The 115343-nt window shown below is 70.6% G+C and carries 92 protein-coding genes and 5 pseudogenes (2 of these 97 only partly in view); 67 read left to right on the forward strand and 30 right to left on the reverse strand.

Annotated features, from left to right (window positions below; translation table 11 throughout):
• From ACH4S9_RS34725 to ACH4S9_RS34765, 9 genes are all read left to right on the forward strand, one after another.
• Positions 1-487, forward strand: partial view of an ABC transporter permease gene (locus tag ACH4S9_RS34725; RefSeq protein ID WP_358847400.1) — the final stretch only. It extends 503 nt beyond the left edge of the window; 487 of the gene's 990 nt are visible here — the last part of the coding sequence; its start codon lies off the left edge, out of view; the stop codon is at positions 485-487.
• A 37-nt stretch (positions 488-524) separates the two neighbouring features.
• Positions 525-1616 (forward strand): rhamnose ABC transporter substrate-binding protein, encoded by a 1092-nt coding sequence (gene rhaS / locus ACH4S9_RS34730; RefSeq protein ID WP_311730672.1) that lies wholly within the window; start codon positions 525-527, stop codon positions 1614-1616.
• An 11-nt stretch (positions 1617-1627) separates the two neighbouring features.
• Complete coding sequence (locus ACH4S9_RS34735) at positions 1628-1948, forward strand: L-rhamnose mutarotase (protein WP_311730673.1); 321 nt, start codon at positions 1628-1630, stop codon at positions 1946-1948.
• A 79-nt stretch (positions 1949-2027) separates the two neighbouring features.
• Complete coding sequence (locus ACH4S9_RS34740) at positions 2028-3452, forward strand: L-fucose/L-arabinose isomerase family protein (protein WP_361193313.1); 1425 nt, start codon at positions 2028-2030, stop codon at positions 3450-3452.
• A complete protein-coding gene (locus ACH4S9_RS34745) occupies positions 3452-4474 on the forward strand; it encodes a LacI family DNA-binding transcriptional regulator (RefSeq protein ID WP_361193315.1) in 1023 nt (340 codons plus the stop codon). The genes ACH4S9_RS34740 and ACH4S9_RS34745 overlap by 1 nt, the downstream gene beginning before the upstream one ends.
• Positions 4475-4664: 190 nt before the next feature.
• Complete coding sequence (locus ACH4S9_RS34750) at positions 4665-6239, forward strand: glycoside hydrolase family 28 protein (protein WP_398375528.1); 1575 nt, start codon at positions 4665-4667, stop codon at positions 6237-6239.
• 48 nt (positions 6240-6287) lie between these two features.
• The gene (locus ACH4S9_RS34755; protein ID WP_398375529.1) at positions 6288-7232 is read left to right on the forward strand and encodes a 4-hydroxybenzoate octaprenyltransferase; all 945 of its coding nucleotides are present in this window, start codon (positions 6288-6290) and stop codon (positions 7230-7232) included.
• 24 nt (positions 7233-7256) lie between these two features.
• The gene (locus tag ACH4S9_RS34760) at positions 7257-8144 is read left to right on the forward strand and encodes an oxygenase MpaB family protein (protein ID WP_385346371.1); all 888 of its coding nucleotides are present in this window, start codon (positions 7257-7259) and stop codon (positions 8142-8144) included.
• Between the two features lie 147 nt (positions 8145-8291).
• Complete coding sequence (locus ACH4S9_RS34765) at positions 8292-9323, forward strand: LacI family DNA-binding transcriptional regulator (protein ID WP_358848967.1); 1032 nt, start codon at positions 8292-8294, stop codon at positions 9321-9323.
• A gap of 9 nt (positions 9324-9332) precedes the next feature.
• Here ACH4S9_RS34765 and ACH4S9_RS34770 read toward each other — a convergent pair whose 3' ends face one another.
• Entirely contained in the window at positions 9333-10469 is a 1137-nt protein-coding gene (locus ACH4S9_RS34770; protein ID WP_398375631.1) for an NAD(P)-binding domain-containing protein, read from the reverse strand.
• Positions 10470-10565: 96 nt separating this feature from the next.
• On the opposite strand from ACH4S9_RS34770, the gene ACH4S9_RS34775 reads away from it, so the two are divergent.
• On the forward strand, positions 10566-11498 hold the full coding sequence (locus tag ACH4S9_RS34775; protein WP_398375531.1) for a hypothetical protein: 933 nt from the start codon (positions 10566-10568) through the stop codon (positions 11496-11498).
• A gap of 320 nt (positions 11499-11818) precedes the next feature.
• Here the strand turns inward: ACH4S9_RS34775 and ACH4S9_RS34780 are convergent, their stop codons facing one another.
• Entirely contained in the window at positions 11819-14959 is a 3141-nt protein-coding gene (locus tag ACH4S9_RS34780) for a tetratricopeptide repeat protein (RefSeq protein WP_398375532.1), read from the reverse strand.
• 283 nt (positions 14960-15242) lie between these two features.
• Here ACH4S9_RS34780 and ACH4S9_RS34785 point away from each other — a divergent pair, with 283 nt between their 5' ends.
• Both ACH4S9_RS34785 and ACH4S9_RS34790 read left to right on the forward strand, forming a co-directional pair.
• The gene (locus tag ACH4S9_RS34785) at positions 15243-16496 is read left to right on the forward strand and encodes a hypothetical protein (protein WP_311730682.1); all 1254 of its coding nucleotides are present in this window, start codon (positions 15243-15245) and stop codon (positions 16494-16496) included.
• Positions 16493-17026, forward strand: coding sequence for a transcriptional regulator (locus tag ACH4S9_RS34790; protein WP_398375534.1), 534 nt, complete (start codon positions 16493-16495; stop codon positions 17024-17026). Before ACH4S9_RS34785 ends, ACH4S9_RS34790 begins: the two co-directional genes overlap by 4 nt.
• Here the strand turns inward: ACH4S9_RS34790 and ACH4S9_RS34795 are convergent.
• Both ACH4S9_RS34795 and ACH4S9_RS34800 read right to left on the reverse strand, forming a co-directional pair.
• Positions 16921-19071 (reverse strand): ATP-binding protein, encoded by a 2151-nt coding sequence (locus tag ACH4S9_RS34795; protein ID WP_398375536.1) that lies wholly within the window; start codon positions 19069-19071, stop codon positions 16921-16923. The genes ACH4S9_RS34790 and ACH4S9_RS34795 overlap by 106 nt on opposite strands.
• Positions 19072-19372: 301 nt before the next feature.
• Positions 19373-19696 (reverse strand): hypothetical protein, encoded by a 324-nt coding sequence (locus ACH4S9_RS34800; RefSeq protein WP_398375538.1) that lies wholly within the window; start codon positions 19694-19696, stop codon positions 19373-19375.
• A gap of 236 nt (positions 19697-19932) precedes the next feature.
• On the opposite strand from ACH4S9_RS34800, the gene ACH4S9_RS34805 reads away from it, so the two are divergent.
• The 6 genes from ACH4S9_RS34805 (at position 19933) to ACH4S9_RS34830 (ending at position 23907) form a co-directional block, all read left to right on the forward strand.
• A complete protein-coding gene (locus tag ACH4S9_RS34805) occupies positions 19933-20796 on the forward strand; it encodes a helix-turn-helix domain-containing protein (protein WP_398375540.1) in 864 nt (287 codons plus the stop codon).
• Between the two features lies 1 nt (position 20797).
• Entirely contained in the window at positions 20798-21013 is a 216-nt protein-coding gene (locus ACH4S9_RS34810) for a DUF397 domain-containing protein (RefSeq protein ID WP_398375542.1), read from the forward strand.
• 75 nt (positions 21014-21088) lie between these two features.
• Positions 21089-21679: a hypothetical protein gene (locus ACH4S9_RS34815; protein WP_398375544.1), complete on the forward strand. Its 591-nt coding sequence runs from the start codon at positions 21089-21091 to the stop codon at positions 21677-21679.
• Positions 21680-21717: 38 nt separating this feature from the next.
• Positions 21718-22890: a sensor histidine kinase gene (locus ACH4S9_RS34820; protein ID WP_398375546.1), complete on the forward strand. Its 1173-nt coding sequence runs from the start codon at positions 21718-21720 to the stop codon at positions 22888-22890.
• Entirely contained in the window at positions 22887-23552 is a 666-nt protein-coding gene (locus ACH4S9_RS34825; protein WP_014174854.1) for a response regulator transcription factor, read from the forward strand. The genes ACH4S9_RS34820 and ACH4S9_RS34825 overlap by 4 nt, the downstream gene beginning before the upstream one ends.
• A 64-nt stretch (positions 23553-23616) precedes the next feature.
• A complete protein-coding gene (locus ACH4S9_RS34830; RefSeq protein ID WP_398375548.1) occupies positions 23617-23907 on the forward strand; it encodes a hypothetical protein in 291 nt (96 codons plus the stop codon).
• 363 nt (positions 23908-24270) lie between these two features.
• On the opposite strand, the gene ACH4S9_RS34835 is transcribed toward ACH4S9_RS34830, so the two are convergent.
• The 4 genes from ACH4S9_RS34835 to ACH4S9_RS34850 all read right to left on the reverse strand — a co-directional run bounded on the left by ACH4S9_RS34835 (position 24271) and on the right by ACH4S9_RS34850 (position 27138).
• Complete coding sequence (locus tag ACH4S9_RS34835; RefSeq protein ID WP_398375550.1) at positions 24271-25305, reverse strand: ABC transporter substrate-binding protein; 1035 nt, start codon at positions 25303-25305, stop codon at positions 24271-24273.
• Positions 25306-25373: 68 nt separating this feature from the next.
• The gene (locus ACH4S9_RS34840) at positions 25374-26165 is read right to left on the reverse strand and encodes an ABC transporter ATP-binding protein (protein ID WP_398375552.1); all 792 of its coding nucleotides are present in this window, start codon (positions 26163-26165) and stop codon (positions 25374-25376) included.
• Positions 26138-26947, reverse strand: coding sequence for an ABC transporter permease (locus ACH4S9_RS34845; protein ID WP_358848964.1), 810 nt, complete (start codon positions 26945-26947; stop codon positions 26138-26140). Before ACH4S9_RS34845 ends, ACH4S9_RS34840 begins: the two co-directional genes overlap by 28 nt.
• Before the next feature lie 107 nt (positions 26948-27054).
• A complete protein-coding gene (locus tag ACH4S9_RS34850) occupies positions 27055-27138 on the reverse strand; it encodes a putative leader peptide (protein ID WP_352135045.1) in 84 nt (27 codons plus the stop codon).
• A gap of 101 nt (positions 27139-27239) precedes the next feature.
• Here ACH4S9_RS34850 and ACH4S9_RS34855 point away from each other — a divergent pair, with 101 nt between their 5' ends.
• The 12 genes from ACH4S9_RS34855 to ACH4S9_RS34910 all read left to right on the forward strand — a co-directional run bounded on the left by ACH4S9_RS34855 (position 27240) and on the right by ACH4S9_RS34910 (position 51747).
• Positions 27240-27662: a secondary thiamine-phosphate synthase enzyme YjbQ gene (locus tag ACH4S9_RS34855; RefSeq protein ID WP_361193353.1), complete on the forward strand. Its 423-nt coding sequence runs from the start codon at positions 27240-27242 to the stop codon at positions 27660-27662.
• A gap of 78 nt (positions 27663-27740) precedes the next feature.
• Positions 27741-28112, forward strand: coding sequence for a recombinase family protein (locus tag ACH4S9_RS34860; protein WP_398375555.1), 372 nt, complete (start codon positions 27741-27743; stop codon positions 28110-28112).
• A 226-nt stretch (positions 28113-28338) separates the two neighbouring features.
• Positions 28339-35835, forward strand: a complete 7497-nt coding sequence (locus tag ACH4S9_RS34865) for an SDR family oxidoreductase (protein WP_398375557.1) — start codon at positions 28339-28341, stop codon at positions 35833-35835.
• Between the two features lie 3 nt (positions 35836-35838).
• A complete protein-coding gene (locus ACH4S9_RS34870) occupies positions 35839-40653 on the forward strand; it encodes a beta-ketoacyl synthase N-terminal-like domain-containing protein (protein WP_398375559.1) in 4815 nt (1604 codons plus the stop codon).
• Positions 40654-40681: 28 nt separating this feature from the next.
• Positions 40682-41002: an acyl carrier protein gene (locus tag ACH4S9_RS34875; RefSeq protein WP_398375561.1), complete on the forward strand. Its 321-nt coding sequence runs from the start codon at positions 40682-40684 to the stop codon at positions 41000-41002.
• 3 nt (positions 41003-41005) lie between these two features.
• The gene (locus tag ACH4S9_RS34880) at positions 41006-41863 is read left to right on the forward strand and encodes an alpha/beta fold hydrolase (protein ID WP_398375562.1); all 858 of its coding nucleotides are present in this window, start codon (positions 41006-41008) and stop codon (positions 41861-41863) included.
• 41 nt (positions 41864-41904) lie between these two features.
• Positions 41905-43167, forward strand: coding sequence for a glycosyltransferase (locus ACH4S9_RS34885; RefSeq protein ID WP_398375633.1), 1263 nt, complete (start codon positions 41905-41907; stop codon positions 43165-43167).
• Positions 43168-43391: 224 nt separating this feature from the next.
• Positions 43392-44468, forward strand: coding sequence for a class I SAM-dependent methyltransferase (locus ACH4S9_RS34890; protein WP_398375564.1), 1077 nt, complete (start codon positions 43392-43394; stop codon positions 44466-44468).
• Between the two features lie 1004 nt (positions 44469-45472).
• The gene (locus ACH4S9_RS34895) at positions 45473-50686 is read left to right on the forward strand and encodes an RHS repeat-associated core domain-containing protein (protein WP_398375566.1); all 5214 of its coding nucleotides are present in this window, start codon (positions 45473-45475) and stop codon (positions 50684-50686) included.
• Positions 50683-50940 (forward strand): hypothetical protein, encoded by a 258-nt coding sequence (locus ACH4S9_RS34900; protein WP_385345928.1) that lies wholly within the window; start codon positions 50683-50685, stop codon positions 50938-50940. The genes ACH4S9_RS34895 and ACH4S9_RS34900 overlap by 4 nt, the downstream gene beginning before the upstream one ends.
• 165 nt (positions 50941-51105) lie before the next feature.
• A complete protein-coding gene (locus ACH4S9_RS34905) occupies positions 51106-51279 on the forward strand; it encodes a transposase (protein WP_385345927.1) in 174 nt (57 codons plus the stop codon).
• A 264-nt stretch (positions 51280-51543) separates the two neighbouring features.
• A complete protein-coding gene (locus tag ACH4S9_RS34910) occupies positions 51544-51747 on the forward strand; it encodes a hypothetical protein (protein ID WP_398375634.1) in 204 nt (67 codons plus the stop codon).
• Between the two features lie 7 nt (positions 51748-51754).
• On the opposite strand, the gene ACH4S9_RS34915 is transcribed toward ACH4S9_RS34910, so the two are convergent.
• The gene (locus ACH4S9_RS34915) at positions 51755-52003 is read right to left on the reverse strand and encodes a hypothetical protein (RefSeq protein WP_398375569.1); all 249 of its coding nucleotides are present in this window, start codon (positions 52001-52003) and stop codon (positions 51755-51757) included.
• Here ACH4S9_RS34915 and ACH4S9_RS34920 point away from each other — a divergent pair.
• From ACH4S9_RS34920 to ACH4S9_RS34935, 4 genes are all read left to right on the forward strand, one after another.
• Entirely contained in the window at positions 51998-53509 is a 1512-nt protein-coding gene (locus ACH4S9_RS34920; RefSeq protein ID WP_398375570.1) for a hypothetical protein, read from the forward strand. The two genes, ACH4S9_RS34915 and ACH4S9_RS34920, sit on opposite strands and share 6 nt — an antisense overlap.
• Positions 53510-53621: 112 nt before the next feature.
• Positions 53622-54734 carry a hypothetical protein gene (locus ACH4S9_RS34925; protein WP_398375572.1) on the forward strand — a complete coding sequence of 371 codons (1113 nt, stop codon included), beginning with the start codon at positions 53622-53624 and terminating at the stop codon, positions 54732-54734.
• A 211-nt stretch (positions 54735-54945) separates the two neighbouring features.
• Entirely contained in the window at positions 54946-56361 is a 1416-nt protein-coding gene (locus tag ACH4S9_RS34930) for a DEAD/DEAH box helicase (RefSeq protein WP_398375574.1), read from the forward strand.
• Between the two features lie 159 nt (positions 56362-56520).
• Positions 56521-56763 (forward strand): DUF5302 domain-containing protein, encoded by a 243-nt coding sequence (locus ACH4S9_RS34935; protein ID WP_398375576.1) that lies wholly within the window; start codon positions 56521-56523, stop codon positions 56761-56763.
• 14 nt (positions 56764-56777) lie between these two features.
• On the opposite strand, the pseudogene ACH4S9_RS34940 reads toward ACH4S9_RS34935, so the two are convergent.
• The 3 genes and pseudogenes from ACH4S9_RS34940 to ACH4S9_RS34950 form a co-directional block, all read right to left on the reverse strand.
• Positions 56778-57064: pseudogene (locus tag ACH4S9_RS34940) on the reverse strand (transposase family protein); the annotation flags it as partial.
• Positions 57065-57131: 67 nt separating this feature from the next.
• Entirely contained in the window at positions 57132-57560 is a 429-nt protein-coding gene (locus ACH4S9_RS34945) for a hypothetical protein (RefSeq protein WP_398375578.1), read from the reverse strand.
• Between the two features lie 203 nt (positions 57561-57763).
• On the reverse strand, positions 57764-58234 hold the full coding sequence (locus ACH4S9_RS34950; protein ID WP_398375580.1) for a MarR family winged helix-turn-helix transcriptional regulator: 471 nt from the start codon (positions 58232-58234) through the stop codon (positions 57764-57766).
• A 160-nt stretch (positions 58235-58394) separates the two neighbouring features.
• Between ACH4S9_RS34950 and ACH4S9_RS34955 the strand changes: the two genes are divergently transcribed.
• The 5 genes and pseudogenes from ACH4S9_RS34955 to ACH4S9_RS34975 form a co-directional block, all read left to right on the forward strand.
• Positions 58395-59612 carry an MFS transporter gene (locus ACH4S9_RS34955; RefSeq protein ID WP_311730528.1) on the forward strand — a complete coding sequence of 406 codons (1218 nt, stop codon included), beginning with the start codon at positions 58395-58397 and terminating at the stop codon, positions 59610-59612.
• 60 nt (positions 59613-59672) lie between these two features.
• Complete coding sequence (locus ACH4S9_RS34960) at positions 59673-60497, forward strand: aldo/keto reductase (protein ID WP_398375582.1); 825 nt, start codon at positions 59673-59675, stop codon at positions 60495-60497.
• A 68-nt stretch (positions 60498-60565) separates the two neighbouring features.
• Entirely contained in the window at positions 60566-61603 is a 1038-nt protein-coding gene (locus ACH4S9_RS34965) for a TIGR03571 family LLM class oxidoreductase (RefSeq protein WP_311730526.1), read from the forward strand.
• A 74-nt stretch (positions 61604-61677) separates the two neighbouring features.
• A complete protein-coding gene (locus tag ACH4S9_RS34970) occupies positions 61678-62106 on the forward strand; it encodes a universal stress protein (protein ID WP_311730525.1) in 429 nt (142 codons plus the stop codon).
• Positions 62107-62141: 35 nt separating this feature from the next.
• Positions 62142-62276, forward strand: a pseudogene (locus tag ACH4S9_RS34975) (3-oxoadipyl-CoA thiolase); the annotation flags it as partial.
• 45 nt (positions 62277-62321) lie between these two features.
• On the opposite strand, the gene ACH4S9_RS34980 reads toward ACH4S9_RS34975, so the two are convergent.
• The 3 genes from ACH4S9_RS34980 to ACH4S9_RS34990 all read right to left on the reverse strand — a co-directional run bounded on the left by ACH4S9_RS34980 (position 62322) and on the right by ACH4S9_RS34990 (position 65555).
• The gene (locus ACH4S9_RS34980) at positions 62322-62999 is read right to left on the reverse strand and encodes an HAD family hydrolase (RefSeq protein ID WP_385345907.1); all 678 of its coding nucleotides are present in this window, start codon (positions 62997-62999) and stop codon (positions 62322-62324) included.
• Positions 63000-63094: 95 nt separating this feature from the next.
• A complete protein-coding gene (locus ACH4S9_RS34985; RefSeq protein WP_358848737.1) occupies positions 63095-63373 on the reverse strand; it encodes an HPr family phosphocarrier protein in 279 nt (92 codons plus the stop codon).
• 100 nt (positions 63374-63473) lie between these two features.
• The gene (locus ACH4S9_RS34990) at positions 63474-65555 is read right to left on the reverse strand and encodes a transketolase family protein (RefSeq protein ID WP_398375635.1); all 2082 of its coding nucleotides are present in this window, start codon (positions 65553-65555) and stop codon (positions 63474-63476) included.
• 274 nt (positions 65556-65829) lie between these two features.
• On the opposite strand from ACH4S9_RS34990, the gene ACH4S9_RS34995 reads away from it, so the two are divergent.
• The 4 genes from ACH4S9_RS34995 to ACH4S9_RS35010 all read left to right on the forward strand — a co-directional run bounded on the left by ACH4S9_RS34995 (position 65830) and on the right by ACH4S9_RS35010 (position 68964).
• Positions 65830-66558, forward strand: coding sequence for a GntR family transcriptional regulator (locus tag ACH4S9_RS34995; RefSeq protein WP_311730522.1), 729 nt, complete (start codon positions 65830-65832; stop codon positions 66556-66558).
• A gap of 39 nt (positions 66559-66597) precedes the next feature.
• A complete protein-coding gene (locus tag ACH4S9_RS35000) occupies positions 66598-67053 on the forward strand; it encodes a PTS sugar transporter subunit IIA (RefSeq protein WP_358848738.1) in 456 nt (151 codons plus the stop codon).
• A complete protein-coding gene (locus ACH4S9_RS35005) occupies positions 67050-67331 on the forward strand; it encodes a PTS sugar transporter subunit IIB (protein ID WP_311730520.1) in 282 nt (93 codons plus the stop codon). Before ACH4S9_RS35000 ends, ACH4S9_RS35005 begins: the two co-directional genes overlap by 4 nt.
• Positions 67332-67575: 244 nt before the next feature.
• Positions 67576-68964, forward strand: coding sequence for a PTS ascorbate transporter subunit IIC (locus tag ACH4S9_RS35010; protein ID WP_398375585.1), 1389 nt, complete (start codon positions 67576-67578; stop codon positions 68962-68964).
• Positions 68965-69066: 102 nt separating this feature from the next.
• Here the strand turns inward: ACH4S9_RS35010 and ACH4S9_RS35015 are convergent, their stop codons facing one another.
• Positions 69067-69705: a hypothetical protein gene (locus ACH4S9_RS35015; RefSeq protein ID WP_398375587.1), complete on the reverse strand. Its 639-nt coding sequence runs from the start codon at positions 69703-69705 to the stop codon at positions 69067-69069.
• Here ACH4S9_RS35015 and ACH4S9_RS35020 point away from each other — a divergent pair.
• A pseudogene (locus ACH4S9_RS35020) lies at positions 69602-70537 on the forward strand (beta-L-arabinofuranosidase domain-containing protein); the annotation flags it as partial. The gene ACH4S9_RS35015 and the pseudogene ACH4S9_RS35020 sit on opposite strands and share 104 nt — an antisense overlap.
• Positions 70538-70609: 72 nt before the next feature.
• Here the strand turns inward: ACH4S9_RS35020 and ACH4S9_RS35025 are convergent.
• Entirely contained in the window at positions 70610-72808 is a 2199-nt protein-coding gene (locus tag ACH4S9_RS35025; protein ID WP_398375589.1) for a glycoside hydrolase family 36 protein, read from the reverse strand.
• Between the two features lie 97 nt (positions 72809-72905).
• Here ACH4S9_RS35025 and ACH4S9_RS35030 point away from each other — a divergent pair, with 97 nt between their 5' ends.
• The gene (locus ACH4S9_RS35030) at positions 72906-74018 is read left to right on the forward strand and encodes a LacI family DNA-binding transcriptional regulator (RefSeq protein ID WP_311730517.1); all 1113 of its coding nucleotides are present in this window, start codon (positions 72906-72908) and stop codon (positions 74016-74018) included.
• Between the two features lie 48 nt (positions 74019-74066).
• On the opposite strand, the gene ACH4S9_RS35035 is transcribed toward ACH4S9_RS35030, so the two are convergent.
• From ACH4S9_RS35035 to ACH4S9_RS35065, 7 genes are all read right to left on the reverse strand, one after another.
• Positions 74067-75692, reverse strand: coding sequence for an AAA family ATPase (locus ACH4S9_RS35035; protein ID WP_385345896.1), 1626 nt, complete (start codon positions 75690-75692; stop codon positions 74067-74069).
• Positions 75693-75767: 75 nt separating this feature from the next.
• Positions 75768-75968: a hypothetical protein gene (locus ACH4S9_RS35040; RefSeq protein ID WP_311730515.1), complete on the reverse strand. Its 201-nt coding sequence runs from the start codon at positions 75966-75968 to the stop codon at positions 75768-75770.
• Positions 75969-76022: 54 nt separating this feature from the next.
• Entirely contained in the window at positions 76023-78086 is a 2064-nt protein-coding gene (locus tag ACH4S9_RS35045; protein WP_398375592.1) for a radical SAM protein, read from the reverse strand.
• Positions 78087-78201: 115 nt separating this feature from the next.
• Positions 78202-78561, reverse strand: a complete 360-nt coding sequence (locus ACH4S9_RS35050; protein WP_398375593.1) for a hypothetical protein — start codon at positions 78559-78561, stop codon at positions 78202-78204.
• Between the two features lie 55 nt (positions 78562-78616).
• Positions 78617-79477 (reverse strand): ABC transporter permease, encoded by an 861-nt coding sequence (locus tag ACH4S9_RS35055; RefSeq protein ID WP_385345891.1) that lies wholly within the window; start codon positions 79475-79477, stop codon positions 78617-78619.
• Positions 79474-80442 carry an ABC transporter ATP-binding protein gene (locus ACH4S9_RS35060; RefSeq protein WP_385345889.1) on the reverse strand — a complete coding sequence of 323 codons (969 nt, stop codon included), beginning with the start codon at positions 80440-80442 and terminating at the stop codon, positions 79474-79476. The genes ACH4S9_RS35055 and ACH4S9_RS35060 overlap by 4 nt, the downstream gene beginning before the upstream one ends.
• Before the next feature lie 69 nt (positions 80443-80511).
• Positions 80512-80874 (reverse strand): hypothetical protein, encoded by a 363-nt coding sequence (locus tag ACH4S9_RS35065; protein WP_311730510.1) that lies wholly within the window; start codon positions 80872-80874, stop codon positions 80512-80514.
• A 360-nt stretch (positions 80875-81234) separates the two neighbouring features.
• Between ACH4S9_RS35065 and ACH4S9_RS35070 the strand changes: the two genes are divergently transcribed.
• From ACH4S9_RS35070 to ACH4S9_RS35100, 7 genes are read left to right on the forward strand one after another with little or no spacing between them, the layout of a single operon-like run.
• Positions 81235-83508: a TOMM precursor leader peptide-binding protein gene (locus ACH4S9_RS35070; RefSeq protein ID WP_398375595.1), complete on the forward strand. Its 2274-nt coding sequence runs from the start codon at positions 81235-81237 to the stop codon at positions 83506-83508.
• Between the two features lie 57 nt (positions 83509-83565).
• On the forward strand, positions 83566-85032 hold the full coding sequence (locus tag ACH4S9_RS35075) for a SagB family peptide dehydrogenase (protein ID WP_361192310.1): 1467 nt from the start codon (positions 83566-83568) through the stop codon (positions 85030-85032).
• Entirely contained in the window at positions 85016-85831 is an 816-nt protein-coding gene (locus ACH4S9_RS35080; RefSeq protein WP_311730507.1) for an HlyD family efflux transporter periplasmic adaptor subunit, read from the forward strand. The genes ACH4S9_RS35075 and ACH4S9_RS35080 overlap by 17 nt, the downstream gene beginning before the upstream one ends.
• Positions 85828-88128: an NHLP family bacteriocin export ABC transporter peptidase/permease/ATPase subunit gene (locus ACH4S9_RS35085; RefSeq protein ID WP_385345882.1), complete on the forward strand. Its 2301-nt coding sequence runs from the start codon at positions 85828-85830 to the stop codon at positions 88126-88128. Before ACH4S9_RS35080 ends, ACH4S9_RS35085 begins: the two co-directional genes overlap by 4 nt.
• A 4-nt stretch (positions 88129-88132) precedes the next feature.
• Complete coding sequence (locus tag ACH4S9_RS35090) at positions 88133-91252, forward strand: NHLP bacteriocin export ABC transporter permease/ATPase subunit (RefSeq protein ID WP_398375598.1); 3120 nt, start codon at positions 88133-88135, stop codon at positions 91250-91252.
• Between the two features lie 44 nt (positions 91253-91296).
• Entirely contained in the window at positions 91297-92667 is a 1371-nt protein-coding gene (locus ACH4S9_RS35095) for a cytochrome P450 (protein WP_398375600.1), read from the forward strand.
• On the forward strand, positions 92660-93493 hold the full coding sequence (locus ACH4S9_RS35100) for a class I SAM-dependent methyltransferase (RefSeq protein WP_385345876.1): 834 nt from the start codon (positions 92660-92662) through the stop codon (positions 93491-93493). The genes ACH4S9_RS35095 and ACH4S9_RS35100 overlap by 8 nt, the downstream gene beginning before the upstream one ends.
• A gap of 37 nt (positions 93494-93530) precedes the next feature.
• Here ACH4S9_RS35100 and ACH4S9_RS35105 read toward each other — a convergent pair whose 3' ends face one another.
• Both ACH4S9_RS35105 and ACH4S9_RS35110 read right to left on the reverse strand, forming a co-directional pair.
• Positions 93531-96329, reverse strand: coding sequence for an AAA family ATPase (locus tag ACH4S9_RS35105; protein WP_398375602.1), 2799 nt, complete (start codon positions 96327-96329; stop codon positions 93531-93533).
• Positions 96330-96461: 132 nt separating this feature from the next.
• The gene (locus ACH4S9_RS35110) at positions 96462-96677 is read right to left on the reverse strand and encodes a hypothetical protein (RefSeq protein ID WP_385345872.1); all 216 of its coding nucleotides are present in this window, start codon (positions 96675-96677) and stop codon (positions 96462-96464) included.
• Positions 96678-96913: 236 nt separating this feature from the next.
• Between ACH4S9_RS35110 and ACH4S9_RS35115 the strand changes: the two genes are divergently transcribed.
• Positions 96914-97960, forward strand: coding sequence for a LacI family DNA-binding transcriptional regulator (locus tag ACH4S9_RS35115; RefSeq protein WP_358847866.1), 1047 nt, complete (start codon positions 96914-96916; stop codon positions 97958-97960).
• 21 nt (positions 97961-97981) lie between these two features.
• Here ACH4S9_RS35115 and ACH4S9_RS35120 read toward each other — a convergent pair whose 3' ends face one another.
• The gene (locus tag ACH4S9_RS35120) at positions 97982-98359 is read right to left on the reverse strand and encodes a DUF2255 family protein (RefSeq protein ID WP_385345870.1); all 378 of its coding nucleotides are present in this window, start codon (positions 98357-98359) and stop codon (positions 97982-97984) included.
• A gap of 365 nt (positions 98360-98724) precedes the next feature.
• On the opposite strand from ACH4S9_RS35120, the gene ACH4S9_RS35125 reads away from it, so the two are divergent.
• The 7 genes and pseudogenes from ACH4S9_RS35125 to ACH4S9_RS35155 form a co-directional block, all read left to right on the forward strand.
• Positions 98725-99534: an SDR family NAD(P)-dependent oxidoreductase gene (locus tag ACH4S9_RS35125; protein ID WP_398375605.1), complete on the forward strand. Its 810-nt coding sequence runs from the start codon at positions 98725-98727 to the stop codon at positions 99532-99534.
• Positions 99535-99568: 34 nt separating this feature from the next.
• Entirely contained in the window at positions 99569-100960 is a 1392-nt protein-coding gene (locus ACH4S9_RS35130; RefSeq protein ID WP_398375606.1) for an MFS transporter, read from the forward strand.
• A 49-nt stretch (positions 100961-101009) separates the two neighbouring features.
• Positions 101010-101870: an isocitrate lyase/PEP mutase family protein gene (locus ACH4S9_RS35135; protein ID WP_311730496.1), complete on the forward strand. Its 861-nt coding sequence runs from the start codon at positions 101010-101012 to the stop codon at positions 101868-101870.
• An 8-nt stretch (positions 101871-101878) separates the two neighbouring features.
• On the forward strand, positions 101879-102880 hold the full coding sequence (locus tag ACH4S9_RS35140; RefSeq protein ID WP_398375608.1) for a C-terminal binding protein: 1002 nt from the start codon (positions 101879-101881) through the stop codon (positions 102878-102880).
• A gap of 48 nt (positions 102881-102928) precedes the next feature.
• Positions 102929-103657, forward strand: a complete 729-nt coding sequence (locus ACH4S9_RS35145) for a GntR family transcriptional regulator (RefSeq protein ID WP_311730494.1) — start codon at positions 102929-102931, stop codon at positions 103655-103657.
• Between the two features lie 317 nt (positions 103658-103974).
• Positions 103975-105245: pseudogene (locus ACH4S9_RS35150) on the forward strand (RNA-guided endonuclease InsQ/TnpB family protein).
• Between the two features lie 33 nt (positions 105246-105278).
• Positions 105279-105461, forward strand: a pseudogene (locus tag ACH4S9_RS35155) (amine oxidase); the annotation flags it as partial.
• On the opposite strand, the gene ACH4S9_RS35160 reads toward ACH4S9_RS35155, so the two are convergent.
• Entirely contained in the window at positions 105439-106344 is a 906-nt protein-coding gene (locus ACH4S9_RS35160; RefSeq protein ID WP_398375609.1) for a LysR family transcriptional regulator, read from the reverse strand. The pseudogene ACH4S9_RS35155 and the gene ACH4S9_RS35160 overlap by 23 nt on opposite strands.
• 101 nt (positions 106345-106445) lie before the next feature.
• On the opposite strand from ACH4S9_RS35160, the gene ACH4S9_RS35165 reads away from it, so the two are divergent.
• The 4 genes from ACH4S9_RS35165 (at position 106446) to ACH4S9_RS35180 (ending at position 110189) form a co-directional block, all read left to right on the forward strand.
• Positions 106446-107342 carry an MBL fold metallo-hydrolase gene (locus ACH4S9_RS35165; RefSeq protein WP_398375611.1) on the forward strand — a complete coding sequence of 299 codons (897 nt, stop codon included), beginning with the start codon at positions 106446-106448 and terminating at the stop codon, positions 107340-107342.
• 121 nt (positions 107343-107463) lie between these two features.
• On the forward strand, positions 107464-108678 hold the full coding sequence (locus tag ACH4S9_RS35170) for a cytochrome P450 (RefSeq protein WP_398375612.1): 1215 nt from the start codon (positions 107464-107466) through the stop codon (positions 108676-108678).
• Positions 108679-108736: 58 nt separating this feature from the next.
• The gene (locus ACH4S9_RS35175) at positions 108737-108937 is read left to right on the forward strand and encodes a ferredoxin (protein ID WP_311730489.1); all 201 of its coding nucleotides are present in this window, start codon (positions 108737-108739) and stop codon (positions 108935-108937) included.
• A gap of 28 nt (positions 108938-108965) precedes the next feature.
• Positions 108966-110189 (forward strand): cytochrome P450, encoded by a 1224-nt coding sequence (locus ACH4S9_RS35180; RefSeq protein ID WP_398375614.1) that lies wholly within the window; start codon positions 108966-108968, stop codon positions 110187-110189.
• Positions 110190-110367: 178 nt separating this feature from the next.
• Here the strand turns inward: ACH4S9_RS35180 and ACH4S9_RS35185 are convergent, their stop codons facing one another.
• On the reverse strand, positions 110368-111210 hold the full coding sequence (locus tag ACH4S9_RS35185) for an AraC family transcriptional regulator (protein ID WP_385345854.1): 843 nt from the start codon (positions 111208-111210) through the stop codon (positions 110368-110370).
• A gap of 203 nt (positions 111211-111413) precedes the next feature.
• Between ACH4S9_RS35185 and ACH4S9_RS35190 the strand changes: the two genes are divergently transcribed.
• The 3 genes from ACH4S9_RS35190 (at position 111414) to dacB (ending at position 115047) form a co-directional block, all read left to right on the forward strand.
• Positions 111414-112244 carry a helix-turn-helix domain-containing protein gene (locus ACH4S9_RS35190; RefSeq protein ID WP_385345852.1) on the forward strand — a complete coding sequence of 277 codons (831 nt, stop codon included), beginning with the start codon at positions 111414-111416 and terminating at the stop codon, positions 112242-112244.
• A gap of 103 nt (positions 112245-112347) precedes the next feature.
• Positions 112348-113367 carry an alpha/beta hydrolase family esterase gene (locus ACH4S9_RS35195; protein ID WP_385345850.1) on the forward strand — a complete coding sequence of 340 codons (1020 nt, stop codon included), beginning with the start codon at positions 112348-112350 and terminating at the stop codon, positions 113365-113367.
• A gap of 78 nt (positions 113368-113445) precedes the next feature.
• Complete coding sequence (gene dacB / locus ACH4S9_RS35200; protein WP_385345848.1) at positions 113446-115047, forward strand: D-alanyl-D-alanine carboxypeptidase/D-alanyl-D-alanine-endopeptidase; 1602 nt, start codon at positions 113446-113448, stop codon at positions 115045-115047.
• A gap of 43 nt (positions 115048-115090) precedes the next feature.
• Here dacB and ACH4S9_RS35205 read toward each other — a convergent pair whose 3' ends face one another.
• Positions 115091-115343, reverse strand: the 3' portion of a protein-coding gene (locus tag ACH4S9_RS35205) for a hypothetical protein (RefSeq protein WP_385345846.1). It continues 170 nt past the right edge of the window; only the last 253 of its 423 coding nucleotides appear in the window; its start codon lies off the right edge, out of view — the gene reads right to left on this strand; it ends in the stop codon at positions 115091-115093.

Here is a 115343-nt window from a genome sequence, read left to right on the forward strand (position 1 = left end):
GGCGCTGTTCATCGTGCTGGCCGTCGTGGCCGCCGTGGTGCTCCACGCCACGGGTCTTGGCCGGTCGCTGTTCGCCATCGGCGCCCAGGAGGACGCCGCGTATTTCGCCGGTATCCGCGTCAAGCGCATCAAGCTCCTCCTGTTCGTGGTCACCGGGCTGGTCTCGGCCTTCGCGGGCGTGGTGTTCACCCTCCGCTACGGCAGCGCCCGGGCGGACAACGGCTCGGGCTTCGAGATGCTGGTCATCGCCTCCGTACTGCTCGGTGGCATCGACTTCGACGGCGGGAAGGGCACCCTGTTCGGCGCGGTCGCCGGAGTGCTGCTCATCGGCATCCTGAAGAACCTGCTGACCCTCAACGACGTGGCCAACGAGGTCCAGGTGATCGTCACCGGGCTGCTGCTGGTGGCCTCCGTCCTCACTCCCCGTCTGATCTCGACCGTCAGCGAGTGGCGCCACCGGAGAGCCGCCGCCACCGCCTCCAGCTGACGACGCACCACGTCACACTTCCCCGAAAGGTTTCCCCATGTTCCTTCGCACGTCTTCCCGGCGCCGCGCCGCGGCCTCTGTCGCCGCGGCCTGTGCCCTGGCCGTCACCCTCGCGGGGTGCGGCGGCACCACCAAGAAGGACTCCTCCGACAACAACGGTGGCGACGCCAAGGCCACAGACGCGAAGGCCAACCCCGACGCCCCGCTGAAGAAGGGGCTCAAGCTCGCCTTCCTGCCCAAGCAGATCAACAACCCGTACGAGAAGATCGTCGACGACGCGGGCATCAAGGCCGCCGACGAGTTCGGCGGCAAGGGCAAGGAGGTCGGCCCCTCCGACGCCAGCGCCTCCTCCCAGGTGTCGTACATCAACACCCTCATCCAGCAGCGCCAGGACGCCATCCTGATCGCCGCCAACGACCCCAACGCGGTGTGCGGCCCGCTCAAGCAGGCCATGAAGAAGGACATCAAGGTGGTGGCCTACGACTCGGACACCGCCAAGGAATGCCGCCAGCTGTTCATCAACCAGGCCAGCTCGGAGGAGATCGGCCGCAGCCAGGTCCAGCACATCGCCGAACAGCTCGACTACAAGGGCGAGATCGCGATTCTCTCGGCCACTCAGAACGCGACCAACCAGAACACCTGGATCGAGTTCATGAAGGACGAGCTGAAGAAGCCCAAGTACAAGAACATGAAGCTGGTCAAGACGGCCTACGGGGACGACGACGACCAGAAGTCCTTCCAGGAGACCCAGGGCCTGCTCAAGGCCTACCCGAACCTGAAGGGCATCATCTCGCCCACGACGGTCGGCATCGCGGCCGCCGCGCGGTACATCAGCGACTCCTCGTACAAGGGCAAGGTCGTCATCAACGGCCTCGGCACGCCCAACCAGATGCGCAAGTACGTCAAGGACGGCACCGTCGAGCAGTTCTCCCTGTGGGACCCGAAGAAGCTCGGCTACCTCGGCTCGTACGCGGCCGCGGCGCTGGCGTCCGGGCAGATCACCGGCGCGGAGGGGGAGAAGTTCAAGGCCGGCGAGCTCGGCGAGTACACCATCGGCAAGGACGGCGAGGTCATCCTCGGCCCGCCCACCGTCTTCGACAAGGGCAACATCGACGACTTCGACTTCTGAGGCGGCCCGGCATGCAGCGCGTCTGCTTTCTGCTGAAGGTCCGCCAGGACCGGCTCGACGAATACCGTGAGCGCCACGCGGCCGTGTGGCCCGAGATGCTCGACGCCCTCTCCGCCACCGGCTGGCACAACTACTCGCTCTTCCTGCGCGAGGACGGCCTGCTGGTCGGCTATCTGGAGACGGACGACTTCGCGGCCGCGCAGGCGGCCATGGCGCAGACGGATGTCAACGCCCGGTGGCAGGCGGAGATGGCGGAATTCTTCGAGGCGCTGGACGGCGCGAAGCCGGACGAGGCGATGAAGCCCCTGACGGAGGTCTTCCACCTCGCGTAGCCCCGGGAGGGGCGGGACGGGGGAAACACCCCGGCCCGCCCCCCCGATCGCACCAGGAAAGGAACGTGAGAGAACCACCATGACCGCACGTCTCCCCGCCGTCGCGCGCAAGCCGAGGATCGGGCTGGTCGCGGGCGGACTCGGGGCGTACTGGCCCCAGTTCCCCGATCTGCTCCCGCAGCTGCGCCGCTCCGCGGCCCGAGTGACCGAGCGCATGCGGGAGTTCGACGCCGAAGTCGTCGACGTGGGCTTCATCTCGGACGCCCAGGAGGGCGCGGAGGCCGCCGAGAAGCTCCGCGCGGCGGACTGCGACCTGATCGTCGGCTTCCTCACCACCTATATGACGGCCACCATGCTGGTGCCGATCGCCCAGCGCAGCGGCGCCCCCGTGCTGCTGATCAACCTCCAGCCCACCGAGTCCATGGACCACGACTCCTTCGACACCGGGGCCTGGCTCGCCTACTGCGGCGCGTGTCCGCTGCCGGAGATGGCGGGCGCCTTCGAACGGGTCGGGGTCCCCTTCCGCTCGGTGTCCGGATATCTGGAGGACGAGCGGGCCTGGGCGCGCATCGGCCGCTGGATACGGGCCGCCGGGGTGCGGTCCGTGCTGCGCCACGGGCGGCACGGGCTGATGGGACACCTGTATCCCGGGATGTACGACGTGTCCACCGACCTCACCATGGTCACCGGCAACCTCGGCGGCCATGTCGAGGTCCTGGAGTTCGACGATCTGCGGGTGCGGGTCCAGCAGGTGAAGGACGACGAGGTGGCGGCGAAGCTGGCCGAGACCCGCGAGGTCTTCGAGCTCGCCGACTCGGTCGTCGAGGAGGACCTGACCTGGGCGGCGCGGGTGGCGGTCGGCCTGGACCGGCTGGTGGCCGACTTCGACCTGGACTCGCTCGCGTACTACCACCGGGGCCTGGACGGCGAGATCCACGAGAAGCTGGGCGCGGGCATGATCCTCGGCTCCTCGCTGCTCACCGCGCGCGGTGTTCCGGCGGCGGGCGAGTACGAGCTGCGCACCTCGCTGGCCATGCTGATCTGCGACCGGTTCGGCGCGGGCGGCTCGTTCACCGAGCTCCAGGCGCTCAACTTCCGGGACGCGGTGGTGGAGATGGGCCACGACGGGCCCGGCCACCTGGCCATCAGCGAGCGCAAGCCGCTGCTGCGGGGCCTCGGTGTCTACCACGGTAAACGCGGCTGGGGCGTGTCCGTCGAGTTCGATGTGCGGCACGGCCCGGTCACGCTGGTCGGCCTGGGGCAGACCCGGGACGGCCGCTACAAGATCATCGCCTCCGAGGGCGAGGTGGTCGGCGGCCCGCTGCTGAGGATCGGCAACACCACCTCCCGCGTCGACTTCGGCTGTGACCCGGGGGAGTGGACCGACGCCTGGAGCGCGAGCGGCGTCGCCCACCACTGGGCGCTGGCCACCGGCCGGCTGCTGCCCGAGCTGCGCGCCCTGGCCGATCTCACCGGCCTGGAGCTTGTGGAAGTCGCCGCTTGATGGCACGGCCGGTGGGCATCAAGGAGGTGGCCCGCCAGGCCGGGGTCTCCGTCGGCACCGTCTCCAACGTCATCAACCGTCCGGAGTCGGTGTCGGAGGAAACCCGGGCCCGGGTGCTCGCCACCATCGAGCGGCTGGGGTATGTGCGCAGCGAGTCGGCGCGGCAGTTGCGGGCGGGGCGCAGCCGGATCATTTCGCTGCTGGTGCTGGACATGGCGAACCCGTTCTTCGTGGATGTGGCGAGCGGTGCGGAGCGGGCGGCGCGCGAGGCGGGGCTGGGGGTGATGGTGTGCAACAGCGCCCAGAGCCCCGAGGAGGAGGCCGAGTATCTGGGGCTCTTCTCCGAGCAGCGGGTGCGCGGCGTCCTGGTCACCCCGGCGGACATCAGCGGACGGAACCTGGAGTCGTTCCGGCGGCACGGCATCCCGTTCGTCTTCGTCGACCGGCTGGTGCCCAGCGCGGAGGGCTGCTCGGTCTCGGTCGACGATGTCACCGGCGGCGCCCTCGCCGCCCGCCACCTCCTCGACCAGGGCCACCGCTCCATCGCGTATGTCAGCGGCCCCATGCAGCTCGCCCAGTGCCACGACCGCCGCACCGGCGCGCTGCAAGCCCTGCGCGAGACAGGCCTGGGCGAGACGGCGCTGCGCCATGTGGAGGTCGAGCGGCTGGATGTGGCGGCGGGGCGGGACGCGGGGGCGCGGCTGCTGGGGATGTCGCCGCGGCCGACGGCCGTCTTCTGCGCCAACGATCTGCTGGCGCTGGGGGTGTTGCAGGCGCTGTACGGAGCCGGGGTGTCGGTGCCGGGGGATGTGGCGCTGGTGGGCTACGACGACATCGAGTTCGCGGCGGCGGCCGCGGTGCCCCTGACGTCCGTACGGCAGCCCGCGTTCCGGATGGGGCGTACGGCGGCGGAGTTGCTGATCGAGGAGACGGGGCAGGCGGCGGGCGCACACCGGCATCAGCGGATCGTGCTCCAGCCCGAACTCGTGGTCCGGGGATCGAGCCTGGCGCGGCTGCGCTGAACGCGCGTGGCTGCGCCCGGCCCATTGACAGCTCCTCTGCGCCTGTTACATTCCGAGTGAGAGATCCGATCTATCCGCACCGCGCCACCGTCTTTGGCTCACTGGATAGCAGGGATCATGGTTCAGCCTTCGGATACATCGGATCTGCCGCTATGAGCGATCAAGGCCGATACGCGAAGGAGAGAGAACGGTGAAGAGAATCGCCGCGTTAGCGGTGTTCGTGCTCGCGATCGTCTTCGGGCTGACACAGGCCCCCACACTGGCCGCCCCGGCCGCCGGCCGGGCCGCCACCTTCGACGTCAAGGACTACGGCGCGAAGGCCGACGGCTCGACGAACGACACCGGCGCGATCGAGAAGGCCATCAACGCCGCCAACGCCGCCGGCGGCGGGATCGTGGAATTCCCCTCCGGGCAGTACAAGTCCAAGAACACGGTCCACCTGAAGAGCGATGTGACCCTCCAGCTGGACTCCGGGGCCACCATCCTGGGGTCCAGCGCGGACACCTACGACAAGCCGGAGGCCAACCCGAACGACGACTACCAGGACTACGGACACAGCCACTTCCACAACGCGATGTTCTACGGCGACAAGCTCACCAACATCGGCTTCACCGGCTCCGGCACCATCGACGGCGCCGGAAACCTCATCACCGGCAACCCCGACTCCGGCGAGGCCGACAAGATCATCTCGCTGACCCGCTGCAAGGGCCTGACCCTCAGCGGCATCACCCTGCGGCGCGGCGGCCACTTCGCGGCCCTCATCAACGGCTGCGACGACGTGACCTCCGACCACCTCACCATCGACACCGCGAGCGACCGCGACGGCTGGAACATCATCAGCACCACCAATGTCACCGTCACAGACGCCGATATCGCCGCCAACGACGACGCGCTCGTCTTCAAGAGCGACTACGCCCTCGGCGCCAAGCTCCCCAACGGCCATGTGAAGGTGCGGGACAGCAAGCTGTCCGCGAAGTGCTGCAACGCCCTGATGTTCGGCTCCGAGACCTGCGGCGACTTCACCGACTACGACTTCCGGGACATCGCCATCACCGGTGCCGACAAGTCCGGCCTCGGCATGGTGTCCATGGACGGCTCCAACATCTCGGACGTCCACTACCGCGACATCACGATGACCGGCGTCCACTCGCCCATCATGCTGAAGATCGGGACGAGAAAGCGCTGCGGCAACAACCCGGGCGTCGGCCACATCAGCAACGTCACGTACGACAACATCACCGGAACGGGCAACAGCCCCTCCTTCAGCCCCACCCTGTGGGGTGAGTCGGGCGCGAACCACATCACGGACATCACCTTCAACAAGGTCGATCTGACCGTCCCCGGCGGCAACGACACCATGTCCACCGGCGTGCCCAGCAACGACGCCAAGGAGTACAACCCCAAGAGCATCGGCACCCGTCCGGCCTTCGGCTGGTACCTCCACAACGCGGACCGCGTCACCTTCACCGACAGCTCGGTGCGGTTCGCCGCCGACGACGGCCGCCCGGCGGTCATCGCCAACACCGGCAGCGGGCTGAAGTTCGACCACTTCACCGCCCAGCGCGGCGGCGACAGCCCCGCCGACGTCATGTTCCAGAGCGTCAGTGGCTACTGCCTGAGCGACAGCGCCGACACCTCGGGGCGCGCGCTGCGCGTGAGCGCGAGCGGCTCCACGGAGGGCTGCGCCCAGGAGTTGCCGCGGGTCGTGACGACCGCGGAGCGTGTCTCCCTGGAAAGGCGGGTAACTCGCCCTGGCCGGCGTTAGGTTGGGCCGATCGGCGTGCAATCCCCCTGGAAAGGGACATGAATCGGTATGACCGTCGCCTCACAAGCCCCGGCCCACGTCTCGACTCACGTCCCGGCCCAAGGCCGTGCCGCCCGGTTGGTGGGGCGGGCCCCCGCCGGGGTGCGGCCGTATCTGGAGTTACTGCGGCTGGACCGGCCGGTGGGGGCCTGGCTGCTGGTGGTGCCCGGATGGATCGCCCTGGGAGCGATCGCCGGGCCCCGGGACGGGGGCCTGCTCGGGCTGCTGCTCCTGGTCTACGGGGTGCTGTCGAGAGGAGCCGCCTGCGGGCTCAACGATGTGCTGGACGCGCGGTTCGACGCGCAGGTGCCGCGTACGGCGGGGCGGCCCGTCGCCTCCGGGCGGCTGGCGGCCGGGCGGGCACTGGTGCTGTGTGTCGTGGTGGGGGCCGCCGCTCCGCTGGTGATGGGGTTCTGGAGCGTGGAGGCCGTGGTGTGGGCGGCGGCCGGGGCGCCCCTCGCGGCGGTGTATCCGTATATGAAGCGGGTCACCCACTGGCCGCATGTGTGGCTGGGGATCACCATCAACTGGACGTTGCCGCTGGTGTACGGCCTGCTCACCGGAGGGCTCGGGCTCGGGGGCGGGGTGCTGTACGGGGCGCTGATCTGCTGGGCCGTGGGGACGGACGTGATCTACGCCTGCCAGGACCGGGAAGCCGATGTGCGGGCCGGGGTGCGGTCGGCCGCCGTGCTGCTGGGGTGCCGTAGCCGGGTGCTGGTGGGCGGCGTGTACGCGGGGTGTGTGGTGCTGCTCGCCTGGTTCGGCGTCGTGGCCGGGCTCGGGCCGCTGTACTGGCCCGGACTGTGCGTGGTCGCGGGGCAGTTGGGATGGCAGGTATGGCGGGCCGACCCGGCGGACGTCGGAGCCTGCGGGCGGGCGTTCGCCACCAACCCCCTGTGCGGACTGCTCATCCTCGTGGCCGTGCTCGCCGGGCGGATCGGTACCCTCGGCTGAGGGACACGGATCCTGGAGGTGCTGGTGGGACTGCGGGAACGGATCGCGGCGGAACTCACGGCGACCATGCACGGCGGGGATCTCAAGCTGGAGCGGTACGCGGGGCCGCCCGGTGATCCCGGGCTGTTCGGGATCGCGCCGGGGGACCCGGTGTGGCGGGTGCACGGGCAGGCCACCGGGATGCTCACCGGCGGGTTCGCCGCGCTCATGCTCCAGTCGCTGCATCCGCTGGCCATGGCGGGGGTCGACCAGCACTCCGACTTCCGCGCCGATCCGGTCGGGCGGCTGAACGGAACCGTACGGTTCATCACCACGACCACCTTCGGCTCCTCGGCCGCCGCCCGCGAGGTGATCGACCTCGTCCGGCGGATCCACACCCGGGTGCACGGCACCGCCCCCGACGGCCGGCCGTACCGCGCGGACGACCCCGACCTGCTCACCTGGGTGCACACCGCCGAGGTACGCAGCTTCCTCGCCGGCCACCAGACCTACGCACCCCGGCCGCTCCGGCTGACCCCCGCCGAGTGCGACGCCTATTACCGCCAAGCCGCCCCCATGGCCGAGGCGTTGGGCGCACGGAACGTACCGCGCACGTCCCTCGAAGCCGAGCGCTACCTGGCCCGCCTCCGCCCCCAACTCCACGCCACCCCGGCCGCGTTGGACTCGGTACTGTTCCTCCGCCGCTTCGGACGCACACGACGGGAGCGGCTGGTCGTAGGCCTGCTCACGAACGCCTCGGTCGGACTCCTCCCCGACTGGGCCCGCACCGAACTCGGCATCCACCGCCCGGCCCCCGTCCGCACCGGCTGGGACCGGCCCCTGGCGACGGCCGTCGGACGCACCCTCCAGTGGGGGCTCGGGCCCTCCCGGATCCAGGCCGCCGCACGGGGGCGGCTGGCGGAGGCGCGGTAGGGATGACGTCGAGACACCGGGCGCGGCCGGGCTTCCGCCCCCGCCCCCTGGGGTGGTGCGGGAAGAACCCGCCCCGGACGCCATAGCATGGGTCCCGCGGCCGCTACCGGCCGCGGAAAGGCGGGCGGGTCGAAGGTCGTGGGACGCATGGTAGGGATCAAGGACGTCGCGCGGCAGGCGGGCGTATCGGTCGGCACGGTCTCCAATGTGATCAACCGGCCGGAAATGGTCGCCGAGGCCACCCGCGACCGGGTGCACGCCGCGATCGAGCGGCTGGGGTATGTGCGCAGCGAGTCGGCGCGGCAGTTGCGGGCGGGGCGCAGCCGGATCATTTCGCTGCTGGTGCTGGACATGGCCAATCCGTTCTTCGTGGATGTGGCGAGCGGTGCGGAGCGGGCGGCGCGCGAGGAGGGGCTGGGGGTGATGGTGTGCAACAGCGCCCAGAGCTCCGACGAGGAGGCCGACTACCTCTCCCTGTTCGCCGAACAGCGGGTGCGCGGGGTCCTGGTGACCCCTGCCGACGCCACCGGGCGCAATCTGCGGAACTTCCGCCGCCACGACATCCCTTACGTGTTCGTGGACCGTGAGGTCCCGGACGACGAGGCCTGTTCGGTGTCCGTGGACGACGTCGAGGGCGGCGCCCTCGCCGGCCGTCATCTGCTCGCGCAGGGACACCGCGCCCTGGCCTACGTCAGCGGCCCGATGCAGCTGCCCCAGTGCCAGCACCGGTACGAGGGCATGCTCACGGCGCTCGCCGAGGAGGACATGGAGCGGGAGGAGCTGGTCCACATCGAGGCCGAGCGGCTCGATGTGGCGGCGGGGCGCGACGCGGGGGCGCGGCTGCTGGGGATGTCGCCGCGGCCGACGGCCGTCTTCTGCGCCAACGACCTGCTGGCCCTGGGGGTGCTCCAGGCGCTCTTCTCGGCCGGGGTCTCGGTGCCGGGCGATGTGGCGCTGGTGGGCTACGACGACATCGAGTTCGCCTCGGCGGCAGCGGTGCCGCTGACGTCCGTACGTCAGCCCGCGTTCCGGATGGGGCGTACGGCGGCGGAACTGCTGATCGACGAGACCGGCGAGGACGCGGACGCCCACCGGCACCGGCGCATCGTCCTCCAGCCGGAGCTGGTGGTCCGCGACTCGACCTTCGCGGTCCACGGCCGCCCCGGCCGCGGGGCGTAGGGCGCCCTCTCAGACCGACGAGACCAGTGCGGGGGCGCTCCCGGGAGCGGCCGCGAGCAGCTCCCGGATCTCGTGTACGGCGGCCCGCCCGGCCCGGTTGGCGCCGACCGTGCTGGCCGACGGGCCGTAGCCGACCAGGTGGACACGGGGGTCACGGAGCGCCCTCGTTCCCTCGACCGCGATCCCGCCTCCCGGCTCCCGCAGCCTCAGCGGGGCGAGGTGGTCGATGGCGGCGCGAAAGCCCGTGGCCCACAGGATCACGTCGGCATGCACGGACCGGCCGTCCGCCCAGACCGCCCCGTCCGGGGTGATCCGCTCGAACATCGGCTGCCGGTCCAGCACCCCCTTCTCACGGGCCCGCTCCATCGCCTCGGTCATGGGCAGCCCGGTCACGGACACCACGCTCAGCGGCGGCAGCCCGCGCCGCACCCGCTCCTCCACCATCGCCACGGCCGCCCGCCCCTGCTCCTCACCAAAAGGCCCGGAGCGGAAGACGGGCGGCCGGCGCGTCACCCAGGTGGTCTCCGCGGCCACCTCGGCGATCTCGAGTAGGTGCTGCACACCGGAGGCCCCGCCCCCGACGACGATCACCCGCTGCCCCGCGAACGCCTCCGGTCCCGGGTACTGGGCGGTGTGCAGCTGCCGCCCGCGGAACGTGGCCTGCCCGGGGTAGCGGGGCCAGAACGGGCGGTCCCAGGTGCCGGTCGCGTTGATCAGCGCGCGCGTGGACCACACGCCGGCCGAGCTCTCCACCCGGAGCCGCCCGCCGTCCCCCTCGCGTACCGCCGCGACATCGGCCGGGCGGACGATCCGCAGATCGAAAGCGGACTCATAGCGGGTGAAGTACTCCGTGATGACCTCGGACGACGGCCGGCCGTCGTCCGCGCCGGTCAGCCGCATGCCCGGCAGGTCGTACATCCCGTGCACCTTGCCGTACGTCAGCGAGGGCCAGCGGAACTGCCAGGCGCCACCCGGGCCGGGGGAGTGGTCGAGCGCCACAAAGCCGGTGCCCGGCTCGTACCCGGCCCGCCGCAGGTGATAGGCGCTGGACAGCCCGGCCTGCCCGGCGCCGATCACCACGACGTCCACCTCGCGCACCGCAGCCATGTCGTTCACGCTTCTACTAACTACGGCATGCGGCCGGATCTTCCCGCCGGGCCGCCTTCGTCGCCGACGCGACGGGACGGTAGGGTCCGACCCCTTGGGCGGGGGCTACGGGGAGGGTGTTCGATGGTTGCGCGGGTGTCGAGTCATACGCGGCGATGGGCCGCCGCCCTGCTGGCCGCGGTGGCGGTGGCGGTGGCGGGCTGCGGCTCCGGCGGGGACGTGCCCGGGCCCCCCGGTGTGAAGGGGGTGCCGGAGGTCAAGGAGGAGAAGGACCTGCCGGACCTCCCGCTCGACAGTTACCGGCTCGACACCGAGGAGAGCAGGAGGTTCGGCAAGGCGCAGCGCCTTCTGGCCCAGCGGTGCATGATCCGCCTCGGATTCACCGACTTCCCCGCCGACCCCAAGCCTCTGACCCCTTCCACCCCGGGAGTGACGCTCGTCGTCAGCGCCATGCCGACATCGCTGGGCGCATTCGACCTCGACCACGCCAAGCGCTGGGGCTACGGCTGGGAGCCGAGGCCCCGTAAGTCCTTGGAGCCGACCGGACGGGCGATGACCCAAGCGGAGTTCGCGGCCCTGTACGGCATGTCCGGTAACGGAGCCATACCGAGCGAGGGCAAGTCCCGCGAGCGGGGATGCTCGGACAAGGCCAACGGGCAACTGCTCAAGGGTGTCGCGGACTCCAGACGCATGTGGACCTTTCCCTCCGGGCACGATGCCGCCCTGCGGAAGGCGGTGGGGAAGGACCAGCGGGTGCGCCGGGCTCTCGCCACCTGGTCGGCGTGCGTCGTGGACAAGGGCGGCAAGCGGTTCGCGGATCCGATGGCCGCGTACAGCGACAAGGGGTGGATGCGAGACAAGGACGGCAACACCCGGCACACCCGGCGGGAGGTGGCCACGGCCGTTGCCGACGTCGAGTGCAAGCGAGAGCAGAACACCCTCGGCGTGTGGTGGGCCGCCCTTGCCAAGCGTCAGCGTGCCGACATCGAGCGGAACAAGGGCAACTACCAGGCGGTCCGCGACGATCTGGATGTGTTGCGGAGCAATGTGCGAAAGGCGCTTGGGTGATCGGCTTCGGGGTGAAGGTGTAGAGTCGATCAAGGACCGCCGGTCATGTGACCGAGTGTCAAATCCCCAACTTTTACAGAGGTCTTGGTGCATCGCACTCTCAAATCCGTCGCAGCCGCAGCCGCTGTTGTTGCCGCGCTCGCCATAGGAGCCATCGCGCTGAGCGTGGATGGCGCGAGCCCGGCCGGCCAGTCGACGACTGTGCAGGCCAGAGAGTCGCAGTGGATGTGGGTGACGCCGCCCGGAGCGGGCAGCCGCCTGGTGGCCGCATGAGTGCCTGACCTGGCTTCCGGCCCGGTGAAACCGGCTCCTGTATGCCTTCAGGAGCCGGTCAAGCCCTGGTTCGCGAGGAGAGACCGGAGTGTTTCCGCCTCCGTCTCGGCTTCGAGACTTCGGTACAGAGCGATCGCCTGATCGCCATACCGGCGGGCCCGTTCGACGTGGCCCAACAGCAGGGCGGTGCGTGTGAGCCCGGCGAGCGCGTGTGCGGAGCCGAGGGGGAAGTCGGCGGTTCGGGCGATGTCCAGGGCTTGTTCGAAGAGTGTCAGGGCATCGCCGAGCCGGCCCGACTCCCGCTGGACATCGGCCATCCCGAGCAATGCGCGCTGGCGCTCGTAAGCGTTGTCGATGCCGCGCGCCACTTCTTCGGCCATGGTGAAGTGCAGCAGGGCCTCGCGTCCGCGTTTTGTCGCGGCGTACGCCGTGCCCATGCTGATCAGCACGTTCACCTCGCCCAGGGCGTCGTGGCCGGCCCGGTGGCTGTCGAGTGCGCGCTGAAAGCAGGCGAGCGCTCGATCCGTCCGCCCGGTCGCCTGGAAGACGGCGCCCAGGTTGGTGTCCAGGATGGCCAATTCCTGGCGGGCGCCTCGCCGCTGGGCGAGTGCCAATGAGCGCTCGTAGTAGTGGCGGGCTTCGTCGTAGCGGCCCTGGTGGAATTCGTATTCCCCCAAATTGTTGAGAGCCTTCACCTGCCCGGCCTCGTCCTGAAGCGCCTCGTACAGGGAGAGCATGGCCCGGACATTCTGGAGGGCGTCGCCGTAGCGACCCGCGTAATACAGCGCCGCCCCCTGCACGTTGAGGCATTCCGCCTCTCCCGACCGATCGCCGACCGTCCGGTACACCGCCAATGCCTCGTCGAGCGTGCGCAGGGCGATATCTCCGCGGCCCCCGGCCAGGTGGGCGCGACCCTGCTGGAGGAGGGCGTCGGCGCAGCCGTGTGGATCGTCGAACTCCTGGAAGAGAGCGAGGGCTTCCGTCGCGCACTGCTGGGCTTCGTCGTGCTGTCGCTGCGCCGACACCTCCGCGCGCTCCACGAGGGTTCGGGCGAGCGCCGCCCGGTCGCCTCGTGAGCGGAGGGCGGACACCGCCGCGTCGTAGAGCTCGGAGGCGATGCCCCAGGTGCCCCACAGCTTGAGCGAGGTGGCCAGGGCGTGCGGGAAGAGCGCGGCATGGCTCGGTGACTCGGCGGCGGACACGCGGGCGACGGCCAGGAGGTTGGCGCGTTCCAGGGAGAGCCACACCGTCGCCTCGTCCGCGTCGGTGAACCGGGGCGCGTCCGTGTACTCCCGCTCCGGTGGCAGGGGCAGTGGGTGACGGGACGGATGGGCGAGGTGGGCGGCACGGTGGGTGGCGGTGAGGTAGTAGTCGAAGAGCCGGTCGACCGCTTGGCGGCGGACGGCTTCCGACTCCACCTCGGAGCAGATCTGGAGGCCGAAGGCGCGGCCGAGGTCATGGAACCGGTAGCGGTCGCGGATGGGCTCTTCCAGCAGGTGGCCGTCCAACAGCGCCTCCAAGCTCTTGCGGACCGGCGCGGCGTCCGGCCCGGTGAGCGCGATCGCGGCGTGGAGGGTGATGTCGGGGCCCGGGTGCAGGGCGAGGAGGCGGAACAGCCGTTGTGCCGGACCGCTGAGCTCGGCGTAGGAGAACCGAAAGGCCGACGCGACCGCGTCGTCGAATTCCTCCAGGGGGTCCGCGGCCTGGGTCAGCCGGTCGAGGAGGTGGTGGAGGTCCCAGGAGTCCCGGTGCCGGAACCGGCTGGCGAGCCACTGGAGGGCGAGGGGGTGGCAGCCGCAGGCCGCGACGACGTCTCTGAGCGCCGTGGCGTCGACGGACAGGCGGGCACGGCCCGCGATGCGGGTGAAGAGGGCGGCGGCCTCCGCCTGCGACAGCACGTCCAGGAACAGCGAGGTGGCACCGTCCAGCCCGGCGAGCCGGTTCCGGCTGGTCACGATCACCCGGCAGGTGGGAGCGCCGGGCAGCAGGGGCAACACCTGCGCGGAGTCCCGGGCGTTGTCGAGGATCACGAGCACGCGGCGGCGCGCCGTCCACTGTCGCCATTTGGCAGCCCGCTCGTCGATGGAATCGGGGAGCGGCCCGGGCGATTCGGATGCCTGGAGCAGGGCCGCCAGCGCCTCCGCGGGGTCGTGCGGCGGGCGGTCGCTGTACGCGTGCAGATCGAGGTAGAACATCCCGTCGGGGTAGGTTGTACGCAACTCGTACCCCGCGCGAAGGGCCAGCGCGGTCTTGCCGACCCCGGGCATGCCGTGGATGACGGTGAGGGGCAGGGAGGCCGTGCCGCTGTCCGAGGAGGCCTGGTCCGCGAGCAGGATGCGCAGTTCGGCTGCGCGTCCCGTGAAATCCCGGGTGACGCGCGGAAGATTGTTGGGGGCCGCGGCGGTATCCGCTTCGGTATCGCGGTGTGTCTCCAAGAGGGCACGATCTTGCTTGAGGATGCGCTCATGGAGCTCCCGGAGCTCCAATCCTGGCTCGATTCCCTGCCCGTTCTTCAGAAGCCGGCGTGTGGTCAGGTACAGGGCGAGCGACTCGTCGTGCCGTCCGCAGCGGTAGAGCGCCAGCATGAGGGAGCAGATCACCTTCTGCGCGAGAGGATTCTGTGCGGCGAGTTCCTGGAGTTCGCCCACGAGATCCGCGTGCCGCCCCAACTCCAGCTCCAGGCGGATTCGTTCCTCCCGCACCAGGCGGTGGTCCTCGATGAGCCGGGCGCGGGCCGAGGCCGCCCAGGCGCAGCCGAACTCCGTCAACGGTTCACCACGCCACAGGGCTTCAGTGGTGCGGAGCAGGCGAATGGCCCGCCCCCGCTCACTCCGCTCAGCGGCCGCCCTCGCTTCCGTACGGAGCTTCTGGAAGCGCAGCAGGTCGATGGCGTCCGGGGCGGCCCGGAGCTGGTAGAGCCCGGGGGAGGGGCGTTTCACCTCGGCGAGATCGCCGACGGCCCTGTTGAGGCGTCCGCGCAGCCGTGACAGATAGCTGTGCAGCGTGTCCAGGGCCGTCCGGGGCGGGTGTCCGTCCCAGACCCGGTCCATCAGCGTTTCGGCCGTGACCGGCTCACCCCGGGCATGGATCAGTACGGCCAGCACGCACCGTTCTTTCACCGAGCCGAGTGCGTGTTGTCGATCGTGATGCCATAGTTCAAGGGGTCCCAGAGCAAGAAGTTCCACCATCGCCCCCGATGGGTGTGCTACTTCCTGCCGCCTCCGGCAGCGCCCGCACCTTCGCGTGACACTCAATTTACTGTTGCCGTCCACCCGGGGGTAGCGGACAGAGGCGCACGGGTGCGCGACGGGGCGCACATGCGCCATGGTCATTTCCCACACGTGGAGTGCAGGATTCCTGCAAGTCGGCCATCCACCCCGGAGGGCAGCGACGTTGTGGCGACAGAGGAACGTCGCCGCCGACGGGACCGAACAACCGGTCCGGAGTAGGGAACCGGGGGGATTGACCTCGATGAACGTGGTTTTACAAGGAGTGCACGGGCCTCACGTGCCGGTGCGCCTGGACGTCGAGCGCTGGGCCACATGCCGGATCCGCAGGAGGGTCCTGGCGGTGGTGCACACCGTGACCGCCGGGCGGCGGCTGCTCGACGCGGTCCGGCTGCTGGAGGGCGACTCCCGAGTGCAAGTGGTGTTCACCGCGGCGCCCGACGTGTTCAGCAACGGTGTGGCAGCCTTCCTGAACGGGCTCAAGGGGCTGGTGCTGCCGTGGAGCCAGGCGGTGCAGACGCCGTTCGACCTCGCGCTGGCCGCGGGCCACGGCAGCCTCCACGAACTGCACGCTCCCGTGATCGTGCTCCCGCACGGCGCCGGGCACAACAAGATCGTCCCTGGGGCGAACCGGGGCCACCGGGTGGCGCAGCGAGGGGTGTACGGCCTCAGCAGGCAGCGGCTCGTCCGGGACGGTGCGCTGGTTCCCGAGACGCTTGTGCTGGCGCATCAGGAGGAGCTGACCCGACTCGGCCGCGAATGCCCCGAGGCACTGCCTGCCGCGGAGGTGGTGGGCGACCCCTGCTTCGACCGCATCACCGCGAGCCTTCCCTCGCGGGCGCTGTACCGAGAGGCCCTGCGCGTCCGGGCCCATCAGCGGCTGGTCCTGGCCTGCTCCACCTGGGGACCCGACTCGCTGCTCGGACGGCGGGAGGAACTGCTGGCGCGGCTGGTCGGCGAGCTGCCGCGCGAGGAGTACCGGGTCGCCGTGCTGTTGCATCCGCACGTATGGAACGCCCACGGCGAATGGTCGATCCAAAGCTGGCTGGCCGGCCTCGTCCGGCTGGGGCTCACCGTGATCAGCCAGTACGCCGACTGGGTCGGGGCGCTTGTCGCGGCGGACTACATCGTGGGCGACCACGGCTCCGTCTCGTTGTACGGTGCGATGACAGGCGCTCCCGTGCTGCTGGCCAGTGTCCCCGACGCGCATGTGGATCCCGCGTCGCCACTCGCCGAGTTGAGTTCGTTCGCGCCCCGGATACAGGACGACCGGCCGCTCATCAGGCAGCTCCACCGTAGCTCCGTGACCTACCGGTCGGACCGCCACCAGGGGGTCGCCGCGCGGATCAGCTCGGAGCCGGGGCGGTTCGCCCGGAAGATGCGTGCGCTGATGTACCGCAAGCTGCGGCTGCGGGCTCCCGCGGCCCGGCCGGTCGCGGAGCCCGCGCGGCTGCCGTTCGCGGTGCACTACGACGAGCCCGGCAGCGTTGTGTCATGACCGCGCTGAGAATGGTGGTGTCCGAGCAGGCCGAGGGGCAGGAGGCGGTGCGCCGCATCCGAGGCGTGCTGAAGCACCCGGAATCGGGCGCCGAGATCGTGGACGAGCATCTACGGGTGGAGCTCCCGGCCCCGGGCACGTGGTCGACGCTCGCCGATGTGCTGCTGGCCACCGGCGAGGGACAGGCCGGGCTCGCCGAGCTGCGGGCCCGCCACCCGGGCGCGCTGGTGGTCGCGGTGCACCACGGCCCCCGGTGCCGGCTGTGGCTCGGGCCCGGCGGCCATACGCTCGCCCTCCGGGCCCGACGGCCCTCGCCGGTGCCACCCTGGGGCCTCTGGGCTTCCCTGGCCCACACCTGGCTGGTGGCCGGACTGCCGGTCACGGCACTGGCATCGGTGGTGGTGCGGCTGCCGCTGCCGGGGGTTCAGCCCTCGGCGCGGTGCTCCCACTGGGCGAGCCGTGCCTGTACCGCCTGGGCGGCCTCCGACTCCGCGCGGCCCACCGATCCGTACAGATCAAGTGCCTCCTGATAGTGGCCCCGGGCGAGGTCCGGCAACCCGCGCCGCTCGGCGAGCCGGGCCAGGCTCTCCAGGGTGCGGGCCGTCTCGTAGTCGGCGGCCATGCCACGCAGTGTCGTGAGCGCTGTGGAGAGCAGGCCTTCCGCCGGGTCGAGCAGGTCCCGGGCGAGGTACGCGCGGCCGAGCAGTGTGGCCGCGCGTGCCGCGTTGTACGCGTCGCCCGCCTCGCGCAGCGTCGCGCAGGCGGCCTCGGCGTCGGTGGTCGCCTTCTCGAGCAGCCCCTGCGCGAGCGCGACATCGGCCAGGTTGAGCCGGGCCAGACCGCCGGCCCGTCGGTCGCCGCACGCCGGCAACTCCGCGGCGGCACGCTCGAAGAGCTCGGCCGCCTGGTCGAGGCGGCCGAGTCTTTGGTGCGCCAGCCCCTGATAGTTGAGGGTGCGAGCGTAGCCGAGCGAGTTGTCGGCGGCGCGGAACGTCCGCGCCGCTCGCTCGAACATCTCAAGGGCGCGTTCATGGCTTTCCAGACCGAGCTCACCCACCCCGCCGGAGGTGAGCATCCGGCACTGTGCGGCCGTGTCGCCCAACTCCTCGGCCGCCACCAGCCCTTCCCGGTGCGCGGCGCGCCACTGGTCGTAGAACTTGCGCCGCAGGAACAGCGGCCACAGGGCGTCCGCGAGCTGCCAGGCGACGGCCGGGAAGCCCGCGGGGCGCGCGCGGTGGATCACGGTCATCAGATTGGGCAGCTCACTCTCCAACCAGTCCAGCGCACCCTCGGCATCGTCGCCGAGGTCCGCCGTGATCACCGGGCCGGGACCGTAGCCGCGGGGCATCGTGCGATGCTGAGGGTCGACGATCTCCTCGGCGCGGGTGGCGGTGGCGAGATAGTGGTCGACCATGCGGCGCAACGCCGCGGCGCGCTCCTCGGGTGACTCCTCCTCCTCGGCCTTCGCCGTGGCGTGCAGCCGCACCAGATCGTGGAACCGGTAGCGTTCCTCCCCGGCGTCGATCAGCAGATTCGCGTCGTGGAGCGCGTCGAGCACCTCTGTCGCATCCCTGACCAGTGCCGCTTCGGCCACCGTGGATCCGAACTCCGGTCCCGGGTGCAGCCCGAGAAGCCGGTACAGGCGTGCGGCATCAGGCGACAGCCCCTGATACGACAGGTCGAGCGCCGCCCGTACGTTGTGGTCGCCTTCGATGGCCAACGCCTCCAAACGGCCGCGCTCCTCGGTGAGGGCGCGGACCATCGTCGTGATCTGACGCCGCGGGCGCGCCGCGAGCCGGGCGCCGGCGACACGTACCGCCAGCGGCAGCCCGGCGCACAGTTCGACCAGGGCGCGGGCTTCGTCGGGCTGGGCGGCCACCCGGCCGTCGGCGAGGGTGACCTCCAACAACTCGACCGCCGCCTCCGTGGCCAGGGGCTCGAGATGAAGTGAGTGGCAGCCGTCCACGGTCAGGCCCGGCATCCGCCGGCGGCTGGTCACGGCCGTGATGCTCTGGCCCCCCGGCAGCAGCGGCCGGACCTGGGCGGCGGTGGCGGCGTCGTCGAGCAGTACGACAAGCCGTCTGCTCGCCGTCAGGGAACGGTACAGCGCCGCTCGGTCGGCGAGGGCCGTCGGCATCTGCCTGGCCGGGACGCCGAGTGCACGCAGAAATCGGCCCACCACCTCATCGGGAGCCGCGGGACCGCTCGGGGACTGCGCGCCCAGGTCCGCGTAGAGCTGGCCGTCGGGAAAGTGCGGGCGCAGCGTGTGCAGCCAGGTCAGGGCGACCGCCGTCTTGCCGACCCCGCCAAGACCGCTGACCGCGGCAAGCGTGAGACAGCCTTCGCGGGCACTGCGGGCGCGGTGCTGCTCCAGCGCTGCCAGCTCAGCCGTGCGGTCGGTGAGGCGCACCAATGGCGGCAGCTGCCAGGGGGTTTGCGGTGTTCGCCCATGGTCGGCTCGCTCCGCGCCGGCCTCGGCGCGAATGTGGATGCCGCCGTACACCGTCCCTGCCTGGACCGCGGGTCCGTGCACCGTGCCGCTCAGCTCGTTGTGACCGTGCTCTTGCCCCCGCATTGAATCCCCCTCCGAAGGCGTGAGTAACGGATTCCGCACGACATCCTTTCCGTGTATGCGACCGATATCCATGGTGAGGGAAGACGGCCGTCTTGCGAATGATCGGGCGCACAGAGGCCAACGACAGGAGCGGCGTCATCGGCACACGTGTTTCAGACGGGTCGGATTCCGCATGGCAGCGCGCCGCGCACAGCGTGTGGGATACATCCACCCCTGGAGCGCGGGGGACGCCCCGCGCCCGGTGCTGGCCGAAACGCCGAGGTCCGACACCGGATTGCGCCCCGTCGTCGGTGACGTTGATCTAACCGCGGCCTGCGGCCGGATCTTCCCGCCCGGCGTCGGCTGTCGGGATCCGCATCCCACGGCTCTCGGCGACGCGCAGCGCGTCGTACAGCGCCTCGGCCAGCCGGTGGGAGAGAAACCGGAGCTCCCGGGCGGACACATGGCGGGTGCGCAGCAGCTCGCGCGCGTGCTTGAGGAGATCGCTGCCGGTGTTGAGCTGGACCTCCTCCATCTCGTCGGCCAGCTTCGACAGGCGGCTGTTGGCGCCGCCGTCGGTGACGAGGTAGCAGGGCTGTCCGTTCGCTCCGGGCCAGGGGAGCAGGCGGGGACGGGATGCAGGCATGGCGGCTCCACGGTGTGCGAGGTGCTGGTGGGCTGGTGTCCGCTACGGCAGGTGATGAAGCGATAGCGGAAACAGCTTCGGGTGCATAAGAGATAGTGCGCAAGGTGACAGATAATTTCCGCCCTAGATGGCATATGTGACCGAGTGGGCCGGTAGCTCCTGGAGAGCGACTTTCGGTGCCAGACTCAGACCCCGCACCAGAGCATGGAAAGCTCGACCCACCGGGAGGCATACTCGTGGCAGCACCAACGGGACCGACGGTCCGTCGCATGCAACTCGGCTGGGAGCTCAAGCGGTTGAGAGATAAAGCCGGATTCACCCTCGCGGAGGCGGTGGACGGGTTGACGTTCTCCACGACGAAGCTCTACCGCGTGGAGAACGGCCTCTCGGCGCTGCCCAAGGCAGCTGACCTGCGGGCGCTGTTGGACCGATACGGGGTGGAGGACGAGGAGGACGTGGACTTCCTCACGGACATCCACCGGGACTCGCTTAACCGGGGCTGGTGGTCGCTCTTCCGCAGTGTCCTGCCGTCCGGGATGGGAATGTACATCGGGCTGGAGAGCGGTGCCCGTAGTGTCCGGGCCTGGCAGCCGAACGTGGTGCTGGGCCTCCTCCAGACCGAGCGCTACGCCCGGGAGATGTTCCAGGCCGCCAAACCGGTCCACGAGACGACGACCGAATTCGTGGAGCGAAACATTCAGGTCCGCATGGAGCGCAAACGGGCACTGACGCGTAAAAGTGAGCCGTTGGAGCTGTGGGTCATCCAAGATGAGGCGGCCCTGCGGCGGGTGGTCGGCAGCCCGGAGGTGATGCGCGAGCAGTACGAGGAGATCTTGAAGCTCTCCCAACTCGACAATGTGACGGTCCAGATCCTGCCGATGGCCACCGCCGCCTATCGGTCGGCCTCCAACTTCAGCCTGATGGAGTTCGGCACGCCGCTGCCGACGGTCGTCCAGATCGACAGGGCCGACGGGTCGGATATCAGCGACAAGGACACCACGGTCTGGTCCTTCTCCCGCAGGCTCGACGCTTTGCGGGCGGGGGCGCTCGCCCCCGGTGAGACACCTGCATTTCTGCAACGACTAGCGAGGGAGATCTGACATGACACATCACATAGCATCCGATGTCGCTTCGGAGGACGCGTGGTTCAAGTCCTCCTACAGCCAGAACGAGGGCACCGCCTGCGTCGAGATCGCCCACCTCCCCCGTACCGCCCAAGTCGCGATCCGTGACTCCAAGGAGGGCGTGACCGGCCCCGCCCTGGTCGTCTCCGCCGCCGCCTGGGCCGCGTTCATCACTGGCGTACCGGGGCGGTAGGGACCCACCTCGCTCCGTCGTCCGGGGGAGAACGGAGATGGGTCACGTCGGCGATGTGCGGCAACACCCGTCGCAATGATGATCGTCGGCATGAGTAAACCCTTCGCTTTTATCGCCGCCCCGCTCCTGGTCATCGTCTACGCGGTCATCCGCATCCTGGACGGTCTGGATGGCGAGCGCGGCCCCGGTCTCGCCTGGATGACCGGTCACCTGGCCTTCCTCGCCGCGTTGCTGCTGTTCGTCCCGGTGTTTCTGAACCTGCGACGACTGGCAGGCGGCGGCAGGTTTGCCACAGGGACGGTCGCCGTCGCCCTCGCCGGCACCGCCTGCACCGTGGTCCAGATCGCCGTCGACATCGTCATCGGGGCATTGGCCACCGACCACGACGACATGCGGGCGATGTTCTCCGACGTCATCAAGGTCCCCGGGGTGGACATCGTCGTCTACACGGTCGGACCAGTGCTGTTCTTTCTCGGCCTGGTTGTCGTGTTCTGCCAGCTCGCGGTGGCCCGTGCCGTTCCGGCCTGGCAGGCGGCGCTCGTCGTGACCGGAGCGCTGGTATTGCCGGCCGGGCTCGATCTGCTGCCGGTCGCGGGCGTGTTGCTGTTCGCCGGACTGGCGCCGTTCGCCCGCCGCGTCGCCCGTGGCGCCACGGCGCATGCCTGAGGTCCGGCCGAACACCTCCCGTGGGAGAATCCACCCTCGTGTCCGCGCTGCCCGTCTTCCCACCGCTTCGCCGTCTGGTGGATTCGTCATGGTCGGACGCGGGGCTCGCCATCGTCGTCGGCGCCGCCCAGCTCTCACCCCTGCTGTTCCGGCACAGCGACAGTGGGCGCCCCTGGCACTGGTGGGGCTATGTCGCGGCGGCCGGGGCGTCACTCCCGCTGGCGGCGCGGCGGCGCGCTCCGGTGGCGGTCCTGCTGGTCTGCGCCGCCTTCTCCCTCCTCTACGACTTGACCGACCCGGTCGCTCCACAGCCGCTGTGGTACGCGGTCCTCATCGCGTTGTACGGGGTGGCGTCCGCCTGCCCGTCCCGGGTCCGGATACCCGTGTTCCTGGGAATGTGTGCGGTCGGCCTCGCCACAGTCGGCTCGCTGGACACCGCGACCCGCGGCGTCGTGCTGTACGTCGCCGCCTATGCGCTCGGCCGGGCCTCGGCCGGGTCCCGTGCCCAGGCAGCCGTTCTCGCAGAACGCGCTGTCCGCCTCGAAAGCGAACGCCGGGCAGCCGAAGAACGCGCCGCCGAGCGCGAACGCGCGCGCATCGCCCGGGACATGCATGACGTACTGGCCCACTCGATCAGCCTCATGGTCGTCCAGGCCGAGGCGGGCCCGGTCGCGCTGGACACGGCCCCCGCCCGCGCCGCGGCCGCGTTCGGCGCGATCGCCGGCACCGGTCGCGACGCCTTGGACCAGTTGCGCCGGATGCTCGGCGTGCTCAGGGACGAGGAGGGCACACGAGCTCCGCAGCCGACGGTTCACGACCTGCCCGAGCTCACCCGGAAAGTCGCCCGAGCCGGCGTGGAAGTGCGCTGCACCACCGAAGGCGAGCCACGTCCACTGCCCGCCGACTGCGGAGTCGCGGCCTACCGGATCGTGCAGGAGGCCCTGACCAACGTCGTCAAGCACGCCAGAGCGGACCGCGCCGAGGTACGCCTGCGCTGGCGTGACAACGACCTGGAGATCCTCGTGACCGACAACGGCCGTGGCGCGGGAACGAACCTGCCGTCCGGCGGGAACGGCCTGATCGGCATCCGCGAGCGGGCCGCCGCCTGCGGCGGGACCGCGACGGCGGGCCCTCGGGCGGACCGACTCCCAGGATTCGAAGTGAGAGCGCGGCTGCCCGTGGCCGCCCCGGAAATCGGAGCGGCACCATGACTATCCGCGTCGTGGTGGCCGACGATCAGGAGCTGGTCCGCGCCGGCTTCGCCATGATCCTGGCCGCACAGCCCGGCATCGAGGTCGTCGCGGAGAGCGGCGACGGGTTCGAGGCGGTCGGCGCCGCCCGCGCGCACCGCCCCGATGTCGTCCTGCTCGACATCCGGATGCCGGGGATGGACGGTATCGAGGCAGCCCGGATCATCTGCGCCGAGACGGCCTGCCGGGTGATCATGCTGACCACGTTCGGGCAGGACGGCTACCTCTTCGACGCCCTGCGCGCGGGCGCGAGCGGCTTCCTGCTCAAGGATGTGCGGCGCGACGACCTCGTGCACGCCGTCCGCATGGTCGCGGCCGGCGACTCGCTGCTCGCCCCCTCCGTCACCCGCACCCTGATCGCCGCCTTCACCTCCGGCGCGGTGGTGCCACCACCGCGGACCGAACGACTGGACGTGCTCACTGCGCGCGAGCGAGAGACATTGCGGCTGCTCGGTTGCGGCCTGTCCAACGCGGAGATCGCAGCGGCCCTGGTGGTGAGCGAGCACACCGTGAAAACGCATGTCAGTAACATCCTCACCAAGCTCGGACTCCGCGACCGCGTCCAAGCCGTGATCGCCGCCTACGAGACAGGGATGGTGATCCCAGGCCGTTTCACCGACTAAAACCGCGCCGGAACGTCAGCCGACGGCCCCCGGCTCGCTCGTCGCGCCGTCCTCGGAGGTGTCCGTGGCGGCGGGGCTGGGCGAGGAGGACGCGGAGGGGGTCGCCTTCGGCGGCTCAGAGGACGACGCCGACGACGGGGCCGAGGATGTGGCGGACGGCCCAGAGGTGTGGCGGGACGTGGTCGTGGTGGCCGTGGCCGAGGCTTTGGCCGAGGAGGAGGCCCGCCCGCTCGCGGTGGACGTGGGCTTCTTGCTGGAGGGCGACGGCCGGGGCGCGGGCGCGACGGCGGGGGCGCCGCCCGCGGAGGCCGACGGACGCGGGGAGGGCGTGGCGGACGCCGAATTCCCCTTGTGAGAACGGCCCTTATTGGACTGTTCCTTTTCCCTGGAAGTCGCCGCGCTGCCCGGGATCAGCGTCTCGGGGGCGAAGGGGGTGGCGCCCATGAAAGCCACCGCGAGCATCGTGGCGTATCCGAGGAGCGCGATTCCCGCGACCACACCGGCCCGCCGCAGCAGGCGGGCCCGGCGACCCGAGGAATCGACGAAGACGGGGCTTTCCGGGCCGTGGGTACGGACACGGCGACGGGCACGCCGAGAGGGATCGTCGTGCCTCTCCGCCACGGGCTGCGACTTCATGACGGCACGTTAACAGAATTCTTCCCGGATAAAGCTATGGCCTTTCTTTGGCGGGTGAATTCCGAATTCTCATTTTGTCGGCTCAGCCCCTTCCATAACTGCGCGGTGCGGTCGTCGAGGGCGGCAGGCCGCCGTTGAATCGCGTGTCGACGTAATCGGCGAAGTCGAAGCGGCGCGGGGTCAGCTTCAGCCTGGCGAAGGTGTCCGCGATCTTCTGTTCCGAGGCCACGGCGGACTTGTCGACCGCCACATACACCCGGGTGCCATTGGTCCGCTTCACCGAGTCCAGCGCCACCTCGTACGGCAGGCCGGTCTCCTTCGCCCAGACCTCGGCCCACGCCTCCGGGTGCTTGTAGACCCAGTCCTGGGCGCGGCGCAGCCGCTTGAGATAGTCACCGATGGCCCGCTCCTTCTTCTTGTCGGCGATCGAGGCGGGGCCCGCGACCTGGAAGTTGAGCCCGTTGACCACGCCCTGGCCGGTGGTGAGGACGCGGGCGTCCGCCGAGCGCAGAGCCTGCGAGGTGTACGGGTCCCAGACGGCCCAGGCGTCCACCTTGCCGCGGGTGAAGGCCGCGAGCGCGTCGGCGGGCTGGAGGAAGGTGGCCTTGACGTCCTTGATCGACAGCCCGGCCTTCGCGAGCGAGGCGACGAGCTGATAGTGCGCCGAGCTGCCCTGCGCCACCGCCACCGACCTGCCCTTGAGGTCGGCGACCTCCTTCAGCGGCGACCCCTTCTTCACCAGGATCGCCTCGCCGTCGGCCGTGCCGTGCTTGGCGGCCACCACCTTGATCTTGGATTTGGCGGCCGCGGCGAAGACCGGTGGGGTGTTGCCCACGCCGCCGATGTCCACCGCCCCGGCGCTCACCGCCTCCAGGATCGGCGGCCCGGAGGTGAACGTCGACCAGCGGATCTTGTACGGCAGGTCGTCCAGCTCACCGGCGGCGCGCAACACCGCCTCGTCGTTGCCCTTCTGATCGCCGACCCGCAAGGTGACCTCGCCCTTGCCGTCGGTGTTCGAGCCCGCGCCAGCCGAGCCGTCGGCGGACGACGCGGCCGTGCAGGCGGCCAGGAGGAGGGCGAAGGGGAGCAGCAGGGCCGGGGCGATACGCCGTCTCATATCGGCAGATCCGTTCGTGAGGGTGGTTCGGACGGTGCGGGGGGTGTCGATGTGGTGATGCGGGCGTGTCATACGGCCTTGCCGGTGGACACCGCGGGCGCGGACACGCCCAGCCGGCCCAGGAGTTCGGCGCGCAGCTCCGCGAAGCGCGGGTCGGCGATGTCGCGCGGCCGCTCCAGGCCGGTCCGCCGCTCGTGGGCGATCACGCCGTGGTCCATCACCAGCACCCGGTCGGCCAGCAGCAGCGCCTCCTCGACGTCGTGCGTCACCAGCAGCACCGCGCAGCCGCGCCGCTGCCACAACTCGGCGACCAGCTGCTGCGCCTTGATGCGGGTGAGCGCGTCCAGGGCGCCGAAAGGCTCGTCGAGCAGCAGCAGATCGGGCTCGCGCACCAGCGCGCGGGCCAGCGAGGCACGCTGGGCCTCGCCGCCGGACAGCGTCTTGGGCCAGGCCGTCGACCGGTGGCCGAGACCGACCTCCTCCAGCGCCCGCTCGGCGACCGCCCGCCCGGGGCGGCCGTCCAGCCCGAGCAGCACATTGCGCCAGACCCGCTTCCACGGCATCAGGCGCGGCGCCTGGAACGCGACCGCCTTGGCGCGCGGCACCAGCACCTCGCCCTCGATCTCCCGGTCCAGTCCGGCGAGGATGCGCAGCAGGGTGGACTTGCCACAGCCGCTGTGGCCCAGCAGGGCGACGAACTCGCCGGGGCGCACGGTCAGTTCCAGCCGGTCGATGACCGCCCGGCCGTCGAAGGTGCGGGTCAGCCCATGGACCCGTACGGCGGCGGGGGCAGCGGGGTCGGGGGTGTCCCCCAGGGCCTTCTCGACCGGGCCTATGTGCCCGTGAAGGTCGGTCGCCATTGCAGCAGCAGCCTCTCGAGAGTACGGACGACGAAGTCGGCGAGCAGGCCGAGCGCCGCGTAGACGATCAGGCAGACCACGATCACGTCGGTCTGGAAGAACTCCCGCGCGCGGTTGAGCAGAAAGCCGATCCCGTCGTCGGCGTTGATCGTCTCGCCGAAGACCAGCGCCAGCCAGGCGGTGGCCAGCGAGTACCGCAGCCCGGTCATCGCCCCGGGCAGGGCCCCGGGCAGCACCACATGGCGGATCAGCCCCCAGCGGCCCAGCCCCAGCGAGGTTCCGGCCTCGATCAGCTGGGCGTCGACCCCGCGGATGCCCGCGTAGACGTTGAGATACAGATGGAAGGTCACACCGAGCGCGATCAGGGCGATCTTCGGCGCCTCGCCGATGCCCAGCCAGATGATGAACAGGGGGATCATCCCGACCCACGGGATGGTGCGCAGCATCTGCACCGTGGCGTCGACCAGGTCCTCGCCGAGCCGGGACAACCCGGAGACGAGGGCGAGCGACACCCCGGCCACCGCGCCGATCAGCAGCCCGACCAGCACCCGCTGCACCGACACCAGCATGGCGTGCGGCAGCGTGCCGTCCCCGATCAGGCCGGAGGCGGTGCGGGCGATGGTGCCGGGGGAGGCGAGGGTGTCGGGGGACAGCACACCGGTGGCGCTGCACACCTGCCAGACGATGAGCAGGACGAGGGGGCCGGTCGTACGGCGCAGCCACCGGGGCACGGCGCGGCGGCGCGCGGACAGCGGAACGACCGGTTCGAGAACCGGGGACATGGAGGCTCCACGAAAGCGGAAGGTGAGGTGAAGTGGGGGGAGGGGAAGCGGAGTGAGCGCTGAGACGTGCCGGCGCGGACGTGCTTACGCGCGAAGCAGTGAAAAGATCAGCAGTCGCCGGGACACGCGGCGGAGGCCACCCGCAGCAGGTCGATGTGACCGCGCGTGGTGAGCAAGGCTGACATAGACATGCCCACGAACGTAGCGAGGGCGCCCGGAGCCGGTCAACGGTGTCTTGCCACTCGGACCTTTGTTGCGGCGGTTTTACGGGCGGACGTACGAGGATGGGGCCATGACCCAGACCTTCCGCACCCACATCCTTCGGATCACCACCGGCTCCACCGAGAGGGTCGCCGACCTCACCGCGGACTGCGAGGCGTTTGTGAGGGAGGTGAGTCAGGGCCGGGACGGGCTGCTCAATGTGTTCGTCCCCCATGCGACCGCCGGCATCGCCGTCCTGGAGACGGGCGCGGGCAGCGACACCGACCTGCTGGCCGCACTGAGCGACCTGCTGCCTGCCGACGACCGCTGGCGCCACCGCCACGGCAGCCCCGGCCACGGCCGGGACCATGTGCTCCCCGCGCTCGTCCCGCCGCACGCCACGCTCCCGGTCATCGGCGGCAGGATGGCGCTCGGCACCTGGCAGTCCGTGTGTCTCGTCGACACCAACAAGGACAACCCCGACCGCCAGGTGCGGCTCAGCTTCCTGGGCTGAGCAAGATCGTTCTTGCGCGGTACGGAGCTGAACATGATCGAACGGCCCTACGGCGGTTGAGGGAGGTGCCTGCTCGGTGTGCGACGACTGTCGCGGGTGAAGCTCGCCACGTCGTCTCCGGAGCGGCAGCCCGAGTACGGGCTGACCGCTGCCGCATCCGTCGGGGGCCATATCGTCGGCTGGGCCGACGACTGGGAGGTGTCGGGCACCACCGACCCGATGACCCGGCCGAAGCCGGGCCCGTGGCTTCGCGATGAGCGGGGTCCGTACGACGGGTTGGTGGCCGCAGCCGTGGACCGGCTCGGCCGCAACGTCGTGGACGTGGCCGCGGTGCGCGATGGATTTGGGGTTTATCAGCAATGCCTCGCGGCAAACGGCGGAACACCGGCGGGCCGCCCGGCACTCCGACACCGGCAGGACGCACCCATATCGGACGGGACGCTCCTGTAGGGAAGTCAACCAGCCTTCGAGTACACCTCGAGCTGTCCGGGCGACGATCCGCCGGTCGGTCCGATCACCGACCCCTCAGTAGCTTCGCTCTTGAGGTTCCATCAGAGGCGTCGTGTAATTCATCCTTCGCGTCGCAACCCGGCGGAATTCCGAAGCCGTACCTTCGACGCACCCGCCGGAAAACGATCTCCCTTTACCCAGCTCCGACAATTCTTGCGGAGAAGTCATGAGTTCTACTGCCTGGCCCGGCGACCTTGTCATCGGTGTCACTCCCTTTGGGCGACCGGACGCCAGGCTCGCTGCGGCGGTCGGCCGCGCCGGGGGGTTCGGGGTGCTGGACCTGGGGGCCGGGGACCGGTGGGCCCGGGAGGCGCTGGAGTGTCTGCGGGGCTGGGCCCCTGACGGGCGGTACGGGGTGCGGATCGGGCCCGGTTGCCGGCTGGCGCCCGCGGACTTGTTGGCGCTACGGGCTGGTGACGGTGCGGGTCCGGGCACGGTGGTGCTCGCGGTGGACTCGCCCTGGGCGGTGGCCGACTGCGCGGGCTGCCGTCGCGTTCTCGTCGAGGTCACGGACCTGGAGGAGGCGTTGCATGCGGTAGGGGCCGGGGCGCAGGGCTTGATCGCTCGGGGTGGGGAGGGTGGTGGCCGGGTCGGGGTGCTCGGCAGCTTCGTGCTGCTGCAGCAGTTGCTCGCGGAGCCGGGGGTGTCCGTGCCGGTGTGGGCGGGGGGTGGGATCGGTCACCATACGGCTGCGGCGGCGGTGGTCGGCGGGGCTGTGGGCGTGGTGCTGGATACCCAGTTGGCGCTGCTCGCCGAGTCGGGGGTGTCCGGGGAGTTGGCTGCGGTGCTTCGTTCTCTGGACGGTTCGGAGACCGTCGTGGTCGATGGCTGTCGTGTGTTGCGCCGCCGGGGGCGTGATCCGCATGCCCGGCCGCTGCCGGTGGGTCAGGACGGTTTTCTGGCGGCGCGTTTCGCGGAGCGGTATGGCGATGTCGGCCGGGCGGTACGTGCTGTGGCCGGGGCTGTGCGGGATGCCGTACGCGACGACCGCGCCGCGGCCGCGTTGTGCCCGGGTTCGGCGATGTGCGGGGCGCTTGGTAGTCGGCTGCCGGTGGTGCAGGGGCCGATGACCCGGGTGAGCGATCGGGCCGGGTTCGCGTCGGCGGTGGCTGCTGAGGGGGCTGTGCCGTTTCTGGCGCTGGCGCTTGCCGGGAGTGAGCGGGCGCGGGCCATGCTGGTGGAGGCGGCGGCCGTGCTGGAGGGGCGGTCGTGGGGGGTGGGGGTGCTCGGGTTCGCGCCGGAGGAGATCAGGCAGGCCCAGCTTGAGGCCGTGCGGGAGGTCCGCCCCAGCCACGCGATCATCGCGGGCGGGCGACCCGCCCAGGCCGAGGCGCTGGAGAGGGCGGGGATCGCCACTTTTCTGCATGTTCCTTCGCCGGGTCTGCTGGGGCAGTTTCTGCGGTCCGGTGCCCGTCGGTTCGTCTTCGAGGGCTCGGAGTGTGGTGGGCATGTCGGCCCGCGCCACAGCTTTCCGCTGTGGGAGGCCCAGATCGCGGTGATCGAGGACTTCCTGGACGAGGTTGACCAGGACGGGGCGGGTGGTGACGACGAGGAACATCCCAGGACCGCGGTCCCGGTCGAGGTCTTCTTCGCGGGTGGTGTTCACGATGAGCGGTCCGCGGCGATGGTGGCCGCTCTCGCGGCGCCGCTGACCCGGCGCGGTGTCCTTGTGGGCCTGCTGATGGGCACCGCGTATCTGTTCACGGAGGAGGCGGTGACCTGCGGTGCTGTCCAACCGTTGTTCCAGCGTCAGGTGGTGGCGGCGAGGGGTACCGCGTTGTTGGAGACGGCTCCGGGGCATGCCACTCGCTGTGTTCCCAGCCCGTTCACGGAGGAGTTCGGTGCTGTCAGGGAGCGGTTGCGTGGGGAGGGTGTTCCGGAGCGGGAGGTGTGGGAGCGGCTGGAGCGGCTGAATGTCGGCCGGTTGCGGATCGCGGGCAAGGGTGTGGAGCGCGGTCCGGGTGGCGAGTTGGCGGTGGTCGGCGAGGAGCGCCAATACGAGGATGGCATGTTTATGGCGGGGGATGTGGCGGTGTTGCGCTCGGCCACCACGACCGTCGCCGCCCTGCACCACTGTGTGGCCGCGGCCGCCGCGGACTTCTTCCGCCGTGCCGCGGCCGTGCTGCGCGAGCGCTTGGGCGTGGCGACGCCCGGGGCGGTGGAGGGGGAGGCTCCGGCGCCGCTGGAGGTGGCCGTGGTCGGCATGGCGTGCATGTTTCCGCGCGCGCCGGATCTTGCCACGTTCTGGGCTCATGTGGTCGGTGGTGTCGACGCGGTGACCGAAGTGCCGGTCGAGCGCTGGGATCCCGCCGTCCACTACTCTCCCGGCGAGGGCGCCGCCACGGCGCACGATGGCGCGTCTGCCTCCAAGTGGGGTGGCTTTCTGCCCCCGATCCCTTTCGACCCCCTGCGCTACGGCATCCCGCCGGCGTCTCTGGGCAGCATCGAGCCGGTGCAGCTGCTGGCGTTGGAGGCGGCGCGGCGGGCGCTGGAGGACGCCGGATATCAGGCGGTGCCCGGCGAGGAGCGCGGCAGCGTGGGTGCGCGGGTCTTCGACCGCTCCCGTACATCGGTGGTCTTCGGCGCCGAGGCGGGCAGTGATCTGTCCAGTGCCCAGGCGTTGCGGGCCACGCTGCCGTCCTACTTCGGTTCGGTGCCCGAGGGGTTGGCGGAGCAGTTGCCGGAGCTGACCGAGGATTCCTTTCCGGGGATGCTGGCCAATGTCATCGCGGGGCGGATCGCCAACCGGCTCGATCTCGGTGGTGCCAACTACACGGTGGACGCGGCCTGTGCTTCCTCTCTGGCCGCTGTGGATGTGGCCTGCAAGGAGTTGGTCAGCGGCAGCAGCGACCTGGTGCTGTGCGGCGGGGCCGACCTGCACAACGGGGTCAACGATTACGTGCTCTTCTCCTCCGTGCACGCGTTGTCCCCGACGGGCCGCTCGCGGACCTTTGACGCCTCGGCGGACGGTATCGCGCTTGGTGAGGGTGTCGCGTGTGTGGTGCTCAAGCGGTTGGCGGATGCCGAGCGCGACGGCGACCGCGTGTACGGGGTGATCAAGGGTGTGGGCAGTTCGAGCGACGGGCGGTCACTAGGCCTGACCGCGCCGCGGCCCGAGGGTCAGCGTGCCGCTCTGGAGCGTGCCTACCGCAACGCCCGGATCTCCCCCGCGGATGTCGGTCTCCTCGAGGCGCACGGCACCGGCACGGTGGTCGGCGACCGGACTGAGCTGGCGGTCCTCACCGAGGTGTTCACCGCCGCCGGGGCCGCGGCGGGCGGTTGCGCGCTGGGCTCGGTCAAGTCGCAGATCGGGCATACGAAATGCGCGGCGGGTCTGGCGGGTCTGGTCAAGACCGCGCTGGCCCTGCACACCGGCGTCAAACCGCCCACCTCGCAGCTGCGCCGCCCGGGCGCCTCCTGGGACGCGAAGAGCAGCCCCTTCGCCTTCCACACCGAGGCCGGGCCCTGGGTGGCCCCGCCCGCCGAGCGGATCGCCGCTCTGAGCGCGTTCGGCTTCGGCGGCACCAACTTCCACGTGGTTCTGGCCGCGCATGACGCCGGTCCGCCCCCGGCCCATGCCCTGGACGCCTGGCCCGCTGAGCTGTTCACCTTCCGCGGCACCGACCGGGCGGCGGCTCTGCGCGCCGTCGAGGAGGCGCTGGCGCTTGCCGAGGACAACGAGGCGGCGGGGTCGCCCTGGCGGCTGCGCGACCTCGCCCTCGCCGCCGCCACCCGCTCCGACACCAGTCAGGGCCCGGTGTGGGCCGCCGTGGTGGCCACGGCCCCGGACGGGCCGACCGGACCGGCGGCGCTGCTGCGCCGGGTGCTGGCGGGGGAACACGACCCGGCCACGGGGATCTACCTGGCCGGGCCGGCCGACGCGACCGGTCTGGAGAGTCCAGCCGATCCGCAGGGCGGTGACGGCCCAGCAGGTCGGTACGCGGCAGACCGGGAGGGTCTGACCAGCCAGGAGAATCCAGGCGATCCCGAGGACGGTGACGGCCCAGCCGGGCCGGCCGACGCGGAGGGCGGTGGTGGCCCTGGGGGCGTGGACGGCGGTGGCGGCCCGGCCAGTGGCGCCGACACGCAGGACGGTGATGTCCCATCCACTGACGGCGGCGCGGGGCGAGGCCCCGCCCCCGGCCCCGGTCCCGTCCCCGGCTCCGTCCCCGGTCCTGGTTCTGGTTCTGGTTCTGGTTCTGGCAAGGTTGCGTTTCTCTTCCCGGGGCAGGGCAGTCAGCGGCCTGGCATGTTCGCGGACCTGTTTGTCGCTTTCCCTGAACTCCACGGTCACGCGCGGCTGGCCCGGTCCCACGCCGCCGTGCTCCATCCGCCGGCCGCGTTCGACGAGCCGGAACGGGACGCGCAGCGGGCCAGGATCACCGACACCCGGGTGGCCCAGCCGGCGCTGGGCGTCGTCGGCCTGGCCGCGCACTCGCTGCTCACCGCGGCCGGAGTCCGCCCCGACATGGCCGCCGGGCACAGCTACGGGGAGTTGGTCGCGCTGTGCGCGGCGGGCGTGCTCGATCCGCCCGCGCTGCTGGACTTGAGCGCCGAGCGGGCGTCCGCGATCTGGGACGCCGCGCAGGCCTCTGGGCCGGAGCCGGGCACCATGGCGGCGGTGACCGCCGGCCACGAGGACGTCGAGCACGTCCTGCGGCGCGCCGGTCTCGCCGGCCAGGTGGTGGCCGCCAACCACAACGCCCCCCGCCAGACCGCGATCTCGGGGCCACGGCGGGAGGTGGACACCGCGGTCGGACTGCTGCGGGAGGCCGGGTATCGGGTGAAGCGACTCCCGGTGGCCTGTGCCTTCCACAGCCCGCTGGTGGCCACCGCCGGCCACCGGTTCGCCACCGCGCTCGCCCGGCAGCCGATACGTCCGCCCGAGTACCCGGTCTGGGCGAACCGCACCGCCGCCCCACACCCCGCAGAGCCGGACGCCATCCGCGCGGAACTGAGCGCCCAGATCGGCGCGCCGGTCCGCTTCGCCGAGCAGATCGAAGCCATGTACGAGGCAGGGGCCAGGATCTTCGTCGAAGCAGGGCCCGGCACCGTCCTCACCCACCTGGTCTCGGAGATCCTCGGCGACCGCCCGCACCACGCCATCGCCTTCGAAGGACGCCGCACCGGCGGCCACGTCGGCGGCGCCGGTCCGCGCGGACTGTACGGCTTCCTTGACACCCTGGCCCAACTCGCCGTCGCCGGACTGCCGGTGCGCACCGGCTGGATGTTCCGCGGCCGTGACGCCATGGACGCCGGCCGCGCCACGCCGCCGAAGCGGCCCGGCTGGACGGTGGACGGACACCTGGTCCGCACCGCCACAGGTGAACTCCTGCCCGGCGCGCTGGCACCGGCCCGACGTGTCAAGGAGACGACGGTGACCCAAACGGACCGGGACGCACTGATCCTGGAATTCCTGAGAACCAGCCGGGAGATGGTCGCGGCCCAGCGCGATGTGCTCCTCACCCACCTCGGAGCCACGCCGGACGCCAGGCCTGCCGCGCCTGCGGGCCCAATCGCGACGGTGACAGGCACGCCTGTGACGGCCGTGGCGCCCGGGGCCGTGGAGGCGACCGCGGCCCTTCCGCCGCCACCGGCGGGCGAACCGACGCCGACACGGATGCCGACGCCCCGACTCACCGAGCCGGTGGCGGTCACCGAGGCGGAGGTGGCGCGGATGGTCGCGCAGATCATCAGCGAACGCACCGGATACCCGGTCGACATGATCGAGCCGGATCTCGACCTTGAGGCCGATCTGAGCATCGACTCGATCAAACGGGCCGAGATCGCGGGCGAGTTGGCGGGGCGCCTGGGTGTGGGCGGCACCGGCGGCGACGGCGCCGCCGCGCTCGCGGACGAGGAGCTGGAGGAGCTGACGAAGGCCCGTACCACCGCCGCGGTCACCGCCTGGCTCACCCCCCGGCTGACCGCCGGAGCGGCGCCGGGGAGCCCGGCGGCGACCGGTGCCCCCGGCACCGCGCGCGATGAGACCGCCGAACCGGCCGCCGCCACGGCCTCGTTCGGCGAGCCGCCCGTGGACACCGCTCCGAGGTCCATCGGCCGCACAGCCGGGACCACGGACTCCGTCAGGGGCGTGGCGCCGAAGCGGATGCGGATGCGGGCCGTACCGCTCGCCCCGGGTGGGGCGGTCGGCGAGCCCTCGGGTGTCCTGTCCGGCAAGCGGTTCGTGCTGCTGGGCGGTGACGAGGCCGTGGCCGAGGCGGTCGGCGGGCGGCTGCGGACGTACGGGGCCGAGGCCGTGGCCCTCGCGGGCGACCCGCTTCTCACCGAGGGCGACGGACCGTCCCCCGGCTACCGCGACGAGGTGCCCCCTGACGGGGTGATCCTGCTCCCGCCGTCCGCCGGGTCCGGCGCGCCCGTGCTGCCCGCGGCGTTCCCCGTACTGCGGGCAGCGCTGGCGGGCGGGCCGCGGTGGCTGCTGGCCGCGCGGCGAGCGGAGCCGCTCGACGTCGGAACGGCCGGACTCCACGGCCTGTTCCGCACCGTCGCCAGGGAGTATCCGCAGACGGCCGCCACGGTCGTGGACCTCCCCGCCGCGGCCTCTCCCGACGCCGTCGCCGACGCGCTGTTGGACGAGGTGTTCGCCCCCGACCACCCGCCCGTCGTGCTGCGCACCGCCGACGGACGCGATGGGTTGGAGCTCGTGGAGAGCGACTTGGGCGTCCTCGGCGCCTCGGGCGCGGGGCCCGCCGGGGACGGGGCGGCCGAGGCGGCGGCCCTCGGGCTGGGCCGCGATTCGGTGATCGTGCTGGTCGGCGGGGCGCGGGGGATCACCGCGCGGTGCGCGGCGGCTCTCGCGGTCGCCACCGGCTGCCGTATCGAACTGCTCGGCCGCACCCCCGTACCCGCCGGGCCTGAGGACCCGGCCACCGCCGGAGCCCGGGACGAGGCCGCCCTGCGTGCGGCGCTCGCCGCCCGGGGCGGCCGCGGGCCCGCCGAGATCCAGCGGGAGGCGGCCGGGATCCTGGCGCGGCGTGAAGTGGCCGCCACGCTGCGGGAGCTGACCGATCTCGGGGCCCGGGCCCGCTACCGGTCGGTCGACTTCCGGGACCCCGACGCGGTGCGCCAGGCTGTCAAGGAGATCCACGCCGACCACGGCCGGCTGGACGGTGTCGTCTACGCGGCGGGGGTGATCGAGGACCGGCTGATCGAGGAGAAGTCCGCCGAGTCCTTCCAGCGGGTGTTCGACACCAAGGCGGGCGGCGCGCGTACGCTCCTGGACGCACTGGAGAAGCTGTCGACGGCCGGGCCGGCGGGCGAGCGCGGGGACGGCGGGGGACTCGGAGGGCGGACAGGACAGGGAGGACACGCAGAGCCGTCCTTCGTGGTGCTCTTCGGCAGCGTCTCCGCCGTCCTCGGTAACCGGGGCCAGGCCGACTACGCGGCGGCCAACGACGCGCTGGAGGCCATCGGCGCGCGGTGGGCGGCCCGCACCGGCCGCCGGGCCCTGACCGTCCACTGGGGCCCCTGGGCGCCCACCGGCGCACACGCCGGGATGGTCAGCCCCGCGCTCGCCCGCGAATACGCGCGGCGTGGCGTCGAACTCATCGACCCCGACGAAGGAGCGCTGGCGCTGCTGCGCGAACTCGCCTGGGGCGAGGAGTCCGACCGGGCCGTCGTCTACACGGCGTCGGGCTGGTGACCCATGACATATGACGGCGGCGAAGGCGGCGGCCGCAGGCCGCCCGTGGCGATCGTCGGGATGGCCGTACTGCTGCCCGGCGCGCCGGATCTGGAGACGTACTGGCGCAACCTCGTGACCGGCGTAAACGCGATCACCGAGGTCCCGGCGCAGCGGTGGGACGCCGAGTTCTACGCCCCCGGGAGCGGGCGCGGCCCGGCGGCTGCCGACCGGGTGTACTGCCGCCGTGGCGGGTTCGTCGACGAGCTCGCGGAGGTGGAGGTCACTCGTTTCGGGATCATGCCCGCCTCCGTTGCGGGCACTGAGCCCGATCAGCTGATCGCGCTGCATGTCGCGGCCGCGGCCGTCGCCGACGCGGGGGGCGAGGAGCGGCTGCCCGACCGGGGGCGGGTCGGGGTGGTGCTGGGCCGCGGCGGCTATTCCACGCCGGGTCTGGTCCGTCTCGATCAGCGGGTACGCACCGCCCACCAGCTGGTGCGCACGCTCGGCGAGCTGCTGCCCGGCCTCGGCGCCGACCAGTTGGAGCGAGTACGGACCGCGTTCACCGAGCGCCTGGGCCCCGACCGCCCCGAGGCCGCCATCGGCCTGGTGCCCAACCTCGCCGCCTCACGGGTCGCCAACCGGCTCGATCTGCGCGGCCCCGCCTACACCGTGGACGCCGCCTGCGCGTCCTCGCTCGTCGCCATCGACCAAGCGGTGGGTGAACTGGCCTCCGGCCGGTGCGACGCGGTGCTGGCCGGCGGGGTGCACCACTGCCACGACATCACCCTGTGGAGCGTCTTCGCGCAACTGCGCGCGCTCTCGCCGAGCGAACGCATCCGCCCCTTCCACCGCGAGGCCGACGGCATCCTGATCGGCGAGGGCACCGGCGTCGTGATGCTCAAACGGCTGGCCGACGCGCGACGGGACGGCGACCGGGTGTACGCCGTCATCAAAGGCACCGGCGTGGCCAGCGACGGCCGCGCAGCAGGCCTGGCCGCCCCGGACCCGGGCGGCCAGACACGTGCGGTACGACAGGCATGGCGGGCGGCCGGGCTCGATCCGCGCGCGCCCGGCTCGCTCGGACTGCTGGAAGCACACGGCACCGCCACGCCCGCCGGAGACACAGCCGAACTGGCCACGGTGGCAGACGTCTTCGGCCCCCCGACCGGCGACGCCACCGCCGACCGCGCCGTGATCGGGTCGGTGAAGTCGATGATCGGCCACACCATGCCGGCAGCCGGCGTGGCAGGCCTGGTCAAGGCCGCCCTGGCCATCCACCACGGACTGCTGCCACCCACCCTGCACTGCGACAACCCCCACCCAGCCCTGGCCACAACCCGCTTCCGACCCATCGCCACAGCCGAGCCATGGGAGACCAGGCGCAACACGGAGGTGCGCCGCGCGGCGGTCAACGCGTTCGGGTTCGGCGGAATCAACGCACACGTGGTGCTGGAGCAGGCCCCCTTGGGGGCCGCTCAGCCGCTTCCGGCAGGCCCACGGCCCCGGCCGCCGACCACGGCCCTGGCGGTGGCCGCCGGACCGGGTGTCGACGCGCCCGACGCCGTCGGCCCCGCCGCGCGCACGGGCGCGGCCACGTCCGGCGCCGTCGCCGGTATGCCGGACGCCACGGCCGCGCAGCCTGCGTTCACGTACTCCGCCGTACCGGGGGCGGCCACGCCCACCGGACCTCACGCGCCAAGCACCGCGGCACCCGCCGCCCCCACCGCGTCCGGGGTCCAGGTCACCGAGCCGGAGCGGGTGCTCGCGCTGGGGGCCGAGACGCCGGAGCAGCTGGCCGCGTTGCTGGCGGCGGATGACTCGGCGTTGCGGGCCACCGCGCCCGCGGCGGGCCGGGCGAGGCTCGGGATCGTCGGGCCGACCGCCAAGCGGCTGGCGCTGGCGCGACGCGTCGTGGCCAAAGGCTGTCCGTGGCGTGGCCGCGGCGACGTCTGGTTCGCCCCCGCTCCGCTGCTGGGCGAGCACGCAGTGGACGGGGCTGGCCGGATCGTCTTCGTCTTTCCGGGGCTGGAGGCCGAGTTCGCGCCACGGGTGGACGGCGTGGCCGAGTACTTCGGGCTGTCCCCCGCCGCGGTGGCCGACGGCCGGGCCCTGGTCGGTGACATCGGCCGGCACAGTGTCGGTGTCTTCGCCGTCGGCCGGCTGCTGGACCGGGCGTTGCGGCGGATGGGGGTGGTGCCGGACGCGGTGGCCGGGCACAGCGTCGGCGAGTGGACCGCGATGGTCTCGGCCGGTCTGCACTCCGGCGCCGCGGCCGACGAGTTCCTGGGCTCGTTCGACCCCGACGCGCTGCGCGTGCCCGGGCTGGCCTTCGGCGTGCTGGGCGCCTCCACCGGGCGGGTGCTGGCCGCGCTCGCGGAGGGCATGGGCGGCACGGACGGCCGGGTCGTGCTCTCGCACGACAACGCGCCGAGCCAGTCGATGGTGTGCGGGCCGCGGGCCGACGTCGAGGCGTTCGTACGGCGGTTGCGTGGCGAGGGGGTGATCGGGAACGTCCTTCCGTTCCAGTCGGGCTTCCACACCCCGATGCTGGCGCCGTACCTGGGGCCGATCAGAGCGGCCGCGGAGCGGTTCGAACTGTTCCCGCCGAGCGTGCCCATCTGGTCGGGGACGACCGCGGCACCGTATCCGCCCGACGCGGCCGGGGTGCGTGAGCTGTTCGTCCGGCATCTGCTGGAGCCGGTCCGATTCCGGCTGCTGACCAAGGCGCTCCACGAGGCGGGCTTCCGGGCTTTTGTACAGGTCGGCCCGGGGCAGCTGGCCTCGCTCATCGGCGACACGCTCCAAGGGGCGGAACACCTCGCGGTGGCGGCCGACTCGCCGCACCGCGACGGCGTCGCCCAACTGCGCCGGGTGGCCACCGCCCTGTGGGTGAACGGGGCCCAGGTGGACCCGTCCCTGCCACGCCCCGCCACCGCGCCCTGCGCCACCGCGCCCTGCGCCACCGCACCGCCCGCCACCGCGCCGAAGCCGGTACGGCTCGACCTCGGCGGGGCGCTGATCTCCCTGGACGAGCGCCACCTCGCCGAGCTGCGCCGCGAGTTGGCCTCCGACGCCGCCGGTCCGCAGCGGTCCGTCCGGGCGGACGCCGTGTCCGCGCTGGACACGGTGGCGGGGCGATTTCCGGTGGCGGCGGAGCTCGGCGCGCTGCTGCGGGAGACGGCCGGTGCCGCCACCGAGCTGATCGCCGTCGCGGGCCGCGCGGGCGGCCCGCCGACCCCGACACCACCACCGTTGCCAGCGGCGCCTCAGCCGTCGCGGTCCGCCACCCCACCCCCGCCGGAAACCTGGCGCACCGTGCTGCATGTGTCCACCGAGACCATGCCGTACCTGCGCGACCACTTCTTCTTCCGGCAACGGCCCGGTTGGCCCGACGAGTCGGACCGGTGGCCGGTCGTCCCGGCGACCACGATCGTCGGCCACCTCATGGACGCGGCGGAGCAGGCGGCCCCCGGCCGGCGGGCGGTCGCGGTGCACGGCGCCCGGTTCGGCCGGTGGGTGACCGCTGCGCCGCCCGTCGAGGTGCCCATCACCGTGACCCCGTCGCCCGACGGCCCGGACCGGCTCGCCGTGGACTTCGGCCGCAGCGCCCAGGGCACGGTGGAGCTCGCGCCCCGCCATCCCCGCCCCCGCCCCGCCTCCTGGCCCGCCGACCCGGCCGCCGAACACGCCCCCGCACACACCGCGGCCGAGCTCTACAGCGAGCGCTTGATGTTCCACGGCCCGGCGTTCCAGGGCGTCAGCGAGATCACCGCGATCGGCGCCTCGCGCGTACGCGGCACGATCACCACACCGGCCGCACCCGGCGCGCTGCTGGACAATGTGGGCCAGCTCCTCGGCTACTGGCTCACGACGACCCGCACCGAGCGGACCATGGTCTTCCCCGTCGGCATGCGGCACATCCGCCTCTTCGGACCACATCCGCGTCCCGGCACCCCGGTGGAGTGCGCGATCGAAGTCGTCTCGGTCACCGACACCATGCTCGAGGCGGATGTCCAGCTGCTCGTCGACGGACAGGTGTGGGCCCGGATCGACGGCTGGCAGGACCGCCGCTTCGACAACCATCCGAGCACCCGGCCGGTGGAGCGCTTCCCGGAACTCAACGCGCTCTCCCAGCCGCGTCCCGGCGGCTGGGTGCTGCTCCACGAGCGCTGGCCCGACCTGGCGTCCCGTGACCTGATCATGCGCAACCACCTGGGCGGCGCCGAGCGCAGGGCGTACGAGCGACAGGCCCCGCGCAGCCGCAGGCAGTGGCTGCTGGGCCGGATCGCCGCCAAGGACGCGGTGCGGCAGTGGCTCTGGGCGCGCGGAGAGGGGCCGGTCTTCCCGGCCGAGATCCAGGTGCACGAGGACGCACGCGGCCGCCCGTACGTCCTCGGGGCGCACGGCCGGACGCTGCCCGCGCTGGACGTCACGCTGGCGAGCCGGGCCGAGGCCGGGGTGGCCCTGGTCGTGCCGCGCCCGCCAGGACGCGAGGACTCCGGGCCGGGCCCCGGCATCCATATCGAGGAGATCACCGGACAGGAGATCGCCGGACAACCGACCACCGGACAACCGACCACCGGATGGGAAGCCACCACCCTCCGGGCCGTCAAGTGTGCCGTCACCAAGGCGGAGGGCGCGGAGGGCGCCGTCCGCGCGCCGGACGTCGCCGTGCTCGACGCGGCGGACCCGGAGCGGCTCCTGGTCGAGGTGGCCACGGCCGCCGGGCGGCCGCGCCGCTACCGGGTGCACAGCGCGCGTACGGCCAACCCGCCCGGGCTGCCGCCCAGGGACTACGTCGTGGCCTGGACCACCGGCCCGGCGGACGACGAGTGAGGAGATCAACCATGGCCGAGGAGACACGATGAGCACCGCCAAGCACACCACTGCGGCGGACGACGAGAAGACCGTCCTCACGGACATCTCCGGAATGCTCAAGAACATGCTTGACGAGTACGGCCTGGATGATCTCGAGATCGCCTCGGAGAGCCGGTTCATGGAGGATCTCGACCTGGAGAGCATCGACCTGGTCACCCTGGCGGGAAGTCTGCAGGACCGGTACGGACCGCAGGTCAACCTCGCCGAGTTCGTGGCCGGTCTTGAGCTCGACGAGATCATCGACCTCCGCGTGGGCCACCTGGTCGAGTACGTCGTCGGCTGCTTGAAAACCGCCGAGGGGAGCTGACCGATGGCCATGGTCCACACCGGCGGGCCGGACGGCGTCAGGCTCCATGTGCAGCGGCTCGGCCCCGGACGCGCCGGGCCCGGTGGCGGCCGCGCGGCGCCCACTGCCGTGCTGCTGCACGGCCTGCTCACCGACAGTCTGGCCTCCTACTACTTCACCGTGGGCCCCGGGCTGGCCGCGGCCGGGATCGACGTGGTCATGTACGACCAGCGGGGCCACGGCCGCAGCGAGCGCCCGGCCCGCGGCTACCGGCTGGACACCTTCGTGGGAGACCTGGAGCGGCTGCTGGACCGGCTGGGGATCCACGGCCCGGTGCACCTGGTCGGCAACTGCTTCGGCGGAACGGTCGCCTTCCAGTACGCGGTCCGCCACCCGGAACGGGTGGCCGGCCTGTCGCTGATCGAGTCCGAACCGGCCACCCCCGCGTGGGCGGCCAAACTCGACAGGATGCTCGGCGACACCGAGACCCAGCTGTCGGAGCACGAGGCCGACGCCCTGGCCTGGATCGACGCCCACCGCGGCAGGCACACCGCGTGGCTGGCGCGATCGGCGGCCCGCCTGGCGCGGACCACCACCATCGGCCGGGACATCCCGTCGAGCGCGGTGCTGGACGAGGACCGGATCCGTGCCGTGTCCGGTCCGGTGCTCGCGCTCTACGGCGCCGATTCGGATATGGCCGCCCAGGCGCCGTGGCTGGAGTCGCTGCTGCCCGGCTGCCGGACCGTCATCGTGCCCGGCCATGAGCACTCCGTCCTGGTCGAGGTGCCCGCCCTGGTGCTCGATCACGTCCTGGGCTGGATCCACGATCCCGGGAGGGCGGCCTCCGGTAGCGGCTCTCGCCGGGTGGAGGCCGCCCCATGAGCGACGGCCCCATGAGCGACAGCCCCATGATCAACGGCCCCATGAGCGACCGCTCTGCGGGCGGCGCCCGCGAATGCGACGAGCCGCGCGCCGGGCGCCGCTTCCTGTTCGTCGTACCGCCGCTCACCGGACACATCAACCCCACGCTCGGCGTCGGGGCCGAACTCACCGCCCGCGGCCACCAGGTGGCCTGGGCCGGGACGCCGGAGGCCATAGGGCGGTCGGCCGTGGACGGGGCGACGGTCTTCCGCTGCGCCGGGCCGTCACTGGGCGAAGGCGGCGCCGCACGCCCCGCGGATGTGCGGGGGCCCGGCGCGCTGAAGTTCCTGTGGGAGCGCTTTCTGGTGCCGCTCGCCGAGGCGATGGCCCCGGGGGTGCGCGCGGCGGTCGAGGAGTTCCGGCCGGATGTGGTGGTCGCCGACCAGCAGGCCGTCGCGGGTGGGCTGGTCGCCGAGCAGTTGGGCGTACGGTGGGCCACCTCCGCCACCACCTCGGCCGAGTTCGCCGGCGCGCTGGACGGCATGCCGAGGGTCGGCGCGTGGCTGGAGGGGCTGCTGGAGGAGTTGCGGGTCCGGATCGGCGACCCGGCCGGCACCGCGGATCCCCGCTTCTCGCCGCATCTCGTGCTGGCCTTCACCACCGAGGAGCTGGCGGGCCGACCCGTGAGGGCCGCGGAGCGGATCCGCTTCGTGGGCCCGTCGATCGCCGCCCGCCCAGGCGCGCCGGCGTTCCCCTGGGACTGGCTGGACCCGGCCCGCCCGGCGGTCCTGGTCACCCTGGGCACCGTCAGCGCCAACGCCGGGGCGCGCTTCCTCGCCGTCTGCCGGGAGGCCGTGCGCGCCCGCGCCGGCCGCCTCCAGACGGTGCTCGTCGACCCCGTGGGCGCGCTGGACACCGCGCCCGGCGCACCGCGGGACGACGATGTGCTGGTGGTGCGCGGGGTACCTCAGCTTCCGCTGCTGGCGCGGGTCGCCGCCGTGGTGTGCCATGCCGGGCACAACACCGTGTGCGAGGCGCTGTGGCACGGCGTACCGCTCGTGATGGCGCCCATCCGCGACGACCAGCCCGTCGTCGCCGGGCAGGTGGTGGCCGCCGGGGCGGGCGTGCGGGTGCGGTTCGGCCGGGTCACGGCCGCCGGGCTCGGCGAGGCGCTGGACACCGTCCTGTACGAACCGGGCCATCGCACGGCGGCCGAGCGTGTCAAGGCGTCCTTCCGCGCGGCCGGCGGCGCCGCGGCGGCCGCCGACCACCTCGAACAACTGGCGGCACGGGCTGCCGCCCGGCCACCTTCGCAACCCCCATAGGAGGAGAGATGAACAGCGGCGCCGAACCACCCACCGCGCCAGGCCCGGCGAGCGACGCGCCCGGCCCCGGCCGCGGGCGTCCCCAGCTACCGCTGGCAGGTACCCCCGGAGAGGCAGCCGGGGCGGAGCCGAAGGGGGGCGCCGCCGTTGACAGGGACTCAGGCGCCCCGACAGGGGATTCCCCGGCCACCGCTGGGGGGACTCCCACCATCGGTGGCCGGGGGATGACCGAGCCCCTGAAGAATGACGACCGCGCCGCGGCCGTTGCCGCGCTGCGCCCGCGCTATGCGGCGGATCTCGCGCGGGGCACCGGCCGCTTCTTCGAACCGCGCCGGGCCGACTGCCCGTGGTGCGGCTCGGCCCGGCTCGAGGAGCGGCTGCGCACCACCGACCTCATGCAGCACAAGCCGGGCGACTTCCGCCTGGACCGGTGCAGGGAGTGCGGCCATGTGTTCCAGAACCCGCGGCTGAGCGGCGAGGGCCTGGAGTTCTACTACCGGGACTTCTACGACGGCCTGGGCGAGAAGGACATGGCGGGCCTCTTCGCCGGCCGACCGAAGACGTACCTCAGGCGCGCCGAGGCGCTGCGCCCGTTCGCGAAGGCGCCAGGGAAATGGCTGGACGTCGGCACCGGCCACGGCCACTTCTGCGAGACGGCCCGCGCGGTGTTCCCCGGCACCCTCTTCGACGGGCTTGACCTGAGCGCCGGGGTGGAACTGGCCGAGCGGGCGGGCCGGGTGACGCGGGGCATCCGGGGCAGCTTCGTCGAGCAGGCGGCGGAACTGGCCGACGGCTACGACGTGGTGAGCATGTTCCACTATCTCGAGCACAGCACGGACCCCCGGGGCGAGCTGCGCGCGGCGCGGTGCGCGCTGCGCCCGGGCGGACATCTGCTGATCGACGTGCCCGACCCGGAGAGCCGCTTCTCCCGGCTGCTGGGCCGCTGGTGGCTGCCATGGCTCCAGCCACAGCACCTCCACTTCGTGCCGGTGGCCAACCTGCGCAAGGAACTGACCGGGCTCGGCTTCACCGTCGTCGCCGAGGAACACGCCCGGCCGCACGACCCGGTCGATCTCCTCGGCGCGGTATGGCTGCTGCTCAACGCCATCGCCCCACCCGAGGACCAGCCCTGGCTGGCGCGCCCACCGGGGCGGGCACGTCGGCTGCTGCGCACGGCCATCGTGCTGGCGGGCGTCCCCGCCCTGCTGGCGACCGCCGCGCTGGACCACTTCCTGATCAGGCCACTGGCCGGCCGGCGCCATCTGTCCAACGCCTACCGAGTGGTCGCCCGGCGCGACTGACAAGGGCCGGAAGGCCCCGCCGGGCCGTCGAGAACGACGGCGCGGCGGGGGCGGCGTCAGGTTGCGGAGGTTGGCGGATACGAATAGGGATAATCCCAACCGTCAGGTTCGCTTGTCGTTTCTCGGATAGCCCTGATGCGGCCACGACTGTACGGCCGACTCCTGGTACGCGGCGTACCAGGCGAGGGCCAACGCCAGCTTTCGTACAGGCCGCCGCGCCATGAGCCCGCGTGGGTGAGCCGGGCGATCAGTTTCCGGTCGGCGCGGAGGCCGCTGGACAGCATGCCGTCGATTCCCCGACGGCTTTGTATGAGACGGTCGATGGCACTCGGGAAGTGCGGGCGTGGAGACGACTTCGGGCAGGAAGGTGCCGTGTGCCGCCTCTTCGGCGGCCGCCAACTGTGCAGCAGCCGAGGCGATCTCGGCGACAGTCGTCCGGACCAGCGGCAGCACGCGCGGGTCCTGCCAGGCTTCGAGAGCCCGGTAGGACGCGGAGGCCGACTCGATGAGCGTGGCCACGTCCTCCGCGGCCGTCGACTTGGGGGAGCCGCAGCCTGGCCGTGCGGCCGCGGAGTCGGCGTGCCGGCCGGCTGCCTCACAAGACGCTGCAACGCGTCCACGCCGTGCGCACACGGATCCTGCATGGCATGGTCAACGAGTCCCTGTGCGCCGCATGAGTTTCAGCGATGAACACTCGATCCCAAACACCGGAAACAGACTGGCTGGACAGCGGCCTCGTCTTCACCGCCCCGAGCGGTTGAGCGCGCTACTTGGCTGAACTGAGCGCTGTGGGGCTGTCCTCGGTGGGTGTGCCGGGTTGGGTCGGACCGCCGAGTCCTGGCTGCCTGCTGCGACGGAAAGGCCGTCTCGCCTGCCCTGTCGAACACGAAAATCGAGGGTCCGTGTGCGGCGCACCCAAAAGCCTCTTGTGCGTGACGGCGGTTCGACTTAGCGTGACGGGTCTGCAGCGGCGTTGGAGGGGGTTGCGGGGCGTGGCGTTCTGGATGGCTGCTGCGTCGGTATGGGCTGTGTTGCAGCTGTTGTTGCTGTCCTGGCCGGTGCGGACGGTGCGGTGGCCGACGGTGCTGCTCGTCTTCGGGGTGGGTGTGTATGGCTGCGGTGTGCTCTCGATGCTGCTGGAACTCGTGGTGGCACGTCAGTTGGCGACCGCGAGGGAGAGTTCGCTGGCGGGCGTCATGGATGTGGTGTCATGGACGACGGCTCCGGTGGTGGAGGAGCTGATCAAGGTCGCACCGCTGGTGGTCGCGGGGTGGGCGCTGCGCGGGCGGATGCAGTGGGGGCTGGCGGACTTCGTGGTGCTGGGCGGCGCTGCCGGAGCGGGGTTCGGTCTGCTGGAACAGCTTCTGATGTATGCCGAGGCCGGGGGTAAGGCCCTTCCCTTGGACGAGGGGGGCTGGCTGATCGCGAAGGGCTTGACCGACCACCCGTACGTTCCCGGTCCCGGACAGATCGTCGGCAGCTGGTTTCCCTCACCGACCGGCACCACCGGCGTCGGTGGGCCGGTACTCCCCTACGAGGTACACATCTTCACCAGCGTGCTCGGCGGGCTGGCGGTGGGCTTGTTGTGGTGTGGTGCCCGCGCACTGACCCGGGCCGCGGCGCTGGTGCCGATGGCCGGGGCGGTGGCGATCCACTGGGTGAACAATTACGCCGCGGCTTTCCCGCGCAACCACACCGCGATGGAGTGGCGCGAGAGGCTGGCCGCGGACTGGGGCCTGTGGATCATCCTGGGTTGCCTTGCCCTCGCGTGGATTTGGGATCTGCACCGGTCCCGCCTGGGCCGGCGGCGCGAGCCCGATGTCGCCCTGGCCACCGAATGCCAGGGCCGGACCGCCCCCGAAGCTCTCTTCGGGTACGCCCTGCTGCACCTCCCGGCTACGTGGATCATCGCCCTGGGCTACGCCCGACAGCGCAGAGCGCTGCTGTACGCCACGGCCCACCCCCGTACCCGCGCGGAGAAGCTGGACCCGCTGCGCGAGTCGGTCGCCCGGCAGACCCGACGTATGGACGCGACAAACAGCCCGGAGGCATGGCGTGGTGTGACCTTATGGCAGCTGTGGCGCCGGGCCCGGGCGCAGCGCCCCCGCTGGCCGCGGCGCGAGAAGGCACTTCTGGTGCTCAGCCTGCTGCTGGCCGTCCCCTCCCTGATGTATCTGGCGGTGGGCTCCTTCCCGTCCGCCAAGGGTCTGCAGGAGTACTTCACCAAAGGCGCCGGGCTGCACATCCTGATCGGTGTTGGCCTGGCCGGGCTGGCCCTGGCCCTGTGGCGCCTGATCTCGGCCGTAGGCGGCTACCGGACTGCGGGCGCCTCGCCCCTGGGCGAGGCCCTCGCCCAGGTCCAGTTCCGCATCGCCTTGTGCGCGGGCTCCCTCGTCGTCGGCATCCTGCTGCTGTCCCGCTGGTCGGCGATCGCCGACGGCGAGGCCCCCCTGACGCGCTACCGCATCCTCGGCACCGACGACTTCCTCCTGGAAAAGCTCCTTGAGGTCGGCCTTCCCCTCCTCCTCACCATCGCGCTGTTCGCCCTGCCGTACGCGCTGCCGCTGGAACTCGCCATGGGCGGGGGGCTGGCAGAGACCCTGCTGATGAGCCTCGCCCCGCGCGCCGTGGCCCCGATCGCCTCACGTATCGGCGCCAGGCTGGCGGCGCGTGAGGCGATGCAGTGGGCGCGCGGCGCCCTCCGGGGCCGTGGCCGGGGTCTGTTCTCGCGTACGTGGGACCGGGTGCGGCATGGCCGTACGGATCCGGTGGATCTGGCGACTGGGCGAATGTTCCTGCCGCAGACGGATGTGGCGCTGCCGGGTGTGCTGCCGCTGGTGTTCTCCCGCCGGGTCGACTCCGGATACCGCGCCGGGCGGTGGTTCGGCCCGACCTGGGCCTCAACGGCCGACCAGCGACTGGAGTTCGACGAGCAGGGCGTGGTGTTCTTCACCGAGGACGGTCTGCTGCTGGCCTATCCGCATCCGGTGCCGGGCGGCACCGAGGTCATGCCCGCGGAGGGGCCGCGGTGGCCGCTGGCACGGACGGCGGACGGCGGTACGTACACCGTCAGCGACCCAGAGGCCGGGCTCGTCCGCACCTTCACCCCGTACCGCAATGAGGCACTGGCGCTTCTGCGGGAGATCGCCGACCGCAACGGCAACCGCATCACCTTCACCTACGACGCTTCCGGCACACCCGCCGAGATCCGCCACAGCGGTGGTTATCGGGTGCGGCTGACGTCGGACGGCGAGCGGATCACCGGCCTGCACGCCGGTGAGGTCCGGGTGATGGACTACGGCTACACCGACGGCCATCTCACCGAAACCACGGGCCCCTCGGGCTTACCGTTGCGTTTCACCTACGACCAGGCCGGACGGGTCACGTCCTGGACCGACACCAACAACTGCTGGTATTCCTACACCTACGACCAGCAGGACCGGGTCATCGCCGAGGGCGGCGAGGGCGGCCACTTCACCTTCCGCATCGGCTACGACGGAGTGGACCCGGACTTCCCCGGCCTGAAGGTCACCACCCTGACCTCGCCGGACGGTGCGGTCACCCGCTATCTGATCGACCAGGCGCACCAGGTCGTCGGGGAGATCGACGCAGTCGGCGCGGTCAGCCGCACCGTGTACGACCAGGACGGCCGTACGGTCGCCGAGACCGATCCGCTGGGCCGCACCACCGGCTGGCGCTACGACGAGCGCGGGCATCTGACGGCCGTGCTCCGCCCGGACGGCAGCGAGATCAGCGCGGTGCTCGACGCACAGGGCAACCCGGTACAGATCACCGATCCGGGCGGCGCGGTGTGGCGGCAGACCTTCGACGCGGCGGGCAACCGAACCACGCTCACCGACCCGCTCACCGCCACCACCCGCTACCTCTACGACGCGCGCGGGGGCCTGCTCGCCGTCACCGACCCGCTGGACGCGACGACCCGGGTGCGCTGCGACGGGGCCGGGCTCCCCATCGAAATCACCGACCCGCTGGGAGCCACCACCTTCTACCAGCGGGACGCGTTCGGCCGCATCGTGGCCGAGACCGACCCACTGGGCGCGGTGACCCACTACATATGGAGTCCGGAAGGCAAACTCCTGCGCCGCACCGGCCCGGACGGGGCTGCGGAGTCCTGGACATATGACGGCGAGGGCAACTGCCTGTCCCATACGGACCCGATCGGTGGGGTGACGCGCTGTGAGTACACCCATCTCGACCTGCTCACCGCTCGCACCGACCCGGACGGGGCCCGCTATACCTTCACCTACGACGCCGAGGCCCGACTGACCCAGGTCACCAACCCCCAGGGCCTGACGTGGGATTACGCCTACGACCCGGCCGGACGGCTGCTATCGGAGACAGATTTCGACGGCCGTACGGTGGCCTACCAGCACGACACGGCGGGCCAACTCATCTCGCGTACCGACCCGCTGGGCCACGCCACCGGCTACACCTACGACGCGCTGGGCCGCATGGTGGCCCAGGACGTGGCTGGGAGGGTCTCGAACTTTCGCTGGGGCCCGGCCGGGGAACTTCTCCGAGCCACCGGCCCCGGCACGAGTCTCTCCCGCACCTACGATCCTGCGGGCCGCATGCTGTCCGAAACCGTGGACGGCCACACCTTGCATCTGACCTACGACGCAGCGGGGCAGCCGGCCTCCCGCCGCTCACCGGCAGGCGCCCGAACCACGTACACCTACGACGGGGCAGGCAACCGCACCACCTTGACCACCGCGGGCAGGGGACTGACCGCCACCCACGACGGATCAGGACGCGTCACCCAACGGAGGTGGACCGGGGGGCTGTCCCTGACCCAGGCATGGGACCCGGCCAACCGCCTCATCGGCCAGTCCTGCACCGCAGGCCCGCATGAGGCGCCCCTGTTGCGGCGCACCTACACCTGGCGCCAAGACGGCTACCTCACCGCCTGCGAGGACACCACCACCGGCCCCAGCCGCTACACCCTGGACCCGGCCGGCCGCGTCACGCATGTACAAGCCGCCACCTGGCAGGAGTTCTACTCCTACGACCCCGCGGGCAACCAGACCCACGCCACCTGGCCCGAAACCCACCCCGGCGCGGCCTCGACCGGCGCTCGCACCTACACCGGTACCCGCATCCGGACCGCGGGCACCACCCGCTACGAACACGACGCCGCCGGGCGCATCACGCTGCGCCAGAAGCCCCGCCTGTCGAGGAAGCCCGACACCTGGCGCTACATCTGGGACTCCCAAGACCACCTCACCCACGTGGTCACACCCGACGGCACCACCTGGTGCTACCACTACGACCCCCTCGGCCGCCGCACAGCGAAACAACGTTTCGCCCCAGACGGCTCGGTGGCTGAGGAAGTCAGATTCGCCTGGCACGAAACCACCCTCATCGAGCAGACCACCACCTCAACAAACTGGCCCGGCACCCAGACGCTCACCTGGGACCACGACGAAAGCGGGCTGACCCCTCTCACGCAGACCACCCAGTACGCCCCCGGCGCCGAGACTCCACAGGAAGAGATCGACACCCGCTTCTACGCGATCATCACCGACCTGATCGGCGCCCCCACCCACCTCCTCGACGACACCGGCCACATCGCCTGGCAGTCCCGCACCACGCTCTGGGGCACCACCACCTGGAACCCCGACGCCACCGCCTACACCCCCCTCCGCTTTCCCGGCCAGTACCACGACCTGGAAACCGGCCACCACTACAACCTCCACCGCCACTACGACCCCGAAACCGCCCGCTACCTCACCCCCGACCCCCTCGGTCTGGCACCCGCGCCCAACCCCACCACCTACGTCCACAACCCCCACAACTGGGTAGATCCAGACGGCCTCGCACCCAAGAAGCCTCCATACATGGTTCCGGAGCCCTCGCCTTCGGCGCCTCGGGGGGAGTTGGTTCCCTATGACCGCGTCTTCTCCCACCGGCAGGAAATCGGCCTCCACGTCCCAAGACTGACCACTCCGGGTGGCCGAACGCTCTCAGCACATGCTTCCGAACGTGTCGCCGGAAGTGGGCCTGGCCGTCCACCGACGACGTTGGATGTGGTGGACCACATTCTGAACAAGGGGACAAAGATCAAGTTCGATCCGATAAGGGGTACCATTCAGGTGAGAGCCCCCTCACTTCCAGGAAAACCATTCGTCGTCGTCAGCGCGAACAACCCCCATCATGTCGTCACAGTGATGATCCCGAAGCAGGTAACTTTGCCGTGAATCCACGGGAATCTCTCCTAGAGCTGATCAATGTATTTCTGTCCGGCCAGGACAGGTCGATGCAGGTCGTGAGTCGGATCGAAGCGGTCGCAATCGACTACTTCCTGGACTCAGACGTCTACGAGATCTTGAGTGAACCCCTGGCCCTGTACCGTCCAGGGGAGGGGCTCCCGTATGTGGACGAAGAAGAGATGGCGGAGTCTCTAGAGGAAGCACGGAGAGCTTTGTTGGATAACACTGACGGAAACGAATGAGTCGTGCACCAGCACTTCATGCATCCTGTATAGGTCGCGCTCGGGCTGGTCGAGACAGCCAGCCCCCGAACTCCATTGTGGGCCTTCTCGATGTCTTCGACGCCTGTCCGCTCCCGCAGAGCGGAATGAGCTGACCCCGGTTGCGTGTACGGAGAACCACGAGCTGTGCCAGCACCACGTAAATATCCGGACGAGCTGCGCGAGCGGCCCGTCCGCGAGGTCCGCGCCACCGGCCGCCCCATCGCGCATGTCGCGAAGGACCTCGGCATCCACAAGGAAGCCCTGCGTGGCTGGAGGACCAGGCCGAGGCCGACGCCGGGGAACGTGATGACCGGCTGACCACCGCCGAGCTGGAGGAACTGAAACAACTCCGCAAGACCGTCCCCGGACGAGGCCGACCAGGTGATCGAACACCTTCGGGACAAGGGCCTCGGGTCGGGTTCACCTGCCGGATGCTGGAACTGTCCGAGTCTGCTCACTACGCCCGCAAGAAGCGGCCGAAGCCGGCCCGCCGGCTGCGCGACGAGCAGCTCATGCCGCTGATCGAGGAGATCCACACCGAATCGGGCGGCACCTACGAGGTCCGGCGGGATCTCCCGGGCCCTGCGGTGCAAGGGTGTGGTGGTGGCCCGCGGCACGGTGGAGCGGCTGATGCGCGAGCTGGGCCTGGAAGGCGTCATCCGGGGCCAGCGGCGCCGTACCACGGTGCCCAATCCGTCGGCGCCCCGCCCGCCGGACCTGGTCGACCGGGACTTTGGGCCGAGACGCCAGTCGGAACGGTGCTCGCGGGGACGACGATTGTGGTAACCGAGCGCTACGACTCCTGAACGGGTGTCCGGAAGGATCTCGGGCTGCCAGTGCGACGGATCAGCCGCGGTCCGTGGTTGAGTAGCAGGTTGACCAGCAAAGCGGCGATGCCGTCGGTGACATCGACCGCCCACACCACGTCCTCGTCGATGGCCAGGGCATCGGTGAGGCAATGCGATGGCTTGCCGTTGAGGTGGCTTGACCCGAACGAGTGATTGCCTGCCTGGGCGGGAGCGTGTGAGCTGATGCCATGCATCGCTGGTCCCCTTTGAATGATCGGCAACGAGCGCTTCTCGGTCGCCTGGCCGCAGGCGAGAAGCTGAGCGCGCAGGAGCTGAGCGACAGGCGCTCTGCCTACGCGCTGCGCGACCGCGGACTGCTGGTGGTACGCCGTAGCCGTGGAGGTTCGTCGGCAGAGGTGACCGAGGCTGGGAAGTTCTACCTCAAGCACGGTCACCACCCGGACCATCCAGGGCACACGGCTGAGGATAAGCAGACCACGTCGTCGACTCGGGAGTCGCAGAGTCGTACCACGAAGGTGAAGCGTGAGACCGAGCAGCGGGCTGCAGCGACCAGACGCGGCACGCGCAAGGGCGCCAAGAAGACGGCGAAGGGCGTGGCGTCGTACGTCGAGAGGCCCATCCCCGTAGCGCGGCGGGCGAAGGCGACTCAGCTCATCGCACAGCTTGTCGCGGAGCGGCAGGTCATCATCCACGCACCCGACGAAGCCCAGGTGGTGGAGTGGCGACGCGTCATCGATTTCGCGAAGCGACACGGACTCGTCCCGTCCGGCAAGCGCGTCGAGAAGTCCCGCATGTTCAACTGCACCCGGGACCTGCAGATCTCGCTTCTCGACGGCCTCCATCCCAACTCCGGTCGGCAGATGCCGGAAGACACGCCCCAGGTCCCGGTACCCGTTGAGTTGCGCTCACCGCACCGGGTCGTGGCCGCAATGCGCGATGATGAGGGTCGGCTCGTGATGCCGACGGAACCGCGCCGCCGTGCCCTCCGGGTGCTCCAGGGGCTTGCTGCTGAAGCCGTACGGCGGGGACACAGGGTGGAGGAGCGCCCCGTTCCTGATCGCTACCGCAGCCGCGGATACTCCTACAACGGGCGTTACGTGCCCCCGAGCTATTCGCGCCGCGAAGGCGAACTGGACCTGGTCGTCGACGGCTTCACGTACACCGTGACGATTAAGCAGGAGAGTCCACAGGCTATGGATCCGGAGCGCAGCGAGAAGCTGATGCTCGAACTCGGCTATAGCCGTTCCGCTCGCCGGAGGCAATGGGCCGACCGCAAGCGCTGGGCGCTTGAAGACGTCCTTGGCGCGGTACTCCAGGAGGTCGAGTCTCGCGCGGTCGAGGACGCGCAGCGCAAGGTGGACGAGGAGCGGGCGAAAGAGGAGCGCAAGGCCCGCTGGCAAGAAGCCATGGCTGCGGCGAAACAGCGAGCCGTTCAGGCCCAGCTGGCTCGTGTACTCGGCGAACAGGCTGCACAGTTGCGGGAAGTCGCGGTCTTGCACCAGTACTGCGAGGCGCTGGAAAGGCGCATCGCCAAGGCGGTGGGGTCCGAGGAGTCGGAAGTCGCCTCGGCGAGGGAGTGGCTGGCCTGGGCACGGAGCCATATTGAAGCGATCGATCCGCTGCTGCGGCTTCCTGGGATGCCAACTCCACGTGAGCCGAAACCGGATGATTTGAGGCTGTACCTGACGGGATGGAGCCCGTACGGGCCGGAGTCCCACTCAGGCTGGGGGGACTTCTGACATGCCCATTCACCCAACTGGGGGCGACGATAGTCCCGAAGCGATCTCTGGCTCGGCGACTGTCGCGGTGAGGCGGTCGTTGCCAGGAAGGGCGAGGCCGCGCAAGCAAGCCTTGCGCGAGTTCGAGGAGTCCAACGCCAAGTTACGTGAACGACTTCCGCCGACGTTGGGCGCACTGTTGGTGCCAGAGGCGGGGCAGTGCTACCGGTGGCGTGTCCAGTTGGACTGCGGGTGCATCGACGAAGTCCTGACACTCGGCGAGGAGAGCTTGCCGATTGACCGGCAATGGCGCGGCCCCGAGTACGAGCGGCTGCAGAAGAGGCAGATGCTCTGCGTCCATGATGACGCTCCGCCCGCGCAGTACCGGGACATCGTGGAGTGGGGCGAGCGCAGGGAAGTTACTTTTCCCGCGGACCCTGTGGAGCCTCGCGGAGGGATGGATCCTCATACGTGGGCCTTGATCCGCCATGACGAGCCGCATGCCAGTGCGTTCTGGAAGGTGACTCTGGCCTGTGGCCACATCACCGATGTCATCGCTCCCGAGTTGCAGTGGAAACCTGAAGGCGGACCTCGCCTGTGCCGCGCCGAGCGAGTTGAGGAGATGACCAAGGAGTTCGAGGAGTACTGCGCGTCGACCCCGACTGCTCTTGATCACCGCGAACAGGGCCACATGCGGCGGATGCTCTCACAGGGCTGGCCGAGCCCAGAACCCGAGTGCCTCTGCTACACCTGTCCCTACGTCCGGTGGATTGTGGCCTACCAGCGCATCGGATGGCTGATCCCACGCGCGACGGAGCCGAAGCGACAGCAGTCACAGACGACGGCGTCCCGCGCTGGCCTGGAACGAAGGCTCCGGCATGCGGAAGCCGAAGCTCAGCGACTGCGGAGCCAACTTGCTGAGCTTTGCGTGCCTTGCGAAGAGTTCATGGAGGATACGGACGCTGTCGCGGGACTGGTCACCGAAGAACGCGCCGTACCTCTTGCCGAGCAGAAGGGTGCATTGACGGAATGGGTGCTCATCCTGAGCACACGCGGTGCCGGAAGCGGCGTCATCAACCTGATCAAGCTCTGGCTGGAACGGGATCAGAAGCGTTCCGTCGAACTGCCCGGCAAGAATCCCGAAGAGCCACCGTTCACCGTACGTGGATCCGGCGAGAAGATCTCACTCGGCCTTCTGGAAGAGACGACAAGGCGGCTGTCGAGGGCGCAACCCCGCAGAGGCTGACAGCCGGGGGAAGCAGCGGGCAGACGGCACCCGGCTGAGGCCGAGACCGCCGGGCCGCGATCTCGGGACGCGAGGCTGTCACTTCGTGTTAGCCTGATGCTTTTGCGTGCTCGAGACGGTTGGCGATCCTGCTTGTCCGGTTCCTCTTGTTTCATCGACTGCTCATTCCTACCGGGCCTTCCTCGGTACGTTCGCATGCGGAAGGCTCTTCATGAATCACCCTGACCTCCCCGGCACCTCGCACAGCGATCTCGCCCCGCTCATGGCCACTGCGCCAGCGGTGCCCCCGGTCGCTTCCTTCGCCGCCCTGGAACTACCAGCCGAGGTGCTGCGAACGCTCAGCGAACTCGGTGTGCGCGAGCCCTTCCCGATCCAAGCAGCCACGCTGCCCAACGCCCTCGCGGGACGCGATGTCCTGGGGCGCGGGCGCACCGGATCGGGCAAGACGCTCGCTTTCGGCCTACCGCTGCTCGCACGGACGGCTGGGCGGCGCGCGGAACCGAAGCAGCCCCTGGCTCTGATCCTGGTGCCAACCCGAGAGCTGGCCCAACAGGTCACCGAGGCGCTTGCGCCGTACGCGGAGGCACTGCGGCTGCGGATGGCCACGGTCGTCGGCGGCATGTCGATCGGCCGGCAGGCCGCTGCGCTGCGCCATGGAGCCGAGGTGGTCGTCGCCACCCCCGGCCGTCTGCACGACCTCATCGAGCGCAGGGCCTGCCGCCTGGGACGGGTAGGGATCACCGTCCTCGACGAGGCTGACCAGATGTGCGACATGGGCTTCCTGCCGCAGGTGACCGAGGTGCTCGACCAGGTACACCCCGACGGTCAGCGGATGCTGTTCTCGGCCACTTTGGACCGCGACGTCGACCACCTGGTCCGCCGCTACCTCCACGACCCCGTCGTCCACTCGGTCGACCCGTCCGCGGGCGCAGTCACGACGATGGACCACCATGTTCTGGTCGTCCACGGCCCCGACCGGTACGCCGTCACCACGGAGATCGCCGCCCGTGACGGCCGCGTACTGCTGTTCCTGGACACCAAGCACGCGGTCGACCAGCTCACCCGGCATCTGCGAGCCAGCGGAGTGCCCGCCGCGGCCCTGCACAGCGGCAAGTCCCAGCCGCAGCGCACACGGACCCTGGCGCAGTTCAAGAACGGCCAGATCACCGTCCTGGTGGCGACCAATGTCGCGGCCCGTGGCCTGCACGTCGACGACCTCGATCTCGTGGTCAACGTCGACCCGCCCACCGACCCCAAGGACTATGTGCACCGCGCGGGCCGTACCGCCCGGGCCGGTGAGTCCGGCAGCGTCGTCACGTTGGTGCTGGCGGGCCAGCGCCGCGAGATGAGCCGGCTGATGGCAGAGGCCGGCATCGAGCCGACCATCACCAAGGTGCGCTCGGGCGAGGCGGAGCTGAGCCGGATCACCGGGGCCAAGGCCCCCTCCGGCACCCCGCTCGACGGCGGGCCCGCCGCGCCCCGGCCCAAGAACACCAACGCTCCCTTCCGCGGCCTGGGCACCAGCAAGGACACCTCCCGCGGCGCCGGCGGCAAGTCCCGAAAGGCGGGCGAGGCCCGCAAGCTCGCCGAAGCCCGCAAGGCGGCCCGGGTGCGTCGCGGCGGCTGAGAGCCGCTGCCCTGATCATCGAATACATCCGACCCCGGAACGGAGAACCCCCAGCCCGGCCCGAAACCCTCCTGCGCGTACTCCTACGAGATGAACGCCCTCGTGGTGTGCCCGGCATGACAAGCTGTGCTTCCCACTGCCCGAACCCAGGAGGTCGCCATGACCGCAGAGTCTGAATCCAAAGAAGGTTCGGAGCCGACCGACCCCGAGACGTCCGCTCTGGTGCCCGACAGCGACGGCCACTACGACCTGAAACGCAAGTTCCGGGAGGCCCTGGCGCGCAAGCGCGGTGCGCAGGCGGACGCCGCTGACCTCACTGCGAACGTTGAGGCGTCGAAGGTCCGTAGGGCGAACGGCCCGGCTGCGAGCCAGCGGTCGTTCCGGCGCAAGAGCGGCGGCTGAGTCAATGAGCTCTTTCAGCATTGCCGCTCCAGAGTGAGCACGGCCGCGGAGATTGACGACATTCGATTCGGACTGCACCGGGACCTGCGGTCAGGGGTGTCGTCACCCGCGGGCCAGCTCCCATGTAGGCGTGGTCGGCGAGGATGGGAACGCCCTGGCGTTCGCAGATCCGGATGATCCGGTGGGCGCGGGCCGCAGTGAGATCGTGCGCGCGGCCGGGTATCGTCGGCGAGATCCACAGCAGCCGCCCGACCGGGTCGGTCACCATCTGCACGTTTACTCCGTGTCGGCGGTGCTTGTAACGAGCTTGTGGGCACGGTGTTAACAGCCCCCCAGAAACCACTCAGGAGCCCGACCCGCTGAGCGGATCAGGCCCCTGACCTGGTACTGCACTGTCGGGGTGGCGGGGTTTGAACCCACGACATCTTCGTCCCGGATGAAGAAGCCGTGGGCCGTGTCTCGCCCGCCCGGCTGGTCAGTGGCCCCTCTCGCCCGGCAAGTGTGCGTCTACGCTGAGGGCTGTCTTTGCGGAGGTTGGCGGACACGAACAGGGGGTCATGGAGTGGATCCTGACGGCGGTAGAACTCGGCCGACCGGTAGTAGCTCGACGCGCGCAGGAACGCTTCGCGCGCGCTGACCGGGTCGCCGGCCGCAAGCGAATCCTCACCCCGCTTCGCAGTGCGCTCGGCGGTCGACTTCCAGACGGCGGTCCAGGCGTCCTCATCCCCCTCGGGGATCTGTGCCGTGGTCACGATGACCTCGCCGATGTCGGCACCGGCGTCCCCGGCGAATCCCACGGCACGGAGCGTCTCGAACGTGAAGGCCTCGTCCTTGAAGATGAACTCCGTGGGAAATCCCTCCGCTCAGGCGGGCTTGGCTGCCCGCGCCGGCCTCGGAGTACGTGACTGCCCTTGAAACACCGCAACGCTCGTCGATGCGGTCCGCTTCGGGAGGATTCGTCCCGACGAGCCTCCGGCCGGTGACGCGGGACGCGCCCCTTTCAGGCGGCGACGGCGACCCGCGTGGGCAGTGACCGCACCGCCCGGACCAGCGGCTCCAGCCTTGCATCCCGGGCTGCCTCCGCGAGTGCCGCACGCAGGGCGGTGTCGTGTGCGGGACGGGCCGCCTCCAGCAGCTCCATACCGGCGTCGGTGACGTTGGTGTAGATCCCGCGGCGGTCGGTGGGGCACAGGTAGCGGGACAGCAGTCCGCGGTCCTCGAGGCGGGTGACCAGGCGGGTGGTGGCGCTCTGGCTGAGGACGACGGCGTCGGCGACCTGTTTCATCTGCAGATGCCCGCCGTCTCCGTCGTGCTGTCGGCTGAGCACGTCGAGTAGCGAGTACTCGCGGGCGCTCAGGCCGTGATCGGTTCCCAGGGCGCGTTCGAGGTGCGTCTCGATCTTGCCGTGCAGCAGGGAGAGGGCGTACCAGCCCTGGGCCAGAGCGGAAAGGGCTGGGTCGGTGGCAGTCACGGGAGCCTCCTTCGTCGGCGGGCCTGCCTCGCGCTATCAATAGTTGCACACGATGGCAAATTCAATCTACATCATCCATCGTTTGCATGTATCCCGCGTCTGCAACTATTGTGGGCGACTGTAAGCGTCTAATGCAATCGCTTGGAAGGTATCTCTCCCCATGCCTCTCGCGCTCCTGGCCCTGGCCATCGGGGCCTTCGGGATCGGCACCACCGAATTCGTGATCATGGGCGTGCTGCCCCAGGTCGCACACGACTTCGGCGTCAGCATCCCCACCGCCGGCCTGCTGGTGTCCGGCTACGCCCTCGGCGTCGTCATCGGTGCCCCGCTGCTCACCGTGCTCGGCACCAGGGTGTCCCGCCGGAAGATGCTCATGTTCCTCATGGGCCTGTTCGTCGTGGGCAATGCCCTCTCGGCCCTCGCGCCCAGCTTCGGAGTCATGCTGATCGGCCGGATCGTCGCCTCGCTCGCCCACGGAGCGTTCTTCGGCATCGGCTCCGTGGTCGCCGCCGACCTGGTGGCTCCCGAGAAGAAGGCCTCCGCAATCTCCCTGATGTTCATGGGCCTGACGGTGGCCAACGTCATCGGCGTCCCCGGCGGCACCTACATCGGGCAGGTCGTCGGCTGGCGCGTCACCTTCACCGTCGTCGCCGCCCTCGGCATCATCGGCCTCCTCGGCGTCGCCAAGCTCGTCCCCGAGCAGGGCAGACCCAAGGCCGGAAACGTCCGCGCCGAATTCGCGGCCTTCAAGAACGTGCAGGTCTGGCTCGCCATGGCGATGACCGTCCTCGGCTACGGCGGTGTCTTCGCGGCGATCACCTACATCACCCCGATGATGACCCAGGTGGCCGGCTACCCCGAGGCCGCTGTGACCTGGCTGCTCGTCCTGTTCGGCGTCGGCATGTTCCTCGGCAACCTGCTCGGCGGCAAGTTCGCCGACCGTGCCCTGATGCCGATGCTCTTCACCACCTTGGCGGCCCTGGCCGCAGTGCTGCTGCTGTTCACCGCCACCGCCCACAACAAGGTCCTCGCCGCGATCACCCTCACCCTGATCGGCGCGCTCGGGTTCGCCACGGTGCCGCCGCTCCAGAAGTGGGTCCTCGACCAGGCCTCGGCCGCCCCGACCCTGGCCTCCGCCGCCAACATCGGCGCCTTCAACCTGGGCAACGCACTGGCCGCCTGGCTCGGTGGCGTGGTGATCTCGGCAGGGCTCGGCTACACCTCGCCGAACTGGGTCGGCGCCCTGCTCTCCGGCAGCGCCCTGCTGCTGTCCTTCCTCGCCGCCTTCCTCGACCGTCGCAGGCGGCGCCCGGCCGCCGGCAACGTCGTGGCCGGCTCCACACCGGCTCGGCAGACCAGCGTCCCGATCGGCCACTGACCCCGGGTCGGCCCGGCCTGACCAGAACCCGAACACCACGAACCGAGTGAGCAACACACCATGAGCACCCCCAGCACCGTCACCCTCAACAACGGCGTCGAGATCCCCCAGCTCGGCTTCGGCGTCTTCCAGGTCCCCGACGCCGAGACGGCCGCAGCCGTCACGACCGCCCTCGAGGCCGGCTACCGCTCCGTCGACACCGCCTCGATCTACGGCAACGAATCGGGAGTCGGCAAGGCCCTCGCCGGCTCCGGCATCGCTCGCGAAGACCTGTTCGTCACCACCAAGCTGTGGAACGCCGACCAGGGATACGACGCCACGCTCAAGGCCTTCGACGCCAGCCTGGACAAGCTGGGCCTGGACTACGTCGACCTCTACCTGATCCACTGGCCGACCCCGGCCCGTGACCTGTACCGGGAGTCGTGGAAGGCCATCGAGAAGCTGGCTGCCGACGGACGGATCAGGGTCGCGGGCGTGTCCAACTTCCAGCCGGCGCACCTGAGGCGCCTGCTGGAAGGCGCCGACCTGGTGCCGGTCGTCAACCAGATCGAGCTGCACCCCGGCCTCCAGCAGAACGAGCTGCGCGCCCTGCACGCGGAACTCGGCATCGCCACGGAGGCGTGGAGTCCGCTCGCGCAGGGCGCCGTCCTGGGCGATGAGCCGATCACCACCATCGCCGCCCGGCACGGCAAGTCGCCCGCACAGGTCGTGCTGCGCTGGCACCTGCAGCTCGGCTCCATCGTCATCCCCAAGTCTGTGACGCCCGCCCGCATTCGCGAAAACCTCGACGTCTACGACTTCGCTCTGTCGGACGACGAGATGGCCGCCATCAACGCCCTCGACCGTGGTCTGCGCACCGGTCCGGACCCGGACACCCTCAACTAGCCCGTCCCGACCGACCCGTGCGGGACGGATCCGCACCGTCCTTACCGACGTTGAAAGGAGTCCCTCTGATGTCTCCCACTCCCACGGCCCTGGAGCGGCTCGTGAACCCCGCGGGTCTGCCGACTCTGGGACTTGAGCTCCCCCTCGACAACGACTGGGGCAACACGCGCCTGCGTGCCGACCGGGCTGCCGGCCGCCCGTTCGGTGTCCCTGACCTGACCCGTCACGCCGAACTCGCCCGCCTCGCCGACACCTTGGGCTTTGCGAGCCTGTGGGTCCGGGATGTTCCCTTGTACGACCCCGAGCAGTTCGGCGACGCCGGCTCCGTCTTCGAGGCGTTCACGCATCTGGGGCATCTGGCGGCAGTCACCGAGCGGGCCGTGCTCGGGACCGCCGCCATCGTGCTGCCGCTGAGGCAGCCGCTGCTCGTCGCGAAGGCGGCGGCCACGGTCGATGTCCTCTCCGGCGGTCGGTTCATCCTTGGGCTGGCCAGCGGCGACCGGCCGGTGGAGTATCCCCTGTTCGGTGCGGACTTCGCGGCCCGCGGTGCCACGTTCCGCAAGAACGTGGAGATCCTGCGCGCTGCCTGGGCCACCCGGCCGAGCGGGCAGGGCATCAGCCTGCCCGACATCGGGCTCGGCGCCGATCGCAACCTCGAGGTGCTGCCCAAGCCGACGGGTCGGTCCATCCCCATCGCCATCGCCGGGCACGCCCAGCAGTCCGCGGAGTGGATCTCGCGGAACGCGGACGCGTCCCTCAACTACCCCCGGCCTTTGGGCGCGTTGCGACTGAAGACCCGCGAGTGGCAGCAGCTCACCGCCGGGGCCCCCAAGCCGTACCTCACCCCGATGCAACTGGACCTCGCCGAGGATCCGGCCGTCGCCGCGACCCCGATCCGGCTCGGCTTGCGTACCGGATCCGAGGCTCTGGTCGACCACCTGCGGGAGATGGGCGGGCTCGGTGTCAGCCACGTCTCCTTCAACCTGCGCCCCGGTGACCGTCCCGTCGAGGAGATTCTCCAGGAACTCGCCGAAACGGTACTGCCTCACTTCCCTTCCGCCGGGGTGTCGGCCGCGACCGGTTCGGACGCTGTCGCCACGCTTTGACCGGCCATCCGGGAGGCGCCGTCGCGTCCCCTTGTCCCACACCGAAAAGATCTCAGCCTTCAAAGGACTGACTCATGTTCCAGAACATCGTGGTTGCCTTCGATTCCAGCACAGGCGGTGCCGTCGCCCTGCGCACAGCGACTCGCCTGGCGCAGGCCTCAGGTGGCGTCGTGCACGTTCTCCACATCGCCGTCATGGACATCGAGCGCTACGCCGCTGTGCGTTTGGAGGACACCGACGTGGCGCAGCAGGTGCTCGACACCGCGGTCGCGTCGGTTGTCGACGCCGGCCTCCGCTCCGAAGGCCACCTCGCGGCCGGCACGGTCAGTGAGGTGCCCGGCATCATCACCGAGACCGTGCGGCAGGTCGGGGCGGACCTGCTGGTGATCGCCCCTCATCGGCGGAACATGTTCACCGCTTGGTTCACACCGCGGGTGAGCGACGCGGTGACACACATCAGCGACATCCCTGTTCTCCTGGTGCCCGACGGCGTCAAGGAGTAGCGGGCTCAGCGCCGGGTGCGCACCCCTCGGCACCACACCCCCTCGGCGCCTCGGGTGCCCGCCTCGCCGGCGCGGTGGCCCATCAGCTCGCGGCCGCCGGTTCGGGTATCGGTCTCGCCTCGCTGTGTATCGGGGTGGGCCAGGGCATGGCGCTGGTCCTGGAACGCTGAGCCTGAAGGGTGTCGGTGGAACGCTTGCGTTGAGGCGATTGCTCGTCAGCCGGCCGCGGTGACCATGAGGTGCGTGAGGTCCGGGATGACGCCGAGCGTGGCGTGTGAGAGGACGCCGGGTTCGGTGGGACCGCCGCTGTAGCCGACGGCGGGCATGCCTGCCGCGAGCGCGGCGTCCACGCCGGCCGGGCTGTCCTCGACGACGAGGCAGTGGGCAGGGGGGCAGCCCAGGCTGCGGGCCGCGTGGAGGAAGAGGTCCGGGGCGGGTTTGCCGCGGGGGACGTCATCGGCGCTGAACACCTTGCCGGTGAACCGTTCGATGAGGCCGGTGGCCGTCAGGGAGTGTTCGATGCGCTCGTGGCTGCCGCTGGAAGCCACGCAGTAGGGGAGTTGGCGCAGGTCGAGGTAGTCCAGCAGTTCTCGGACACCGGGCATGGTGTGCGGTCGGGCGGCGAACGCGTCGCGGACCCGGTTCCGGTAGACGCCGAGCCAGTCGGGACCGAGGGGGACGGTGGCGTGGGCGCGGACCTGCTCGTACAGATACGACTCGGGCCTGCCGAGGAACCGCCGCCGTACCTGCGCGGGTGTGAGGGGCCAGCCGGCCTCTGTGGCCATCTCCGCCACAATCGCGGGGCCTATGCGTTCGGTGTCCACCAGAACTCCGTCGCAGTCGAAGATGACGAGCCGGGTGTCACGCAGGGCACGGCGTGGGCGCGTGTTCACGATGACCTCGCTTCGCGGGGGATATCGACGGTGCCCCGCCCTGCTGTCGCTGTCGGCGGCTGCGGGGCGGGGGCAGTGGGCGACGGGATCGGGTGTCAGCCCTCCTTCTGGGCGTCGTGGTCACGGGTGAGCAGGACGGCCAGCTCCTCCAGGGCCGCCTCCGCGCCGTCCCCCTCGGCGGCCAGCACCACCGAGTCGCCGTGGGCGGCTCCCAGTGCCAGTACGGACAGGAGACTGCGCGCGTCGACGGGGTCCCGGCCGTCGCGGGCGATGGTCACCTTGACCGGCTGCTTGGCGGCGGTTTGGACGAACGCGGTCGCGGGTCGGGCGTGCAGCCCGCTGCGGGAACCGATGGTGACGACACGCTGGGGCATCGTGAGTGCTCCTTTGTCTGGGGGGGGAGTCGGACTGCTGGGCGTGGCCGCGCGCAGGGCGGCCACCCTTACCGCTCGGGCCTTGGACGCCGACGGCGTTTCAGGACCTCGCGGCGGAGAGGGATTCCAGGGCGGCCGCTACGACGGCGCCTTCGGTCATGCCGACCGCGGCCATCGCCTGTGCCGCGGGTGCGGAGGTTCCGAAGCCGTCGACGGTCACGGTGCGGCCGTACTCGCCGAGCAGGTCGTGCCAGCCGAAGGCACACGCGGCCTCGACGACGACACGGGCCCGGACGGACGGTGGGAGTACCGCGTCACGGTAGGCGGCGTCCTGTTCGGTGAACCATTCCTTGCACGGAACGGAAACGACCCTCGCCGCCACGTCCCGCTGGGCGAGCGCGTTCCGGGCCTCCAGGGCGAGTGGCACCTCACTGCCGCTGGCCAGGAGCACCACATCCACGGCGCCGTCGGTGTCGGCCACCACATAGGCACCGCGGGCCACTCCCTCGCGCACCTCGTCGGCCGGTGTCGGCAGTACGGGCAGCGCCTGACGGGCCAGTACCAGTCCGACCGGCCCGGGGCGGCCGAGTGCGCTCAGCCAGGCGGCCGCGGTCTCGGTGGCATCGGCCGGGCGGACCACCGACAGACCGGGCATGGCCCGCAGCCCGGCGAGGTGTTCCACCGGCTGATGGGTGGGGCCGTCCGCGCCGAGGGCCACGGAGTCATGCGTCCAGATGTGGACCACCGGGAGGCTCATGAGGGCGGCAAGCCGCAAGGAGGGCCGCTGGTAGTCGCTGAACACCAGGAAGGTGCCGGCGAACGGGGTGTCGTAGCCGACGAGGGAGATGCCGTTCAGCGCGGCGGCCATCGCGTGCTCGCGAACGCCCCAGTGGATATTGCGGCCGTGGAGGCCCCGCCCGCTGCCCTCGTCGGTCGGCTCGTCGGCCGGCAGGAACGAACCACCGGAGGTGATGGTCGTGCGGTTGCTGTCGCCGAGGTCGGCCGAACCGCCCCACAGCCGTGGCAGCGCGTCGGCCAGGGACTGGATGACTTTGCCGGAGGCGTCCCGCGGTGCGACGAGGGTTCCCGGCTCGAACACGGGGAGGGCGTCGGCGGCCCCGGCGGTGTCGATGGGCCGGATGGCGTGTGCGCGTGCCCGGGCACGCTCGGGGTGCGCGGCCGCCCACTCGGCGAGCGCCGTGTTCCAGGCGCGGTGCAGTTCGGCCCCTCGGGAGACGGCACGCCTGGTGTGCCGCAACACCTCCGCCGGAACGGTGAACGGATCGTCGACGATGCCCAACAGCGCCTTGAGCGCGGCCACTTCGGCCACGCCCAGGGGGGCGCCGTGCGACGCGGCTGTGTTGGTCGCGTTCGGGGCGGGGAAGGCGATCTGCGACTTCAGGGCGATGAGGCTGGGCCGGCCGGTGTGCGCGCGGGCCATGGTCAGCGCGGTGTCGAGGGCGTCGGTGTCGATGTCACCGTCGGCGGCGAGACCCACCGTCTGTACGAACCAGCCCTGGGCGGTGAAGCGGGCGACGGTGTCCTCCCGGGTGGTCAGGCCCGTGGAACCCTCGATCTGGATGCTGTTGTCGTCCCAGATCACCACCAGGTTGTCCAGGCGGTGGCGGCCGGCCAGAGCCCCGGCTTCGTAGGAGATGCCTTCCTGGAGATCGCCGTCGGAGCACAGCACCCACACGGTGCGGACGGGAACGCCGTCCGCGGTCGCGTCGGCCCCCGTCAGCCGGGCCTGGTCCCGTTTCAGGGCCATGGCCATACCGACGGCGGTGGCAACCCCCTGGCCCAGCGGCCCGGTTGTGGTTTCCACCCCGGTGGTGTGCCCGTACTCGGGGTGGCCCGGCGTGAGGGATCCGAGCTGTCGGAAGCGCCGCAGGTCGTCCAGTTCCAGCCCGTAGCCGGTGAGGTAGAGCTGCGTGTACTGCAGGATGCTCGCGTGCCCGCACGAGAGCACGAAGCGGTCGCGCCCCTCCCATGAGGCGTTCGCGGGATCGTGCCGTATGTGGCGCTGGAACAGCAGGTGGGCAACGGGGGCCAGAGCCAGCGCGGTGCCCGGATGGCCGGAGCCGGCTGCCTCGACCGCGTCCACCGCCAGGGCTCGCGCCGCGGCGATGGCCCGCTCGTCCGCCTCGTCGAGCACGCGCCCCGCCCGGCCTTGCGAGGGCATGGCCGTCTGCTCTGTTGCGAAAGTCACGGAGACTCCTTGGAGAGGTCATGACGTCATGATGACTTCGGAAACGTAGTCGATATCTCCGTGTAAGCGCCAGGGATCCGCCGGGAGGGGAACCTCACAGCTCAGCGGAAGGTCACGGGGAGGTGCGCCGGTGCATGGGCGCCGGCCGGTGCCCGTATTTCGCTTCGGTTGCGACTATTGACGCGTTCAGCAACCTGTAGTCATCATGACGTCTCGATGACACATGAACTCGATGAGGAGATCAGGGATGGCGGGGCACAAGTACGCGCAAGTACGTGACCACCTCCTGCGCCGCGTCCGTGACCTGCCCGTGGGTGGACAGCTGCCCGCCGAGAGTGTGCTGTGCGCGGAGTATGAAGTGAGCCGCATCACACTGCGTCGCGCCGTGGACGAGCTGGTCCAGGACGGATACCTCGTGCGGGAGCACGGCCGTGGCACCTTCGTGACCCACCCGCGCTACAACCTGAAGCACCGCGAGCGGTTCGTGAACGAGGTGACCGGCTTCCACACGCAGCTGGCCCGCCAGGGTCACACCGTCACCTCCGAGGTGGTCGCGCAGGAGCGTATGCGGGCCGGGGCGCGGCTGGCGGACGCGCTCGACATCAGCCGGGCCGCGTCGGTCATCCGGCTGGAGCGGGTGCGCCGGGTCAACGGAGTGGTGCACCATCTGGCCGAGTCGTATGTGGAGGAGGAGCGGTTCCCGGATGTCCTGACGACCGACTTCACCTCCACATCGCTCTACGCCTATCTGCGCGCGCACCATGATGTGCTGCTCGCCCGCAACGAGATCGTCGTGGGCCTGCACATCTGCGACGGGCGCGAGGCGGCCCTGCTGGGCGTGGCCGAGGAGTCTCCGCTGCTGCTGGCCACCTCATGTGTCTTCGAGCCGGGCGGCAGACCGGTCATCCACGGCACGTCGAAATTCCTCCCCGAGACCGCGGAACTCTCCTTCGACATCGTCGCCGATGTCGAGTAGTCGTCCCCAGCGGCCTTGAGAACAACCACGTAGGTGCACATGCTGAGTGATCTTTTGACCGAGGAGAAGATACGTTTCTCCCAGGACAGGCTGACCTGGCGAGAGGCCGTGACCCAGGTCGCCCGGCCGCTCCTCGACGCGGGTGACATCACCCCCGGCTATGTCCAGGCCATGCTGGAGTCGATCGAAGCCGGCGGAACGTACATCGATCTGGGCCACGGCATCGCCCTGGCCCACGCGCGGCCCGAGAGCGGGGCCGTACGCACCGCCATCTCCATGCTCCGGCTGCGCGAGCCCGCCCCGTTGCTCGACCAACCGGAGCACGCGGTCGACCTCTATTTCTGCTTCGCGGCGGTCGACGCCGAGGCGCATATGAGCGCCATGGCGTCCCTCGCCCGCATCCTGTCGGACGCACCCACGCGTCAAGCTCTGCGAGACGCGCCTACCGCGCCCGATGTCGCCAAGTTGATCACTCAGTTCGAGGAGTCCCAATGAAGTTCCTGGCCATGTGCAGCACCGGACTCGGCAGCAGTTTCATGGTGCGCATGAACATCGAGACCATCGTCGGTGAGCTGGGGCTCTCGGACGTCACCGTCGAGCACTCCGACATCAGCTCCGCCGGACCGGACAGCGCCGACGTGTTCTTCGTCGCGAAGGACCTGGAGGACGCCACCCAGGGACTGGGCGACGTGGTCGTGTTGAACAGCATCATCGACATGGACGAACTGCGCGACGCGGTGAAGGCTGCCGCCACCCGGCACGGGCTCCTCTGACCCGGACCCACTCGTTCGTCCCCACACAGCGCATCCCGACGCGGCGGCAACGCCCGCAGCAGACAGCGGCCGGCCGCCGCCCCGCGCGCCTCCAGCCCACAGCACTCGGCGCCCCCCTCTTCTCCGCGTCGATCAACGGGCCGTACCACCAGCCAGTCCGGCCGTGCGCCCCCTCGCCGCCCCGTCCGGCACCCACCCATCCCCGCAGTCACGGCCTCGTCGTGCCCGAAGAGAGGTGTTGTCAGTGAACAGCGTTCTGCAGAACCTTCTCGATGTCTTCCGTGAACCCTCCGTCATCGTCGGCTTGATCGCCCTCCTGGGCCTCCTCCTGCAACGCAAGTCACTCTCCGACACCATCAAGGGGACGACCAAGGCGTTCGTCGGCTTCCTCGTCCTGGCGGCGGGCGCCGGAGTGGTTTCCGACGCCCTGACCCCGTTCGGCGAGATGTTCCAGCACGCCTTCGGTGTGCAGGGCGTCGTGCCCAACAACGAGGCGATCGTCGGCAAGGTACTCACCGACTACGGATCCCAGGCCGCGCTGATCTTCTTCTTCGGCATGGTCGTGAACGTGCTCCTGGCGCGGTTCACGCGGTTCAAGTTCATCTACATGTCCGGGCATGTCGCCCTGTACCTGGCGGCCATGATCGCCGTGATCCTCATCGCCAACGGCTTCAGCTCCTGGCAGGCCGTTCTCTGGGGCGCCATCGCCCAGGGCCTGATCACCACGCTTTCTCCCGCACTCGTCCAGCCGTGGATGCGCAAGGCGACCAAGAACGACAATGTCGCGCTCGGCCACACCGGCAACTTCGGCATAGCCACCAGCGGTCTGGTCGGCAAGCTCTTCGGCAACCCCGAGAAGTCCACGGAAGACCTGAAGATCCCCAAGGGGCTCGGCTTCCTGCGCGACACCACCGTCGTCATCGCCAGCTCGATGGGTGTCATCTATCTGCTCGTCACCCTGGTGGCCGGGCCCGGCTATGTCGAGGACAAGCTGAGCGGCGGCCAGTGGTACCTGCTGTGGGCCGTCATGCAGGCCGGCAAGTTCGCCGCCGGCGTGTTCATCATCCTGGCCGGCGTCCGCGTGGTGCTCGCCGAGATCATCCCCGCCTTCAAGGGCATCTCCGAGAAGCTGGTCCCCAACGCCCGGCCCGCCCTCGACGTCCCGATCGTCTTCACCTTCGCCCCGAACGCCGTACTGATCGGCTTCCTGTCCAGCTTCGTCGGTGGACTCATCGGCATGGGAATCCTCGTGGCCGTCGGTGGAACGATCATCATCCCCGGCATCGTCGCCCACTTCATGACCGGCGCCGCATCCGGTGTCCTCGGCAACGCGACGGGAGGACGACGCGGCGCGGTGCTCGGTGCCATGGTCAACGGCCTCATGATCACATTCCTTCCGCTGCTCGTCCTGCCCTACCTCGGCGACGTCGGGCTGCAGAACTCCACCTTCTCCGATGCCGACTTCGGAGTCTCCGGTCTCCTCCTCGGTGGCGCGGTCCATGTCAGCCATGCGGCCGTCATCGGCCTGATCATCTGCGCGCTGGTCGCCGTCTTCGTCGGCAGCGCCCTGACCACCCGTCGACAGGCCGCCAAGGAAGCCTCCACCACGTCGGAGAAACTGCCCACTGCCTGACCCACTCACCGCGACGCGGCCCGGGGCACCACCGGGCCGCGTGTGCGTGTCCGCAAGGTTGCAGAACGCAGAAGAGACGGACGCGCTCCAGGTCCACGATCGTCAGGCGCGGCCGTCCGGGGTGGTCAGGTACGTGGCGTAGGCGAAATCCGCGTGCACACCGGCGCCGTCGAGGTCCTGCGCCCACAGTCCCAGCATGGCTCCGGTGAAGCCGAGGACCCGGAGTTGTCCGTCATGGAACTCGTCCGCGTGCTCGTCAGAGAGGACAGTGGCGTCGAGTTCGAGTGGCAGCGTTCGCAGCCCTTCGCCGGTGTCGTACGAGAAACGCAGGACCGGCACGTCGAGCGCGGCGTGCAGCACGACCGGGCGGCCCGGTTCGAGCGGGATCGCCGGGTCGTGCGCGGTGAGTTGTCCTGCCTCGCAGCTCAGGGCCCGCAGGACGGGCGAACCGTCGTCCCGCGCCATGACGTACAGGTAGTGCCAGTTGCGGGTGTTGTAGTAAGCGGTCAGTCCCGCCAGGTGGTCGGGGGTACGCGGGGCGAAGGTCAGGCTCGTCTCGAAGGAACAGCGCCGTGCGGTCACCCGCCGGGCGAGCAGGCTGGGGGAGCGGCGGCCCACCGGTGACTGGCCGCCCCGGATGCGCAGCCGTCCCGGTGCCGGTTCGAGCCAGTCGCCGGTGGCCGGGCGGCGCAGGGTGGACCAGTCGGGGCCGAGGTCGGGATCCGACCTGGTCGAACGCACCCTCTTCAACGGCTTCCTCGGCGGCGTCGGCCTCGACGGCCACACCTGGCTCTACATCAACCCGCTCCATCTGCGGGCCCGCCCGCACGAGCGCCCCGGCGACCAGACCGCCCACCGCACCCCGTGGTTCCGGTGCGCCTGCTGCCCGCCCAACGTCATGCGCCTGCTCGCGAGCCTGCCGCACTACGTGGCCAGCACCGACGCGAACGGCCTCCAGCTGCACCAGTACGCCACCGGCACCTACGGCGGCGGCGACCTGACCGTGGGCGTTTGCACCGAGTACCCGTGGCACGGCACCGTGACGGTGACCGTCCAGGAGGCTCCCGAGGCCGAGCGCACGCTCTCCCTGCGCCTGCCGGCCTGGTGCACGGACCACACGCTCACGGTCGACGGCACCCCGGCAGAGGCCCGGGTGGAGGACGGCTGGCTGCGCCTCACGCGCGCCTTCGCCCCCGGCGACACCGTCCGGCTCGCCCTCGCGATGCCGCCCCGGCCGACGGCCCCGTCCCCTCGCGTCGACGCCGTCCGCGGCTGCGTCGCCATCGAGCGCGGACCGCTGGTGTACTGCCTGGAGCAGACCGACCAGCCCGATGGCCTGGACCCCGACGGCATCGCCCTCGACCCCTTTGCGCCGCTGACCGAGCAGGACCGTCCCGACCTGCTGGGCGGGATCGTCGCCGTGGCCGCCTCCGGCGATCGGCTTCCGGCGCCGGACGCCGGCGGATGGCCGTATGCGCCGCACGGGACGCGCCCGCGGCGGCCGGACGGCTCGGTCGAGCTGACGGCGATTCCGTACTACGCCTGGGCCAACCGTGAGCCTGGCGCGATGCGGGTCTGGATCCCGGTGGCGGGCCGGAACCAGCGAGAAGGGCGGTTGGGCATCGTGCCCAACCGCCCTCCTCTGTCAGCCGGTGCCGAACCCCAGCAGCACCGCGGACCGTTCGACGGGGAGGGTCACCCTGAGATCCCGGCCGTTCCACTCGTACGCCGGGCTCGGCCCCGCCTCGAACAGCACCCGGGGCCGGGAGTCCTCGCGGACCCAGGGCAGGGGGACGTTCAGCGTCTGCGGGGCGCCGTCGCGGCGCCAGAGCGCCAGCAGGGTGGTGTCGTCCTCGGCCGTGAGGGCCAGGGCCGTCCACCCGTCGCGCCAGTGGGGGAGTCCCAGGGGCCAGCGGGGCCGGGCGCCCGGCAGCAGATGCCGGTAGGTCGTGTACGTGTCGACGGCCCGGCGCACCAGCGCCGCCTGTTCGGGGGTGAGCAGATCAGGGCGCCCGCTCAGGTGGACGCGGCCGAGCAGCGCCGAGACCATCACCATGCCGAGCTCCGCCTCGCTGTGCTCCGGCAGCGGATACGCCCAGATGGCGCCCTGCTCGGGGGTGACCGCGCTGGGCGCGGCGGCCGCGATGGCCGGCAGGAGGCGGAAGTCCTGCTGGTCGCTGACGGAGTGGATGGGCAGCCGGGAGAGGATCGCGTGGTCGGTGCGGCTGCCTCCGGCCGCGCAGCTCTCCAGCACCAGGCCGGGATGGCGGTCGAGCACACCGTCCAGCCAGTCCAGGTAGGCGCGGTTGTGGCCGAGGAGACCATGGCCGGGGCCGTCGGCGGGGCGGGGGCCGTCGGTGCCGGGTCCGATGTCGATGTTGTAGTCGAGCTTGAGATAGCCGATGCCGTAGTCACGCACCAGCCGGTCCACGACCGCGTCCAGATGGCCGCGGGCGGCCGGATGACGCAGGTCCAGCTGATGGCGGCCCCACTCCACGAGCCGTACGCCGTCCCGGCGGAAGAACGCCTCGTCGGGCAGGGCGGCGGCGATCGGGCTGCGGACGCCCACGACCTCCGGCTCCAGCCACAGCCCCGGGACCATGCCCTGCGCCCGGATGCGTTCGATGACCTCGCCGAGCCCGCCGGGGAACCGCGGGGCGGACTCCACCCACTCGCCGACGGCGTCCCACCAGCCCGGCACCCCACCGGGCCCCACCGCGCCGGGCGGCTCCGCGTCGTACCAGCCGGCGTCGATGCAGAACACCTCGGCTCCGGCCGTGGCCGCCGCGTCCACGAGCGGCAGCAGTGCCCGGGTGCTCACCTCGCCCATCAGGCTGTTCATGAAGTCGTTGAAGACCACCGGCAGCCCCTGGTGGTCGGGGTGCGGCCGCCGAGTGGCGCGACGGTGCCGGGTCATGGCGTCCACCGCGGCCTCGAATCCGCCGGAAGGGACGACGGCGACGGAGACGGGCACCGTGCGGAACGACTCGCCCGGTTCCAGGCGATGGCGCCACTGGTGTTCGCGGTCGGTCGGCCCGGACAGCGCGAGGTACACGTCTTCGAACCGGTCGCCGAACTCGGCGTGCCAGGAGCCGTTGTGCTCGATCTGCCACATCAGGGCGGCGCCGGTCGCGGTCTCCTCGACGCAGCCGAGAGGCAGGTGCTCGGAGGAGGACCAGGAACCCGTGCTGGTGACGGCGATACGGTTCTTGGAGCCGGTCTGCCCGAACGGCACCATGCCGACGTCGTGGAGACCGCGCTGGGCCAGGGTGGCCCGGGACCACCGGAACTCGCCGCTCCAGGGATTGGCCGCCAGCCAGAGCGACAGTCCGTCCTCCCAGCGGCTGCCGTCGGCGAGGCCGCGCGCGAGGTTGGAGAGGGCGAAGGAGGAGACGTACTCCAGGGTGACGGGCTGCTCGCCGGCGTTCTCGACGTACGCCTCGGCGGTGAGGGCGGGGATGCCGGCGCGCAGCCGGTAGACGGCGGTGACCGTCAGGCCGGTGACCTCGTCGGCCATCCGGACCCGAAGCACCCGAAGGCTCTCGCCTTCTTCGCCTTCTTCGCCCTCCTCGCCCTCCTCGTGGCCGACATGGCGCAGGGCCCGGGAGGCGGCGCCGTCCACGTGACGCTTGCCGGAGGTGCCGAGGCGTCCGCTGCCGGCGGTCTGGATCTCGACCAGGGGCAGGGCCCGGTGCGCGAGCCGGTCGCACAGTTCGGGCTGGAGGGCGGGATCCGGCAGACCGGCGGCCTCCCCGGCCGCCAGCAGTCTCACCGGTCCCTCCGGGGCGTATGAAAGGAGCAGGGACAGCTCGTCGGTGCCCCAGCGCAGATGGGTGACGGACACGATGGCAGACTCCGATGGTAAACGATTACTACTCGAAGGACAGTAGTTTCTGCTTCTCGCCACCTGCAAGAGGCCTCTGATGCAGTAACGTCGAAGCGTGACGGTGAATGGAAACGGCTCCGGAGCGGGCCCCGGCCCCAAGACGGCAAGGCGTCGCCGGGGCCGCAACAACGACGACCGGCCGAGCACGATTCGTGATGTCGCCGAGCGGGCCGGAGTCTCCGTAGCAACCGTTTCCCGCACGCTCGCCGGCAACTACCCGGTCTCAGCGGCCACCCGGGACCGGGTCATGGCAGCGGTCGAGTCCCTGCACTACGTCGTGAACGTCCACGCCAAAGCGCTCTCCGGCCGCGTCGCCGGGCCCATCGCCCTCGTCCTGAAGGACATCACCGGCCCGTCCCTGGCCCATGTCGCCGCCGGAGTGGAGCAGGAGGCCGCGACCCGCGGCCGGCTGAGCCTGGTCTGCGCCACGCACGGCGACGAGCAGCGCGAGGACGACCTCGTGCAGATGATGCGCGAGCAGCACGCGGCGGCCGTCGTCCTCGTCGGCGGCTCGTCACAGGACGAGGCCTACCACCAGCGCATGGCCGAGTACGCCCGGGCGCTGGACGCGGCCGGCTCCCGGCTGGTGCTGGTGGGCCGCCCCCCGCTGCCCGGCGACCTGCCGGTCACGGTCGTGGAGTACGACAACCGCGGCGGCGCCTTCCAGGCCGCCGACCATCTCCTCACCTCCGGACACCGACGCCTTCTCTTCCTGGGCGGAATCCCCGGGCTGAGCACCAGCGACCAGCGCCGCGACGCCTATGTGCGGGCCCTGCGGGCCCACGGCGTGGAGTACGACGAGGAACTCGACAAGCCCGGTGCGTACACCCGTGTCTCGGGCTACCAGCGCACCCGGGACGCACTCGACGCCGGCCTGGACTTCACGGCGATCGTCGCGGGCACCGACATGGTGGCCCTCGGCGCCCTGGCCGCTCTGCGCGACGCCGGCCTCGACGTTCCCCGGGACGTCTCGCTCGTCGGCTTCGACGACGTGCCCTTCGCCGCCGACCTCGCCCCGTCGCTCACCACGGTCCGTGTGCCGTACGAGGATCTCGGCCGCACCGCGGTCCGCCTGGCCCTGGACCGGGAGGAACGCATCGCCGGCGACGACTACGTGATCCTCAGTACGCAACTGGTGATCCGTCAGTCGGTACGCCTGATGCGGTGACGGAGGGCGAGGTGCCGTGCGTCGTGACCGCGAAGCCCCACTCCGAGATCAGCCGTTGGATTCGGGCCGAGGTGGTGGGGGCGGCGGGTAGCCGTAGCCCTGTTGCGGCCGGGGCCCGTACGGCTGCGGGTAACCGGCCGCCGCGTCCCCGTAGGGACCGGGTGCCGCGTACCGGCCCGGCATCGGCGGGGGCTGCGCCGACGGCTGGTTGCCGCCGGCGCCGGGCCACAGGCCCTGCGCCTGCTGCGCCCGCGCGAAGTCCTCGGCGACCATCGCCGAGAGGTTGAAGTACGCCTCCCGTGTCTTGGGCCGCATCATGTCCAGGTCCACCTCGGCGCCGACCGCCAGGTGCTCGTCGAACGGCACCACCTGCACCCCGCGGCAACGGGTCCGGAAGTGCGCCGCGATGTCCTCGATCTTGATCATCTTGCCGGTCTCGCGCACCCCGGAGATCACGGTGATGCTGCGTGAGACCAGCTCGGCGTAGCCGTTCGCGTTCAGCCAGTCCAGGGTGGTGCTCGCGCTCGACGCGCCGTCCACCGACGGCGTCGACACGATGATCAACTGGTCGGCCAGGTCCAGCACTCCGCGCATGGCGCTGTAGAGCAGGCCGGTGCCCGAGTCGGTGAGGATCACCGGGTACTGACGGCCCAGGACATCGATGACGCGCCGGTAGTCCTCGTCGTTGAACGTCGTCGAGACCGCCGGGTCCACGTCGTTGGCGATGATCTCCAGACCGGAGGGCGCCTGAGAGGTGAACCGGCGGATGTCCATGTAGTTGCGCAGGTAAGGGATCGCCTGCACGAGTTCGCGGATCGTCGCACCGGTCTCACGGCGTACCCGGCGGCCCAGCGTGCCCGCGTCCGGGTTGGCGTCGATCGCCAGGATCTTGTCCGTCCGCTCGCTGGCGAGTGTCGCCCCCAGGGCAGTGGTCGTCGTGGTCTTGCCGACACCGCCCTTGAGGCTGATCACCGCCATGCGGTAGCAGGACAGGACGGGGGTGCGGATCAGATCCAGCTTGCGCTGTCGCTCCGCCTCCTCCTTCTTGGCGCCGGGCTTGAAGCGGCTCGGCCGCGCGTTGGCCCCCGGCTTCTTCGCCTTGGGCTGGTTGCGCAGCAGGCGATCGGAACTCAGCTCGACCGCCGCGGTGTGGCCGAGCGGAGTGCCGCCCGGACCGGTTCGCTGCCGCTGGTCCGGCATGACCGCCGGCGAGTCGCCGACCCGCGGGTCCGCGGGAGCGCCATAGCCCTGCGGCACTCCGGGCTGATGGGCCCGCGGGTCGCCCGGCACGGCGTCCGGCTGCGGGGCGGCCATCGGCGGTACCGGCCGACCAGGCGGTACCGGCTGACCAGGCGGCACGGGCCAGACGGGCGCTACGGGCTGACCGGGGTGGTTCGGCTGAGGGGAGCCGTAACCGCTTTGACCGGGCTCGTGTTGGGCCTGCGGCTCCTGCGACTGCGGTACGGCACCGGGTACCGACGCCTCGGGCACCTCTTCCTGAGGCTCCCCGCTCTCCGGCTCGTCGGTGTCCACCGCGGCCACCATGTACCAGGTTTGCAGCCGCGGCCCGACGTACGTGAACTCGTACGTGCCCTCATCGGTGAGGTCGGCCGCTGACCGGTCGTCGTCAGGACCGGCCCCGCCCGCGCGGTTGTAGTCCCGATCGCTGCTCACAATGCCTCCTGCTGCGTGGGCGCCGCCTGCCAGTGCTCCGGGGCACTGGGCGGCATCGGCTCCGGCCGTGCCGCCTCAACGGCGGTTGCGCTGCCGACGGGCCCGGCGCGGTGTGGCGTCCGCGGCACGGCCGCCCCTGGTGGCGGTGTAAAGTACGCTCATCAGTACGCCGCCGACGATGATCACGGCGATTCCGACGGTGGTGTTGATGAGAAAGCCTAAGAGGATGAGCGCCGCGTAGACGGCTGGGATGGTATTGCGCAGGTTTCGGTTCACGGCGGGGATCCTTCCCGAAGGGTGGGTTCGGCGGCCGGAGCCGCCGGGGGCTTCCTAGGCTGAGGTCCGGCGGACGTGAACATTGAGGCGCATGCCGACATCGTGGAGTGGTCGTCCGCTGCCGTGCCAGACCGAGAGCGCGTACGCGCTGAAAGGGTACCGCGTTCTCGACTCGGGTACCTCGATCCGGACATGCACCAGATTTTCGCCAGAAACGGACGAGGGCGCTCCGCCCGGCACGTCGCCGTAACACCTCAGCAGGTCGAACAGCGCTTCCGGTAGGGCGAGGTCGTGTTGCTCCGCCTTCCCGTGGATCCCCGCACGGAACACGGCTGCCGCCGCCAGGTCCAAGTCGGTGACCATGTCGAGGTCGGCGCGGTCCGGCAGGGGGCGCCCTTGGGACGTGAGCGCTTCGTACAGGAAGTCCACGGCCGCCCGGGCGTAGTGGGCGGCACGGCCCTCATTGCCCACGATGCGCCGAAGAATCGCTTGGTAGTGGACTTCCTCGTGGATCACGGGGCGCCCGACGTATCCGTACAACAGGTCACGGTTGAAGCTGGCGGGCTCCCGCCAGGCACGGGCGTAGTCGGCCATCAGGAAGGAGATCAACGGGTCGTCCCCGCCCCCCTCGCGCAGGAACGGGCCGAGCAGTTCCACCAGATCCACCGTGCGCACGCCAGAGATCTCGGCGAGGACTCTCAGCGTCGAGCGGAGCAGGCACTTGTGGAAGAGCGTCAGCGGGATCCGGAAAGCCATCCCGCTCAGCCAGTCCTCGAACGTCATCCGGGAGTGCTCGATCACGACGTCGGCCATCAGGTCCGTGTTCCCGGGGTCGCAGGGCAGGTACCCGGTGCGCAGACCGTGATCGTCCCGGAAGCGGTCGTGTGTGTAGTCGGTGTTGTTGAGCAGCAGCAGAGGGTAGATGACGGGCGAGCCCCCCGAGGCGATTGCCTCCTCGATCCCGGTCAGGTGGGTGGCGCGGGATTCGCCGGGCAGGCCCCAGATGAGGTCGGTGTAGGTGGGGATGTTCTGGGCCCGGAACTGGGTCTGCATACGACGGTAGTTGTCGACCCGGATGTTGCGGCGGTTGGCGATCTGGAGCACCTCGGCGTCGAAGGACTGTGCCGAGAGAGTGATGGCCCCGGTCAGCCCGGCCCGGTACAGGATTCCCGCGATCTCCACCACACGGCCGTTGGTGTTCTTCGCCCAGTTCGTCATCACCAGCAGCCGCTTGTTGTGGCGCCGGCACAGTTCCACGATGTGGCGTGCGATGTCCACGTCGCGTGCGACGATGCCGAAGTTGGCGTCGGCTATGAACAGTTGGGTGCCGTTGGCGGCGATCCGGACGATGCGCTCCAGCTCCTCCTGGATGCGGTCCATGGGGAACTGGCGGATCTTGGAGTTGGTGGCCCCGCCCCAGTAGCAGAAGGCGCAGGAGTAGGGGCAGCCCCGGTTGGTTTCGTACACCAGCATCCGGGACCGCGCGATGTCCTCGTCGGTCCAGGTGTTCCCGAGCAGCGGCGAGGGCAGCTCGCCAAGGTCCGCGATCCGGGGGGCTTCGGGGGTGGTGACCACCTCGCCACTGGCGGAGAGGTAGCTGATGCCGGGCAGGGCCGCCAACTCGCCGTCGGCGGTGGTCGGCTCCTCATGGCGCAGGAATACGCGCAGCAGGTCGCGGAAGCGCAACTCTCCCTCGCCGTGGACGAGGACGTCGACCCAGGGTGCTTCGGTGAACACCACCTGCTGGTGCGTCACATCGTTTCCGCCGATCACGATGCGGCAGCGGGGCCAGCGCTCCTTGACCCGCCGGGCCAGTTCAAGGGTGCTGGGCCGGTTCCAGAAGTAGACGGTGAAGGCCACCGCCAGGGGATCCTCCAGCGCGCCCAGCACTTTGGCACAGGCTGCCTCGAATGAGTCCCCGCCCTGCATGTACACGTGTTTGGTGAAGGAACAGGCTTCGGCGAGGTCCGGGGCCGCCTCGGCGGCGGCCTGTAAGTAGCCCAGCACGGTGCTGTAGCGGACGCCGGGCATCACGGTCATCTCGACCAGGTGTACTTGGCGCCGTCCAGCCACGGCAGAGGGCGGGCCGAGCCCGGCCGACAGGTCGGCTGACGTCATTTCTCGAACTCTTCCCAGTCTCGGTCGCGTTGTCCGGCTCTGCCGGGCCCGCTGGCCGTAACGAACGAGTTCCTCGTCCGTTACGGCCAGCGGGTTCAGGCGGTCCACCATCGGATCAGGTGCAGCAGCAGCACGGTGAGCAGCAGCAGCAGTAGGTGTCGCCGCCTGCTACGGCCTCCAGGTCGGCCTCGGACAGCTCGCGGTCCTCGATCTGGGGTGAGCTGGGCACCCTCAGCTCGTAGACGCCAGTTGTCCTGCCGGCTTCCCAGAGGGCCACCTGAGCCTCCAGATCGGGGTCGCCCCCGATGTCCCGGATGATGCGCACGGTTGCGTTCGCCGGCAGTTCCAGGCCCTGCTCGGCCAGCGCGGCGCGCGGGTTCCCCTCCAGTTGCGTCACGTAGTCATCGTTCGACCAGGCGGCCGTCAGCACCTTGGTGTAGGAGCTGACGAATGCCGACCTTTCCCTGGGTTCCATGGATCTCCTTTGTGAAAGTATTCCGGGCGTCACGGCCGACGCCCGGAAAGCGTGTTCATTTCTTGGCTCGCCCCCATGTGAAGGTCGCCAGGCTCAGCAGGAGCCCGGCCACACACCACCCGCCGAGGATCAGAGCCGTACGCCCGTGCTCCCAGCTGCCGGCCGCCTCGGATTGCTGGAAGGAGTCGGACAAGAACGCCGACCGCAGCCCCTGAGCCATCCATTTGAGCGGGAAGCATCCCGCCACCACCTGCATGAAGCCGGGGAGGGAGGTGAACACGAAAAACACGCCCGAGACGAGCTGTAGCGTCAAGTACGGCAGTTGCACCACTGGCGCCGCGGCGCGCGCGTTGGGCGCCACCCGGCTGTAGGCGATGCCGAGGAAGGAGCAGGCGACGATGGACAGGGCGACCACCCAGGCGAAGGTGAACCAGCGTGCCGCGGTGTTCGGGAGGTGCAGGCCGAACAGGCCGACGCCGACGGTCAGCAGCACCACGGTCTCGAGCACTCCGGTGACGAAGGCCTGTGCGACTTTGGCCAGGAGGTACGACGCCGGCGACATGGGGGTCGCGGCCAGCCGGCGCAGGGTGCCGTCGTCGCGCTCGATCGCGATGGCGACGGCGAGACTGGAGAAGGTGGTGCTCATGATGCCGGAGGCGATGATTCCGGCGATCAGCACCTGCTTCATGGGGGTGTGGGTGCCGGGGGCGTCGCCGCTGTAGATCGCGCCGAAGATCAGCAGCAGCACGAGCGGCAGGGCAAAGGTGAAGATCACCGCCTGCCGGTTGCGGAAGTAGCACTTCAGCTCAATGCCGGCGCGGGCCACCGCCACCCTGCCGATCGAGGGCATCTGCTGTCTGCGCGGGCGGAGCCCGGACTGATCCCCCACGGCCGTGGTTTCCATGCCACCAGTCATGCGACGTCCTCCGGACGGGACTCGGGCGCCGTGGTCGTGGCATCGGCCGATGCGATCATCCGGAGGTAGACGTCCTCCAGCGTGGGTCTGGTGACGGTCAGTCCCGGGAGGTCGCCGCTCCCGAGCCGGGCCGCCCAGTCGAGCAGGACGCGCAGCGTCGCGGCCGGTGCGTTCGTGCCGATCCGGACCTGGCCATCCGCCCATCCGAGCGGAGGCGCCCCGGCCTGCTGGACGGGCGGCAGTTCCGCCCCGCGCAGCGCGCCGACAGCGTGGAACTCGATGACGGCCTCACCGTCGGCGCGCCCCCCGATGTCCTTGGGCACGCCCTCTGCGGCGACCTTCCCGCGCAGCAGGATGGCGACCCGGTCGCAGAGCACCTCGACTTCGTCGAGGTAGTGGGTGGTGAGCATCACTGTGGTGCCGTCCGTAGCCAGCGCCCGAATCAGGTCCCAGGTGACGCGCCGGGCCTGCGGATCGAGGCCCGTGGTGGGTTCGTCGAGAAAGACCAGTTCGGGGCGTCCGACGATGCCGAGTGCGATGTCCAGGCGGCGCTGTTGGCCACCGGAGAGCCGCACAGTGCGTTCGTTCGCCTTCTCGCCGAGCCCCGTCCGCTCGATCACGCTGTCGACGGGCAAGGGGTCGGGGTACAGGGAGGCGAAGTGGGAGACGACCTCCCTGACCGTGAGCTCGTCGAAAGACCCCATGTCCTGAGGGACGATGCCGATGCGGGCGCGCCACTGGGGCCCGGCGCCGACGGGGTCCTGGCCGAAGACGCTGACCGACCCGGCGCTGCGGCTGCTGAAGCCCGTGAGGATCTCCTGCGTGGTGGTCTTCCCCGCGCCGTTCGGGCCGAGCAGAGCGAAGATCTCGCCGCGTTGCACATGGAGGTCGACCCCGTGCAGCACGGGTACGGCTCCGTAGGACTTGCGCAGTCCGGACACCCCGATGACTTCCGGTCCGGGCATCTGTACCACCTTGGGGTCCTGAGCGTGATCGATGGCTGAAGGCTGGGGGGCGCCGCGACGCCATACCCGTCAGGTGCAGCAGCAGCAGGGGGAACAGCAGCAGCAGTAGGTGTTGTCGCCGCCTGCTACGGCCTCCAGGTCGGCCTCGGACAGCTCACGGTCCTCGATCTGGGGTGAGCTGGGCACCCTCAGCTCGTAGACACCGGTCGTCCTGCCGGTTTCCCAGAGGGCCACCTGAGCCTCCAGATCGGGGTCGCCCCCGATGTCCCGGATGATGCGCACGGTTGCGTTCGCCGGCAGTTCCAGGCCCTGCTCGGCCAGCGCGGCGCGCGGGTTCCCCTCCAGCTGCGTCACGTAGTCATCGTTCGACCAGGCGGCCGTCAGCACCTTGGTGTAGGAGCTGACGAATGCCGACCTCTCCCTGGGCTCCATGGGTCCCCCTTATTGCTTGTCGATTCCGAGTCAAGTCGGCTTCGGGTGGATGCGGAAATCATTCAGAGCCGACCACCTATAAGTCAACTGCGATCCTTTCGATTGTGGTCCCATCTTTTTTGGGACCTCGCCCGTATCCGCAGAACCTGCATCCCCATGCCGTTGTTGCAGCTCAGGGCGGTCGGAAGTGTGTGGCCCGTAGGGGTAGGGGGAGGCCCCCTTATGGATAAGAAGGCCACCCGGCAGGTGCAGTCGAGGAGCGCCGAAAGAATAGCCGACGGTGGCTCTGAATTCCTTGCTTTACCTATCCCGGCGGGTAATAAAGTGTCGGACCACGTCGAGATGTTTTCGGAGGGCGCAGTGGATCTGCCTCGCTTCAAGGCACACCTTGTCCCGCAGGTCGTCAGCCCGGACCGGGTCTTCCTGGTGTCGGAGGAAGGCCACTATCTGGTCCAGGGAAAGGCGGTCGCCGAGGTGGTGCCCTTCCTGGACGGGACCCACGCGATCGCCGAGATAGCCCAGAAGCTCTCCGACCGGTTCACGCTGGGTGAAGTCGTCTTCGCCATCAGCAAGTTCCAGCGCTTCAACCACCTCGCCGAGGGTCCTGTCGGGACCGACCGTGCCTCGGTGGCCTTCTGGGAGGCCCAGGGCGTGGACGCCGCCGAGGCCACCCGGCGGCTGGACGAGGCCCAGGTGGAGATCACTTCGGTGGGTGCGGTGGACGAGGCGGAGGTGGTGGCCGCGCTGCGGACGACCGGCATCGAGGTGCGGCCGGTCACCGCCGCCGCAGCCGGTGCCTCCGCTCCGACCCTGGCCGTCGTGCTCGCCGACGACTACTGCAACCCCGAACTCGCCGCCGTCGACGCCCGCCTGCGCGGTGCCGGCATTCCCTGGCTGCTGGCCAAGCCCAACGGCGCCGATGTCTGGACCGGCCCCTACCTGGTGCCGGACGTCACCGGATGCTGGCAGTGCCTGGCCCAACGGCTGGAAGGCAATCGGCAGGTGGAGGCGTACCTCAAGCGCAAGCGGGGCGACGAAGCTCCGCTCCTCACCTCTCTGGCGGCATCCCCCTGGTCGGGGGGGCTTTCGGCACAGATGGTCGTCGGTGCCGTGGCCGGCATCATCGGGGCGGAGGCGGCCGACTACCGGGGAGTCCTGACCTCGGTGCATGTTCCGACCATGCGGACCGAACGCCACCAGCTGATCCGGCGGCCGCAGTGTCCCGGCTGTGGAGACCCCTCGGTCCTGCACGTCGCCCCCCGGATCGAACTGACCGAGCAGGCCGTGCGGTTCAGCGCGGACGGCGGGCACCGGACGATGCGCCCCGACGACACCTACAAGCGGCTGGAGAAGCACGTCAGCCGGCTGACCGGCGCCGTCAGCTCGCTGCGGCCGCTCAATGACGTCGACAACGGCGTCACCTACAGCTACTCGGCCGGTCACAACTTCGCGATGCCCGGCGACAATCTCGCCATGCTGCGCCGCAACCTGCGCGGCCAGAGCGGTGGCAAGGGCCGCACCGACATCCAGGCCCGGGTCAGCGGAATGTGCGAGGCCATCGAACGGTACTCGGGAGTATGGCGCAACGACCGCCCCACCCGCCGGGCCAGCTTCGACGCGCTCGGTTCCGACCTGGCGGTTCACGCCAACGAGCTGCTGCTGTACTCCGAGGCCCAGTACGCCGGCCGGGAGGAATGGAACCACAACGGCGCGGGCCGGCTGCACATCGTGCCGGATCCGTTCGACAGTGGCCGCGAGATCGACTGGACGGCGGCGTGGTCGCTGACGCACGACCGGGAGCGACTGGTGCCGGCGGCATACGCCTGGTTCGGCCACCCCGACCTGGAGGACAACTTCTACTGTTTCAGCGACGGCAACGGCAACGCAGCCGGGAACACCCTCGAAGAGGCGATCCTCCAGGCGTTCTGTGAACTCTGCGAGCGCGACGCGGTCGGTCTGTGGTGGTACAACCGCGCGCTCCGGCCCGGCTTCGATCTCGACAGCCTGCACGAGCCGTACATCGACACCCTTCGCGAGTTCTACGCCGGCATGAACCGCAGCCTGGAGGTGGTGGACATCACCACCGACCTGGGCATCCCCACCTTCGCCGCGGTCTCGCGCCGGGTCGACCACCCGGTGGAGGACGTGTTGCTGGGATTCGGGGCGCACCTTGACGTGCGGATCGCCGTCCTGCGGGCCCTGACCGAGGTCAACCAGTTCCTGCCGGCAGTGATCAACCGCAAGGCGGACGGGTCCACCGACTACTGGGAGGACGACCCGGACACGCTCGCGTGGCTACAGCAGGTGACGGTTGCCCAGGACCCCTGGGTCGTTCCGTCCGCGAACCTCCCCACCACCTCGGCCGGCAGCTACTCCGGCCTGTTCTCCGGTGACCTGGCCAAGGACATCCGTAACGGTGTCGAGCGGGTGGGCAAGGCGGGCCTCGAAGTGATCGTCCTCGACCAGAGCCTGCCCGACCTGGAGCTGAAGGTCGCCAAGGTCATGGTCCCGGGCATGCGCCACTTCTGGCGCCGGCTGGGTCCGGGCCGACTCTACGCCGTACCGGTGGAACTGGGCTGGCTGTCCGCGGCAACCGCCGAGGACCGGATGAACCCGCGAAGCGTCTTCTTCTGATCGTCCGCCCTTGCCCCGTGACAGGGCTTTCCCCACCGCAGTCTCCCAGGAGATGACATGACTGGTCCCGATCCCTACGGCGCCATCAGCAACCCCCCACCCGCTCCCGGTCCGGTGCGTGTCGGTGAACTCCTGCGGCTTCACCCAGGCGCTCGGATCGTCACCGTCCCCAGCGGCGCGACCCAGATCTTCATCGGGCAGCGCGGTACCTCGCTGGGTGCTCTGACACCCGGACTGGCGGCGGTCATGGAACTGCTCGCCGCCGGACAGGCCGGCAGTGACGAGCTGCTGGACGTCGTCCAGAGCCACGAGGGCGAGCTCGGCATGCTCAAGATACCCAAGCTGCTGCGGAGGCTGAGGGCGGGCGGCTGGCTCTCCGCCACCCTGGAGGTCGCGGGATCGCCCGTGCTGACTTTCCGTCCGCTCGGCCCCGCCGTTCCGCCCGTTCTCAGGCATGACGGCGACCCGGCCGAGCTGCGGATGTCCCGCTTCGCCGTGCTGCGCGCCGACGGCACGGGCATGGTGCTGGAGTCGCCGCTGGCGCACGTCGCCGCCGAACTGCACGATCCGGCGCTCGTCGGCCTGCTGGCCTCGCTGCCCACACAGCAGGGTCCGGGGCCGGCTCCCCGTGACCCTGCGGTCCCCGCGCTGCTGAGCGCCCTGGCCCGGCACGGCTTTCTGGTTCCGCGGACCGGCGCCGCCGAGGAAGGCTTCCGCTTCGCGCAGTGGTCGCCGCACGAGCTGTGGTTCCACAGCCGTACTCGCGTCGGACGCCATGACCTGCCGTACGGCGGCACGTACTGGGCCAAGGGCTTCGCCGAGCCGCTGCCCTCGGTCCGGCCGCCCTTCGACGGCCGCTCGGTGGAGCTGCCCCGGGCGGACCTGGAGGCGCTGCGCGCGAGCGACCGGACCCTCACCGAGGTACTGGAGGACCGGCAGTCGCTCCGGCTGCACGACAGCTCGGCGCCGCTCACGGCCGAGCAGCTGGGCGAGTTCCTGTACCGGAGCGCACGAAACCGGGGCACGTACGACGACGGATCGCAGGAACTGGGCGACCGGCCCTACCCGTCCGGCGGCCGGGCGTACGAACTGGAGATCTATCCGCTGATCCACCAGGTGGACGGTGTGGCACCGGGCCTCTACCACTACGACCCCGAGGAACACCGGCTGGAACTGGTCGCCGAGCCCGGGCCGGCGCTGACCCGCCTTGCCGACATGTCCCGCGCGACCGCGCAGATGTCCTCACCGCCGCAGGTGACGCTGCTGATCACGGCGCGCTTCGGGAGGGTGATGTGGAAGTACTCCTCGATGGGTTACGCCCTGGTGCTCAAACACGTGGGGGTGCTCTACCAGGTGATGTACAGCGTCGCCACCGCAATGGGGCTCGCGGGCTGCGGGCTCGGCGGCGGTGACTCCGACGCCTTCGCCGTCGCCTCCGGGGTGCCCTGGGAGAGCGAGTCGACCGTCGGCGAGTTCCTGCTCGGAAGCCGTGGAAAGGAGGGCAGCGATGGAGTTCCGGCGTAAGGCACTGGAGAACCTGCGCCAACCCGATGACCTGGACAGCCCCGTGCGCCTGACCCGGCCGCGTGCCTGGGCGGTGCTGGCAGTCGTGGGGGCGATCATCGCGGGCGGCCTGGTGTGGTCTTTCCAGGGCGAACTGGCCCGCAGCGTAGACGTGCCGGGCATCCTCACCCATCCTCTGGGGGTTTCCAAGGTCGAAAGTCCGCAGAGCGGGACGGTGTCGAACGTCCTCGTCGAGACCGGGAAGGTGGTGACCAAGGGCGATCGGGTGCTGACCGTGGTCGACGCCGAAGGAGCCACCAAGACCGTCCGGGCCCCCTTCTCCGGCCGCGCGATCGCCTTGCTGGTCGGCAACGGGCAGTACGTCACCGCGGGCGCGACGTTCATGACGGTGGAGCGCACCGACGGTGAGAACGACCGCCTGGTGGCTGTCCTGTTCGCCCCCGCGGACAAGGCGGGCATGCTGAAGATCGGCGACAGGGTGGACATGGACGTGGCGTCGGCTCCCGCGCAGGCGTTCGGCCTGATGCGCGGTCGGGTCACCGCCATGGACCAGTTTCCCCAGACCGAGCAGCAGGTGCAGGACTTCCTGGGTGGGAACAAACTGCTGGCCACGCAACTCCTGGACCAAGGCGGTCCCATCCGGATCACCGTCGACCCGGATCGCGACACCCACAGGCCCAGCGGTTACCGCTGGACCACAGATTCCGGACCGCCGTTCCGCATCAACTCGTGGACCCAGGTCAAAGGCATCGGCCGACTGCCCGGTGAGCGTCCTATTGATTGGCTGCTGCCGCGATGACGACTCGATCCGTTCCCCCACCGCACACGCCGGGCCGGAAGGCCGACCCGAAGGCGGCGAGCGGACAGCCGCGCCGCGGGAACCGAAGCGGCCGGCGCCGGCGCGAGGGTCGCTCCAGAAAGCGGATGCGCGTCAATACCCCGACCGTGATCCAACTGGAGGCGGTCGAGTGCGGCGCGGCCTCACTGAGCATGGTGCTGGGTCACTTCGGGCGTTTCGTCCCGCTGGAAGAGCTGCGGACCGCCTGCGGCGTCTCCCGTGACGGGGCCAAGGCCTCAAACCTGCTGCGAGCGGCCAGAAGTTACGGTCTGCTGGCCGGCGGACGGCAGATGGAGGTGGAAAAACTCCGCAAGCTGCGGCCGCCGACGATCCTGTTCTGGAACTTCAACCACTTCGTGGTCTACGAGGGCATGGGCACACGGCTCGGACGGCCGGTGGTCCACCTCAACGACCCGGCCTCCGGGAAGCGCACGGTCACCATGGAGGAGTTCGACAACAGCTTCACCGGCGTCGTACTCACCTTCGAGCGCGGGCCGGACTTCGAGCGCGGCGGACGCCCCCCGCGCGTCCTCTCGGACTTGTACGCCCGCTACAGCAGCAACGGTGGGGCACTGCTGCTCGCGCTCCTGGCCAGCATCCTGCTGATCGTCCCCGGCGTGGCGGTTCCCGCGTTCACCCGGGCCTTCATCGACCGGGTACTGAACAACGGCGATCACTCCTTCATCACACCGCTGCTCGGGGCGATGGGCGTGGTCGCAGGGCTGACCCTAGTGCTGACCCTGCTCCAGCAGGCACATCTCCTACGGGTGGAGTCGTCGACGGCGATCCGAAGTTCGGCCCGCGTCGTCCGGCACCTGCTGCGCCTGCCGGTGGTCTTCTTCACCCAGCGCAACCCGGCGGAGATCTCCCAGCGGGTCACCTCCAACGACAGAGTCGCCGAGATCCTTTCCCGGGACGTGGCGACCGCGGCGGTCAGCGCGCTGCTCGTGGTCTTCTACGCGATCCTGCTGTGGACCTACGATCCCGAGTTGACCGTGATCGGCGTCGGTGTGGCCCTGCTGAACATCGTGGTGCTGCGCCTGGTGTCACGGCTCCGCAGCGACGCGGTGACCAAACTACGGGCGGACCGGGCGCGGCTGACAGCGGCGTCGTTCAACGGCCTCCAGCTCATCGAGACGATGAAGGCGTCAGGTACCGAGAACGACTACTTCGGGCGCTGGGCGGGCTTCCAGGCCAAGGTGGTGTCGGGATCGCAGGTCCTCGGCGCTCCCACCGCGCTGCTCGCCGTCGTACCACCGCTCCTGGCGGCGGTGGACAGCGGCTGCATTCTGCTGATCGGCGGTCTCAAGGCGATCGACGGGGCCATCTCCATCGGTCTGCTGGTCGCCTTCCAGACGCTGGTGACGAACTTCACCCGTCCGGTCTCCCAGTTGACCAACCTGGGGCCGCGGGTGCAGGACGTGGCCGCCGACATCAACCGGCTCAAGGACATCGAACGGTTCCCGCTGGCCACCGCCTTCGGCGACCCGGCGCCACCCACCCCCAACCCGCCGTCTCCGGCCTCACGTCGGCCCACCAGCGTGGCGAGCGTGGAACTGCGCGGTGTCACCTTCGGATACAGCCCGTTGGGGGATCCGCTGCTGCGCGACTTCGACCTGACCGTGAGGCCCGGACAGCGCGTGGCGCTGGTGGGCGGCTCGGGGAGCGGAAAGTCCACGGTGAGCCGGCTCATCGCCGGCCTGTACGAGCCATGGTCCGGTCAGATCCTCTTCGACGGCCGGGAACGCCGGGACTACGCCCGCGACACCCTTGGCGGCGCGGTGTCCTTCGTCGACCAGGACATCTTCCTCTTCGAGGGAACGGTCCGGGAGAACGTCACCTTGTGGGACACCTCCATCCCCGACGACAGGATCGTCGCCGCTCTGCGTGCCGCGGCCGTCTACGACGTCGTGGCCTCCCGGCCGGGGACCCTCGGCAGCTTCGTCGCCGAGGGCGGCTCCAACTTCTCGGGAGGCCAGCGGCAGCGTCTGGAGATCGCCCGCGCGCTGGTTCGCGGGCCCAGCGTCATGGTGCTCGACGAGGCCACGAGCGCCCTGGACGCGGAGACCGAGAAGCGCATCGACGACAACCTCCGCCGGCTCGGCTGCGCTTGCGTGATCATCGCCCACCGGCTGTCGACGATCCGGGACAGCGACGAGATCCTCGTACTGGATCACGGCCGGGTCGTACAGCGCGGCACACACCACACCCTTGTCGGGGCAGAGGGACTGTACGCCGACTTGATCCGGGAGCAGTGAGGCAGTGACCACATCCCACTTCCCGATCTGGTCCGGCTCGGAAGCGATGGATTTCTCCGAGCTCGCCGGGATCCTCGGTGCTCGGAGAGAAGGCGTCTTCGCGCTGGACGACCCCGGGCGGCTGTCGTTCGTCACCGAGGGCATGCTGGACCTCTTCGCCGTCAGCGAGGAGGACAGCGGACGCTGGACCTTCTTGTGCCGCGTCGGGACCGGCACCGTACTGTGCGGCGGCCGGTCGGACGGGCCGATCCTGGTCGGCAAACCGCTGCCCGGCGGAGCCGTGCGCGACTGCACGCTGGTCGACGCGCTCTCCGCCGCGCGCAGGCCGGGAAGCCGGCTGGCGGCGCAACTGGCGGCCGGACTGGACGCCGGGTTCGTGGCACTGGCCGACGCCGTGCGGACCGAGTTGCCGCCGCGGGAATTCGTCCCGCTGGAAACGGACAGCGCCGACGGAGTGTCCCGACCTTCGCGCCGCACCCGGCTGCCGGCCGGGTCCATGGCACGCTCGGTCGACGGCGCGGTCTGGATCCAGGTGCTCCAGGGTTCCGTCGGACTGGCGCTGACCGACGTCAACGAGGCCGATGCACGCTCCCGGCCCGCTTCCACCAAGCCATCCCTACCGCCGCCACCACCGCCCCCACCGCCCGTGCCATCCCCGCCGTCCCCGCCGTCCACCTCCGACCCGTTCGCCACATTGGGCTGGCCCGGCCGGGGCATCACGAAACGGTTCCTGGTCACCGAGGCGGACTGGGTGCGCTCCCCGCAGGGCGCGGTGGTGGGCGTACTGCGCACCGCGGAGGTCATGGCCGACCCGGGCTTCGCCCACGAAGTCCTGTCCCAGCAGCGACTTCTCATGCGACGGCTGACCGATCGGATGATCAGCCGGCGGTCCACGGCCCGCCACGAGATGAGGCAGCGCCGGAAACTGGACGCCGATACGCTGCAGCGCTCCTCACGCGCTCTGGCAGCTGTGCTCGACCCGTTCGGGTCGTCGGGGGACGGCGACTTCGACCCGTCCGACCAGGACGCCTATCTGGCGGTGGCCCGCATCGTCGGGCAGGCCTCGGGCGTCGAAATCACCCGCGCCTCCACTTCGGAGGCATCCGACGCGCGGCTGGGCCCCGTGGAGCGGATCGCGGTGTCCTCACGTTTCCGAACCCGGCAGATCCGTCTGGACGGCAGATGGTGGCGAACGGACCTGGGGCCGCTGTTCGCCCACCTCGGTCCGGATACCACCGAAGGACCGGGGGGCCCGTCGGACGACACCGTCACCAAGCGCACTCCGGTGGCGCTGATCTGGCGGCGGGGCCGGTACGAGGCCCGGGAGCCCGGCGGCAATGGCGTGAGGGTCGGCCGTGCCTACGCCGCACGGCTGGAGAACACCGCGTGGATGTTCTACCCACCGCTGCCGGACGAACCCCTGAGCCGGGGCGCCCTGGTCCGTTTCGGTCTGCGCGGCAGCGCGCGGGACGCGGGGGTGATGGTCGGACTCGGGCTGGCCGCGGCACTGCTGGGACTGCTGGTTCCGGTGCTCACCGGCAAAGTGCTCGGCGTCCTGGTGCCCCGTGCCGATCGGGGGCCCGTGACGCAGGTGTGCGTGGTTCTGTTCACCGCGGCCCTGTTCTCGGCGGTCTTGTCGGCGGTCCAGAACCTGTCGCTGCTGCGGTTGGAAGGGCGCTTCGAGGGGCGGGCGCAAGCCGCGGTGTGGGACCGGCTCCTGCGGCTTCCCACCGCGTTCTTCACCAAGGTCTCCACCGGAGAGCTGAGCAATTCCGCGATGGGCGTGAGCACCATCCGGGATGTGCTGTCCGGCATCACCAACCAGGTGGTGCTGGGCTGCCTGCTGTTCGTCACCAACCTGAGTCTGCTGTTCTTCTACAGCGTCCCACTGGCCTTGATGGCGCTGGCCCTGGCACTCGCCGGCGGCGGGGTCTGCCTGGCCGCGGGAATCAAACAGACCAAATGGCAGCAGCGGCTGACCGAGCATGATCACAAACTGGCCGGAACCCTCTTCCAGATGCTCGGCGGTCTGTCCAAGCTGCGCGTCGCCGTGGCGGAGGACCGGGCGTACTCCCACTGGGCCCTGGGATTCGCCCAGTCCCGGAGGCTGTCGTCCCGCGCACGCCGCTTGCAGAACGTGGTCACGGTCTTCAACTCCGGGTACCTGCTCTTGTGTTCGCTGCTGCTGTTCGCGCTCGTCGGCGGCCCGGCGAGTCACCAGCTCTCCGTCAGCGACTTCCTGACGTTCAACAGTGCCTACGGCATGATGCTGGCGGCCTGTGTACAGGTCACCGGGAGCGTCACCATGGCGTCAGCCGTGATACCGCTCTTCGACGGCCTGCAACCGGTGATCTCCGAGGTGCCGGAGGTGTCGGCCGCCAAGGAGTCGCCCGGCGACCTGTACGGCGAGATCGAGGTCACCAACGTCAGTTTCCGCTATCACGACGACCAGCCGCCGGTGCTGCACGATGTCAGCTTCCAGGCGCGGCCCGGAGAGTTCGTCGCCATCGTGGGTCCGACGGGGTGCGGGAAGTCGACGCTGCTCAGGCTGCTCATCGGTTTCGACGAGCCCACCACCGGAGCGGTCCTGTACGACGGCATGGACCTGTCGTCGCTCGACGTGACGGCCGTCCGCCGACAGTGCGGTGTCGTGCTCCAGAACGGAAACCTGTTCGCCGGCAGCGTCCTGTCCAACATCTGCGGCATGGGCAACTACTCGCTCGACGAAGCGTGGGAGGCCGCCGAGATGGCCGGACTCGACGAAGATCTCGGACGGATGCCGATGGGCATGCATACCGTCCTTTCCGAAGGGGCGACGACGCTGTCGGCCGGCCAGCGACAGCGGCTCATGATCGCCCGGGCGCTGATCGGCCGGCCCCGCATCCTCTTCTTCGACGAGGCCACCAGCGCGCTGGACAACCGCACCCAGGAGATCGTCACGCAGAGCATGCGGCGGCTGAACGCGAGCCGCGTCGTGATCGCCCACCGGCTGTCGACGGTGATGCGGGCCGACCGGGTGCTGGTTCTGGACGCCGGCCGGCTCGTGCAGGCCGGCAGCCCGGACGAACTGCTGAAGGACAAGGGCGGCATGTTCTACCGCCTCGTCCAGCGGCAGATGTCCTGATCCACTGCTGCCCCGCGGCCCGCCCGTTCCGAAGGAGACTCGTCATGCCCCGCCCCTCCATGTCCGACGCCATCCCGACGGCCGGCTCCGACGACCGCCCCCCAGGGCCGGCGGAGGACCTGGAACTGGCCGGCATACGCGCGGATCCGCTCACCTTTCTCCAGGACCTGGTCAACGAATATGGCGACCTCTGTAGCCATCGCACCCGCGGCCAGACTGTGTGGTTCGCCAATACGCCGGAATTGGCCCGGCACATCCTGAAGGACAACTACACCAACTACACCAAGGCCGGGACGCCGGACGACTTCATGCTGACCCCTCTGCTCGGAAAGGGGCTGCTCACCAGCAACGGCGCGCAGTGGGAACGGCAGCGGCGGCTGTGCGCGCCGTCCTTCCGGCGCGTGGCGGTCGAGTCGTTCGACGGCTTGATGGTCGAGGCGGCTCTCGACCTGGCCACTGCCTGGGGCGGGGCGGCCGACCGGGGCGATGCCGTCCGGGTGGACCACGACTTCACGGCACTCACCCTGCGGGTGGTGGCCTCCGCGCTGCTCGGCTCCGAACTGACGGCGGGCGGCCGCGGTTTCGGGCAGGCGGTCGACGACATCAACCGGTTCATCGGGCACTTCGACGGGACCCCGCCCGAGGACGAGGACTTCCGGGCCCGGCTCCGGGCGTACTCGGGCGCGAAGAGCTTCCTGGACAGGGTGGTCGGCACCATGATCGGGGCCCGGCGGCTGACCGGCCCCCATGGGCACCCCGGGGACCTGCTGGACGCGATGCTGGGCGCCCGGGACGAGCACGGCGACGCCCTCTCCGACCAGGAGTTGCACGACCAGGTCCTGACCATGGTCATGGCGGGTCACGAGACCACCGCGAAGGCCCTCAGCTGGACGCTCCACCTGCTCGACCGCTACCCCGAGCACGCAGGGCGGGTTCGTGCCGAGATCGACCGGGTCGTGGGTGCCCGGCTGCCGACCGCCGCGGACCTGCCCGATCTGGTCTACACCAGGCAGTGTCTCGACGAGGCCATCCGCCTGTTCCCGCCGGTGTGGCTGATCTCCCGGCTCGCAGTGCACGACGACCTCCTCGGCGGGCTCCGAATCCCCGCCGGCACGCTGGTGTGCATCAGCCCCTGGACGCTGCACCGGCATCCGGAGTACTGGGAGGCGCCCGAGGAGTACCGGCCCGAGCGCCGGCACAGCCGAGCGGGCCACTCGTACCTGCCATTCGGCGGTGGCCCCCGGGTCTGCATCGGGCAGGCCTTCGCCACGACGGAGGCGATGCTCGTCCTCACGGTCGTCCTGCAGCGGCTCCGGCTGACCCGGGCACCCGGCACCACGGTCGTCCCCGAGGCGCTGGTCACCTTGCGTCCGCGTGACGGTCTGCTGATGCAGGTGGAGCGGTGCCATGGGTGAGGCGGGACAGCCGGTGACGCCAGGCGCTCGCAGCTACCGCCCCGAAAGGGAACTGGGCGGATTCGAGCAGGAGGTTGAGCGCTTGGACCGCCAGGCCGCGCTGACCTGGGATCACGAGTGGCGAATCCTCGAGCCCCTGGCGCCCCCCGGCGGTGGGGCGGTGCTGGACGCAGGCTGCGGAAACGGCGCGGTGACCGCCGAACTGAGCGCCGCGCTGCCGGGATCCCGAGTCGTCGGTCTTGACGTGCACCCCGGACTCCTGGACCGGGCGCGCGCTCGCGGGGCAGCCGGAGCGGGACCGGAGCTGTTCCTGGGCGACATCGGCGACACGCCTTTCGCGGATGCGACGTTCGACCTGGTGCTGTCGCGGTACGTCTTCCAGCACCTGCGGGAGCCGGTCGCCGCGGCACGGGAGCTGCGCCGGGTCCTGCGGCCGGGCGGGCACCTTGCCGTGATCGACATCGATGCCGGGTTGTGGGGGGCGGCGGAGCCCGACCTGTCGGGTTTGTCCCAAGAGGCGTACCGTGCACTCGGTGCGGCGCAGTCCTCGGCCGGAGGGGACCGGCTGATCGCCCGGCGACTGCCCCGCGTGCTCAGGGACGCCGGCTACGCGGACGTGACCGTGCGACCGTTCGCCTACACCAGCGACGAAGTGGGGCTTGCGGCCCTGGCGCCGCAATTGTCCCCGGAGCGGCTGCTGCCGCTGGTCGAGCGGGGCGCGGTCAGTATGACGGCGTATCTCCGGGCGATGACCGCCTGGCAGAGCTTCGTGGCCGGTGACGGCTTCGTCCTGCTGCTGGGGTTCGCCGTGGTGGGGCGCCGGTAGGCCCGGAACCGCATGCCGTCAGGACCGGGTGCAGGCCTCAGCACTCGTGACGCAACACCGCGCCCAGGGCGTTGGGCAGGGCGTCCCGTCCAGGTATGGACAATTTGCTGTAGATATGGGTGAGATGGACCTCAACGGTGCGCGGGGTGATGTGCAGCAGATCGGCGATGCTCTTGTTGGTTCTCCCCCGGGCAGCGTGTATGGCGATGCGACGCTCGGCCGGGGTGAGGGCCGGGAGCCCGGACACCGGGATGCGCCGAAGCCGTCCCCCCGAGGCGAGCAGCGATTTGTGCGCCTCGGCGGTGAGCCACTGCGCGCCCGACTCCTCGGCGAGCAGCATTCCCCTGTGCAGCGCTTGCCGGGCATGTGCGAGAGAACCGTTGCGCCCCTGCGCCTGGCCCGCCGCGACGAGTGAAAGCGCCAGCTGGAGCCGGGCGTCGGTCTGCTCGAGCAGGCACACGGACTCGGTGAGCGCGCGCTCCGCCGCCGCCCCCGAGCTCACTTCCCCCAGCGAGCGCAACGACTGGCCGATGACCGCGGGATTGCCCCAGCGCCGGGCCAGTTCAACCTCCGTCTCCGCAAGCCGACGGGCCTCCGCGTCGTTTCCAAGCCGCTTCCACGCCAGCGCGGCGAAGCTGCGCCAGGCGCTCAGAGCGGGGTTGACGATCTCCAGGGCCTCCAGCCGGTGCCCGCACTCCATCAGGTCGGCGAGTGCGCCCCGGAGGTCACCCGAGTGCAGGCGGAACACACCCCGAATGCCCAGGGCGCTTGCGGGCAGGTCGTGGAGTCCTTGCAGGAGGCCGACGGACTCCTCGTAGTGCCCCATGGCCCCGCGCACCCTGGCGACCTCGGTCACCGCGACGGCATGGCAGCTCTTCACCTCATGATGGGCAGTGGTGAGGGTCAGCGCCCACTCGGCCTCGGTGAGCGCCAGGGGCAGATCTCCCATCCGCACCGCGATCTCGGCGCGCCGGCAATGAGCGATCACCCGGGGGAAGAGGGCGTCCTGGTCCAGCGCTCTGGTCAGCATGTGATCGGCCCAGCGCTGGGCCTCACGCAGATGCCCTGCCCACGTCAGTACGGTGATACATCGCAGCAGCAGCACCATCGAAGCGCTGTCAGCGGGCCGCTCGCCCGCCAGCGCCCGCTGCACCAGCTCAAGCGGGACGTCGCGGGGCTCGGACTTGCAGGCGAGATCGCCGGCGATGGCTGCCAGCAGCCCCCGCTCGCCGGGGGTGACGCCGAGTGTGTGGCTCGGGGCGGGACGGTCGAGCGCCTCCAGGGCCGGCGCCCTTCCCTCGGCAGGGACCGTACTGGTCAGGGACTGCAGGCTCAGACTCAGTTCCGTATCGGCGAGCTCGGCGAACGCCTTTTCGTCGACATGGGCGAGCACGGTGCGAGGAGGACGCAGAGCCGACTCGGCACTGCCCTGCCGCAGGACCCGTGCGTAGGCGCGTTCCACGATCGCCGCCGCCTGGCGCTCCGGATCGGAGAAGAGGCGGACCGCTTCGTCGAGATGGCGGTCGGCGGCCGCGGGCGCGAAGAGCACCTCGGCGCGGCCCAGCAGCCAGAGCACCTCAGCGCGTTCCTCCTCCGGAATCCAGTCCCGGAGCACACGCCACGCGTACTCGGCACATGTCTTGGGGTCGCCTGCCTTCAGGGCGTCATCCGCGGCATTCTTCAGGACACCGCACGCCCACGCGTCCTCGGCTACGTCGGCCTGCAACAGGTGCTCGGCGACCTGCGGCAGCGGCGCCCCCAGATCGTTCAGCCGCCGGGCGGCCCGCATGTGCAGCGCGCGCCGCGCATCGGCGGGCATGTCCCGGTGAATCAACTTCCTGAGCTCGGCATTGCTGAAGCGGTACCGCTCGGGGGTGCCCGTCGCACGAAAGACCCCCACCCGGGTCAGCTCCGCGGTGAGTCCCCAGATCGTGTCCCCGTACAGGTTGAGCATGTCTGCGATCACCGCGCAATCGCCTTCTTCGCCGAGCACCGCGGCGACCTCGGCGACCTCTTGGAGGTTGGCGGGCTGGCGCAGCAGTCGGTCGGCGGCGGCCTCGGCCTGGAGCCGTTCACCGCATCGCCGCACCCGCTCGACCTGTGACGCCCGAGGGGGCACGAATTCGGCGGTCAGGGACGCCAGCAGCTTCTCCAGGCGGGAGGGATGTCCGTGGGTGGCGTCGGCACAGGCCTGCACGAACTCGTTATCGCAGCCCTGCCCGGAATAGGCGGTCTCGACCACGTCGCGCACGCTGTGCGAGGAGAGCGGGCTGAGGGTGAGGGACTGGCATCGGTCGCACTTGGTCATGTCGTCGATCAGCGTGCGGTCGACCGGGGTTTCGTCCGTACGGTAAGCCAGGATCAGCAAGACCGGCAGGTTGTTCAGGTGGCGCATCAGAAAGCCGAAACAGCGCAGCGAGGTTTCGTCCATCCACTGGATGTGATCGACGATGACGACCAGCGGATGCCGGCGGGCGCCCTGCGTGAAGCCTTCCCACAGGGCTTCGAAGAGCTGATGGTCGAACGGGCCGGTGCCTTCGGGTATCCCGTTGAGCGGTTCCTCGCCCTCGATGCTTTCATCCCTGCCGGCGACCTTGAGCGAGGCGGCCCTGAGCCGGCGGACGACGGCGAACTGACGGTGAGCGTCCGAAGGAGAACACGACAGGCTCAGGATTACGCTGCCCAAGCGCCGCACGCGTTCGGCCACCTCGCCGAGTAGTGCGGAACAGTGCATTCCCGAGACGGACCGGACCAGGACGGCATTGCCCATGCCTGCTCTGGCACTGCGTGCGCGCGATAACAGGTCCGCGAGTTCCGACACACGTTCAGGCTGCACGCCCCCTCCTCGCCTCTGTTCCTTTCACGTCAAGAAAATGTCCGGCGCGGCCTTTGCCCCGCACCACGGCCGCCCGGTAGCCCACGCATACGTCGCGGGAAATTGCCTGACCACGGTCTCCTGCGGCACGCTTCAGCAGCGGTAGCCATTCGCGGTCACGGTCCGGTCTGAATAGATCTTGCACCGGCCGGGGCCGATCGAGGTGGCCCAGCGGTTCAGGGTGCCCGGGGCAACAGAAGAACAGCTCCAGGTGGCTTCATCATCACCGGTCGTTTCACCGGGATGGAGCAGCTGGTATGGCGATCGCTCACGCAACACACTTCTCCCCCGATTGATGATCTGCGCCATCGTATTGGTGACCCTTCACGTCAAGAAGCGCGAAATAGGCCATTTCGGTTGTGAGGTGGATGGGGTAATCGTCGTCTTTTCCAGTGATTCGTGGGAGGACGGTGTCCGGCGGTCCACCCCGGCTCGTCGCCATGCGTAGCCGGACCCTGGGCCGATGCCGTCCGATGGGCCGTCCGGCCGATCGGCGGGACAGAATGGCCGCGGACACGTACGAGGCGAAGAGAGCGGGGAGCGGGATGGCGGCGAAGGGGCGGGTCACGATCCGCGAGGTGGCGGAGCGGGCGGGCGTGTCCGTGGCCACGGTCTCGCGCGTGCTGAGCGGGAACTACCCGGTCCCGCCGGCCACCCGCACCCGGGTCCTGCGCGCGGCACGGGCCCTGGACTATGTCGCCAACGCCCACGCCCGGGCCCTGGTGGGCGGCGGCCGCAAGATGGTGGCCGTCGTGCTGCGCCAGGTCACCAGCCCCTTCTACGCACAGGTCGCCGAGGGCGTGGAGGCGGAGGCGGCCGGGCGCGGGTGGCTGTGCCTGGTGGGCACCACGGGCGGCGACCCGGAGCGCGAGCTGGAGTTCGTCCAGCTGATGCGGGAGGAGGGCGCCCGGCTGGTGATCCTGGTGGGCGGGGTGGTCGAGGACGACGCCTACCGCGAGCGGGTGACCCACTACGCGCAGGCCCTCGACGCCGCGGGGGCCCGGCTGGTGCTGTGCGGGCGGCCCGCGCCCGGCCCGGACATCCCCGCGCTCGTCGTGGAGTTCGACAACGAGGCCGGCGCCCATGCCATCACCGGACATCTGCTCTCCGCGGGCCACCGCCGGATCGTGTTCCTCGGCGGGCTGCCCGGCAACACGGCCCTCGACGCACGGGTCGCCGGCTACCGGGCCGCCCTCGCACAGCACGGGCTGCCGCCCGAGGCCGCACACGTCGTCGACTGCGGCCTGGGCCGCGCCGCCGGGCACCGCGCGATGGCCGAACTCCTCCGCGACGGGGCCGGGTTCACGGCCGTGTTCGCCGGGGACGACATGGTGGCCGCAGGGGCGCTGCGCGCCATCGCCGAGGCGGGGTTGCGGGTCCCCGACGACATCTCCGTCGTCGGCTACAACGACATCCCGCTCGCCGAGGACTTCAACCCCCCGCTGACCACCGTCCGCACCCCCGCCGAGGAACTCGGCCGCGCCGCCGTGCGCATCGCCCTGCGCGACCCCGAACACGCCGCGGGCGCCCACCATCTGCTCGGCACCCACATCGTGGTACGCGACAGCGTCGCCGCGCCGCGCGGCCACTGACACACCGACGGCGGGGTGTGATCAGCGTGGCATGAGCTTGAGCGTCGTGGCGCGCGCCGTGTCCGCCACCATGGGGGTGACATAGGTGGCGCTGTAGCGGCTGTACTTGGAGCGGTACGCGGCGTCGAGCCGGTCGTTGAGGCCGGGGTCGGTCTCCTCGGTGAGGGTGACGTCCTTGTCGACGCCGCCGGAGCGGATGTGGCCCGCGTGGCTGGACTGGGCAGCGCGGTACCAGGTGCCGCCGCTGCCCCGGTAGGAGCGGACGTAGAGGTCGTCACCGTCCCGGACGACCCAGATCGGCACCGCCGGGCGCGCTGTTCCGTCGCCCCGGAGCGGTGCCATCTGGAGTTCGTCCGACGTCTCGATCCTGCTGAGCTCGTCGTTCGTCCATGTCGTCATCGGCTCGTCTCCTTCGGGGTGCGCTTCGCGGTACGAGTGATGCGGCGGGCAGTGGTGGTCGGCGGCTGCTTCGGCAGTTCCATCATGCGTTCTTTCGTCGTGTCTTTCTCGCCGGGTTGCTCATCGGGCCGGGCCGCCCCGGACGCCGCTTGCTGAGTGGACGTCAGAACACCCCCGGTGCCACGGGTTTGAGCCTTCGCCGGGCCGTTCCGGACGCCCCATGGGCGGCTGGGCCCCCCGCCTGACCGGGGACGACTCCGAAATTATCTAGTACACAAGTCTTGTATCCCAGTTCTCGTTTCTCTAGTGTCCCAGCTCGAACGGCCCGGCTGACGCGGCCGGACACCTCGACGAAAGGGACGAGAGTGGCAGACCTCAGTGGTCTCTGTATCGCGGTCACCGGTGCCGGGCGCGGCATCGGACGGTCGATCGCACTGCGGCTCGCCTCGGCGGGCGCGCACCTGGCCGTCATCGACCGCGACGCCGCCCGCGCCGAAGCCGTACGCGCCGAAGTGGCCGCGCTCGGCCGGCCCGCGCTCGCCGTACCCGGCGATGTGACCCGCGCCGCCGACTGCGCCGAGATGGTCCGGCGCACCGCCGGCGGGCTCGGGCGGCTCGACGTCATGGTCTGCAACGCGGGAATCGTGCAGGTCAAGCCCTTCCCGGAGATCACCGAGGAGGACTGGGACGCCACCTTCGCGGTCAATGTGAAGGGGACCTTCCTGACCATGCAGGCCGCCGCCGCACGGATGCGCGCCCAGGAACCCCTGGCCGCCAACCGCCCCCGCGGCAAGATCATCACCATGTCGTCGATCGCCGGACGGTACGGCGCCGGCCCGATGGCCCCCCTCACCCCCCACTACCGCGCCAGCAAGGCGTCGGTCATCAGCCTCACCCAGACCGCGGCCTACGCGCTGGCCCCGGACATCACCGTCAACGCCATCTGCCCCGGCCTCGTCGAGACCGACATGTGGCGCCAGATCGACCAGGAGTGGGCCGCCGCCGAGGGCTGGAGCGAGGGCGAGGCGTGGAAGCGCCGTACCGCCGCCGTCCCCCTGGGCCGCCCGCAGACGCCGGATGACGTCGCGGGCCTCGCCCTCTACCTCTGCTCACCCGATTCCGACTACATGACCGGCCAGGCCGTCAATATCGACGGCGGCCTGATCATGAGCTGAGCCGCCCCTCATCCCCGCCAGATCGAGGAAGCACATGACACACGCACCAAGCGGGACCACCACCACGACGCTGGACGAGGCCGGGGCACGGGCAGCCGTCTCGCGCATCTCGTGGCGGATCCTTCCGCTCATCGCCGTCGGCTACGTCATCGCGTACATCGACCGCACCAACATCGGCTTCGCCCAGCTGGGCATGGGCGAGGATCTGGGCATCAAGGCCGCGGCATACGGCTTCGCCGCCTCGATCTTCTTCATCGCCTACTTCTTCTTCGAGGTGCCCAGCAATCTGCTGCTGCGCCGCTTCGGCGCCCGCGCCTGGCTCGCCCGCATCATGGCGACCTGGGGGATCATCACGGTGATCACCGGGTTCACCACCAACGTGCAGATGCTGTACGTGATGCGCTTTCTGCTCGGCGTCGCGGAGGCCGGTTTCTTCCCCGGCATCATCGTCTACCTGACCACCTGGTTCCGCTCCGGCGACCGGGCCGTCGCGCTCGGCTGGCTGGTGCTGGCCCAGCCCATCTCGTTCATCTTCGGCGGGCTCCTCGGCGGCCTGATCCTGGACCACACCGGCTGGCTCGGGCTGCCCGGCTGGCGCTGGCTGTTCATCCTGACCGGCGTGCCCGCGATCCTGATGGCCGTCGTGACCTTCGTCTTCCTCCCCAACTCCCCGGCGACCGCCCGCTGGCTCGACCTCGCCGACCGCGACTGGCTGAACACCTCGCTGGAGAGCGAGCAGGGCACCGGCCACGACGAGGGCGTACGGGCCCAGCTCACCGCCCTGAAGAACCGACGGGTGCTGCACCTGGCCGCCACCCATCTGGCGCTCGCCATCGGCACCTACGGGTTCAACCTCTTCCTGCCGCTGATCATCAAGCAGATCAACCCCGACTACTCGGCCACGAACATCGGCTTCGTCGCGGCCATCCCCTATATCTGCGCCGCGATCGCGCTGCTGATCAACGCGCGGCTGTCGAAGCGGGTCCGCGAGCGCAAGTACCTGGTCGCCGTGCCGCTCGCCCTCGCGGCGGTGGGCCTCGCCGGCGTGATCGCGCTGCGCGACCACCCCGGGCCCGCGGTGGTCGCGCTCGCGGTGACCGGGGTCGGGGCCTTCGCCTGGCTCCCGCCGTTCTGGTCGCTGACCACCGACAGCATCTCCAAGACCCATGTCGCCGTCGGCATCGCCACCATCAACTCCATCGGCAACCTCGGCGGGTTCATCGGCCCGTACCTCGTCGGCAAGGAGACCGACGGCTCCACCGTCACCGCGGGCCTGCTGATCCCCGTCGTGTCCCTGGTGGTCTCGACCGTGCTAATCCTCCTGTGGCGCAGCCCGGCCCGGCAGCCGGGCGCCGGAACCGAGGCGGGAGCCGAACCGGGAGCCGAGCCGGCGCCCGCGGCCGAAGCGCCCGCCACCACCCGCTGACACCCCCCGCCACCCACCCGCAACGTCCCGCAACACAAGGAGCCGACCGTTGTCAGCCGCCACGTCGCTCGCGTCCCTCCTGGACGGCCCCGGCATCGTCCTGGCCCCGGGCGCGCCCGACTCCGTCACGGCCCGCCTCGTCCAGGCCGCCGGGTTCCCGGCCGTCTACATGACGGGCTTCGGAGCCACGGCCAGCCGCCTGGGCACGCCCGACATCGGGCTGCTCAGCCAGACCGAGATGACCGAACACGCCCGCAACATGACCCGCGCGGTGTCCATCCCGGTCATCGCGGACGCCGACACCGGATACGGCGGCCCGTCCAACATCCACCGCACCGTACGGGAGTACATCCAGGCCGGGGTGGCGGCCATCCACCTCGAGGACCAGGTGGCCCCCAAGCGGTGCGGCCAGATGAGTGGCATCCGGCTGATGCCCGAGGACGAGAGCGCCGCCCGGCTCGCCTGCGCCGTCGATGCCCGTGGCGCGGACGACCTGCTCGTCATCGGACGCACCGACGCGCTCCCCGCCGCCGGGGTCGAGGAGGCGGTACGCCGCGCCCGCCGCTACCAGGACGCCGGCGCCGACCTGGTGTTCGTCGACGGCATCAAGCGGATCGAGGAGGTGGAGGCGGTCGCCAAGGCCATCGAGGGCCCCAAGGTGGTGTCCATCGTGGACGGTAACGAGACCACCCGGCTGACCGCCTCCGACCTGGCCGACATGGGCTTCTCGATGGTGTTCTACGCGGTCACGGCGCTGTTCACCGCCACCCGCGCGGTCGCCGACGCCCTGGACCACCTGCGGGCGGCCGGGACCCCCGCGGGCGGCCCGGCCCAGCACACCTACGCCGAGTTCAGCGACCTCGTCGATCTCGGCTTCCACCAGGACCTCGACCATCGCTACGGGAGCTGATCGCCGCCATGTTCACAGTGGTCGTCACCGACTACGAATTCGCCGACCTCGAGCCCGAGCGGCAGGTCCTGGAGGCGGCGGGGCTCACCCTCGTACCGGCCCAGGCCACCACTGAGGACGAGCTGATCGAGGTCTGCGCCGACGCCGACGCCGTCATCAACCAGTACGCCCCCGTCACGGCCAAGGTGATCAGGAGCCTCACCCGCTGCCGGGTGATCTCCCGCTACGGCATCGGGCTCAACACCATCGACGTCCCGGCCGCCACCAAGGCGGGCATCGCCGTCGCCAATGTGCCGGACGGCTCCCTGGAGGAGGTGTCCGACCACGCCGCGGCCCAGATCCTCACCCTCGCCCGGGGGCTGCACCGCTACGACGCCGCGATCCGCCGGGGCACCTGGGACTACACCGTGGCGGGGCCACTGCGGCGGCTGCGCGGGCGCACGCTCGGGCTGGTCGGGTTCGGCCGCATCCCGCGGCTGCTCGCCGAGAAGCTGGCCGGCTTCGGGATGGCGGTCCTCGCCCACGACCCGTTCGCCGACCCCTCCCACGCGGCGGCGCTCGGCGTCCGGCTGGTGGATCTGGACACCCTCTGCCGCGAGTCCGACGTGGTGTCCGTGCACGCCCCACTGACCGCGGAGACCGAAGGGATGATCGGGCGCGCGCAGTTCGCCGCCATGAAGCCCACCGCCTGCCTGGTGAACACGGCACGCGGACCGGTCGTGGACCAGGACGCGCTCATCGAGGTCCTGGAGACCGGGCGGATCGCGGGCGCCGGGCTGGACGTGTTCGCCGATGAACCCATCGGCCCCGACCACCCGTTGGCCCGCTGCGAGAACGTGGTCCTCTCCCCGCACACCGCCTGGTACTCGGAGGACTCCGAGATCGAGATCCGGACGAAGACGGCCCGCAACGTGGTGGACGTCGCCCAGGGGCGGCTGCCCACCTATCTCGTCAACCACGAGGTCAGCCCCGCCACGCCACTGGCCGGGCCGGATCCGGCGATACGGTAGCGTTTGGGAGATCTGCGGGACGGAGTTGCGGTGAGCGCTGGGAGGGGCATGGCACACACGACGAGCGGCAGAAAGTCCTCGTCGCTGGCCTCCGACGTGGCCCGGCGTCTCCGCGCGGCGATCGTGGACGGCGACTTCGACCTGGGCGAGGCACTCTCCGAGGACGGACTCGCCTCCGCCCTCGGAGTGAGCCGCACCCCGGTGCGCGAGGCGCTGCGGATGCTCCAGCTCCAGGGGCTGGTCGAGGTCGTGCCGAAGTCGGGCACGTATGTCTTCCAGCCCACCGAGGACGAGATCTTCGAGCTGTGCGAATACCGCACCACCCTGGAGGTCCGCGCCGCCCAGCTGGCCCTCGAACGCAACCCCGGGGCCGCCCTCGCCACCATGCGCACGGCCGTCGCCACCATGACCGAGGCCCTGGCGGACAACAACACCAAGGCCTACAACACCGCCGACACGGCCTTCCACGAGGCGTTCTTCGCCCAGTGCGGCAACCGCTATCTGAGCGACGCCTACCAGATGAGCCTGGCCCGTGTCTCGGCCCTCCGCGTCCACCTCACCTTTCTCGCCGCCACGGAACCCATGCGCTCCTTCGACGAGCACCAGCGGATCGTCGAGATCTTCGCCGCGGGCCGGACGGACGAGCTCGAGGAGATCCTGAAGTCACACATCATGCGGACGCGCGAGAACTATCTGAAGGCCCTGCGGGCCCGCGCCGCCCGCGGCGCCGAGTCCAAGACGCAGGGCCTGCGCCGCAAACTGGGCCTGTCCACCTGAGCTTTTCCGGCCAGGTAGTGCGCGACGGGGTGGTCCCGAAAGAGCCAGAGAATCGGCGAACGACCAGGAAGGTCCCTCCGCGCGCCCTCAGGTCAGGGCCCGTTGCCTGGATGTGGCTTGCAAGTTCGTCAGCCAGCTGTACGGGACCGTTGCGGGAGCGTTCGGCGCGGCGGTGTCGGCCGAGCTGGGACAAACATGACGGCGCTTGTGTATATCAGGATTTGCATCGCAACATGACGGCATAAGTCGAACGGTATAGTGACTGCGTGACCTCGGAACGCCGCCTGGACAGACGGCAGTTCGGGCACCGTGCCCGGCTGGTGCTTAGCTCTGCTGAGATCCGGCTCATCGACGACCAGGCGCACGCGGCCCGCACCATGTGGAACTGCCTGCACGCCTGGTGGACCATGCTGTCGAAGGACAAGCGAACACTGGCCGCCGCCGACGCGGCGATACGGCAGGCTCGCAAGGAGATCGACTGGCTCGGTGTCCTGCCTGCGCAGGCCGCGCAGGCGGTACTCAAGACATACTTCCAGGCATGGAAGAACCGCTGGGAGGGTCGAGCCCAGGAGCCGAACTTCAAGGCCCGCTTCCGGTCGGTGATGAGCGTGGACATCCCGCAGGGGCGGGATTTGCAGATCACCCGAGTGCACCGCCGCTGGGGCGTGGTCAACATCCCCAAGGTCGGCCGTGTCCGCTTCCGCTGGACTCGTGACCTGCCCGTAGGGAAGAAGGCGGAGACCGACAACCGCATCACCGGAGCCCGCCTCGTGAAGGATGCGCTCGGCTGGCACATCGCCTTCCGTATCACCACTCGGGAGTCCCCACCCGCCTTCCACCAGGGACCGGAAGTCGGCATTGATGCCGGGGTGAACATCCCCCTCGCCCTTTCGGACGGCAACCACCAGGACCACGGGCGACCGCCTCGTCTTCCAGACGGAACCTCCGACCGGGATAAGTGGCTCAACCCTGATGAGAAGGTCAAGCTGCTCCGCCTGGAACGGTGGGCCGCCCGTCTCAAGCAGCACCGCGAGCCCGGACAGCGGTCCTCGAACCGGCTGCGGGCGGTATACGACCAGATCGGCAAGCTCCGAGCGAAAGCCAAGCGACGGGCAACCGACTGGCAGCACCGGACCACCACCGAGATCGCCAGGAGGTACGGCGTGATCGTGGTGGAACACCTGGACATCGCGAACATGACCAAGAGTGCCCGGGGCACCATTGAGGAGCCGGGGAAGAACGTCAAGCAGAAGGCCGGTCTGAACCGCTCCATCAGCCAGGAGGCATGGGGCCGGACGGTGACGATGCTGGCGTACAAGGCCGCCCGCTTCGGCGGCACCTGCACAAGGTTCCCGCCCCTGGCACCTCCCAGCGCTGCTCAGCCTGCGGTTTCTTCACGCCGGGCAGCCGGGAGAGTCAGGCCGTGTTCGTGTGCAAGAACCCCGGCTGCGGCTGGTCGGGCAACGCCGACTGGAGCGCCGCCCGGAACGTCTTGCACCTGTACCGGATGGGCCTCGCGCTCGTCCCGGCTGCCGGGAGGGCAGTCGTCAGGCGCTCACCCGGCGTCAAGCCCGCCGCTGCAAGGTAGGCGGGAATCTCCTTCCTGGGATTTGCCGAAGGGAGGAGAACACTTCAACTGTGCGGGGACGATGTCTTCTGGACCGGCGGCTGGGCCGACGGCGCGGTGACCACCGGGCTGAACGCCGTCTGGGGCGTGATGAGCCAGCTGGGCGGAAAGACCACCGCCGCCAACCCGGGGCCGGGCGACCGCTTCGAGGAGCTCAGGCCGATACGTCTGCCGTAGACCGTCCGGCAGTAGGGCCCGCCGAGCGGTAGAGGGCCACAGCGATGCGGACGAACGAGCGGACGAGCGGATCGGCGCCCTCGGTGTTCCAGGCGACCACGAGACGGCTGGGCGCCATGTCGGCCAGCGGCACGGTGATGAGCCCCTCGGGCAGGGTGTGCCCGAGGGGCATCACCCCGACCGTGCCGTTCCAGGCGACGGCCTGGAGACACTCCTGGGCCGTGCGGACCACGGGCCCGTCCCGGCGCTCACCGGGGGAGGTGGCGCCGGCCCAATAGGCGGACCAGAGGGGATCGGTGCCGTCGGGCAGCCGGAACCACCGGCGCTCGGCGAGATCGCGCAGCCGCACCGTGGCGTGGCGGGCGAGCGGGTCCCCGGCGCGCAGCACCACCCCGACCGGGTCGGAGCGCAGCACATGGGTGCTGATCCCGGTGTCGTCGAACGGAGCCCGGGTGAGCGCGACATCGACGAGACCGGCCCGAAGGCCCGTGGTCGGGTCGGTGAAGTCGGCTTCGCGGATGCCGACCTGGACATCGGGGTGACGCCGGCGGAAGGCCGCGACCAAGCGGTTTCCGGCCTGCTCGGCGCTGTCGGCGAGCGTGCCGATGGTCATGGTGGCGGCGCCCGCCGCGGCGGCGACCCGGGCGCGCGCCTGCTCCGCCCGGTCCAGCAGCGTGCGCGCCTCGTCGTAGAGCGCGCTTCCGGCCGCGGTGAGGGTGACCCCCGTGGCGGAGCGGTGCAGCAGCGGTGTGCCCAGCTCGCTCTCCAGCTGCTTGACGGCCCGGCTCAGGGGCGGCTGGGTCATGTGCAGACGGGCCGCGGCGCGCCCGAAGTGGCGTTCCTCGGCGACGGCCACGAAGTAGCGCAGCGAGCGAAGGTCCATCACCGGCCACGATACCCGCACGGTATCGGGCGTGCGGAACGGGTCTTGGACCGCGCGGGCGCACCGCGCTGGACTGGACGGACCTGAAAGGAGTCGGTGTCATGACCGAATACACGCTGCCCGATCCCGTGGTGCAGACCGAAGGCGCGCGGGAGCTCGCCCGTGATCTGGTGGTGATCCCGAACCGGGGCGTACAGCTGGTGCCCAACATCGGCGTCATCGGCGGTACGCACTCCGTGCTGGTCGTCGAGACCGGGATGGGCCCGGGCAACGCCGGCACCGTGCTGAAATTCGCGGCCGACTACGCGGGCGGCCGCACGCTGTATCTGACCACGACCCACTTCCACCCCGAGCACGCCTTCGGCGCGCAGGCGTTCACCGGGGCGGCGACATTCCTGGTCAACAAGGCGCAGGCCGAGGATCTGGCCACCAAGGGCCCCGGCTACCTCGGCATGTTCCGGGGGCTCGGTGAACCGGTGGCGCGGCAGCTGGAGGGTGTCGAACTGGCCATCCCGGACATCGTCTACGACACCTCGTACGACCTCGATCTCGGCGGCCGGGTGGTCCGGCTGCGCGCCACGGGCCGGGCGCACAGCAAGGGCGACCAGGTGGTCACGGTCCCGGACGCGGAGGTGATGTTCACCGGCGACCTGGCGGAGACCGGGCAGTTCGCGATCTTCCCCTGGTTCCCGCCTCACGACACCGATGTGTCCGGCATCCACTGGATCGAGGTGATACGACGCCTGGCCGCCGCCGGCTCGCGGGTGGTGGTTCCCGGCCATGGTGACATCGGCGGCCCGCGGCTGCTGGCCGACGTCCGCGACTACCTCGAACTGCTGCGGGACGAGACCTGGGTACGCCGGGACTCGGCCATGAGCGAGGAGACGATCGTCGAGGAGGTCAGGGCGCTGATGATCGAGCGGCACCCGGAGTGGGCCGGTCGGGAGTGGATCGACAAGGGCGTCGGCTGCCTGTGCTCCGAACACGCCGCCGTCTGACGGTGTGTTCGGGGCGGTCTCGGGGACGGCCGGTTTTTAAGTCATGCGCTTGACTTGAATGTTGGCGTTCCGGTTGGCTGGACGTACCGAGCCACCAAGCCCCTTGACGCAGGAGGCCGTTGTGAGTGATGCGCGCGGCGAACGGACCCTGAACTACCCCATCCCCGCCCCCGCGGCCCTGGAGCCGCCCCCGGAGTGGACCGAGCTGCGGGAGCGGTGCCCGGTCGCGCCGGTGACCCTGCCAAGCGGGGACGAGGCCTCGCTGGTCACGCGGTACGAGGACGTCAGAAGCGTGCTGGCCGACCCGAGGTTCACCCGGGAGCTGAACGCGCCCGGCGCGGCCCGGATCATCGACACCGAGTCGGGCGGGCTGTTCAACAGCCCGGTGGCGAACATCCTCGCCGCCGAGGGCCACCAGCGGTGGCGGCGGACGGTCGGCAAGTGGTTCACCGCCAGGCGCATGGCCGCGCTGCGGCCCGCGATCGAGGCGATGGCCGACCGGCTCATCGACGAGATGCTGGCCCACGGCCAACCCGCGGACCTCGTCACACACCTGGCCTTCCCGCTGCCGGTGTGGGTGATCTGCGACATGCTCGGCGTCCCGGAGGGCGAGCGCGACTCGTTCGCCCACTGGTCCGATGTCACCCTCAGCCTCACCGAGTACACCGAGGCCGAGATCGACGCCGCCCAGGCGGCGTTCACCGCGTATCTCACCCAGCTCGTCGACGGCAAGCGCGCACACCCCGGTGACGACCTGCTCAGCGAGCTGATCGCCGCCACCGACGCCGAGGGCACGCCGATGTCCGACGCCGCCCTCGTGGCCACCGCCCAGGCGCTGCTGGTCGCCGGACACGAGACCACCGCAAGCATGATCGCGAAGATGGTGGCCATGCTGCTGGCCGACCGGCGCCACTGGGAGCGGCTGCTCGCCGACCGGTCGCTGGTCCGCACGGCCGTGGAGGAGGTGCTCCGCTACGACCCCAACGGCGGCTTCGGGATCCCCCGATACCTCCACGAGGACGCCGAGATCGCCGGCGGAGTGGTCCCCTCCGGCACCACCGTGATCTGTAGCATGGCCGCGGCCAACCGCGACGAGAGCGCGTTCGCGGGCGCCGGCGAGCTCGACCCCGGCCGCAGCCCCAACCCCCACCTCGCCTTCGGCGCCGGCGCCCACTCCTGCCTTGGGCAGCCCCTGGCCCGCACCGAACTCCAGGCCGTGCTCGACGTACTGCTGCGCCGCCTGCCCACCCTCAACCTGGCGTCCGGCGCGGATGAGCTGCGCCGGGTCGAGGGGCTGGTCGTCGGCCGGCTGCGCGAGGTCCCGGTGCGCTGGTGACGCGACCGCCCGCCCTCTGATCCCCCCACCACCACCGCCAGGCCGAGGAGACACGGCAATGAAGATCACTGTTGACGATGTGAAGTGCTGCGGCGCGGGCCAGTGCGTGCTGCTCGCGCCGGAGGTGTTCGACCAGCGCGACGAGGACGGCATCGTCGTCCTCCTCGACGCGGAGCCCCCGGCCGAACTGCACACCGCCGTAAAGGAAGCGGCCAGTGTGTGCCCCGCCGCCGCGATCTCGCTCAGCGACACCGAGTGAACACGATGACTTCTCAGGACGGAGAGACATGTCCACCCCGGTGAACACGGCCCAAGACGCCTCGGCCGACCTCCCCGAGTTCCCCATGGCCAGGCCGCCCCGCTGCCCCCTCGACCCCCCGGAGGGGCTGCGCGCCCTCCAGGACGACGGCCCGCTGACGAGGGTGCGGCTGTGGAACGGCAGCACACCGTGGCTGGTGACGCGCCACGCCGAACAGAAGGCGCTGTCCACCGACCCCCGGCTCAGCGCCGACCCGAACAGCCCCGGCTTCCCGCACGCCACCGAGAGCAAGGGCGGCAAGCTCAGCTTCGTCACGATGGACGACCCCGAACACGCCCGGCTGCGCCGGATGGTCAGCGGCGCCTTCACCGTCAAGCGAATCGAGGCGATGCGCCCCCTCGTCCAGGACATGGTGGACGGCTTCATCGACGATCTGCTGGCCGGCCCCAACCCCGTCGACCTGGTCGAGGCCTTCGCGCTGCCGGTGCCCTCCCTGGTGATCTGCAAGCTGCTGGACGTGCCGTACGAGGACCACGCGTTCTTCCAGTCCAACAGCAAGACCCTGATCAGCCGGGCGGCCACCCCCGATGAGCGCCTGGAGGCCCACCAGAGGCTCTTCCGGTATCTGGACGACCTGGTGGGCAGGAAGATGGAATCCGCGGGGGACGACCTGCTGTCCGCCGTGGCCGCACGCGTCAAGGCGGGCGAGCTGTCCCGCGAGGACGCCGCCCTGATGGGCGTGCTCCTGCTGCTCGGTGGCCACGAGACCACCGCCAACATGATCGCCCTCGGCACCTTCACCCTGCTCCAGCACCCCGAACAGCTGGCACGCCTCCGCGAGACCGACGACCCCAAGCTGATCGCCTCCTCGGTCGAGGAACTGCTGCGCTACCTCACCATCGCGCACAATGGCCGACGGCGCGTGGCGCTGGCCGACATCGAGATCGGCGGCCAGGTCATCCGGGCCGGCGAGGGCGTGATCATCGCCAGCGATCTCGGCAACCGCGACGCCACCGTCTTCCCGGACCCCGACCAGCTGGACATCGCCCGCGACGCCCGGCGCCATGTGGCCTTCGGTACCGGAGTCCACCACTGCCTGGGCCAGCCGCTCGCCCGCCTCGAACTCCAGGTCGTCTACGGCACCCTCTACCGGCGCATCCCCACCCTGCGGCTCGCGACCGACGTGGACCGCATCCCCTTCAAACACGACGGCTTCATCTACGGCGTCCACGAACTGCCCGTCACCTGGTAATTGCCGGGACCAGGCCCTGTCTCCCCGATCTCTGCGGGCCCGCGACGCCTGGCACGCTCCCCCAGCTACCGCTGGGCGGTGCCCCCTCCCAGCTACCGCTGGGCGGTGCCCCCTGACGCCGCGGCCCCCGCGGCGTCAGCCGCTGATGTCACCGTCACAGAGATCGGGGAGACAGGGCCTAGGACGCCGGGGCCGGCGCGGCGAGCGACTGGTGCCGGTAGTCCCTGGGCGGCAGCCCGTACGCGCCGCGGAAGGCGCGGCTGAACACGGCGGCATGGGTGAATCCCCGGCGGGCGGCGATGCGATGGATGGGGGTGGTGTGCAGCAGGGGGTCGGTGAGGTCGCGGCGGGCGGCCTCCAGACGTTGCCGGCGGATCCAGGAGGAGACGGTCGTGGAGCCGTGTTCCTGGAAGAGCCGGTGCAGGTGGCTGACGGAGATGTGGTGTCCGGCCGCGATGGTGGCCGGGCTCAGGCCCGGGTCGTGCAGATGCTGTTGGATGAAGGCGCCGATGCGCAGCGTCAGGGATCGGCGGGCGCTCTCCGGTTCGGGGGCCGCTTCGGACTCCAGCAGTTGCGCGAAGAACGCCGACAACAGATCCAGCAGTACGTTCCCCAGCCGGGGGGCATCGGACGGCCGGAGTTCCTCGGCATGCCCGACGACCTGGGTGAGGAACCCCGTCAGCAGTGGCCCGACGCCCCTGTCGCCCGCGATCCGCCGCCCCGGAAACCGGTCGATCCCGCCGACGGGCAGCCGTGGCAGGGTGCCGGGGAAGGCGACGGACACCGCCTCGCACCGGTCCCGCCCGTCGACCGCCTCGAAGGCGGCCGACTGCGGTGGCGACACGCCGTGAACATACAGATCACCCGCCACCGACACGCTCGCCGAGCCGTCCCACGCCGCCCGCAGCCGCGTCCCGCGCAGGGGCACCAGCAACTGGTGCATGTCGGGGCGCGGCAGGCCCTCCCTCCCGGGGAGCCGCCACGTCCGGTGGGGCGGCAGCTCCACCGTCCTCACCAGCACGGATCCAAGCCTGAGTGCACGCTCGTACAAGGCGAAGTCCGTGGTGTGCCGACTCCGGAATACGGGCTTGAACACCGTGTCCCCCGTTCTTGTCGCGGTCCACGTGAGCGTCACCCGCGGCGGCGCCCCGGTGGGAGGACGCCCGTGGACCCCTTGTTGTCGCCGTCTTCCCGTGCTAGGGCGCCTTGACCGACACTGAGAAGGTGGACCGACAGGCAGAGCTGAAGGCATTCCTCCGTTCTCGTCGTGCGCGGATACGCCCCTCGGACGTCGGCCTGCCGACCTTCGGGGACCGGCGCCGGGTGCCCGGGCTGCGGCGCGAGGAACTGGCGCGGCTCGCCGGCATCGGGGTCGACTACTACGTACGGCTGGAGCAGGGGCGCAATGAGAAGATCTCCGGCGAACTCCTGGACGCCATCGCCCGCGCGCTGCGCCTGGACGAGGTGGAACGCGCCCATCTGCACAACCTCGCCCGCCCCGCCCGGCGCAACGGACACCGCTGCGACGAGCGGGCCGCGCCCGGTCTCCAGCGGCTGCTGGACTCCATGACACAGGCCCCGGCGTACGTCGTCGGCCGCAGGACACGCGTGCTGGCGTGGAACCGGCTGGCCGCCTCGGTGTTCGGCGACTTCGGAGCGGTGCCGGTACGGGACCGCAGCATGGCCCGGCTGGTCTTCCTCGACCCGGCCTCCCGCGGGCTGTACCGCGACTGGGAGGCGAAGGCCCGCGACGTCATCGCGCGGCTGCGGCTGGAGATCGGTCTGCGTCCCGACGACACGGAACTGACCGCGCTCGTGACCGAACTGTCGGACGAGAGCCCCGACTTCCGCCGGTTATGGGAGGACCAGGACGTGGTGGACAAGACCCACGGCGGCTACCGCCTGTACCACGAGAGCATCGGCCCCTTCTCCATGGACTTCCGCGCGTTACGCCTGCCCGAGGAGCCGGACCAGCTGCTCGTGGCGTACATCGTCGAGCCCGGCTCGGCCCTGGAGGCCGCCATGCGGCGCCTGGACGGGGCCGCGGGCGGGTAGGCCCGGAACCGGCTGCCCTGGGGTCGCGAACCGGCGGGGCCATTGCCGTTGTGGGGTCCCGCGCCATATCGGGGTGGCGGCCCCGCTTCTACCGTCCGCTGACATGACCAAGACAAGAGTCGCCATGGCCGTGACGGCCGCAACGCCACTGAGGCTACTGACCCTTCTGGCCGCCCTCGCCGCCGTCCTGCTGCCCGCCCCCGCCGCGCAGGCGGCCTCCGCCCGGTCCGTCCAGGCCGCCGTCCAGGAGGTCACCGGCTTCGGATCCAACCCGGGCGCGCTGAGGATGTACCGCTATGTGCCGGACGGGCTGCCCGCCGGGCGCCCCGTGGTCGTCGCGCTGCACGGCTGCACGCAGACCGCGCCCGGCTACGGAACGCAGAGCGGCTGGACCGAACTGGCCGACCGCTGGGGCTTCTCCGTCGTGCTGCCCGGACAGACCACCGCCAACAACATCAGCTCCTGCTTCAACTGGTTCCAGACCGGGGACATCACCCGCGGCCAGGGAGAAGCCGAGTCGATCAGGCAGATGGTCGACCGGCAGCTCGCCGACACCGGCGCCGACCGCGCGCGGGTGTACGTCACCGGGCTGTCCGCCGGGGGCGGAATGACCTCGGTGATGATGGCCGGCTACCCGGACCGGTTCGCCGCGGGCGGGGTCGTCGCCGGGCTGCCGTACGGCTGCGCGCAGGCCGCCGGATCGCCGTACCTCTGCATGTACGTGGGCGCGAGCCAGACCGCCGGGCAGTGGGGCGACCGGGTGCGCGCGGCGGCGCCCGCCGGATACGCCGGGCCGTGGCCCCGGCTGACCGTGTTCCAGGGCACCGCCGACTACACCGTGAAGCCCGTCAACATGACCGACCTGGTGGCGCAGTGGACGAACGTCCAAGGCACCGACCGGACCCCCGACGCCGAGGACACGGTCGGCGGCTATCCGCACCAGGTGTACACCGACGCCTCCGGGGCGACGGTGGCCGAGACGTACAGCATCACCGGCATGGGCCACGGCCAGCCGGTCGACCCCGGCACCGGCGCCGCCCAGTGCGGCACGGCCGCCGCGTACGTCCTGGACGTCGATCTCTGCGCCGCCTACCGGATGGGACGAGCCTGGGGACTCGGCTGAACCGCGGGCGCGCCCGGCGGCGGCGTCCCGTGCGCGCGCCCTGTCGCGACGCGCCGCCGTAGGGGATGCTCCGGTGGCATGAGCAGACCCGCGGATCACCTGAACCGCCGTACGAGAGGCTGGATCCGGCCCCTCGTCATCGGCCTCGTCGCCACCCTCACCTGGAGCTCACCGGCCGGCGCGGACACCTCCCGCGCCGACCTGGGAGCCGACCTCGGGACCGCCCTCGACACCATCCTCGCCGACCCCCTGCTGAAGGGCGGCGCGGCGGGGGTGGTGGTCGCCGACGCCGACTCCGGCGCCACCCTCTACCGGCACCGGCCGGACGACCGGCTGATGCCCGCCTCCAACACCAAGCTCCTCACCTCGGCCGCCGCCATGGGGCTGCTCGGCCCCGACTACACCTACCGGACCGAGGTGCTGACCGACGGCAGCCGCCGGGGGCAGGTGCTCAAGGGCGACCTGTACCTGCGAGGCACCGGCGACCCGACGATGCTCGCCGCGGACTACCAACAACTCGCCGCGCGGCTCGCCGAGTCGGGCATCAAGCGGGTCACCGGGCGGCTGATCGCCGACGACACCCGGTTCGACACCCAGCGCGTCGGCCGCTCCTGGGCCGCCGACGACGAGTCCTCCTACTACGCGGCCCAGATCTCCCCGCTGAACCTCGCCCCCGACACCGACTACGACGCGGGCAGCGTCATCGTCGAGACCACCCCCGGCGCGGCGCCGGGAGACCGCCCGAGGGTCACGCTCAACCCGAAGACCGGTTACCTCCGGATCGACAACCGCGCCACCACCGCCGCCACCGGAAGTGGTTCCACCCTCTCCGTGGAACGGCAGCACGGCTCCAACACCATCACCGTCAGCGGCGCCATCCCCGCGGGAAGCGGCCCGGCCAAGGAGTGGGTCAGCGTCTGGGAGCCCACCGGCTACGCCGCCTCGGTGTTCGCCGGCGCGCTCGCCGACCACGGCGTCAAGGTCGCCGGGGCCACCCGCCTCGGCCGGGCCACCCCGGCCGACGCGCGGCAGCTCGCCTCACACCAGTCGATGCCGCTCAAACGACTGCTGATCCCGTTCATGAAGCTGTCCAACAACATCCACGCCGAGGTGCTCACCAAGACCATCGGCTACGAGACGGCGGGCCGCGGCACCTGGAGCGCGGGCCTCGCCGTAATCTCCGACTGGCTGAAGAAGCAGGGCGTGGATGTCGGCGCGGTGCGCCAGGTCGACGGCTCCGGGCTGTCCCGGGTGGACAACATCGCGGCCGGCCGCCTCGTCGAACTGCTGCTGTCGGTCCGCGACGAGCCCTGGTACGCCGACTGGTACGCCTCGCTGCCCGTGGCCTGCGCCCCGGACCGGTTCGTGGGCGGCACCCTGCGCTCGCGGATGTGCGGCACCCCGGCGGCGCGCAACGCGCGCGGCAAGACCGGCTCGTTGACCGGCGCCTCCGCGCTCTCCGGATATGTCACCGACGCGGACGGCCGGGAGCTGGCCTACAGCGTGGTCCTCAACAACTACCTCGCGTCGTCCGTGAAGAGCGTGGAGGACGCGATCGTGGTGACCCTCGCCAAGTCCGGCGCGGATCGGGCCACCACCGCCGTCCGCCCGAGCGCGGTACCGGGCCGTGCCGGGGCGGCCGAACTCGAATGCTCCTGGACCAAGCCCCGGCGCTGCTGAACCGCGCCGGGAGCCGGGGCGGGCCGTTGTCCGCCCCGGCGCGTCACGCCCGCGGTACGGCGGTCCTCCGTGCCATGACCGCCTCGATGAACCTCTCCGGCGGGAGGTAGGAGTGCGCGGTGATGTAGTGGTGGACGAGATTGGGCGCGACCAGCCACCCGCCGTCGCGGCCCACCACCCGGACCTCGGCGCTGCCGAGGGAAACGCGGTCCTGGCCGACGTGAATGACCGCCGGGTACGGGACCTCTCCACCTGGGTGCGGGAGGCGGCAGCGGTGCCATCCGCGCATCACCATG

It is taken from the genome of Streptomyces sp. NPDC021225, assembly GCF_044332865.1.
Taxonomy (GTDB): Bacteria; Actinomycetota; Actinomycetes; order Streptomycetales; family Streptomycetaceae; genus Streptomyces.

Coding starts and splice junctions, on each gene's coding strand:
- ACH4S9_RS34995 (WP_311730522.1), top strand. CDS start 65,830: ATGGCGGGGCACAAGTACGCGCAAGTACGTGACCACCTCCTGCGCCGC.
- ACH4S9_RS34875 (WP_398375561.1), top strand. CDS start 40,682: ATGAGCACCGCCAAGCACACCACTGCGGCGGACGACGAGAAGACCGTC.
- ACH4S9_RS35080 (WP_311730507.1), top strand. CDS start 85,016: ATGGAGTTCCGGCGTAAGGCACTGGAGAACCTGCGCCAACCCGATGAC.
- ACH4S9_RS35115 (WP_358847866.1), top strand. CDS start 96,914: ATGGCGGCGAAGGGGCGGGTCACGATCCGCGAGGTGGCGGAGCGGGCG.
- ACH4S9_RS35140 (WP_398375608.1), top strand. CDS start 101,879: ATGTTCACAGTGGTCGTCACCGACTACGAATTCGCCGACCTCGAGCCC.
- ACH4S9_RS35195 (WP_385345850.1), top strand. CDS start 112,348: ATGACCAAGACAAGAGTCGCCATGGCCGTGACGGCCGCAACGCCACTG.
- ACH4S9_RS35175 (WP_311730489.1), top strand. CDS start 108,737: ATGAAGATCACTGTTGACGATGTGAAGTGCTGCGGCGCGGGCCAGTGC.
- ACH4S9_RS34845 (WP_358848964.1), bottom strand. CDS start 26,947: ATGTCCCCGGTTCTCGAACCGGTCGTTCCGCTGTCCGCGCGCCGCCGC.
- ACH4S9_RS35165 (WP_398375611.1), top strand. CDS start 106,446: ATGACCGAATACACGCTGCCCGATCCCGTGGTGCAGACCGAAGGCGCG.
- ACH4S9_RS35160 (WP_398375609.1), bottom strand. CDS start 106,344: ATGGACCTTCGCTCGCTGCGCTACTTCGTGGCCGTCGCCGAGGAACGC.
- ACH4S9_RS35060 (WP_385345889.1), bottom strand. CDS start 80,442: ATGCCCGGACCGGAAGTCATCGGGGTGTCCGGACTGCGCAAGTCCTAC.
- ACH4S9_RS34815 (WP_398375544.1), top strand. CDS start 21,089: ATGATGATCGTCGGCATGAGTAAACCCTTCGCTTTTATCGCCGCCCCG.
- ACH4S9_RS34960 (WP_398375582.1), top strand. CDS start 59,673: ATGAGCACCCCCAGCACCGTCACCCTCAACAACGGCGTCGAGATCCCC.
- ACH4S9_RS34930 (WP_398375574.1), top strand. CDS start 54,946: ATGAATCACCCTGACCTCCCCGGCACCTCGCACAGCGATCTCGCCCCG.
- ACH4S9_RS34880 (WP_398375562.1), top strand. CDS start 41,006: ATGGCCATGGTCCACACCGGCGGGCCGGACGGCGTCAGGCTCCATGTG.
- ACH4S9_RS35100 (WP_385345876.1), top strand. CDS start 92,660: ATGGGTGAGGCGGGACAGCCGGTGACGCCAGGCGCTCGCAGCTACCGC.
- ACH4S9_RS34870 (WP_398375559.1), top strand. CDS start 35,839: ATGACATATGACGGCGGCGAAGGCGGCGGCCGCAGGCCGCCCGTGGCG.
- ACH4S9_RS34810 (WP_398375542.1), top strand. CDS start 20,798: ATGACACATCACATAGCATCCGATGTCGCTTCGGAGGACGCGTGGTTC.
- ACH4S9_RS34885 (WP_398375633.1), top strand. CDS start 41,905: ATGAGCGACCGCTCTGCGGGCGGCGCCCGCGAATGCGACGAGCCGCGC.
- rhaS (WP_311730672.1), top strand. CDS start 525: ATGTTCCTTCGCACGTCTTCCCGGCGCCGCGCCGCGGCCTCTGTCGCC.
- ACH4S9_RS34780 (WP_398375532.1), bottom strand. CDS start 14,959: ATGGTGGAACTTCTTGCTCTGGGACCCCTTGAACTATGGCATCACGAT.
- ACH4S9_RS34890 (WP_398375564.1), top strand. CDS start 43,392: ATGACCGAGCCCCTGAAGAATGACGACCGCGCCGCGGCCGTTGCCGCG.
- ACH4S9_RS35005 (WP_311730520.1), top strand. CDS start 67,050: ATGAAGTTCCTGGCCATGTGCAGCACCGGACTCGGCAGCAGTTTCATG.
- ACH4S9_RS35085 (WP_385345882.1), top strand. CDS start 85,828: ATGACGACTCGATCCGTTCCCCCACCGCACACGCCGGGCCGGAAGGCC.
- ACH4S9_RS35045 (WP_398375592.1), bottom strand. CDS start 78,086: ATGACGTCAGCCGACCTGTCGGCCGGGCTCGGCCCGCCCTCTGCCGTG.
- ACH4S9_RS34955 (WP_311730528.1), top strand. CDS start 58,395: ATGCCTCTCGCGCTCCTGGCCCTGGCCATCGGGGCCTTCGGGATCGGC.
- ACH4S9_RS34825 (WP_014174854.1), top strand. CDS start 22,887: ATGACTATCCGCGTCGTGGTGGCCGACGATCAGGAGCTGGTCCGCGCC.
- ACH4S9_RS35000 (WP_358848738.1), top strand. CDS start 66,598: ATGCTGAGTGATCTTTTGACCGAGGAGAAGATACGTTTCTCCCAGGAC.
- ACH4S9_RS34765 (WP_358848967.1), top strand. CDS start 8,292: ATGGTAGGGATCAAGGACGTCGCGCGGCAGGCGGGCGTATCGGTCGGC.
- ACH4S9_RS35180 (WP_398375614.1), top strand. CDS start 108,966: ATGTCCACCCCGGTGAACACGGCCCAAGACGCCTCGGCCGACCTCCCC.
- ACH4S9_RS35120 (WP_385345870.1), bottom strand. CDS start 98,359: ATGACGACATGGACGAACGACGAGCTCAGCAGGATCGAGACGTCGGAC.
- ACH4S9_RS34915 (WP_398375569.1), bottom strand. CDS start 52,003: ATGCATGGCATCAGCTCACACGCTCCCGCCCAGGCAGGCAATCACTCG.
- ACH4S9_RS34965 (WP_311730526.1), top strand. CDS start 60,566: ATGTCTCCCACTCCCACGGCCCTGGAGCGGCTCGTGAACCCCGCGGGT.
- ACH4S9_RS34850 (WP_352135045.1), bottom strand. CDS start 27,138: ATGTCTATGTCAGCCTTGCTCACCACGCGCGGTCACATCGACCTGCTG.
- ACH4S9_RS34740 (WP_361193313.1), top strand. CDS start 2,028: ATGACCGCACGTCTCCCCGCCGTCGCGCGCAAGCCGAGGATCGGGCTG.
- ACH4S9_RS34840 (WP_398375552.1), bottom strand. CDS start 26,165: ATGGCGACCGACCTTCACGGGCACATAGGCCCGGTCGAGAAGGCCCTG.
- ACH4S9_RS35110 (WP_385345872.1), bottom strand. CDS start 96,677: ATGGCGCAGATCATCAATCGGGGGAGAAGTGTGTTGCGTGAGCGATCG.
- ACH4S9_RS34785 (WP_311730682.1), top strand. CDS start 15,243: ATGAACGTGGTTTTACAAGGAGTGCACGGGCCTCACGTGCCGGTGCGC.
- ACH4S9_RS34755 (WP_398375529.1), top strand. CDS start 6,288: ATGACCGTCGCCTCACAAGCCCCGGCCCACGTCTCGACTCACGTCCCG.
- ACH4S9_RS34985 (WP_358848737.1), bottom strand. CDS start 63,373: ATGCCCCAGCGTGTCGTCACCATCGGTTCCCGCAGCGGGCTGCACGCC.
- dacB (WP_385345848.1), top strand. CDS start 113,446: ATGAGCAGACCCGCGGATCACCTGAACCGCCGTACGAGAGGCTGGATC.
- ACH4S9_RS34895 (WP_398375566.1), top strand. CDS start 45,473: ATGGCTGCTGCGTCGGTATGGGCTGTGTTGCAGCTGTTGTTGCTGTCC.
- ACH4S9_RS34865 (WP_398375557.1), top strand. CDS start 28,339: ATGAGTTCTACTGCCTGGCCCGGCGACCTTGTCATCGGTGTCACTCCC.
- ACH4S9_RS34790 (WP_398375534.1), top strand. CDS start 16,493: ATGACCGCGCTGAGAATGGTGGTGTCCGAGCAGGCCGAGGGGCAGGAG.
- ACH4S9_RS35095 (WP_398375600.1), top strand. CDS start 91,297: ATGCCCCGCCCCTCCATGTCCGACGCCATCCCGACGGCCGGCTCCGAC.
- ACH4S9_RS34855 (WP_361193353.1), top strand. CDS start 27,240: ATGACCCAGACCTTCCGCACCCACATCCTTCGGATCACCACCGGCTCC.
- ACH4S9_RS34970 (WP_311730525.1), top strand. CDS start 61,678: ATGTTCCAGAACATCGTGGTTGCCTTCGATTCCAGCACAGGCGGTGCC.
- ACH4S9_RS34735 (WP_311730673.1), top strand. CDS start 1,628: ATGCAGCGCGTCTGCTTTCTGCTGAAGGTCCGCCAGGACCGGCTCGAC.
- ACH4S9_RS35145 (WP_311730494.1), top strand. CDS start 102,929: ATGGCACACACGACGAGCGGCAGAAAGTCCTCGTCGCTGGCCTCCGAC.
- ACH4S9_RS35050 (WP_398375593.1), bottom strand. CDS start 78,561: ATGGAACCCAGGGAAAGGTCGGCATTCGTCAGCTCCTACACCAAGGTG.
- ACH4S9_RS35130 (WP_398375606.1), top strand. CDS start 99,569: ATGACACACGCACCAAGCGGGACCACCACCACGACGCTGGACGAGGCC.
- ACH4S9_RS34795 (WP_398375536.1), bottom strand. CDS start 19,071: ATGCGGGGGCAAGAGCACGGTCACAACGAGCTGAGCGGCACGGTGCAC.
- ACH4S9_RS34935 (WP_398375576.1), top strand. CDS start 56,521: ATGACCGCAGAGTCTGAATCCAAAGAAGGTTCGGAGCCGACCGACCCC.
- ACH4S9_RS35065 (WP_311730510.1), bottom strand. CDS start 80,874: ATGGAGCCCAGGGAGAGGTCGGCATTCGTCAGCTCCTACACCAAGGTG.
- ACH4S9_RS35055 (WP_385345891.1), bottom strand. CDS start 79,477: ATGACTGGTGGCATGGAAACCACGGCCGTGGGGGATCAGTCCGGGCTC.
- ACH4S9_RS34835 (WP_398375550.1), bottom strand. CDS start 25,305: ATGAGACGGCGTATCGCCCCGGCCCTGCTGCTCCCCTTCGCCCTCCTC.
- ACH4S9_RS35075 (WP_361192310.1), top strand. CDS start 83,566: ATGACTGGTCCCGATCCCTACGGCGCCATCAGCAACCCCCCACCCGCT.
- ACH4S9_RS34920 (WP_398375570.1), top strand. CDS start 51,998: ATGCATCGCTGGTCCCCTTTGAATGATCGGCAACGAGCGCTTCTCGGT.
- ACH4S9_RS34990 (WP_398375635.1), bottom strand. CDS start 65,555: ATGCCCTCGCAAGGCCGGGCGGGGCGCGTGCTCGACGAGGCGGACGAG.
- ACH4S9_RS34745 (WP_361193315.1), top strand. CDS start 3,452: ATGGCACGGCCGGTGGGCATCAAGGAGGTGGCCCGCCAGGCCGGGGTC.
- ACH4S9_RS34800 (WP_398375538.1), bottom strand. CDS start 19,696: ATGCCTGCATCCCGTCCCCGCCTGCTCCCCTGGCCCGGAGCGAACGGA.